Annotated in this window: 70 protein-coding genes and 2 pseudogenes (1 of these 72 cut by a window edge); 30 read left to right on the top strand and 42 right to left on the bottom strand. The window is 72.6% G+C overall.

The window, feature by feature from the left end:
* Nucleotides 1-566 precede the first annotated feature (566 nt).
* From AMK18_RS15675 to thyX, 3 genes are all read right to left on the bottom strand, one after another.
* Nucleotides 567-2,252: a ribonuclease J gene (locus AMK18_RS15675; RefSeq protein ID WP_018102298.1), complete on the bottom strand. Its 1,686-nt coding sequence runs from the start codon at nt 2,250-2,252 to the stop codon at nt 567-569.
* Nucleotides 2,253-2,401: 149 nt separating this feature from the next.
* Nucleotides 2,402-3,301, bottom strand: coding sequence for a 4-hydroxy-tetrahydrodipicolinate synthase (gene dapA, locus AMK18_RS15670; RefSeq protein WP_020207390.1), 900 nt, complete (start codon nt 3,299-3,301; stop codon nt 2,402-2,404).
* A gap of 153 nt (nt 3,302-3,454) precedes the next feature.
* Nucleotides 3,455-4,195, bottom strand: a complete 741-nt coding sequence (thyX, locus tag AMK18_RS15665; RefSeq protein ID WP_018102300.1) for an FAD-dependent thymidylate synthase — start codon at nt 4,193-4,195, stop codon at nt 3,455-3,457.
* 197 nt (nt 4,196-4,392) lie between these two features.
* Here thyX and AMK18_RS15660 point away from each other — a divergent pair, with 197 nt between their 5' ends.
* Together AMK18_RS15660 and AMK18_RS15655 are read left to right on the top strand one after the other, a co-directional pair.
* Nucleotides 4,393-4,632, top strand: coding sequence for a hypothetical protein (locus AMK18_RS15660; protein ID WP_073863199.1), 240 nt, complete (start codon nt 4,393-4,395; stop codon nt 4,630-4,632).
* A gap of 94 nt (nt 4,633-4,726) precedes the next feature.
* Nucleotides 4,727-5,278 (top strand): hypothetical protein, encoded by a 552-nt coding sequence (locus AMK18_RS15655; protein WP_018102302.1) that lies wholly within the window; start codon nt 4,727-4,729, stop codon nt 5,276-5,278.
* Nucleotides 5,279-5,346: 68 nt separating this feature from the next.
* On the opposite strand, the gene AMK18_RS15650 is transcribed toward AMK18_RS15655, so the two are convergent.
* The 6 genes from AMK18_RS15650 to eccD form a co-directional block, all read right to left on the bottom strand.
* Nucleotides 5,347-5,871, bottom strand: a complete 525-nt coding sequence (locus tag AMK18_RS15650) for a tetratricopeptide repeat protein (protein WP_073863198.1) — start codon at nt 5,869-5,871, stop codon at nt 5,347-5,349.
* Between the two features lie 11 nt (nt 5,872-5,882).
* Nucleotides 5,883-6,635: a 4-hydroxy-tetrahydrodipicolinate reductase gene (dapB, locus tag AMK18_RS15645; protein WP_073863197.1), complete on the bottom strand. Its 753-nt coding sequence runs from the start codon at nt 6,633-6,635 to the stop codon at nt 5,883-5,885.
* A gap of 21 nt (nt 6,636-6,656) precedes the next feature.
* Complete coding sequence (locus tag AMK18_RS15640) at nt 6,657-8,036, bottom strand: M16 family metallopeptidase (protein WP_073863196.1); 1,380 nt, start codon at nt 8,034-8,036, stop codon at nt 6,657-6,659.
* Nucleotides 8,033-10,246 carry a polyribonucleotide nucleotidyltransferase gene (locus tag AMK18_RS15635; RefSeq protein ID WP_018102306.1) on the bottom strand — a complete coding sequence of 738 codons (2,214 nt, stop codon included), beginning with the start codon at nt 10,244-10,246 and terminating at the stop codon, nt 8,033-8,035. The genes AMK18_RS15640 and AMK18_RS15635 overlap by 4 nt, the downstream gene beginning before the upstream one ends.
* Nucleotides 10,247-10,516: 270 nt before the next feature.
* Nucleotides 10,517-10,807 (bottom strand): 30S ribosomal protein S15, encoded by a 291-nt coding sequence (gene rpsO / locus AMK18_RS15630; protein WP_018102307.1) that lies wholly within the window; start codon nt 10,805-10,807, stop codon nt 10,517-10,519.
* Between the two features lie 176 nt (nt 10,808-10,983).
* Entirely contained in the window at nt 10,984-12,423 is a 1,440-nt protein-coding gene (eccD, locus tag AMK18_RS15625; RefSeq protein WP_073863195.1) for a type VII secretion integral membrane protein EccD, read from the bottom strand.
* A 208-nt stretch (nt 12,424-12,631) separates the two neighbouring features.
* Here eccD and eccCa point away from each other — a divergent pair, with 208 nt between their 5' ends.
* Nucleotides 12,632-16,561: a type VII secretion protein EccCa gene (gene eccCa, locus AMK18_RS15620; protein ID WP_198957007.1), complete on the top strand. Its 3,930-nt coding sequence runs from the start codon at nt 12,632-12,634 to the stop codon at nt 16,559-16,561.
* A gap of 98 nt (nt 16,562-16,659) precedes the next feature.
* Nucleotides 16,660-16,893: a DUF397 domain-containing protein gene (locus AMK18_RS15615; protein WP_018102310.1), complete on the top strand. Its 234-nt coding sequence runs from the start codon at nt 16,660-16,662 to the stop codon at nt 16,891-16,893.
* A gap of 75 nt (nt 16,894-16,968) precedes the next feature.
* Here AMK18_RS15615 and AMK18_RS15610 read toward each other — a convergent pair whose 3' ends face one another.
* The 4 genes from AMK18_RS15610 to eccB all read right to left on the bottom strand — a co-directional run bounded on the left by AMK18_RS15610 (nt 16,969) and on the right by eccB (nt 20,486).
* Entirely contained in the window at nt 16,969-17,274 is a 306-nt protein-coding gene (locus AMK18_RS15610) for a WXG100 family type VII secretion target (RefSeq protein ID WP_018102311.1), read from the bottom strand.
* Nucleotides 17,275-17,313: 39 nt separating this feature from the next.
* Nucleotides 17,314-17,664 (bottom strand): hypothetical protein, encoded by a 351-nt coding sequence (locus tag AMK18_RS15605; RefSeq protein WP_073863194.1) that lies wholly within the window; start codon nt 17,662-17,664, stop codon nt 17,314-17,316.
* Between the two features lie 118 nt (nt 17,665-17,782).
* Nucleotides 17,783-18,958: a type VII secretion-associated serine protease mycosin gene (gene mycP, locus AMK18_RS15600; protein WP_073863193.1), complete on the bottom strand. Its 1,176-nt coding sequence runs from the start codon at nt 18,956-18,958 to the stop codon at nt 17,783-17,785.
* A gap of 1 nt (nt 18,959) precedes the next feature.
* Nucleotides 18,960-20,486, bottom strand: a complete 1,527-nt coding sequence (gene eccB / locus AMK18_RS15595; RefSeq protein ID WP_073863192.1) for a type VII secretion protein EccB — start codon at nt 20,484-20,486, stop codon at nt 18,960-18,962.
* Nucleotides 20,487-20,733: 247 nt separating this feature from the next.
* On the opposite strand from eccB, the gene eccE reads away from it, so the two are divergent.
* The 8 genes from eccE (at nt 20,734) to AMK18_RS15555 (ending at nt 31,968) form a co-directional block, all read left to right on the top strand.
* A complete protein-coding gene (gene eccE / locus AMK18_RS15590; protein ID WP_073863191.1) occupies nt 20,734-21,882 on the top strand; it encodes a type VII secretion protein EccE in 1,149 nt (382 codons plus the stop codon).
* Nucleotides 21,882-22,601, top strand: coding sequence for a hypothetical protein (locus AMK18_RS15585; RefSeq protein ID WP_073863190.1), 720 nt, complete (start codon nt 21,882-21,884; stop codon nt 22,599-22,601). Before eccE ends, AMK18_RS15585 begins: the two co-directional genes overlap by 1 nt.
* A 328-nt stretch (nt 22,602-22,929) precedes the next feature.
* Nucleotides 22,930-25,749 carry an SCO5717 family growth-regulating ATPase gene (locus AMK18_RS15580; RefSeq protein WP_073863189.1) on the top strand — a complete coding sequence of 940 codons (2,820 nt, stop codon included), beginning with the start codon at nt 22,930-22,932 and terminating at the stop codon, nt 25,747-25,749.
* Between the two features lie 197 nt (nt 25,750-25,946).
* Nucleotides 25,947-27,821 carry an ABC transporter substrate-binding protein gene (locus AMK18_RS15575; RefSeq protein ID WP_073863188.1) on the top strand — a complete coding sequence of 625 codons (1,875 nt, stop codon included), beginning with the start codon at nt 25,947-25,949 and terminating at the stop codon, nt 27,819-27,821.
* A 100-nt stretch (nt 27,822-27,921) separates the two neighbouring features.
* Nucleotides 27,922-29,001 (top strand): ABC transporter permease, encoded by a 1,080-nt coding sequence (locus AMK18_RS15570; protein ID WP_073863187.1) that lies wholly within the window; start codon nt 27,922-27,924, stop codon nt 28,999-29,001.
* Nucleotides 28,998-29,948, top strand: coding sequence for an ABC transporter permease (locus tag AMK18_RS15565; RefSeq protein WP_073863186.1), 951 nt, complete (start codon nt 28,998-29,000; stop codon nt 29,946-29,948). The genes AMK18_RS15570 and AMK18_RS15565 overlap by 4 nt, the downstream gene beginning before the upstream one ends.
* Nucleotides 29,945-30,970 (top strand): ABC transporter ATP-binding protein, encoded by a 1,026-nt coding sequence (locus AMK18_RS15560; protein WP_073863185.1) that lies wholly within the window; start codon nt 29,945-29,947, stop codon nt 30,968-30,970. Before AMK18_RS15565 ends, AMK18_RS15560 begins: the two co-directional genes overlap by 4 nt.
* Nucleotides 30,967-31,968: an ABC transporter ATP-binding protein gene (locus AMK18_RS15555; protein WP_073863184.1), complete on the top strand. Its 1,002-nt coding sequence runs from the start codon at nt 30,967-30,969 to the stop codon at nt 31,966-31,968. Before AMK18_RS15560 ends, AMK18_RS15555 begins: the two co-directional genes overlap by 4 nt.
* Before the next feature lie 45 nt (nt 31,969-32,013).
* On the opposite strand, the gene AMK18_RS15550 is transcribed toward AMK18_RS15555, so the two are convergent.
* The 9 genes from AMK18_RS15550 to rimP all read right to left on the bottom strand — a co-directional run bounded on the left by AMK18_RS15550 (nt 32,014) and on the right by rimP (nt 43,787).
* Nucleotides 32,014-32,973: a bifunctional riboflavin kinase/FAD synthetase gene (locus tag AMK18_RS15550; RefSeq protein ID WP_026171414.1), complete on the bottom strand. Its 960-nt coding sequence runs from the start codon at nt 32,971-32,973 to the stop codon at nt 32,014-32,016.
* 43 nt (nt 32,974-33,016) lie between these two features.
* On the bottom strand, nt 33,017-36,622 hold the full coding sequence (locus tag AMK18_RS15545; RefSeq protein WP_073863183.1) for a S1 family peptidase: 3,606 nt from the start codon (nt 36,620-36,622) through the stop codon (nt 33,017-33,019).
* 200 nt (nt 36,623-36,822) lie between these two features.
* Entirely contained in the window at nt 36,823-37,719 is an 897-nt protein-coding gene (gene truB, locus AMK18_RS15540; protein ID WP_018102325.1) for a tRNA pseudouridine(55) synthase TruB, read from the bottom strand.
* The gene (gene rbfA, locus AMK18_RS15535) at nt 37,716-38,168 is read right to left on the bottom strand and encodes a 30S ribosome-binding factor RbfA (protein WP_018102326.1); all 453 of its coding nucleotides are present in this window, start codon (nt 38,166-38,168) and stop codon (nt 37,716-37,718) included. The genes truB and rbfA overlap by 4 nt, the downstream gene beginning before the upstream one ends.
* 23 nt (nt 38,169-38,191) lie before the next feature.
* Nucleotides 38,192-38,488 carry a DUF503 domain-containing protein gene (locus tag AMK18_RS15530; protein WP_073863182.1) on the bottom strand — a complete coding sequence of 99 codons (297 nt, stop codon included), beginning with the start codon at nt 38,486-38,488 and terminating at the stop codon, nt 38,192-38,194.
* Nucleotides 38,489-38,626: 138 nt separating this feature from the next.
* Complete coding sequence (gene infB, locus AMK18_RS15525) at nt 38,627-41,701, bottom strand: translation initiation factor IF-2 (protein WP_073863181.1); 3,075 nt, start codon at nt 41,699-41,701, stop codon at nt 38,627-38,629.
* A 147-nt stretch (nt 41,702-41,848) separates the two neighbouring features.
* Complete coding sequence (locus AMK18_RS15520) at nt 41,849-42,127, bottom strand: YlxR family protein (protein WP_198957006.1); 279 nt, start codon at nt 42,125-42,127, stop codon at nt 41,849-41,851.
* Between the two features lie 119 nt (nt 42,128-42,246).
* The gene (gene nusA / locus AMK18_RS15515; protein ID WP_018102330.1) at nt 42,247-43,287 is read right to left on the bottom strand and encodes a transcription termination factor NusA; all 1,041 of its coding nucleotides are present in this window, start codon (nt 43,285-43,287) and stop codon (nt 42,247-42,249) included.
* Between the two features lie 2 nt (nt 43,288-43,289).
* Nucleotides 43,290-43,787, bottom strand: a complete 498-nt coding sequence (gene rimP / locus AMK18_RS15510; protein WP_018102331.1) for a ribosome maturation factor RimP — start codon at nt 43,785-43,787, stop codon at nt 43,290-43,292.
* 175 nt (nt 43,788-43,962) lie between these two features.
* Between rimP and AMK18_RS15505 the strand changes: the two genes are divergently transcribed.
* Genes AMK18_RS15505 through AMK18_RS15495 form a run of 3 tightly spaced genes read left to right on the top strand, consistent with a single transcriptional unit; the run spans nt 43,963 to nt 45,931 of the window.
* On the top strand, nt 43,963-44,484 hold the full coding sequence (locus AMK18_RS15505) for a hypothetical protein (protein ID WP_073863180.1): 522 nt from the start codon (nt 43,963-43,965) through the stop codon (nt 44,482-44,484).
* Nucleotides 44,481-44,963 carry a ferritin-like domain-containing protein gene (locus AMK18_RS15500; RefSeq protein ID WP_073863179.1) on the top strand — a complete coding sequence of 161 codons (483 nt, stop codon included), beginning with the start codon at nt 44,481-44,483 and terminating at the stop codon, nt 44,961-44,963. The genes AMK18_RS15505 and AMK18_RS15500 overlap by 4 nt, the downstream gene beginning before the upstream one ends.
* Before the next feature lie 44 nt (nt 44,964-45,007).
* A complete protein-coding gene (locus AMK18_RS15495) occupies nt 45,008-45,931 on the top strand; it encodes an aminoglycoside phosphotransferase family protein (RefSeq protein ID WP_073863178.1) in 924 nt (307 codons plus the stop codon).
* Nucleotides 45,932-45,990: 59 nt separating this feature from the next.
* On the opposite strand, the gene AMK18_RS15490 is transcribed toward AMK18_RS15495, so the two are convergent.
* The 11 genes from AMK18_RS15490 to AMK18_RS15440 form a co-directional block, all read right to left on the bottom strand.
* On the bottom strand, nt 45,991-47,691 hold the full coding sequence (locus tag AMK18_RS15490; RefSeq protein WP_018102335.1) for a proline--tRNA ligase: 1,701 nt from the start codon (nt 47,689-47,691) through the stop codon (nt 45,991-45,993).
* Nucleotides 47,692-47,764: 73 nt separating this feature from the next.
* Nucleotides 47,765-48,331: a GNAT family N-acetyltransferase gene (locus AMK18_RS15485; RefSeq protein ID WP_018102336.1), complete on the bottom strand. Its 567-nt coding sequence runs from the start codon at nt 48,329-48,331 to the stop codon at nt 47,765-47,767.
* A gap of 40 nt (nt 48,332-48,371) precedes the next feature.
* A complete protein-coding gene (locus AMK18_RS15480; protein ID WP_198957005.1) occupies nt 48,372-49,217 on the bottom strand; it encodes a GNAT family N-acetyltransferase in 846 nt (281 codons plus the stop codon).
* A gap of 163 nt (nt 49,218-49,380) precedes the next feature.
* Nucleotides 49,381-50,535, bottom strand: coding sequence for a flavodoxin-dependent (E)-4-hydroxy-3-methylbut-2-enyl-diphosphate synthase (gene ispG, locus AMK18_RS15475; RefSeq protein WP_026171415.1), 1,155 nt, complete (start codon nt 50,533-50,535; stop codon nt 49,381-49,383).
* Between the two features lie 186 nt (nt 50,536-50,721).
* Entirely contained in the window at nt 50,722-52,032 is a 1,311-nt protein-coding gene (locus tag AMK18_RS15470) for a M50 family metallopeptidase (RefSeq protein ID WP_018102339.1), read from the bottom strand.
* A complete protein-coding gene (gene dxr / locus AMK18_RS15465; protein ID WP_073863177.1) occupies nt 52,029-53,291 on the bottom strand; it encodes a 1-deoxy-D-xylulose-5-phosphate reductoisomerase in 1,263 nt (420 codons plus the stop codon). Before dxr ends, AMK18_RS15470 begins: the two co-directional genes overlap by 4 nt.
* A 77-nt stretch (nt 53,292-53,368) precedes the next feature.
* On the bottom strand, nt 53,369-54,604 hold the full coding sequence (gene aroA / locus AMK18_RS15460; protein ID WP_073863176.1) for a 3-phosphoshikimate 1-carboxyvinyltransferase: 1,236 nt from the start codon (nt 54,602-54,604) through the stop codon (nt 53,369-53,371).
* Nucleotides 54,605-54,683: 79 nt separating this feature from the next.
* Nucleotides 54,684-56,630, bottom strand: coding sequence for an acyl-CoA dehydrogenase family protein (locus AMK18_RS15455; protein ID WP_073863175.1), 1,947 nt, complete (start codon nt 56,628-56,630; stop codon nt 54,684-54,686).
* Between the two features lie 203 nt (nt 56,631-56,833).
* Complete coding sequence (locus AMK18_RS15450; protein WP_073863174.1) at nt 56,834-58,279, bottom strand: aldehyde dehydrogenase family protein; 1,446 nt, start codon at nt 58,277-58,279, stop codon at nt 56,834-56,836.
* 124 nt (nt 58,280-58,403) lie between these two features.
* The gene (locus AMK18_RS15445) at nt 58,404-59,972 is read right to left on the bottom strand and encodes a PucR family transcriptional regulator (RefSeq protein WP_073863173.1); all 1,569 of its coding nucleotides are present in this window, start codon (nt 59,970-59,972) and stop codon (nt 58,404-58,406) included.
* Between the two features lie 131 nt (nt 59,973-60,103).
* The gene (locus AMK18_RS15440) at nt 60,104-62,542 is read right to left on the bottom strand and encodes an ATP/GTP-binding protein (RefSeq protein ID WP_073863172.1); all 2,439 of its coding nucleotides are present in this window, start codon (nt 62,540-62,542) and stop codon (nt 60,104-60,106) included.
* Between the two features lie 248 nt (nt 62,543-62,790).
* Here AMK18_RS15440 and gabT point away from each other — a divergent pair, with 248 nt between their 5' ends.
* Nucleotides 62,791-64,131 (top strand): 4-aminobutyrate--2-oxoglutarate transaminase, encoded by a 1,341-nt coding sequence (gene gabT / locus AMK18_RS15435; protein WP_073863171.1) that lies wholly within the window; start codon nt 62,791-62,793, stop codon nt 64,129-64,131.
* A gap of 102 nt (nt 64,132-64,233) precedes the next feature.
* Nucleotides 64,234-65,052: a phosphatase PAP2 family protein gene (locus AMK18_RS15430; RefSeq protein ID WP_241836563.1), complete on the top strand. Its 819-nt coding sequence runs from the start codon at nt 64,234-64,236 to the stop codon at nt 65,050-65,052.
* Here AMK18_RS15430 and AMK18_RS15425 read toward each other — a convergent pair.
* Nucleotides 65,006-66,829, bottom strand: coding sequence for a chitinase (locus tag AMK18_RS15425; protein ID WP_073863169.1), 1,824 nt, complete (start codon nt 66,827-66,829; stop codon nt 65,006-65,008). The two genes, AMK18_RS15430 and AMK18_RS15425, sit on opposite strands and share 47 nt — an antisense overlap.
* 100 nt (nt 66,830-66,929) lie before the next feature.
* Entirely contained in the window at nt 66,930-67,388 is a 459-nt protein-coding gene (locus AMK18_RS15420) for a hypothetical protein (protein WP_018102349.1), read from the bottom strand.
* Nucleotides 67,389-67,555: 167 nt separating this feature from the next.
* On the opposite strand from AMK18_RS15420, the gene AMK18_RS15415 reads away from it, so the two are divergent.
* Entirely contained in the window at nt 67,556-68,110 is a 555-nt protein-coding gene (locus tag AMK18_RS15415) for an NADAR family protein (protein WP_073863168.1), read from the top strand.
* 80 nt (nt 68,111-68,190) lie between these two features.
* Here AMK18_RS15415 and AMK18_RS15410 read toward each other — a convergent pair whose 3' ends face one another.
* Nucleotides 68,191-69,165, bottom strand: a complete 975-nt coding sequence (locus AMK18_RS15410; RefSeq protein WP_198957004.1) for a DUF4190 domain-containing protein — start codon at nt 69,163-69,165, stop codon at nt 68,191-68,193.
* A 117-nt stretch (nt 69,166-69,282) separates the two neighbouring features.
* Between AMK18_RS15410 and AMK18_RS15405 the strand changes: the two genes are divergently transcribed.
* From AMK18_RS15405 to AMK18_RS15385, 5 genes are all read left to right on the top strand, one after another.
* Nucleotides 69,283-70,317, top strand: a complete 1,035-nt coding sequence (locus AMK18_RS15405; protein WP_018102352.1) for an adenosine deaminase — start codon at nt 69,283-69,285, stop codon at nt 70,315-70,317.
* A 24-nt stretch (nt 70,318-70,341) separates the two neighbouring features.
* On the top strand, nt 70,342-71,052 hold the full coding sequence (locus AMK18_RS15400) for a glycerophosphodiester phosphodiesterase (protein WP_073863166.1): 711 nt from the start codon (nt 70,342-70,344) through the stop codon (nt 71,050-71,052).
* Nucleotides 71,052-72,254, top strand: a complete 1,203-nt coding sequence (locus AMK18_RS15395) for a sensor histidine kinase (RefSeq protein ID WP_338014064.1) — start codon at nt 71,052-71,054, stop codon at nt 72,252-72,254. Before AMK18_RS15400 ends, AMK18_RS15395 begins: the two co-directional genes overlap by 1 nt.
* Entirely contained in the window at nt 72,251-72,982 is a 732-nt protein-coding gene (locus AMK18_RS15390; protein ID WP_073863165.1) for a response regulator, read from the top strand. Before AMK18_RS15395 ends, AMK18_RS15390 begins: the two co-directional genes overlap by 4 nt.
* A 95-nt stretch (nt 72,983-73,077) precedes the next feature.
* A complete protein-coding gene (locus AMK18_RS15385) occupies nt 73,078-74,268 on the top strand; it encodes a serine hydrolase domain-containing protein (protein WP_073863164.1) in 1,191 nt (396 codons plus the stop codon).
* A gap of 1 nt (nt 74,269) precedes the next feature.
* On the opposite strand, the gene AMK18_RS15380 is transcribed toward AMK18_RS15385, so the two are convergent.
* Entirely contained in the window at nt 74,270-74,800 is a 531-nt protein-coding gene (locus tag AMK18_RS15380) for a hypothetical protein (protein WP_026171417.1), read from the bottom strand.
* A 115-nt stretch (nt 74,801-74,915) separates the two neighbouring features.
* Complete coding sequence (locus tag AMK18_RS15375; protein ID WP_073863258.1) at nt 74,916-76,355, bottom strand: gamma-aminobutyraldehyde dehydrogenase; 1,440 nt, start codon at nt 76,353-76,355, stop codon at nt 74,916-74,918.
* A gap of 256 nt (nt 76,356-76,611) precedes the next feature.
* Here AMK18_RS15375 and AMK18_RS15370 point away from each other — a divergent pair, with 256 nt between their 5' ends.
* The 7 genes and pseudogenes from AMK18_RS15370 (at nt 76,612) to AMK18_RS15345 (ending at nt 81,987) form a co-directional block, all read left to right on the top strand.
* A complete protein-coding gene (locus AMK18_RS15370) occupies nt 76,612-77,349 on the top strand; it encodes an ABC transporter ATP-binding protein (RefSeq protein WP_073863163.1) in 738 nt (245 codons plus the stop codon).
* A 26-nt stretch (nt 77,350-77,375) separates the two neighbouring features.
* A complete protein-coding gene (locus AMK18_RS15365) occupies nt 77,376-78,512 on the top strand; it encodes a hypothetical protein (protein WP_073863162.1) in 1,137 nt (378 codons plus the stop codon).
* 94 nt (nt 78,513-78,606) lie between these two features.
* Complete coding sequence (locus tag AMK18_RS15360; protein ID WP_073863161.1) at nt 78,607-79,737, top strand: LOG family protein; 1,131 nt, start codon at nt 78,607-78,609, stop codon at nt 79,735-79,737.
* 50 nt (nt 79,738-79,787) lie between these two features.
* Complete coding sequence (locus AMK18_RS15355) at nt 79,788-80,192, top strand: hypothetical protein (protein ID WP_073863160.1); 405 nt, start codon at nt 79,788-79,790, stop codon at nt 80,190-80,192.
* A 71-nt stretch (nt 80,193-80,263) separates the two neighbouring features.
* Nucleotides 80,264-80,446: pseudogene (locus AMK18_RS35230) on the top strand (MerR family transcriptional regulator); the annotation flags it as partial.
* Nucleotides 80,447-80,611: 165 nt separating this feature from the next.
* Nucleotides 80,612-81,163: pseudogene (locus AMK18_RS35225) on the top strand (MerR family transcriptional regulator); the annotation flags it as partial.
* A complete protein-coding gene (locus AMK18_RS15345; protein ID WP_198957002.1) occupies nt 81,160-81,987 on the top strand; it encodes a hypothetical protein in 828 nt (275 codons plus the stop codon). The pseudogene AMK18_RS35225 and the gene AMK18_RS15345, both read left to right, overlap by 4 nt.
* Nucleotides 81,988-81,989: 2 nt before the next feature.
* Here AMK18_RS15345 and AMK18_RS15340 read toward each other — a convergent pair whose 3' ends face one another.
* From AMK18_RS15340 to rlmN, 4 genes are all read right to left on the bottom strand, one after another.
* On the bottom strand, nt 81,990-83,015 hold the full coding sequence (locus tag AMK18_RS15340; RefSeq protein ID WP_073863158.1) for an ABC transporter ATP-binding protein: 1,026 nt from the start codon (nt 83,013-83,015) through the stop codon (nt 81,990-81,992).
* A 3-nt stretch (nt 83,016-83,018) separates the two neighbouring features.
* Nucleotides 83,019-84,623 (bottom strand): ABC transporter permease, encoded by a 1,605-nt coding sequence (locus tag AMK18_RS15335; RefSeq protein ID WP_073863257.1) that lies wholly within the window; start codon nt 84,621-84,623, stop codon nt 83,019-83,021.
* An 86-nt stretch (nt 84,624-84,709) separates the two neighbouring features.
* Entirely contained in the window at nt 84,710-85,813 is a 1,104-nt protein-coding gene (locus tag AMK18_RS15330; protein ID WP_073863157.1) for a thiamine ABC transporter substrate-binding protein, read from the bottom strand.
* Between the two features lie 271 nt (nt 85,814-86,084).
* A protein-coding gene (gene rlmN / locus AMK18_RS15325; RefSeq protein WP_018102368.1) for a 23S rRNA (adenine(2503)-C(2))-methyltransferase RlmN crosses the window boundary here: on the bottom strand, nt 86,085-86,167 show its final stretch. It continues 1,024 nt past the right edge of the window; the window shows 83 of its 1,107 coding nt (coding positions 1,025-1,107); its start codon lies beyond the right edge, outside the window — the gene reads right to left on this strand; the stop codon is at nt 86,085-86,087.

The raw sequence follows: 86,167 nt of genomic DNA, 5'->3' as shown, positions 1-86,167 counted from the left end.
TCTCCGTGAATGTTTTCCCGTAATCGGGAGACACATCACGAGAGCGGAACGACAAGGTCGGAATATGACCCGTCGTCCACTGCGTCCTCGCTGTGTTTTGCCTACCCGATCCCAAAGGGACCGTGCAGGGCTTTCAAAGGAACCACCAACCTGCCGAAGCAGGCCGGGGTATCAACATATCTGGCGTTGACTTTTGGCACGCTGTTGAGTTCTCAAGGAACGGACGCTTCCTTTGTACTCACCCGCAGAACATTTTCTGGGGCTTTCCTCCGGGCGCTTCCCTTCGGTCTTGCGTTTCCGACTCTATCAGACTCTTTCGTGTCCGATTCCCGGTCGAAGCGGGTCAAGCGATTTTCGCTTTCCAGTTCTTCGCTTTCGCGTTTCCCTTTCCGGCGGCTCCGACTTTATCAGAAGTTCTGAGTCGGAATTTCCACCCCCTCTCGGAAGCTTCGGGGCGCACGGATGCGCTCGCTGCTTCCCGGTGAGGTGGAGACGTAAACGTACTGGAGCGGAGCGCCCCGATGCAAATCGGGGGCCCCGCTCCGGAGTTCGCGCCTGTCGGAGGGTCAGACCTCGACCACGACGGGGAGGATCATCGGGCGCCGGCGGTAGGTGTCGGAGACCCACTTGCCCACCGTGCGGCGGATCAGCTGCTGGAGCTGATGCGGCTCCAGCACACCGTCCTGGGCCGACTTGTTCAGCGCGTCCTCGATCTTCGGCACGACCGCGGTGAACGCCGCGTCGTCGATGCCGGAGCCGCGGGCCTGGATGTGCGGACCGCCCACGATCTTGCCCGAGGTGCTGTCCACCACCAGGAACACCGAGATGATGCCCTCGTCGCCGAGGATGCGGCGGTCCTTGAGCGAGGTCTCCGTGACATCGCCGACGGAGAGGCCGTCGACGTACACGTAACCGGCCTGGACCTTGCCGACGATCTTCGCCTTGCCGTCGATGAGGTCCACGACCACACCATCCTCGGCGATGACGATGTGGTCCTTCGGCACGCCGGTCAGGGCGCCGAGCTCGGCGTTGGCCCGCAGATGGCGCCATTCACCGTGCACCGGCATCAGGTTCTTCGGGCGGCAGATGTTGTAGAAGTACAGCAGCTCGCCGGCCGAGGCGTGACCCGAGACGTGGACCTTGGCGTTGCCCTTGTGAACGACGTTGGCGCCCCAGCGCGAGAGGCCGTTGATCACGCGGTAGACCGCGTTCTCGTTCCCCGGGATCAGGGAAGAGGCCAGGATGACCGTGTCGCCCTGGACGATGCGGATCTGGTGGTCGCGGTTGGCCATCCGGGAGAGGGCCGCCATCGGCTCGCCCTGCGAACCGGTGCAGACGAGCACGACCTCGTCGTCCGGCAGGTCGTCCAGGGTCTTGACGTCCACGACGAGCCCGGCCGGGACCTTCAGATAGCCGAGGTCACGGGCGATGCCCATGTTCCGGACCATCGAACGCCCGACGAAGGCGACCCGGCGGCCGTACTCGTGGGCCGTGTCCAGGATCTGCTGGATGCGGTGCACATGGCTGGCGAAGCTCGCCACGATGATGCGCTTCTGCGCATTGGCGAAGACGTTGCGCAGAACGTTCTGGATGTCCCGCTCGGGCGGTACGAAGCCCGGGACCTCCGCGTTCGTGGAGTCGGAGAGCAGAAGGTCGATGCCCTCCTCGCTCAGCCGCGCGAAGGCGTGCAGGTCGGTGAGGCGGCCGTCCAGCGGGAGCTGGTCCATCTTGAAGTCACCGGTGGCGACGGCCATGCCCGCGGGGGTCCGGATGGCGACCGCGAGGGCGTCCGGGATGGAGTGGTTGACCGCGATGAACTCGCAGTCGAAGACGCCGATGCGCTCGCGCTGCCCCTCCGCCACCTCCAGGGTGTACGGCCGGATGCGGTGCTCCTGGAGCTTGGCCTCGATCAGCGCGAGGGTCAGCTTGGAGCCGATGAGCGGGATGTCGGGCTTCAGGCGCAGCAGGTACGGGACGCCACCGATGTGGTCCTCGTGGCCGTGCGTGAGGACGATGCCCTCGACGTCGTCCAGGCGGTCCCGGATGGTCGTGAAGTCCGGCAGGATCAGGTCGATGCCGGGCTGCTCCTCCTCGGGGAAGAGGACACCGCAGTCGACGATGAGCAGGCGGCCGCCGTATTCGAAGACCGTCATGTTCCGGCCGATCTCGCCGAGGCCGCCGAGCGGGGTGACCCGGAGGGCGCCCTTCGCGAGCTTCGGCGGGGTGCCGAGTTCAGGATGCGGATGACTCAAAAGACTCTCCTTACCACGCGCGCCACGTACCGCTTGGGCACGTGGCGCGCATGTCATTCGTGCACTTGCTGTTGTCTTGGGTGTCGCTGTGCCGCGGGATTCCCCACGCGTTCAGCTGTGTTTCGCGTATTCAGTTGTGAAGTCCGTTGTCAGAGCTCTACCCCGCCGGCGGCGAGATCGATCTTGAGCTGGGCCGTCTCCTGCGCGGTGAGCTCGACCAGGGGCAGCCGGAGCGGGCCCGCCGGGAGGCCCTGCAGCGTCAGCGCGGCCTTGGTGGTGATCACGCCCTGGGTGCGGAACATGCCGGTGAAGACCGGGAGCAGCTTCTGGTGGATCTCGGTGGCCTTCTGCACGTCGCCGCCGAGGTGGGCCTCGATGAGCGCCCGAAGGTCCGGGGTGACGACATGGCCGACGACGGAGACCACACCGACCGCGCCGACGGACAGCAGCGGAAGGTTCAGCATGTCGTCGCCGGAGTACCAGGCGAGGCCCGAGCGGGCGATGGCCCAGCTCGCGCGGCCCAGGTCGCCCTTGGCGTCCTTGTTGGCGACGATCCGGGGGTGCTCGGAGAGCCGTACGAGCGTCTCCGTGTCGATCGGCACACCGCTGCGGCCCGGGATGTCGTAGAGCATCACCGGCAGGCCGGTGGCGTCCGCGATGGCGGTGAAGTGCCGGAGCAGGCCCTCCTGCGGCGGCTTGTTGTAGTACGGGGTCACGGCGAGGAGGCCGTGGACGCCGCTGCGCTCGGCGGTGCGGGCGAGCTCGATGCTGTGCCGGGTGTCGTTGGTCCCGATGCCGGCGACGATGTGCGCCCGGTCCCCCACGGCTTCCAGGACCGCCCTGACGAGCTGGTCTTTCTCCGCGTCGCTGGTGGTCGGGGACTCGCCGGTGGTGCCGTTGATGATCAGGCCGTCGTTGCCTGCGTCCACCAGGTGGGTGGCGAGCCGCTGCGCGCCCTCGATGTCGAGAGCGCCGTCCGCCGTGAACGGCGTGACCATAGCGGTGAGGACCCGCCCGAAGGGGGTCTGCGGAGTGGAGATCGGAGCCATGGGTAACACGCTACTCGCTGCTCGACGCACGGTGCCCCCTCGGGGGGACAAGCAAGAGGAGCCCGGCACTGCCTGCTCGGGGGTTCAAGCAGTGCCGGGTCCGTTTGATCAGCCTAGATGAACTTCTCGAAACGCCGCAATACGGACACCGCCCTATGGGGCGACACGTCCATTTTTGTTGAAGGCTGCATGGGTGAGCGGCATGAGCCGGGCCCAGTGGGCCTCCATCTGCTCGCCCACCATCTCGATCTCCCGCTGCGGGAACGAGGGCACCTTCGCCATCTCGTGCTGCGTACGCAGGCCGAGGAAGTGCATCAGGGAGCGGGCGTTGCACGTGGCGTACATCGTGGAGAACAGGCCGACCGGGAGAACCGCGCGGGCGACCTCGCGGGCCACGCCCGCCGCCAGCATCTCCTGGTACGCCTCGTACGCCTGCCGGTACGAGTCCTCCATGGCCCGGGTGGTGAGCGCGTGCTGCTCGGGCGTGCCCTCGACGAACTCGTACTTGCCCGGGCGGCCCTGCTGGATGAGCTTGCGGGACGTGTCGGGGACGTAGAAGACCGGCTGCAGCTCCCTGTAGCGGCCCGATTCCTCGTTGTACGACCAGCCGACCCGGTGCCGCATGAACTCGCGGAACACGAAGATCGGAGCGCTGATGAAGAAGGTCATCGAGTTGTGCTCGAACGGGCTGCCGTGCCGGTCCCGCATCAGGTAGTTGATGAGGCCCTTCGAGCGCTCGGGGTCCTTGGTGATCTCCTCCAGGGACTGCTCACCGGCCGTGGACACACGGGCGGCGAACAGCACGTCGGCGTCGCCCGCAGCGGATTTCACCAGGTCGACGGTGACGTCGCTGCGGAAATGGGCCTTCGTGGGCTCGGGGGTGTCGTCGGTCACCGACAGGGTCCTTCCAATGGCATCGCTCGGGCGGCGACCACTCTACGGGCCGGGCTCCCAGCGTCTGCGCGCGGCTTGGGCGGGAACGTCTTTCCGGTTTTTTCTGATTTCATCGGGCGATTCGGGGCACCGAACGGGGTGGTCGAGCGTCTGACTGGATAGCACCACCCGAAAGAGACTCCAAGGAGAGCCACCCCATGTTCCGCCGGCGTGAATCCGTCCCGTTCTCGTTCGTAGCCGAGTCCGACCGGTTCCGCAGTAACGTCACCCCGCCTCCCCGCCCCCGCAGTACGGTCTCCGAGCGGGCGGGACGCGTCCTGATCGGCCTCGTCGTCGTCGGGGGCATAGCAGGGGCTCTGCTCCTCGGTCTGCCTGCTCTGGGCCCCGAGCAGGGGCCGGCCCACACGCAGCAGACCGAAGCGGCGCACGGGCGCTGACCCGGACGGACCCCCTGGGGTGGTCGGTCCGGGCATCTCCTCGGTAGCCTCACCGGGCACAGCAATCGAGCGTGCTTGTGAGTGAGGATCAGTCGTGCCCCTGCCCTTTCTGACGGCCGACCGCGCGTTTGACGCGAACGCGGAGGACGTCGCGCTGCCGTTCGACGACCACGACAGCTGGCGGCGGCCCTACCGTCCCGGTCCGTGGCGGGTCGCCGCAGCGGCCGGTCTGCTGCTGCTCGCCTCGTTCATCCTGTTCGCGGGGATGATCATCGCGTTCGCCGGAGCGCTGCCCGGGGCGGGGGCGTGTCTCGCGCTCGGCCTCGCGATCATCCTGTGCGCCCTGCGGATGCTGCGCATCGGCGCCTGGGTGAGCCGGCACGGTGTGCGCCGGGTGGGCTTCTTCCGTACGACGACCGTTCCGTGGAGCCGGGCCACTGCCGTACGTACGGTGCAGCAGCCGGTGAAGTGGCTCGGGTTCCCCCGTACCGTGCAGGGCCAGGCGCTGATCGTCGTCCGCAAGGGCGGGGACGCGGTGCCGCCGCTGCTCACGGACTCCAACGCGGATTTTCTTGCGCGGGGGGAGGCGTTTGATCGTGCCGCCGACACGATCGAGGCGTGGGGGGATGAGTACCGGCCGCGGTAGCGGTTTCGCTGCGCGAGCCGTCCGGTGACTGAGGTGTCCTCAATCGCCGGACGGCTCCTTTTTTGTCCTCAAGCGCCGGACGGGCTGGAGTGTTCGCCCGACGGGCTGGAGTGTTCGCCCGACGGGCTGGGGTGCTCGCCCGACGGGGTGGAAACGCCTGCCCGGTGCAGGGCGATGGCTCGTTGCATGGCCTTGCGGGCTCGGGGGGTGTCGCGGGCGTCCTGGTAGGCGACGGCCAGGCGGAACCAGCAGCGCCAGTCGTCCGGGGTGTCCTCCGTCTCCTCGCGGCGGCGTTCGAACACCGCGTCGGCGGAGGCGCGATCGATGCGGCCGCTGGGGGTGCGCAGCAGCTCGTCGACGGGGAGGCCGCCCTCCGCGTCCAGTTCGGCGGCCAGGGCGTTGGCCCTGCGGACGAACTGGGTGTTCTTCCACAGGAACCACACGCCGATCGCCGGCAGGACCAGTACGGCGATCCCGAAGGTCACCGTGATGAGGGTGCCGTGCTTGATGAGCAGGACGCCGCGGCTGCCGACCAGGACGAAGTAGAAGACCAGGACGGCAGCGGTGACGACGTAAGTGATCTTTGCGCGCATGGCGGGGCCAGTCAGTTCAGGTCGAGGAAGTGTTCCAGGCCGAACGTGAGGCCGGGAGTGTTCACCACGCGGCGGGCGCCGAGCAGGATGCCGGGCATGAAGCTGCTGTGGTGCAGGGAGTCGTGCCGGATGGTGAGGGTCTCGCCCTCGCCTCCGAGCAGCACCTCCTGGTGGGCCAGGAGGCCGCGGAGGCGGACCGAGTGGACCGGGATGCCGTCGACGTCGGCGCCCCGTGCCCCGTCCAGCGCCGTGCTGGTGGCGTCCGGCTGCGGGGCGCAGTCCGCCTCGCGGCGGGCGGCGGCGATGAGCTGGGCGGTGCGGGCGGCGGTGCCCGAGGGGGCGTCGGCCTTGTTGGGGTGGTGCAGCTCGATGACCTCGACGGACTCGAAGTAGCGGGCCGCCTGCTGGGCGAACTTCATGGTGAGGACCGCGCCGATGGAGAAGTTCGGTGCGATGAGGACACCGGTCTCCGGGGAGGCGGAGAGCCAGCCGTCGAGCTGCGCGAGCCGTTCGTCGGTCCAGCCGGTGGTGCCGACCACCGCGTGGATGCCGTGGCCGACGCAGTACTCGAGGTTCTCCATCACCGAGGCAGGGGTGGTCAGCTCGACGGCGACCTGGGCGCCGGTCTCCGCGAGGGTTTCCAGCTTGTCGCCCCGGCCGAGTGCGGCCACCAGCTCCAGGTCGTCGGCGGCCTCGACGGCTCGTACCGCTTCGGCGCCGATACGGCCCTTCGCACCGAGGACGGCCACGCGCAGCTTGCTCATTGCTCTGCTTCCTTAGGAGTTTTAGGCGACCGCTTCGTGGAGACGGGCGGCCTGCTTGTCCTTGAGCGGTCCGATGACGGACAGCGAGGGGCGGTGTCCGAGGATCTCGCCCGCGACGGAGCGGATGTCGTCCGGTGTCACCTCGCCGATACGGGCCAGCATCTCGTCCACGGACATCTGCTCGCCCCAGCACAGCTCGCTCTTGCCGATGCGATTCATCAGCGCGCCGGTGTCCTCCAGGCCGAGGACGGTCGAGCCGGAGAGCTGGCCGATGGCGCGGCTGATCTCCTCGTCGCTCAGCCCGTCCGAGGCGACCCGGTCGAGCTCGTCACGGCAGATCTTGAGGACGTCGTGCACCTGGCTCGGGCGGCAGCCCGCGTACACGCCGAACAGGCCGCAGTCCGCGAAGCCCGAGGTGTACGAGTAGACGCTGTAGGCGAGGCCGCGCTTCTCCCGTACCTCCTGGAAGAGGCGGGAGCTCATGCCGCCGCCGAGGGCGGTGTTGAGGACGCCCAGGGCCCAGCGGCGTTCGTCGGTGCGGGCCAGGCCGGGCATGCCGAGGACCACGTGGGCCTGCTCGGTCTTGCGGCCCAGGACCTCGACCCGGCCGGCGGTGCGCAGGGCGCGGGAGCCCTCGCGGGGCGCGGTCGGGACCGCGTCCGTACGGGAGAGGGCGCCGGCCCTGTCGAACGCCTTGCGGACCTGGCGTACGACGGTGGCGTGGTCGATGTTGCCCGCGGCGGCGACGACGAGCCGGGTCGGGTCGTAGTGCTTCTTGTAGAAGCGGGCGATCTGGCCTCGGTTCAGCGCGTTGATCGTGTCGACGGTGCCGAGGACGGGGCGGCCGAGCGGGGTGTCGCCGAGCATGGTGTGCGCGAACAGGTCGTGCACGCAGTCGCCCGGGTCGTCCTCCGTCATCGCGATCTCTTCGAGGATGACGCCGCGCTCGGCGTCGACGTCCTCGGGGGCGATCAGCGAGCCGGTCAGCATGTCGCAGACGACGTCGATGGCAAGCGGCAGGTCCGTGTCGAGGACCCGCGCGTAATAGCAGGTGTACTCCTTCGCCGTGAAGGCGTTCATCTCGCCGCCGACCGCGTCGATGGCGGAGGAGATGTCGAGGGCGCTGCGCTTGGCGGTGCCCTTGAAGAGGAGGTGTTCGAGGTAGTGCGTCGCGCCGTTCAGTGCGGGCGTCTCGTCGCGCGAGCCGACGTTCGCCCAGATTCCGAAGGTGGCGGAGCGTACGGAGGGCAGGGTCTCGGTGACGACGCGGAGGCCGCCGGGGAGGACCGTACGGCGGACCGTGCCGATGCCGTTGCTGCCCTTGAGAAGCGTTTGGGTACGGGCGACGGCCCGCCCCTCCGAGGAGGGGCGGGCCGTCGTCGCGGAACTACGGGACGTCACTTGTCGGTGTCGTCCTTCTTCTCGTCCTCTTCGCCCTCGATGACGGGGACGAGGGAGAGCTTGCCGCGGGAGTCGATCTCGGCGATCTCGACCTGGACCTTGGCGCCGACGCCGAGAACGTCCTCGACGTTCTCCACGCGCTTGCCACCGGCCAGCTTGCGGATCTGCGAGATGTGCAGCAGGCCGTCCTTGCCCGGCATGAGCGAGACGAACGCACCGAAGGTGGTGGTCTTGACGACCGTACCCAGGTAGCGCTCGCCGACCTCCGGCATGGTCGGGTTGGCGATCGCGTTGATCGTGGCGCGGGCGGCCTCGGCCTGCGAGCCCTGCTGGGCACCGATGTAGATGGTGCCGTCGTCCTCGATCGTGATGTCGGCGCCGGTGTCCTCCTGGATCTGGTTGATCATCTTGCCCTTGGGGCCGATGACCTCACCGATCTTGTCCACCGGGATCTTGACGGTGATGATCCGCGGGGCGTTCGGGGACATCTCGTCCGGGACGTCGATGGCCTCGTTCATCACGTCGAGGATGTGGAGGCGGGCGTCGCGGGCCTGCTTCAGCGCGGCGGCCAGGACCGAGGCGGGGATGCCGTCGAGCTTGGTGTCGAGCTGGAGCGCGGTGACGAACTGCTTCGTACCGGCGACCTTGAAGTCCATGTCGCCGTACGCGTCCTCGGCACCGAGGATGTCGGTGAGGGCGACGTAGTGGGTCTTGCCGTCGATCTCCTGGGAGATCAGGCCCATGGCGATGCCGGCGACGGCGGCCTTGAGGGGCACACCGGCGTTCAGCAGGGACATGGTGGAGGCGCAGACCGAACCCATGGACGTCGAGCCGTTGGAGCCCAGGGCCTCGGAGACCTGGCGGATCGCGTAGGGGAACTCCTCGCGGGACGGGAGCACCGGCACGATCGCGCGCTCGGCGAGCGCGCCGTGGCCGATCTCGCGGCGCTTGGGCGAGCCCACGCGGCCGGTCTCGCCGACGGAGTACGGCGGGAAGTTGTAGTTGTGCATGTAGCGCTTGCGGGTCACCGGGGAGAGGGTGTCCAGCTGCTGCTCCATGCGGAGCATGTTGAGGGTGGTGACGCCCAGGATCTGGGTCTCGCCACGCTCGAACAGGGCGGAGCCGTGCACGCGCGGGATGGCCTCGACCTCGGCGGCGAGCGTACGGATGTCCGTGACGCCGCGGCCGTCGATGCGGACCTTGTCCTTGATGACGCGCTCGCGGACCAGCTTCTTGGTCAGCGCGCGGTAGGCACCGGAGATCTCCTTCTCGCGGCCCTCGAACGCGGGGAGGAGCTTCTCGGCCGCGATCTCCTTGATGCGGTCGAGCTCCGCCTCGCGCTCCTGCTTGCCGGCGATGGTGAGCGCCTTGGCGAGCTCGGTGCTGACGGCCTTGGCGAGGGCCTCCAGGACGTCGTCCTGGTAGTCGAGGAAGACCGGGAACTCGCCGGTGGGCTTGGCGGCCTTGGCGGCGAGGTCGGACTGGGCCTTGCAGAGCACCTTGATGAAGGGCTTGGCGGCTTCCAGACCGGCGGCGACGACCTCTTCGGTCGGGGCCTCGGCGCCGTCCTTGACGAGCTGGATGGTCTTCTCGGTGGCCTCGGCCTCGACCATCATGATCGCGACGTCACCGTCCTCCAGGACGCGGCCCGCGACGACCATGTCGAAGACGGCGTCCTCGAGCTCGGTGTGCGTCGGGAAGGCGACCCACTGGCCCTTGATCAGGGCGACGCGGGTGGCGCCGATCGGGCCGGAGAAGGGCAGGCCCGCCAGGATCGTGGAGGCGGAGGCGGCGTTGATCGCGACCACGTCGTACAGGTGGTCGGGGTTGAGCGCCATGATCGTCTCGACGATCTGGATCTCGTTGCGCAGGCCCTTCTTGAAGGAGGGGCGCAGCGGGCGGTCGATCAGGCGGCAGGTGAGGATCGCGTCCTCGGAGGGGCGGCCCTCCCGGCGGAAGAACGAGCCGGGGATCTTGCCGGCGGCGTACTGCCGCTCCTCGACGTCCACCGTGAGAGGGAAGAAGTCGAGGTTGTCCTTGGGCCGCTTGGAAGCGGTGGTGGCCGACAGCACCATGGTGTCGTCGTCCAGGTACGCGACGGCGGAGCCGGCGGCCTGCTTGGCCAGGCGGCCCGTCTCGAAGCGGATGGTGCGGGTGCCGAAGGTGCCGTTGTCGATGACGGCCTCGGCGTAGTGGGTCTCGTTCTCCACTAGTGAATTCTCCATACTCGTCGTCTTTCGTCCGGGCGCCCGTGTGGCGCCGGACGGAGCGGAGAAGCGCGCAGTCTCTGCGGGGCCGGTCTTCGATCGAAGCTCCCGGGCGTTGTCCCGGGGGCCACTACCGAGGACCGGCGGCGGCCGTGCGGCGCCTCTCCTCGTCTGTTGTTGTACGTCCAGGTTACTGAGGTTCCCCCCGGTACCGCACGTACGGCAAAGGGAGCGGCTCCCCGAGTCAGGGAACCGCTCCCTTGCGCAGCGTCCTTACTTGGCGCCGCCGGCCGCACCGCGGCGGATGCCGAGGCGGTCGACGAGCGCACGGAAGCGCTGGATGTCCTTCTTGGCCAGGTACTGCAGGAGGCGGCGACGCTGGCCGACCAGGATCAGCAGACCACGACGGGAGTGGTGGTCGTGCTTGTGCGTCTTGAGGTGCTCCGTCAGGTCCGAGATGCGGCGCGAGAGCATGGCGACCTGGACCTCGGGGGAACCGGTGTCGCCCTCCTTCGTCGCGAACTCGGTCATGATCTGCTTCTTCGTAGCGGCGTCGAGCGGCACGCGGTACTCCTCTTGGTGTTCGATGCGCCCACGAGTGCCCCTGGTCTGGTTCTCAGGGGAGCTTGGGTGACTCGGGAGCGAGGGTCCGATGAGCGCAGCTCCCAGAGCGAACCGGGAACGCGTACACAAACGGCCACAGCCAGACTACCAGCCGCCCGGACCGGCCCCGCCGGCCGTCAGCCGGTGAGCGCCCTCGCGCGCGCGTAGAGGTCCAGGACGGCGAGGCAGAGCGGGACGAGGGAGAGCAGGAGCGCGCTCTCGGCCAGGTCCAGGAATCTGCCCCAGAACGGGGAGAGCCCCTTGCGCGGAACGGTCGCCCCGGCGGCGGCGAGGAGCAGGGCGCCGACGACGAGCGCCGCGCACAGTCCGGTCGTACGGGGGTACAGGGCCGGGTCGTCCCCCTGAGCGGTGAGGGCGAGGCCGGTGACCGGGGCGGCGAGCGCGCCGATGCCCGCGACCAGCAGGCAGGCGACCTGGGCGGTGTAGCGGAAGAGGCGGGCGCGGAGCAGCAGCGCGAGCCCGGCGGCGAGGGCGAGGAGCCGCGCCCAGGTGTTGTCCGAGGCGCCGAGGACGGCGGCAGCGGCGGCGGCCAGGCCCGCGCAGCCCCCGGCCAGGCCGAGCAGCAGTTCATGGCCGCGCCGGGCCCGGTCCGCGACGAGGCGGGTGTCGACGGGGGCCATGACCGAGGCATCCGGGCCCTCGCCCTCGTCGTCAGCGGGGCCGGTCGGCCGGGGCGGCGCGTACCCGATCGGGAGCCGGGCGAAACGGGCGGAGAGGCCAGGCAGGAACGCGATGAGGCCGAGGGACACGGGGACGCAGACGGAGGCCGTGGCGGTGGCGGACGCCTCGGTGAGGATCGCGGCGAACGCGGCCAGCGCTCCGGCACCGGCGAGGAGGGCGGCACCGGCGAAGGGGGCGTCGCCGCACGGGGCGAGCGCGGTGAGGGCGGCCGAGACGACGAGGACGGCGGCGCAGCCGAGCAGGAACTGAAGGCGGCCCGCTCCCCCGCCCGGGTCCGGGGCGATGAGGCCGGAGCCGCCGAGGAGGACGAGGGGCAGGGCGCCCAGGCCGAGTGCGGCGGCGGTGACGCGGTCGGCGTGGACCCGGGCGCGCACGGCGGCGAGGGTGGCCGACAGGAGTCCGGTGACGCCCGCGACGGCTCCGGGCGGTCCGTGCAGGTCGTGGCGGACCGGGTCGGCCCGCCACAGGACGAGGGCCGCCAGGAGGAGGAGCAGGGCGCCTGCGGCCGGGGCGGCGCCGCGCAGCAGGTCGTCGCTCCACAGACGGCGGTCGTGGCCGGTGGCCGAGGCGATGGCGTCGGCGACGTCGTCGTAGACGGGCGGGGGCAGCGAGGCGGCGAACGGGCGCAGGGTGAGGATCTCGCCGTCGAGGACGCGTTGTGCGGCGAGCGTGCGGTCACCGTCCAGGACCGTTCCGTCGAGCCGCACGAGGTGGTGGCCGGGGGGTGCGGTGCCGGGTGCGGCGGGTCCGGTGAGGCGCAGGATCTCGGGCCAGATGTCGGCGGCGGCGATGTCCTCGGGAAGAGCGACGTCGATGCGGGTGTCGGGCGTGACGACGGTGACGCGGCAGAAGCCGGTCGTTGCGGTCGGACTCACGTGTCGGGGGCCCCTGTTCGTCGCTGGTCGGCGGTGTCCGCACGATGGGCGGGTCACCCTAGCGGGCGGATCGGGGCGAACTCTGACAGTGCGTAGGATCACGGGCGCTTCGGGGCGGGGGGTCCTTCCGGTGGGGCGCATGCGTCGGCGCGCTGTTCCCCTTTCCGCCCCGCCCCACACCCGCCCGCACCCAAGGATCGATGCACCGGTGAGTCAGATCGTCGTGAAGCGTCCGCCCCGTCTGCTGCCGCCGGAAGTTCCCACGAAAGAGGTGTTGTTGGAGCCGCCGCCGGTGGAACCGCGCGGGCAGCGCGAGGGGGTGCTGATGCAGCTTCTTCCGGTGCTGGGCATGGCCTCGTCGGTGGTGTTCTTCTTCTCGCCGCAGGCGCCGCCGTTCATGCGGGTGATGGGTGTGCTGATGCTGGTGTCGACGCTGGCGATGGTGGTGGCCCAGGTGGTGCGCCACCGGCGCGGTGCGCAGGGGCGGGCGGCGGATGTGCGGGGCGACTATCTGGCCCGGCTGGCGCGGGCGCGCCGCGCGGTGCGGCGGACGGCGCGGGCCCAGCGCGACGGTCTGCTGTTCACGCATCCCGCCCCCGGTCAGCTGTGGTCGGTGGTCGCGGGCGGGAGCCGGGTGTGGGAGCGGCGGCCCGGCGACGCGGACTTCGGGGTGGTACGGATCGGGCTCGGCCGGCAGCGGCTCGCAACGCCGTTGGCGGTGCCGGAGCACGCCGCGGGTGAGCCGGAGCCGGTGTGCGCGGACGCGGTGCGGCGGTTCGTGGCGGTGCACGGCTCACTGGACGGCCTGCCGTTGTGCGTTCCGCTGCGGGAGGTGTACCGGGTGCGGCTGAGTGGTGGCGCGGAGCCGGTCAGGGGGGTGGCGCGGGCGTTGGTGGCGCAGCTGGTGACGCTGCACTCGCCCCGGGACCTGGTGGTGGCGGTGGTGGCCGCGCGGGAGGCGGCGGGGTACTGGGAGTGGGTGAAGTGGCTGCCGCATGTCCAGGTGCCCGGTGAGGTGGACGGGGCCGGTACGAGGAGGCTGTTCGCGCGGGATGCGGCTGGGCTGGAGCCGATGCTCGGGGCGCTGTTGGAGGGGCGGGGGCGTTTCGTTCCGGAGGGGGCGCCGCTGCCGGACCGGCCGCATGTCGTCATGGTGCTGGATGGGGCGGGGGTGGCTCCGGGTTCGGTGCTGGGTGCGGCGGGGGGGGTGGGGGGGGTGACGCTGGTCGAGGTGGCCCCGGGTGACGCGGAGGGGCCGCGCGGCGCGCTGTGTGTGCGGGTGCGTCCGGGTGTGCTGGAGGCGGAGTGCGGGGCGGGTGTGCCGGACGGGCTGTCGCTGCCCGCGGCGGAGGCACTGGCCCGGCGGCTCGCTCCGTTGCGGGCCGGAGGGCGGGAGGGGGACGAGCCGCTGCTGGCCGCGCTGGACTTCACGGAGCTGCTGGATCTGGGCGACGCGGGTGCGGTGGAGGTGGAGCGGACCTGGCGGCCCCGGCCGGTCGCGGAGCGGCTGCGGGTGCCCATCGGGGTGGGTGAGGACGGTGTCCCGGTGGTGCTCGACCTCAAGGAGTCGGCGCTCGACGGGATGGGTCCGCACGGGCTGTGTGTGGGCGCGACCGGTTCGGGGAAGTCCGAGTTGCTGCGGACGCTGGTGCTCGGTCTTGCCGTCACGCACTCCTCCGAAACGCTGAACTTCGTGCTCGCGGACTTCAAGGGCGGGGCGACGTTCGCGGGGATGGCGGGGATGCCGCATGTGGCGGCCGTCATCACGAACCTGGCCGATGACCTGTCGCTGGTCGACCGGATGGGCGACGCGCTGCGCGGTGAGCTCCAGCGGCGTCAGGAACTGCTGCGGACGGCGGGCAACTTCGCCGGAATCCACGAGTACGAGCGGGCGCGGGCGGCGGGCACGGCGCTGGAACCGCTGGCCACGCTGGTGCTGGTCATCGACGAGTTCTCGGAACTGCTCAGCGCGCAGCCCGACTTCATCGACACGTTCATCCGGATCGGGCGCATCGGCCGCTCGCTGGGCGTGCATCTGCTGCTGGCGTCCCAGCGCCTTGAGGAGGGCAGGCTGCGGGGCCTGGAGACGTACCTCTCGTACCGGATCGGATTGCGCACGTTCTCGGCGGAGGAGTCGCGGGCCGCGCTGGGTGTGCCGGACGCGTACGACCTGCCGCCGGTGCCCGGTTCGGGGTTTCTGAAGACCGGTACGCGGGAACTGACGCGTTTCAAAGCGGCGTACGTCTCGGGGCCGTACCGATCGGGTGGGCCCGGGCGGGCTGCCGCGGAGGCGGCGGGGGGCCTCAGGGCAGCGCTGTTCAGCGCGCTGCCGGTGCCGGTGCCGGATGCTTCCTGCGCTCCGGCCGCTTCCCCGAAGCGCGGGGACGACGCCGTCGCGGAGTCCGTGCTCGACGTGGTGGTGCGGCGGCTGGAGGGGCAGGGTGTGCCCGCCCATCAGGTGTGGCTGCCTCCGCTGGACCGGTCGCCGGGTCTGGACGCGCTGGTGCCGGACCTGGTCACGGTCCCGGAGCGCGGGTTCACCGTTGCGGGGAACGGCGAACGTGGTGGGCTGGTCGTTCCGCTCGGGCTCGTGGACAAGCCGTTCGAGCAGCGGCGGGAGGTGCTGTTCCAGGACTTCTCCGGCGCGGCGGGCCACATGCTGGTGGTCGGCGGGCCGCAGTCCGGCAAGTCCACGGTGCTGTGCACGCTGGTGATGTCCTTCGCGCTCACCCACACGCCGCGTGAGGTCCAGTTCTACGGGCTCGACTTCGGCGGGGGCGCGCTGGCGTCGCTGTCGGGCCTGCCGCACCTGGGCTCGGTCGCCTCGCGGCTGGATCCCGAGCGGGTGCGGCGTACGGTCGCGGAGGTGGCCGGGGTGCTGCGGGCCCGTGAGGAGCTGTTCCGGGCGCGGGGCATCGGTTCCATGGCCGCGTACCGGCGCGAGCGGGACCGGGGCGGGCTGCCCGGTGAGGCGTGGGGCGATGTGTTCCTCGTCGTGGACGGGTGGGGCGGTTTCCGTACGGAGTACGAGGAGTTGGAGCCGGTCGTCACCGACATCGCGGCCCGGGGGCTCGGCTACGGGGTGCATGTGGTGCTCAGCGCCGCCCGGTATCTGGAGGTGCGGGCCGCGCTGAAGGACCAGCTGACCGGGCGGCTGGAACTGCGGCTGGGTGACGTGTCGGACTCCGAGTTCGACCGGAGGGTCGCCGCGCGGGTGCCCGCAGGTGTGCCGGGCCGGGGCCAGGTGGCGGAGGGGCTGCACTTCCTGGCCGCGTCGCCGTGCCTCGGCCCGGTGGAGGACGCGGCCGGTCTCCCCGACCGTACGGCGGCGCTGGCCGGGCGGATCCGGGCGGACTGGGCGGGTCCGCCTGCCCCGCCCGTACGGCTGCTGCCCGCCGTGCTCCCCGCCGAACGGCTACCCAAGGGGGACGAGTTCCCGGAGCGGGGTGTCGCGATCGGCATCGCCGAGGCCGATCTCGATCCGGTCTTCGTGGACTTCGACGCCGATCCCTTCCTTCTGGTGTTCGGGGAGAGCGAATCGGGGAAGACCGCTCTGCTGCGGCTGCTCGCCCGGCAGATCGCCCGCCGCTACTCCCCCGACGAGGCGAAGCTCGTCGTCGGGGACTACCGGCGGGGGCTGCTGGGCGCCCTACCGGAGAGCCATCTGCTGGAGTACGCGCCGACACCGGACGCGCTCGCGACGCACATGGAGGCGCTGGCCGGGGTGTTCGCGCGGCGTCGGCCGCCGGCGGATGTCACGCCACGGCAGCTGCGGGAGCGCAGTTGGTGGACGGGGCCGCGGATCTTCGTCCTCGTGGACGACTACGACCTGGTCGCGACGGGTTCGGGCAGCCCGCTCGCCGCGCTCACGGACTGTCTGCCGTTCGCGCGGGACACCGGGGTGCGCTTCGTCCTCGCGCGCAACTGCGCCGGGGCGTCCCGTGCGATGTACGAGCCGTTCCTGCAACGGATCAAGGAGCTGGGAGCGCAGGGGGTGGTGCTGTCGGGCGATCCGGCGGAGGGCGATCTGGTCGGGTCGGTGCGTGCCCGTCCGATGCCGCCGGGGCGTGCGTGCATGGCGACCCGGCGCGGTGGGAAGAGCCTCGTGCAGACCGGCTGGCTGCCGGAACGGGGTTGAGCGCGGGGGCAGTCACGGGGCTTCGGCGGAGCGGATACCCGGCCGCCGTGTTGCCTGTACGGTGCCGTGCAGAGCCAGGTACGAAAGGAGCCCTCACGATGGGCACGCAGGCGGAGAAGGACGAGCTGTACGCACTCGACATCTCGGGGGTGAAGTGGCTGTGTGCTCCCGGGACGGAGCAGGAGGAGGAGCGCGTCGAGATCGCGCACCTTCCCGGTGGCGGGGTGGCCATGCGGTCCTCTCTGGACCCGGACACGGTGCTCAGGTACACGGAGGCCGAGTGGGAGGCGTTCGTCCTGGGCGCCAGGGACGGCGAGTTCGACCTTCCGTAGGGGTCGCCGCGTAGGCATGGGGGCACGTTCGGGTGGAACGTGCCCCCTTCGTGCGTACGGGCCCGCGGGTCCGGCTCAGAAGGCCTCGGTGAACAGGCGTGAGGACCGGTGGTCCGTGGCCCGGTAGTGGTCCTTGCCGGTCTCGATGAGTCGCGCGACCTCGTCGAGCCGGGCCCTCATGTGGTCGGCCTTGTTCCGGTACTTGTGCTGGAGCGCCACGTACTCGGCGTGCGCCAGGCCGTCCCAGGTGTCGGTGACGACCTTGAGTGCGCCGTCCATCTCCTCCAGGTCCCGGCAGATGTTCCGCGAGACCGCGCGGATGCGGTTGGCGACCTCCTGGACGCTCTCGTACCTGACCTTGGTGTGCGGGTCGTGCCCCATCGCGTTTCCTTTGGATCGTGTCGGGGAACGGCGCCGGGTTCAGACGCCGTTCAGGGCGGAGGAGCCGCCCGCGGAAGCCGGTTCCCGTACCGCCTTGAAGGCCGCGCGGACCTCCTCGTCGTTGGCGTTGCTGAGGTTCCTGGTGCCGTCGACGGCGTGGAGCAGTACGCCGAGGAGGCGCCGGATCTCGTCGTGGTCCTCGTTGACCACGAGCTGCGCCGAGGTGAACCCCGAGGCGCCGGCACCGGTCCACCCCGCCCCCACCGTCGCGAGGACGTCGGCCAGCTCGCGGGCCTGCCGGGACACCGCCTCGGCGGTGTGGACGATCTTGTTCCTGGCCTGGACGACCGGATCGTCGGCAAGCGCGAATCCACCCGTGGGGCTGGTCATACGAGGTCCTCTCTCTGGGCCGTTCAGGCCGCTCAGGCTAGCCAGTCCGGGGCCCGTTCCCGGCCGTCGCGAAGGCCCCTCGCGGGCGTACGGAGGCGGCTTCCGGGCGCCCTCCGGCTCATCCCGTACGGCGTCGGCGCAGCTCGCGTGCGACGGCCGCGGCGCCCGCCACCGCGCCGGTCAGGAGGGCCGTGAGGGCCATGGCCCAGGCGGCGTGGCGGCGGTCGCGCCGCTGCGGGGTGTCCGCCGCGGGCAGCGGCGCGGGGTCGGGCGCGCGGGCGCCGGGGAGCGGCTCGTCGGGGTGCGGGGCGTCCTGCGGGGCGTCGTCGCCGGACAGGGCGCGGACCGGGTCGACTACACCCCATCCGACGAAGTCGTCACGGCCGTTGACGGTGCGTTCCGCGGTCTGTTCGATACGGGCGGTGATCTGCGCGGCCGTCCAGTGCGGGTACTTGGCGCGCAGCAGGGCGGCGACCGCGCTGACATAGGGCGCGGCGAAGCTGGTTCCGCTGTCGGCGCAGTGGCCGCGGCCGGGGGCGGTGGAGACGATGTCGACGCCCGGCGCGGCGACGTCCACGAAGCTCCCGGGCCGGGAGAAGGGGGCGCGTTCGTTGTCGCGGTCGGACGCGGCGACGGCGAGCACCCCGTCGAACGCGGCCGGGTAGGTGGGCGTACGGCCGCCGTCGGCGCCGTCGTTCCCGGCGGAGGCGACGACCACGATGTCCCGGCGGACGGCCTCGGCCACCGCGCGCCCCAGGGCGGAGCCGGGGGCCTGCGGGCGGACGGTCTCCTGCGAGATGTTGATGACCTGTGCGCGCCGGGCGACGGCATGGAGGATCGCGCCGGCCAGCGACACGTCGGTGCCGTCGTCGCGCGCGTCGTTCTGGCGGACCGGGATGACCGTCGCACCGGGGGCGAGCCCGACGAAGCCGGTCCCCGCGCGGGGGCGGGCCGCGATGAGACCGGCGACCAGGGTGCCGTGGCCCACCGGGTCGCCGCTGCCGTCGCCGCCGGGTTCCAGCGTGTCGGCGCCGGGGGCGACCGCGCCCGCGAGCTGGGGGTGGGTTTCGTCCACCCCGGTGTCGATGACGGCGACGCGGACGCCTTCGCCCCGGGTGTCGTGCCACAGCTCGTCCAGGAGCACACGCTGCAACGGCCAGGGGCGGCCCTCGAACAGCCGGTTCGCCGGGAGGACGCACGCGCCGCCGTCCGGACCGGTGGCCGCACGCGCGGGCTGGGCCACGGCGAGGGTGGCCAGCGCGACGAGGGCCGCCACCGGCCGGGTCGCCGCCATGTCAGGAACCCTGCGGGCGGCGGGCGCCGGAGGTGTCGAGCCGTGGTCCGCGGGGAAGGAACTCCGACCACTCGGCCGGGACGAGGGCGGGCCGCACGTCCTCGTAACCGAGCCGGGTCTGCGCCTCGTTGGCCCGGCCCTGAGCGTGTGAAGTGCTGCCGGTGGGGAGCGCGGAGCGCCCGGGGGCGCCGTCGCCGTTCCCCTGAACCGCGTACCGCAATCCGGTGTCCGTCACCAGGAAGAGTGATCCGTCGGGCCTGGTCTGGCGGCCCCGGACCTGCGTGTAGAGGAGTCCGCTGCCGGGGGTGACGTAGGTGCTGGTGCCGCCCGCGCCGACGGCTGCGGGATACGTGGTGCCCGCCCAGGTGCTCAGGGTGGTGCGGCCCCTGCCGTCCGTCGCGCGCAGTACGGAGCAGACGGTGCTCCGGTGCCCGGTGTCGACGCGGACGGCCTTGCGGGCGGGCCAGTGCGCGGCCTGACCGGCGAAGGGCGCGGGGTCGGGCACGAAGTCCTGGAGCCCCGCCGGGTAGGCGGTACCGGCCTGGTCGAGGGCGGCGGTCTGCGGGGAGTTGACGATCAGCCAGGCGGTGAATTCGGAGACCGGCTGGACGCGGCCGTCGAGCACCACGTGGTACGCGGTGCCCGCGCCGGTCCTGGTCCGCAGCACCGCGCCGACGCGGTTCTCGCGGGCGGACAGCCGGCCCTCGACGCGGGCGGGGGCGCCGATCTCGCCCGGGACGACGGGGAAGGCGACGGGGCTGCCGGTGTGCAGCGTGGCGAGCCAGTCGCCGGTGACCGGCCGCGGGCGGGCGCGGCCGACCAGGGCATCGGTGAGGTGTCCGAGGTCGCCGGGCCGCTCGTCCAGGCGGTATTTGGTGCCCCGGGCGTCCACGAGGTACCGGGTGCCGTGGGGGTCCTGGACGTAGAGGACCTGGCCGCCGGTGAGCCGGTTGGGGCCCTCCGTCAGCCGGTGGTCGCGGGCGGCGAGGACGAACCCGGCCCTCTGCACACCGCCGCCTCCGCCTCCCGGCCGTACGCATACGGCCCACCGCTTGGCGGTGCCCGCGTCCCGCGTCCCGGGCAGCCGGTCGGGGGCGTACGGGATACCGATGACCGGTCCGCGCGGGGGCCGGCCCGCGTCGAGGACGTCGTCGGCGACCTGGACCACGCCGTAGTCGCCGGGGTCGAGCAGCAGCCGGGCGGACGCGAGGTTCAGGACGGGGTGCAGCCGGGTGCGGCGATGGGCGCCGCGGCCGGTGGTGAGCACCACGTAGCGGGTGGTCGACGTCCTGCCCACGACGACCTTGGCGCCGGGGCGGTCCCAGCCCTTGGGCGCGACCGGACGGAACATGCCGTACGCGCCGAACCCGGCGAGGAGCAGGGCGCCGGTGAGCACACCGGGGAGGACGGCGCGCAGCGGGCGCGGAGCGCCCTCGTCGGAGCCGTCGGCCAAGGGCTGAAGGAAAGCGGCAAGGGCCCTTCTCTTCGCAAATGTGTACGCGTTCAGCTCGTCCCGTCGGGTCACCATGGCCCGGCCCGCCTTCCCTCTCCACCCGCACCGCACACCTGCGGACACGCACCGCCTGCGCTTCGGCGGGGCCTCCCGCTGTCGGCGATCACTATGCCGCCTGTGCATGGCTGTTGACCGATGACCGATACGCTGTGCGCTGCCGCCGAGAGCTCGGTGGAACGGGCACGGACGGGGGCGAGGCACGATGGCGAGCAGGGGCGGGGCGCGGCTGAACCGGCGGGCTGGGCCGATCGGTACTTTTCGATTGCAACAGCTGGTTCTGTTCGAGGTCGCGGTGGCGGTCCTGCTGTGCGCCTGGGTCGTCGGGCCCGCGCTCCTGGGGCCTGCGGGCATGACGGCCGCGCTGCTCGTCGTCCTCGCCGTGGTGCGCAGGCGCCGCCGTTCCCTTCCGGCCTGGCTGGCCACGGTCATCGCGTTCCGGGTGCGGAACCGGAGGGCCGTCGCGCGGGTGCCGGTCGGTGCATCCCCGGTGGCCTCGCCGACCGAGTGCGTACCGGGCCTGCGCACCTGTTCGTTCACGCATCGGGACCGGCGGCCGGTGGGCATGGCGGTCGACGGTACGCACCTCACGGTGGTGGTGCGGGTGGACGCGGAGGAGACGGTGCTGCGGGCGGACCGGACGGTGCGGCCGCTGCCGCCGGGGCTCGTCCGGGACGCGATGGACGTCGACGGCATCCGGCTGGAATCGGCGCGGATCGTGCAGCACACCCGGCCCGCCCCGGCCCCGCACCTCCCCGGCGACGCGGTCGCCACGCTCAACTACGCGCCGCTCCAGGCCCGTACGGGGTCACCGGCGGTGCGAATCACCTGGGTCACGCTGACGCTCGATCCGGAGCTCTGCCCGGAGGCCGTACGCATGCGGGGCGGCGGCCTCACCGGGGCGCAGCGGTGCCTGGTGCGGGCGGCCGACCAACTTTCCGGCCGGCTGACCGGGGCGGGCTTCGGCGCGACGGTGCTGACGGAGCCGGAGCTCGGGGCCGCGCTCGCCACCGCGGCCTGCGCGGACGCTGTCGGTGCGCCCCGTGCGGACGGGCCCGCCCGTCGCACCCGGGAGACCTCGCGGACGTGGCACTGCGACGGGCACCGGCACACCACGTACTGGGTGCGCCGATGGCCGCGCTCCGGCGATGTGCCGGTGCCCCGGCTGGTCGCCCTGCTCACCTCGGTGCCTGCGACGGCCACGACGTTCAGCCTGACGCTGGCGCGGGGCGACCGGCAGGAGGTCGCCGCGGCCGGGCACCTGCGGATCAGCGCGCGCACCGATGAGGAACTCCGCACCGCGCGGCACGAATTGGAGCGGGCGGCTCGCGGGGTGCGGGTCTCGCTCGTGCGGCTGGACCGCGAGCAGCTGCCCGGGGCGCTCGCCACACTCCCGCTGGGCGGGGCCCGCTGATGGCGGCGCCCGGGCGGGTGCGGGGCCGGCTGGGGTTCGGGCCGGTCGGTCCGCGCCGAAGGCGGTACACCATCGGACCCGAGCAACTGGCCTCGCTGGAACTGCCGGTGGGCGACGACGGGGTGGTGGTCGGCGCGGACGAGGAGGGCTTCCCCGCCGTGCTCGGCCTCAACCGCCCTTCCCCGTACGAGATCACGCTCGTCGGCGGGCTGTGGACGGCGCAGGTGCTCGCGCTGCGGGCGGCGGCGACGGGGGCGCGGATCGCGGTGGAGACGGGGCGGGCGCACGCCTGGGCGAGCCTGGCCCGGGCCGCCGGTGACACCGGGTGCGTGGCGCTGCACGAGGTCGGCCGGGTACCGCCGCTGGGTCCCTCGGCGGCCTCGCCGGTCGTCGTCGTACGGGACTGCGGCATGCGTCCGCCGCCCGGGCGGGCCGCGTCCGGGCCGTGGCAGTCGGTGCTGACCCTGTTGCCGTATCTGGGTCCTGCCGCCTCCGGGCTGATGGAGAAGGCGTCGCTGGTGGGCGTGCAGCGGGTGTCGCCCGACGAGGCGGCGGAGGCCGGGCGCCTCCTGCGGCTGCCGGCCGACGCGGTCCGCGCGCTGCCCGCTCTGGCGGACGGAGCCACCCTCTGGTGCACCCGCCGGGCGAGCCGGCTGGTGACGACCCGGGCGACCGACGCGGAGACGGGGCTGCTGGGCGCCGCGCGCCGGGTGGACTGACGGGCGTACGCCTGGGGATCACAGCCGGGTGGCGGTGAGGGTCCGACGGACGCGATTCGCGGTGCAGTTGTGCATATTTGACCGCTTTGGGTTTCACTCCCCGTCGCACTCAGTCCACTTGGGTGCAGGACGTGACGTACGGGACAGCGTTCGCGGCACCGTACGGCCTGCCGTGGCGGGGCCCATGGCGTTTAGGCTGGGTCCGGACGCGGCGGAGAACCTGAGGGCAGGCCATGTGCGTCCCAGGGGGAGAGCCGGGCGGTTCGCGTTACGGGAACGGCCCCCACCCACCACGGCACAAGGGTGCTCGACCACACCAGGAGGCAAAGTGAACGGCGATCGGGACGAGATGCGCGGGGCCTGGGACAAGCCCGTCGACGAGTCGTCCGACGCGGAGCCCGCCGAGACGACGGGTGAGTTCACCATCGACTACACCCCGCCCGCCTGGTACACGCAGAACGCGCCGGGCGACTCCCTGGGCGGCGCCGGTACGCCTCCGGCATCGCCCCCGCCGCCGAGCGGGGACCCGGTGCCGCTGCCCCCGCCCCCGGCGCAGCGCGGCTTCGACCCCGACTGGACCCCGGCCCCGGCGGAGCCCCTGGACGCGGGTGTGCGGGAAACCGGCGACCTCGACAGCGGCGCCACCATGCGGTTCTCGGCATCCGCGCTGAAGCGGGAGATCGAGGAGCGGGACCGCGCGGACCGCGAGCGCGCGGACCGCGAGGCGGAGCCGGACGCCGAGGCGGCGAGCGGCGATGCGCCGACCGGTGCCGACGACGACGCGTCCGGGGCCGCCGGTGCCGTGACGGACGGCGAGGAGGCGGGTACGCCCGGCGCGGAGCCGGAGGAGTCCTGGGACGACGTCCTGGGAAGGGTCTTCGACTTCGAGCCCGAGGAGACGGCGACGCCGAAGCCCTCGGACGAGACCGGCGACACCCCGGCGGCCGGGGACAGCGAGGACGAGGACGACGACACCGACCTCGCGTCGACCGGCGCGTCCTCGAAGCGGTACATCGTGAAGCCGCACGACGCGGAGCCGTCCGACGCCGTGCCCTCCGACACCGCCCCCTCCGACGAGGCCCCCGAGGCCTCCGCCGAGACGGACTCCCCCGAGCCGGACGACGACGCTCCGGTGAACGACGCCACCCCGGACGCCGCGCCCCGCGACGTACCGGCCGACAGCGCGCCGCAGGACGCCTCGCCCTCCCCTTGGGCACCGGCCGCCCCCGCGCAGGGTGGTCTCCCGCCGCTGCCGCCCGCCTTCCAGCCGGCCGCCCAGCAGCCGCAGGCCCCGCAGCCGGAGCCCGCACAGGCCGCACAGCCTCAGGCCGCGCAGCCCCAGCCCCCCGCCCCGCAGTCCGGCTACGGCTTCCCGCAGCAGACACCGCAGACCCCGCACGTACCGCAGCCGCACCAGCCGGAACCGCAGCCCCAGCAGCCCCTCCCGGCCGCCAACCTCCCGGCACAGCGCCCGCAGCCGCCCGCACCCCAGGCACCGCAGGCGCCGCAGCCGCAGGCCCCCTGGTCCGCGCAGCAGCCGCAGCAGCCCCAGAGCGGCTACGGCTTCCCGCAGGGTGCCCAGCCCCCGGCCCAGGGCACCCCGGCCAACGGCACCCCCGCCCCGACGGCCGACACCGGCACACCGAACCTCCCGGCGCAGGTCCACCAGCCGCAGCCCCAGCCCGAACAGCCGCAGCAGCCCGTCGATCCCCGGGTCGGCACCTCCTGGCCCACCCCCGCCCCGCGTTCCGCGCACGGCGCGCCTCTGGGCTACACCGCGGCCGTCGAGCTCACCTCCGACCGGCTCATCCGGGGCAAGCAGAAGACCCGGAGCAGCCGTAACCCCTCCGGCGCCTCGCGCTTCAAGATCGGTGGCAAGAAGGAGGAGCAGGAGAGGCAGCGCAAGCTGGAGCTCATCCGTACGCCCGTGCTGTCCTGCTACCGGATCGCGGTGATCAGCCTCAAGGGCGGCGTCGGCAAGACCACGACCACCACCGCGCTCGGGGCGACGCTGGCCAGCGAGCGGCAGGACAAGATCCTCGCCATCGACGCCAACCCGGACGCCGGCACGCTCGGCCGACGGGTGCGCCGCGAGACCGGGGCGACCATCCGCGACCTGGTGCACGCGATCCCGCACCTCAACTCGTACATGGACATCCGGCGGTTCACCTCGCAGGCGCCCTCCGGTCTGGAGATCATCGCCAACGACGTGGACCCGGCGGTCTCCACGGCCTTCAACGACGAGGACTACCGGCGCGCGATCGACGTGCTCGGCAAGCAGTACCCGATCATCCTCACGGACTCGGGCACCGGCCTGCTGTACAGCGCGATGCGCGGCGTGCTGGACCTGGCGGATCAGCTGATCATCATCTCGACACCCTCGGTCGACGGCGCCTCCAGCGCGTCCACCACCCTGGACTGGCTGTCGGCGCACGGGTACGCGGAGCTCGTCCAGCGGTCCATCACCGTGATCTCCGGTGTCCGCGAGACCGGCAAGATGATCAAGGTCGACGACATCGTGCAGCACTTCCGGACGCGCTGCCGCGGGGTGGTCGTGGTGCCGTTCGACGAGCACCTGTCGGCCGGTGCGGAGGTCGACCTCGACATGATGCGGCCGAAGACCCGCGAGGCGTACTTCAATCTCTCCGCCCTGGTCGCCGAGGACTTCGCGCGCGCCCAGCAGCAGCAGGGACTGTGGACGTCGGACGGCAGCGGCCCGCCGCCGCAGTACGCCCCGCCGCTGCCGGGCCAGCAGATTCCGGGTCAGCAGATCCCAGGTCAGCAGGCCCCGGGTCAGCAGCCGTACGCGCCCCAGCAGCCCCAACAGCCTCAGCAGCCTCAGCAGCCCGGCCAGCAGCCGTACCCCGGACAGCCGTACGCGCCGCAGCAACCCGGTCAGCCCTATCAGCAGCCCCAGCAGCCGCAGTCGTACGGCGGCCAGCAGCAGCCCTATCCCCCGCAGCCGGGCCCCGGCGCCGGGCAGAACTGGCAGCAGCAGCCTCCGGTCCAGGGCCAGCAGCCGTACCCGCAGCCCCAGCCGCAGGGTGATCAGGCAGGTCAGCCGGGCGGGCCCGCGCACCCCGAGCTGCAAGGCCCCGTACCGCCCGCCGGATGGCAGCAGCAGCCGCCGTCAGCGCCTCAGCAGTAAGGCGTCAGAGGTCTAAACCAATGAGGGTCCGCATCGCCTCCGCGATGCGGACCCTTTTGGCATATCCGCAGACCACACGCCGTTTCGAGGACCGTTGACGCGGCTTGACCACCGCTGATAAACCTTCGCAACACCAGCCGGCGAACCGAAGTTCAACACGCCTTTCCCGTGCGAGTCATGACGCGAGGTCCCAGACCATGGTCGTAAGAGTTCCACCGTCCTCCGCCCCGCCACGCTCACGTCTGCGTGTGCTCCTGGCCTCCGGTGCCGCCGCCCTCGCTCTCGCAGCCGGGTCCGTCGTGCCGGGAATGCCCCTCGGGGCCGCGCCCCAGCAGGCGCAGGCCGCCGACAGCGGCAACAAGACGCTCACCGTCGCGGTCGCGCAGAGCGTCGACTCCCTGAGCCCGTTCCTCGCCCAGAAGCTGCTGAGCACCAGCGTCTCGCGGCTCATGTACGACTTCCTGACGAACTACGACGCCAAGGACAACCACGCCATCCCCGGCCTGGCGACCAAGTGGGAGCCCTCCGCCGACAAGCTGACGTGGACGTACACCATTCGGGGCGATTCGAAGTGGTCGGACGGGCAGCAGGCGACCGCCGAGGACGCCGCCTGGACGTTCAACAAGATGATGGACGACGAGGCCGCGGCCCAGGCCAACGGCAGCTTCGTCACCAACTTCAAGAAGGTCACCGCCCCGAGCCCGACCAAGCTGGTCATCGAGCTCAAGGAGCCGCAGGCCACCATGGCCGCGCTCGACGTGCCGATCGTGCCGAAGCACGTGTGGGAGAAGGTCGGGGACTTCTCGAAGTTCAACAACGACACGAAGTTCCCCGTCGTCGGCAACGGTCCGTTCATCCTGACGGACTACAAGGTCGACCAGTACGTGAAGCTCAAGGCCAACCCGGACTTCTGGCGCGGGAAGCCCAAGTTCGACGAGCTGGTCTTCAAGACGTACAAGGACCAGGACGCCGCCGTCGCCGCCCTGCGCAAGGGTGAGGTCTCCTTCGTCGCCGGTTCGCCCGCGCTGACGCCCGCTCAGGCGAACTCGCTCAAGGGCGACAAGAACATCAAGGTCAACGAGGGTCCCGGCCGTCGCTTCTACGCGCTGGCCACCAACCCCGGCGCGCAGACCAAGGACGGCAAGAAGTTCGGCAACGGCAACAAGGCGCTGCTCGACCAGAAGGTGCGCCAGGCGCTGTTCCTGTCGATCGACCGCGAGACGATCATCGACAAGGTCTTCCAGGGCCACGCCGTCGAGGGCAAGGGCTACATCCCGCCGCGCTTCTCCGCGTACGCCTGGGAGCCCTCCGCCGACCAGACGCTGAACTACGACCCCGACAAGGCGGCGAAGCTGCTGGACGAGGCGGGCTACAAGCTCAAGGGCGACCAGCGCGTCGGCAAGGACGGCAAGCCGCTCGACCTGCGCCTCCTGTGCCACGCCACCGACCCGAACGACAAGGCGGTCGGCAAGTACCTGAAGGAGTGGTGGGGCAATCTCGGCATCGGGCTGAAGGTCGACTGCCTGGACGACGTCTCCGTGCCCTGGTACGCCGGTGAGTACGACCTCGCCTTCGACGGCTGGTCGGTCAACCCGGACCCGGACTTCGTCCTCGGCATCCACACCTGCGCGGCCCTGCCGACGAAGGCCAAGGCCAGCGCGACCACGGACAACTTCATCTGCGACAAGAAGTACGACGAGCTCTACCGGAAGCAGCTCGCCGAGTACGACCCCGCGAAGCGCGCGGAGCTCGTCGGGCAGATGCAGTCGTGGCTGTACGACTCCGGGTACATGAACGTGATGGCGTACCCGAACGCGGTCGAGGCGTACCGCACCGACCAGATCAAGTCGATCACGACCATGCCCGAGGCGGCCGGCAACATCTACGGCCAGGACGGCTACTGGAGCTGGTGGTCGGCCGTGCCGGCGAGCGGCAACGGCGGCTCGGAGAGCAGCAGCTCCGGCTCCTCCACCGGTGTGATCATCGGAATCGTGGTGGCAGTCGTGGTCCTCGCAGGTGGCGGCTTCCTGATCTCGCGGCGCCGCCGCACCACCGCGGACGATCGCGAGTAGGTTCTCGAACGGGATGCGAGGAACCGGCCGGCGCGGGTGCGGTACCAGGCCCGCGCCGGCCGGTTCTTTCCAGGAACGACACGAGTAACGAGAGTTCCCCATGACAGCTGACAGCACTCCGGCGCTCGTGCAACAGGCGGACGCGGCCACGGACGGCCCTCCGGCCGGTCCCTCGGCCGCACGCGGTCCACGGGCGCGCAACACCACGGCCTACCTCAAATATGTGGCCGCCAAGATCGCGGGCGCCGTCGTCTCGCTGTTCGCGGTTCTGGTCACCAGCTTCTTCCTCTTCCGGCTCATTCCGAGCGACCCGGTCAAGCAGATGACGGGCGGCCGGCCCGTATCGGCCGAACAGCTGGAATCGCTGCGCCATCAGCTCGGCCTCGACCAGCCGATGTGGCAGCAGTTCACCAGCTACATCGGGGACGCCCTCACCGGCGACTTCGGTGTCTCGTTCGCGTACCACGCCCCGGTCATCGACAAGATCGTGGAGAAGCTGCCGGCGACGCTGCTGCTCACCGGCACCGCCTACGTCCTCTACAGCGTCATCGGCCTCTGGCTCGGCACCCGCACCGCCTGGCGCAACGGCTCGGCCGGCGACCGGTTCCACACCGCGCTCGCCCTCACGCTGTACTCGGTGCCGTCGTTCTGGCTCGGGCTGCTCCTGATCATCGTCTTCTCGGTCGGCGTCGGCCCGATCCCGGGCATGTTCCCGACGGGCGGGATGTCGTCGGGCGACACGAGCGGCTTCGGTTACGTCACCGATGTGGCGCACCACATGGTGCTTCCGGTGATCACCCTGGTGGCGGTCGGGTACGCGCAGACGCTGCTGGTGATGCGGTCCTCGCTGCTGGACGAGATGGGCAGCGACTACCTCACGACGGCCCGCGCCAAGGGGCTGCGGGACGACGTCGTACGCCGCAAGCACGCCGTGCCCAACGCGATGCTGCCCACCTTCACGCTGATGTTCGTCAACCTGGGACATGTGGTCGCCGGGCAGATCCTGGTGGAGACCGTGTTCTCCTGGCCGGGCCTCGGCTCCCTCTTCTACCAGGGCCTCAGCACCCCCGACCTGCCACTCGTCCAGGGCCTGTTCTTCGTCTTCGCCACCGCGGTGATCCTGGCGAACACCCTTGCCGATGTGCTGTATCCGCTGCTCGATCCCCGGGTGGGCCGATGACCACGACCGATTCCATGCCCACGCCGACCCCGGCGCCGGCCCCGCCCGAGCCCGTCCGGAGCGCCCGCTCCCTGGCCCGGGCCCGTAAACGCCAGTCCGCGGCCCGCTTCTGGCGGGAGTACCGCACGCACAAGGGCGGGATGTGGGGCCTGGCCGGCCTGATCCTGATCGCGCTGATCGCCCTGGCCGCGCCCCAGCTCGTCGGCGCCGACTCGCAGAGCGTCACCGAGGCGTCCGGCGGGGCGCTCGAATCGCCGAGCGGTGAGTTCCCGCTCGGCACCGACCAGTTCGGGCGCAGCGTGCTCGCGCTCCTGGTGTGGGGCGCGCGCGTCTCGCTGACCGTGGGGCTGCTCGCGGCGTTCCTGTGCGTCGCCATCGGCACCATCGTGGGGATCGTCGCGGGCCACTTCCGCGGCTGGTACTCGACGGTGCTGATGCGGGTGACCGACTGGTTCCTGGTCATGCCGACGCTGGTCCTCGCGGTCGCCCTCGCCTCGGTGATGGACCGCTCCCTGTGGACGATCATCATCGCGATCGGCGTCACGACCTGGCCGACCACCGCCCGCCTGGTGCGGGCGCAGACCCTCGCCGTGGAGTCACGGCCGTACATCGAGCGCGCCCGCGCGCTGGGCGGCGGCCACGGCCATGTCATGCTCCGGCACGTCCTGCCGAACGTCATGCCGCTGGTACTCGCGCAGACCACGCTGGCCATCTCCAGCGCGATCCTGAGCGAGGCCACACTGGCCTTCCTCGGCCTCGGCGACCCAACCATCACCTCGTGGGGCAGCATGCTCCAGGACGCGCGCGCCGCGGGGGCGGTGAGCGCCGGGGACTGGTGGTACCTGGCACCGCCCGGCATCGCCATCGCCCTGGTGGCCCTGGCGTTCACGCTGTGCGGCCGCGCGATCGAGTCCGTCCTCAATCCCAAGCTGGGGGTGGCCCGTTGAGCACGACGAGCATCCGCAAGACGCCTCTTCTGGAGGTACGCGACCTGACGGTGACGTATCCCGGCGGAGCGCAGGCCGTCCGCGGCGTGAACCTTCAGGTCGAGGCCGGGCGCAAGCTGGGCATCGCCGGTGAGTCCGGCTGCGGCAAGTCCACGCTGGCGCTGGCCCTGCTGCGGCTGCTGCCCGCGGGCGCGAAGGTGACCGGCGAGATCCTGCTGAACGGCGAGGACGTCCTCGCGATGAAGTGGGGCCAGGTCAGGGCCGTCCGCTGGGCGGGCGCCTCCATCGTCTTCCAGGGCGCGATGCACTCGCTGAACGCCGTGCACCGCATCGGGGACCAGATCGCCGAGCCGATCCTGCTGCACAGGAAGACGACCCCGGCGGCGGCCCGGAAGCGCGCCGGTGAGCTACTGGAACAGGTCGGGCTGCCCGCGGCCCGGACGGACGCCTATCCGCACGAGCTGTCCGGCGGGCAGCGGCAGCGCGTGATGATCGCGATGGCGCTCGCCTGCGACCCGGGCCTGATCATCGCCGACGAGCCGACGACGGCCCTGGACGTGATGATCCAGGCCCAGATCCTGCGCCTGATCGAGCAACTGGTCTCCGAGCAGGACCTCGGCCTGATCATGATCAGCCACGACCTGGCGGTGCTGTCCGACACCTGCGACCGGCTCGCCGTGATGTACGCGGGCCGGGTCGTGGAGGAGGGCCCGGCGTCCGAGGTCTACGAGAGCGCGCACCACCCGTACAGCAGGGCCCTGTCGGGCGCCTTCCCGCGCATCGGGGACCTGGCGTCCCGGTTCGCGCCGCGGGGCCTGCCCGGCGACCCGCCCGACCCTTCGGCGCTGCCGGCCGGCTGCACCTTCCACCCGCGCTGCGCCCTGGCCCTGGACTCCTGCGCCACGCAGGACCAGGAGCTGCGGGACGCGGGCGCCGGGCGGCAGGCCGCGTGCGTGCTGGTCGGTCCGGAGGGGGCGGCGCCGGTCCTGCCGGGCGCCGAGGAAGCAAGGAGCACATCATGACGACGACCCCCGTGGACCTGCTCAGCGCGCAGGGGCTCCGGATCACCTTCCCCGGGCGGCACGGGGCCGACCCGGCGCGGGCGGTGGACGGGGTCGACCTGGACATCCGGCCCGGCGAGATCGTCGCCCTGGTCGGCGAGTCGGGGTGCGGCAAGACGACGCTGGCCCGTTCGCTGCTGGGCCTGGTGCCGCCGACGGCCGGTCACATCACGTTCGACGGGAAGCCGCTGGACTACGGGAGCCGGGCGCTCAAGGCGTACCGCAAGCGCGCCCAGCTGGTCCTCCAGGACCCCAGCGGCTCGCTCAACCCGCGCCACACGGTGTACGACGCGGTGGCCGAGGGGCTGCGCATCCACGGCTACGCGGGCGACGAGCGGCAGGCGGTGCACGACGCGCTGTCGCGGGCCGGGCTGCGTCCGCCGGAGCGGTTCTTCCTGCGCTACCCGCACGAGCTGTCGGGCGGTCAGCGCCAGCGCGTCGTTATCGCGGGGGCGCTGGTCCTGGAGCCGGAGCTGATCGTGGCGGACGAGCCGGTCGCCTCGCTGGACGCGTCGGTGCGCGGCGAGATCCTGGCGCTGCTGCTGCGGCTGCGCGAGGAGCTGGGTCTCTCCGCGCTGGTCGTGACGCATGACCTCGGTCTCGCGTGGAACATCGCGGACCGGGTCGCGGTGATGTACCTGGGCCGCATCGTGGAGACGGGGGCCGTCGAGCAGATCCTGACGGCCCCACGCCATCCGTACACCCAGGCGCTGCTGTCGGTGCTGCCGGAGGCGCCGGGCGATCCGGTGGTGCTGACGGGTGAGCCGCCGGACCCGTCGCGGGTGCCGTCCGGCTGCCGCTTCCACGCCCGCTGCCAGGTGCTGGCCTCGGGCCAGGCGGAGCGGGCGGGCGTCGCGGACGCCTGCCGTACGCAGGACCTGCCGGTCCTGTCGGGCGGCGGGGAGACGCAGGTGGCCTGCCACTGGGCCACGGCGAAGGTGGCCGCGCCCGCATCCTGACGGGCGTTCGGGTTTCCCGGCCGGTCCGGCCGGGAAACCCCGCGGTCAGTCCTGTCCGGCCTCGGCGGCGGCGACCAGCTCGCTGCACCGCTTCACGTCGGCGGCCATCGCCACCAGCAGGTCGTCGATCGTGTCGAACTTCAGCATCCCGCGTACGTACGCGAGGAAGTCCACGGCCACGTGCAGGCCGTACAGGTCGAGGCCGACGCGGTCGATCGCGTACGCCTCCACCGTGCGCTCGGTGCCGTCGAACTGCGGGTTGGTGCCGACCGAGATCGCGGCGGGCATCGCCTCGCCGTCCGCGTGCAGCCAGCCCGCGTAGACGCCGTCGGCGGGGATCGCGGTGTGCGGGAGGGTCTCGACGTTCGCGGTGGGGAAACCCAGCTCGCGGCCGCGCTGGGCGCCCCGGACGACGACGCCCTCGACCCGGTGCGGGCGGCCCAGGATCTCGGCGGCCCCGGCCACATCGCCCTCGGCGACCAGGCGCCGGGTGAGCGTGGAGGAGAACGGCTCGCCGCCGCCCGCCGCGCCGCTCACCCGCAGGTCGATGACCTCGACGCGGTAGTCGTGCTCGGCGCCCAGCTCGGCCAGCAGCTCGACGTTCCCCGCGGCCTTGTGGCCGAAACGGAAGTTGGGGCCCTCGATGACCAGCTGCGCGTGCAGCTTGTCCACGAGCACCTTGGCGATGAAGTCGGCCGGGGCGAGCCGCGAGAACTCCGTGGTGAACGGCAGGATCAGCATCGCGTCCACGCCCAGCTCCGCCATCAGCTCGGCGCGCCGGTGGTGCGGAGCGAGCAGCGGGGGGTGGCTGCCGGGCCGGACGACCTCGCTGGGGTGCGGGTCGAAGGTGACGACGACCGACGGCACGCCCAGCTCCCGGGCCCGCTCGACGGCGCGGCCGATGATCAGCTGGTGTCCGCGGTGCACCCCGTCGTACGAGCCGATGGTGACGACGCTGCGCCCCCAGTCCTGGGGGATGTCCTCCAAGCCTCGCCAGCGCTGCACTCTGACCGCTCCTCGCCCGAACCTGTGTACGTGGATATCTCGCTTACGCAGGTCTAAGACTGCCATGCTCACGCCCTGCGGCCTGCATCGGCATGGGCATCGGCGCCCGCAGCCCCTCCACCGTGCGCCGCGCGCTGGGCCCCACGACGGCCGCCCACTCCTGCGGCGCGTCGGCCAGCCAGCCCGCGACCAGCGCGCCGAACCCGGGCACCTCGCGGACCAGCGCGACGAGCCGCCGGTCGAACAGGGCGGCCCCTTCGGGGGTACGCACGAGCAGCATCCCGGTCCGGTGCACCAGCGCCCTGCTGCGCACCGCCGACCGCCCCGCGCATCCGGCCGCGGCGGCCCGCAGCAGGGCCTCCAGGACCACCGGGTCCGGGGTCCCCCCGCGCTGCTCGGCGTCCAGCAGCACCTCCAGGAGTTCGTCGCGGGCGGGCTGCGAGGCGGGGCTGCCGGGCGAGGCGAGCACCGCGGCCAGCGATCCCCGGACCGGCGCCGCCGCCGGGCGGTCCCGGAGCAGCCCGGTGAGCAGCGGCAGCAGCAGGGCGCGCGCGGCGGGCCCGTGCTCCAGGCGGCGGTCGAGGTAGGCGGCGGTGTGCGCCGTGTCCTCCGGGTGGCCCTCGGCGTAGGCGCGGACGAGTCCGGCGGCGTGCAGCGCGAGCTCCGGGGCGTCGATCCCGGCCAGGGCCCGCAGCACCTCGCCCGCTCCCTGGTCCGGCCGCGCGAGCCGGTCCCGGTAGGCGGTCACCACGATGTCCGCGTGCGTGGGCAGGGCGGCGGCGAGCGCGGCGGCGGGCACGCGCACCTCCTGCGGGCCCTCGGCGACGAAGGCCCGGACGGCCTGCGGGAGGTAGCGGGGCCGGGTGCGGGGGTCCGCGACGAGCAGGGCGAGGACCGCTCCGTGCAGGTCGCTGTCGGCCGGGCGGGCCAGCACCGCGAGCGCGGCCCGGCGCACCCGGTCGCGATCGGCGTCCAGGGTGACGTGGGGGGCGACGAGCGTCGCGTACGAGACGGCGGCGACCCTGCGGGCGCGCCGGTCCTCGTCCCCGGCCCAGCGCTCGACGGCCCGGCAGAGCGCGGTGGGCTCGTCCTCGGCGAGCGCGGCCAGCAGCTCCTCGGCCCGGGGGTGCCCGGCGTCGACGAGCGCGTCGGCCAGGTCGTCGACCGCGAGGTCCCGGCGGGCGTGGAGGAGGGCCTGCGCGGCGGCGGCGACGGTGGGGCGCACCGGGGTGTCCGGGGCCGCGGCGAGCGCCCGTTCGTCCGTGAACCACGCGCACAGGAGGGGCATGACGGTACGCGGATGGGCGGCGAGCCGCCGGGCGACGGCGTCGAGGAACCGGGTGTCGCCGTCCCCCTCGCCCGGCGGCCCGTCGGCCGGGACGAGGCGGCGGAAGAGGTCCATCCGGTCCGCCTCGGGCAGCCGCGGCCCCCGCCAGAACCAGGGCCCGAATGCGGCGTACGGCCCGCGCGCCCCTCCCCCGTCCGCCTCGGCGGAACTCCGCACAACGCGCCCGGCGAGCAGCCGGAGCACGCCGAGGTACGGCCGGGCGTCGGGCACCCTGAGCAGTGTCTCGGCGAGCAGGCGCGCGGCCCACCAGCGCGGGTCGGACAGGGGCAGGGCCCGGTCGCCGTCGGCCGCGTCCGCCGCCCCCTCCGGCAGCCGGTCCAGCGCCTCGATGAGGTCCGCGAGCCGGTGGGCCAGGGCGGCCGTGCCGTGGCGGCGGGCCAGGAGCAGGAGGGCCTGGATGACCGGGCCGATCCGGTGCCGGGGCACGGGCAGGCTGCGCGGTCCGGCCGGGGCCGGGTCCTCGGCGGCGGCGCCCCGGCGGGGGCGCGGCACCCGGCCGTCGTCCTCCTGCGGCTCCGCGTGCCAGCGGTGCACCAGCGCCCGCAGGGCCGCGTCCAGATCGAGGTGCGTGCTCTGGATCCAGTCCCCCACCTCTTCGTGGGCGAAGCGGTAGCCCGCCCCGGCCGGGACGAGGAGCCCTTCGGTGAGGACCGCCGGGGCCCACCCCGTACGCCAGGGGAACAGCTCCTCGAAGGCGGCCCGGTCCAGCTCGCTCTGGCCGGGGCCGAGGCAGCGGCGGGCCGCCTCGTGGACCTGTCCGGCCACCCGGGCCGCCAGGCGCCGTACCGCCGTGGGCCCGGGGCGGGTCCCGGCGGCGATGCGGACGGCGATGCGCAGGCACATCAGGTCCAGGTGGGCGGCGAAGACCTCCTCCGTGCCGGGGCGCCCGGGCGTGCCCGGCGGCAGGGCCTCGCGGACCTCGGCGAGCAGGCGGAGGGTCAGCGGATGGCGGTCGTGGCCGGGGGCCAGGCAGTCGGGCGGGAGGCCGAGCCCCTCCCTGGCGCGTTCGGCCTGGCCTGCGGTGAAGTCGGTGACGCGGACCGCCGGGGGCAGCCGCCGGGCGGGCCGGGCGGGCCGGTGCAGGGCCTCGGGCGGGCAGAGCGCACCTGCCGTCTCCCAGTGCTCGGGGCGGCAGCCGACGACGAGCCGGGCGCCGCTCTCACGGAGCCAGCCGACCGTGCCGGTGGTCCAGTCGGCGAGCCGGTGCGCCAGGACGGGCGGCATCTCCTCCGGGGCGTCCAGCAGAACGAGGAGCGGCACGCCGGAGGCCGCTGCCAGCCGGGCGACCCGCTCGGGCGTGGCGCTCGCCATGTCGCCCGGGGCCCCGGCGGCGCCGACGATGCGCCCGGCCTGCTGGAGCGTGCGCGCGACGGCGTCGGCGACGGAGGTGTCGTCCGCGAGGAGGTCGGCGCCGCGCAGCCACAGCGTGGGCGCGGGCACCGGGCCGGTCGCCCGGCGCGCGGCGATGGCGGCGAGCTCGGTGGTGCGGCCGGTGCCCGGCTCTCCGACGAGGCCGAGGATGACGGCGGGTGCGTCCGGTCCGGCCGCCGCGAACGCCTCGGACTCGGCGCGGACGTCGGGCCGCTCCACCGGCTCGTGCCGCTCGCCCGGGTCGCCCGCCGAACCGACGGACATGGCGGTGAGCTGGAGGGCCCCGGCGAGATTGAGATCGGGGCCGTAGCCGGGGACGGTCGCGGCGTTGCGCCGCAGCAGCTCGCCCAGCGGCCCGTCGGCGGGGGCCCCGGCCAGTGGTGCGGCGCAGCCGGCGGTGGCGTGGGAGGCGCGCAGGGCGAGCCCGATGACGGCGATCACGGCCCCGCTGTCCGGGTCGAGCACGGGCCCGCCCACCGCCGCGCCGCCCAGCCGGAGCGCGTCGCTGCCGTCCGTGCCGAGGGCCAGTTCCAGGGCCTTGTCGATCCGGTGGGTGCGGCCGCGACTGGTGTACGTGACCGGCGTGCGGCCCAGGATGCGCGCCTCGCGCAGACCGTGCGCGGCGACCGTCACATACGTACCGGGGTCGAGCCGCTCGCGTACACACACGGGCAGCGGCCGGACGCCGAGGGTGTCGGGGCCTCCGGTGGGGAGGAGGGCGAGGTCCCATTCCGGTACGGCGGTGATGTCGGCGGCCTCGACGCGGAGGCTGCGGCCGTCCGTGCCGTGCAGCAGGAGGTGCGGAAGGCCGTCGACCGCCTCGTGGCTGGTGACCACCGTGCCCCGGTCGTCGGCGACGAAGCCGGTCCCCCGCGGCCTGCCGGCCGGATCGCACAGTCGTACCAGCGTCGCCCGGTCCCCGCATTCCATGATCCGACGGTAGGCCGCCGAAGATCCCCGCGCGGACCACTACGGGCGAAAGCGCCCCCGTCACCCCCCTGATTCACTCCGAGCGCCTGCCCGTTGGGGTGAATCCGGGGCAATCGCTGGACAGGAATGGGTGGGGGATCGTGGAGCGGGCACAGGGGGCTCTGCCCGCTCCACGATGAGGGTCCGGCGAAGGCGTCCGGTCAGGCGAAGACGGCGAGGCTCTTGGCCTTGCCCTTCTGCTCCTCGACCAGCACCAGGAACCGCCCGTCCGGCCCGAAGACGGCGACCGGCCCCGGCGGGTGGGCGGGCATGTCCAGGCGGACGCCGTTCAGCAGCAGCTTCGCCCGCTTCTCGTCCACGTCCCAGCGGGGGAACGCCGAGGCGGCGGCCTCGGCCACCGGCATCACGGCCAGCTCCTCCTGGTGCTGGTCCAGCGTGCGCGCGGCGTCCAGTCCGTACGGGCCGACGCGGGTGCGCCGCAGGGCGGTCAGATGGCCGCCCACCCCGAGCCCGGCGCCCAGGTCACGGGCGATGGCCCGGATGTACGTCCCCGAGGAGCAGACCACCGAGACGACCAGGTCGAGCACCGGCGTACCGTCCTCGGCGACGGCCTCGCGGACGTCGTAGACGCGGAAGGACGAGACGGTCACCGGCCGGGCCGGGATCTCGAACTCCTCGCCGCCGCGCACCCGCGCGTAGGACCGCTTGCCGTCGATCTTGATGGCGCTGACCTTGGACGGCACCTGCATGATGTTGCCGGTCAGGGCGGCGACCCCGGCGTCGATCCCTTCACGCGTCACCCCGGAGGCGTCGGCGGACGAGGTGATCTCGCCCTCCGCGTCGTCCGTGACGGTGTTCTGGCCGAGCCGGATCGTGCCCAGGTACTCCTTCTCGGTCAGCGCGAGGTGGCCGAGGAGCTTGGTGGCCTTCTCGACGCCGAGCACGAGCACACCGGTCGCCATCGGGTCCAGGGTGCCGGCGTGGCCGACACGGCGGGTGCGGGCGATGCCGCGCATCTTGGCGACGACGTCGTGCGAAGTGAAGCCGGACGGCTTGTCGACAATGACAAGTCCGTCCGGCGTCTTGTTCTGCGTCATTCGGAGGCTGCGTCCTCGTCGGTCTCGTCCTCCGGCTTGCGGTACGGGTCCGCGTCGCCGGCGTACGTGGCGCCCGAGGACGCCTCACGCACCTTGGCGTCCGAGGCCCGTGCCCGGTCGAGCAGGTCCTCGATGGCCCGGGCGTTCTCCGGGAGGGCGTCGGCCACGAAGGTGAGCGTCGGGGTGAACTTCGTCCCCGCCGCCGAGCCGACCGCCGACCGCAGGATGCCCTTGGCGCTCTGCAGGCCGGCCGCCGCGCTGGCCCGGTCCTCGTCGTCGCCGTAGACCGTGTAGAAGACCGTGGCCTCCCGCAGGTCGCCGGTGACGCGGACATCCGTGATCGTCACGTGGGTCCCCAGACGCGGGTCCTTGATGCCGCGCTGCAGTTTCCCGGCGACCACCTCCTGGATGAGGTCCGCCAGCTTCTTAGCCCGCGCGTTGTCGGCCACTGGTCCGTCTCCTTCTGCCTTGCTCAGTCGTCTTCGTCGCTGTGCAGCCGCCGTCGTACGGACAGCAGCTCCACTTCCGGCCGGGCGGCGACGAGGCGCTCGCACCGGTCGAGTACGTCAGTGAGGTGCCGGGTGTCCCCGGAAACCACGGCGAGGCCGATCTCGGCCCTGCGGTGGAGGTCCTGATCGCCCGTCTCCGCCGCGCTCACCGCGTATTTGCGCTGGAGTTCGGCGACGATCGGACGGACCACGGAACGCTTCTCCTTCAGCGACCGTACGTCGCCGAGAAGCAGGTCGAAGGACAGTGTCCCCACATACATGTATGCCCGGATGTCCCGCCGGTTCGGGTTCGCGCCCCGCCGATGATCGGCGGGGACACAAGAACCGTACACGGAACGGCCGGGGCCGATCGACGGGAAATAGGTCCCGTCGACCGGCCCCGACTGTTGAGGTACGGGTCAGCCTCGCGGCTTCTCGCGCATCTCGTACGTCGCGATGACGTCGTCGATCTTGATGTCGTTGAAGTTTCCGAGGTTGATACCGCCCTCGAAGCCTTCGCGGATCTCGGTGACGTCGTCCTTGAAGCGGCGCAGACCGGAGATGGTGAGGTTCTCCGCGACGACCTTGCCGTCGCGCAGCAGGCGCGCCTTGGTGTTGCGCTTGACCTCGCCGGACCGGACGAGCACACCGGCGATGTTGCCCAGCTTGGACGAGCGGAAGATCTCGCGGATCTCCGCCGTACCGAGCTCGACCTCTTCGTACTCCGGCTTGAGCATGCCCTTGAGGGCCGCCTCGATCTCCTCGATCGCCTGGTAGATGACCGAGTAGTAGCGGACGTCCACACCCTCGCGGTCGGCCATCTGCTGCGCACGCCCTGCGGCGCGCACGTTGAAGCCGATCACGATGGCGTCGGAGCCGGTCGCCAGGTCGATGTCCGACTCGGTGACCGCACCCACACCGCGGTGCAGGACCCGGATGTCGACCTCGTCGCCGACGTCGAGCTGGAGCAGCGAGGACTCGAGAGCCTCCACCGAACCGGACGCGTCGCCCTTGATGATGAGGTTGAGCTCCTGGACCAGACCGGCCTTGAGCGCCTCGTCCAGGTTCTCCAGGGAGAACCGGACACCCTTGCGGGCGAAGTTGGCGTTGCGCTCGCGAGCGGCACGCTTCTCGGCGATCTGACGGGCCGTACGGTCCTCGTCCACGACGAGGAAGTTGTCGCCGGCGCCCGGGACGTTGGTGAGACCCAGCACGAGGACGGGGGTCGACGGACCCGCTTCCTCGACGTTCTCGCCCTTGTCGTCGAGCATCGCGCGGACACGGCCGTAGGCGTCGCCGACCACCATCGTGTCGCCGACCCGCAGGGTGCCTCGCTGGACCAGGACGGTCGCGACGGCACCGCGGCCGCGGTCGAGGTGGGACTCGATCGCGATGCCCTGCGCGTCCTGGTCCGGGTTGGCCCGGAGGTCGAGCGAGGCGTCGGCGGTGAGGACGACGGCCTCCAGCAGCTGGTCGATGTGCAGACCCTGCTTGGCGGAGATGTCCACGAACATCGTGTCGCCGCCGTACTCCTCGGCCACCAGACCGAACTCGGTGAGCTGACCGCGCACCTTGGTCGGGTCGGCACCCTCGACGTCGATCTTGTTGACCGCGACCACGATCGGCACGTCGGCCGCCTTGGCGTGGTTCAGCGCCTCGATCGTCTGGGGCATCACACCGTCGTTCGCCGCCACCACGAGGATCGCGATGTCGGTGGACTTCGCACCACGGGCACGCATGGCGGTGAACGCCTCGTGACCCGGGGTGTCGATGAAGGTGATACGGCGGTCCTCGCCGTTGACCTCGGCACCGACCTGGTACGCACCGATGTGCTGGGTGATGCCGCCGGCCTCGCCCGCGATGACGTTCGTCTTGCGGATGGCGTCGAGCAGCCGGGTCTTACCGTGGTCGACGTGACCCATGACGGTCACGACCGGCGGACGCGGCAGCAGGGCCTCGTCGCCGCCCTCGTCCTCGCCGAACTCGATGTCGAAGGACTCGAGCAGCTCGCGGTCCTCCTCCTCCGGGCTGACGATCTCCAGGACGAAGTTCATCTCGTCCGCGAGGAGCTTCAGCGTCTCGTCGGAGACGGACTGCGTGGCGGTGACCATCTCGCCGAGGTTCATCATGACGCCGACCAGCGAAGCCGGGTTGGCGTTGATCTTCTCGGCGAAGTCGGTGAGCGAGGCACCGCGCGACAGCCGGACGGCCTGTCCGTTGCCGCGAGGCAGCATCACGCCGCCGACCGACGGGGCCTGCATGGCCTCGTACTCCTGGCGCCTCTGCCGCTTCGACTTGCGGCCACGACGCGCGGGACCGCCGGGACGGCCGAAGGCGCCCTGCGTGCCACCACGGCCACCGGGGCCGCCGGGACGTCCACCGAAGCCGGGACGGCCGCCGAAGCCACCGCCACCGCCGGGACGACCCGCGCCGCCACCGCCACCGCCGCCACCGGGACGGCCGGCGAAGCCGCCGCCACCGCCGCCGGGACCGGCCGGACGACCGGCGAAGCCGCCGCCGCCGGGACGGCCGGCGCCGCCCGGACGACCGCCGCCGCCGGGACCGCGGCCACCGCCGGGGCCACCACCGGGACGCGGGCCGGCAGCGGGACGCTGCGGCATCATGCCCGGGTTGGGACGGTTACCACCGGGAGCACCGCCCGGACGGGGCGCCTGCGGCCGGGGCATGCCGCCCGGGGTCGGACGCGGCGCGCCACCCTGGCCCTGCGGGCGCGGGGCGCCACCGGGGCCACCCTGCGGACGCGGGGCGCCGGGGCGCTCCTGGCCGCCACCGGGACGCGGGGCGCCGCCGGGACGGGGTGCCTGCGGACGGGACATGCCCGTCGAGCCACCGGAGGTGAAGGGGTTGTTGCCCGGACGGGGACCGGCCGGACGGGCGCCGCCGGGACGCGGGGCGCCCTGGCCGGCGGGACGCGCGGGGCGCTCGCCGCCGCGGCCGCCGTCACGCTGGCCGCCACCCTGCTGACCGGCCGGGGCCGGACGCGCGGGACGGGGGCCGGGGGTCGCGCCGGCGGGGCGCGGTGCCTGCGGCGCGGCCGGCTGGGCCGGGGCCGGGGCCGAGAACTCCGCGGCGGGCACCGGCGCGGCCGGGGCCTTCGGCGCGGGCTTCGGACCCGGACGCGGGCCGGGGGCCGGCGCCGACGGGGCGGAGGGGGTGCTGCTCGGGGCCTCGGCGGCGGCCGGCTTGGGGGCCGGGGCGCCGGGCTTCGGGGCAGCGGGACGTGCCGCGGGGGCCGGAGACGGCGCCGCGGGCTTGGCGGGGGCGGCCTTACGAGGCGCGCCCGGCTTGGCAGCGGGCTTGCCGGCGTTGCCGCCGGGCCCCTGCAGTGCGTCAGTCAACTTGCGCACGACCGGCGCCTCGATCGTCGAGGACGCCGAACGGACGAATTCACCGAGTTCTTGGAGCTTGGCCATGACGACCTTGCTCTCCACGCCGAACTCCTTGGCGAGTTCGTATACCCGGACCTTAGCCACTTCGCTCCTTTTAGGTCCGGGTTACCGCCGGACCGTCGCTACTTCATGGGCGTACTCATCGCGTACTCATCGAGTGCTCATCGCAATCTCGACCTACTTCCAACTCGCGAGGTACCTGACCGCACGGGGACCCGTGCCGTTCATTTCTTACGGTGTCACCCGCTCGACGAACCGCTGTACCGCGGTCGGGTCGAACGGCCCCTTGGCCTTGAAGGCCCGGGGGAATGCCCGGCGGCGAACCGCCAGGTCCAGACAGTCGGGGACGGGATGCACGTAAGCACCCCGGCCGGGCAGCGTACCGCGCGGATCAGGGACGCAGGCGTCCCCTTCCGCGACGATGCGCAGCAACTCGTTCTTGGCCGCCCGCTCCCGGCATCCCACACAGGTTCGCTCAGGGCAAGCGCGGGCGTGCGTCCGGCCAGACACGGCTAAGTCTACCTCCCCGCACCGACCTCACCCCTTTGGGGCAAAAATCGAACGGACGTTGTCGTGATCTCAGCGACCGGCCGACGGGATCTATTCCCCGGGCGCCGCTCGGGGGTGCGTCAGCGCCGGTCCGAACGCTCCCGGGCCCGCTCGGCGCGCTCGCGGTCGGCGACGTCGCGCTCGGCGTCGGTCTCGGTGTCCGGGCGGATGTCGATGCGCCAGCCGGTGAGGCGGGCGGCCAGGCGGGCGTTCTGCCCCTCCTTGCCGATCGCCAGCGAGAGCTGGTAGTCCGGCACGGTCACCCGGGCGGAACGGGCGCCGAGGTCAACGACCTCGACCTCGCTCACCCGCGCGGGTGACAGCGCGTTGGCGACCATCTCGGCCGGGTCGTCCGACCAGTCCACGATGTCGATCTTCTCACCGTGCAGTTCGGCCATCACGTTGCGGACGCGCCCGCCCATCGGGCCGATGCAGGCGCCCTTGGCGTTGAGGCCGGAGCGGGTCGAGCGGACCGCGATCTTGGTGCGGTGGCCGGCCTCGCGGGCGATCGCGCAGATCTCGACGGAACCGTCGGCGATCTCCGGGACCTCCAGCGCGAAGAGCTTCTTCACCAGGTTGGGGTGGGTGCGCGACAGCGTGACGGAGGGACCGCGCACGCCCTTGGCGACGCGCACCACGTAGGTGCGCAGCCGCAGGCCGTGGGTGTACTCCTCGCCGGGCACCTGCTCCTGCACCGGCAGGATGGCCTCCAGCTTGCCGATGTCGACCAGGACGTTCTTCGGGTCCTTGCCCTGCTGGACGACGCCGGTGACGACATCGCCCTCGTGGCCCGCGTACTCGCCGAACGTGCGGTCGTCCTCGGCGTCGCGCAGACGCTGGAGGATGACCTGCTTGGCGGTGGTCGCGGCGATCCGGCCGAAGCCCGACGGGGTGTCGTCGAACTCCTTGGGCTCCTGGCCCTCCTCCAGATCGGCCGGGTCCTCCTTGGCCCACACCGTCACATGGCCGCGCTCGTCCAGCTCCACGCGCGCCCGGCGGTGGCTGCCGTCGGTGCGGTGGTACGCGATGAGGAGGGCCGACTCGATCGCCTCGACCAGGACGTCGAACGGGATCTCCTTGTCCTGCGCCAAGCCCTTCAGGAGCTTCACGTCGATGTCCACGGCTACGCCTCCTCTTCCTTCTTGTCCTTGCGGTTGAATTCCAGCTCCACGCGGGCCTTGGCGATCTCGTCGAAGGCGATCCGGCGGGCGGTGGGCTTGCGGCCCTTCACGCCCGGCACCTCCAGGTCGAGACCGTCCTCGTCCACCGCGAGGATGCGGGCCACCAGTTCGCCGCCGTCGCTCAGGTTCAGCCTGGCGAGGCGCCCGGTGGCGCGTACGTAATGGCGGTGCTCCGAGAGCGGACGGTCGGCGCCGGGCGAACTGACCTCCAGGACGTATTCGTCCTCGCCCATCACGTCGGTCTCGTCCAGCTTCGCGGAGATCGCGCGGCTCAGCTCCGCGCAGGTGTCGAGCTCGACACCCTCGTCCGAATCCACGACGATCCGCAGCACCCTGCGGCGGCCTGCCCGGGAGACTTCGATCTCTTCCAGCTCCAGCTGCTCGGCGCTGACGAGCGGTTCGACCAGCCCGCGCAGCCTCTCGCTCTGGGTGGTGCTCATCCGGGTGACTCCTCGGCCGCGTGTGCTGTTGTGGGGATCTCGCGTGTCTGGTCAAAGGGTATCCGGTCGCAGGGGGTGTTGCTGTCAGCCGGTCCCCCGGGCGCGGGTACGCTCACAGGCGGTGATCACTTCCGGACAGATCCAGTCAAGACAGGTCCAGCCCGAAGGAGAGCAAGTGCGGCGTACGGGGACGACGCGCAGGGGCGCGCTCGCGGCGACCGGCGCACTGGCCGCCGGAGCGGTGCTGTCCGGCTGCGGAAGCGACGACGACGGCGCGGGCGGGGGGACCAAGGGCTCCGCGCACGCGCACGGTGCCTCCTCGGTACGCGCGGAGAAGGCGCTGCGCACCGGCGCCACCCGCACCACGGCGACCCTGCTCGCCGGTTACGAGCACGTGCTCCGGGCCCACCCGACGACCGCGACGGCCCTCACCCCCCTGCGCGACGCGGTCCGCGCCCACCTCAAGGCGCTCTCCCCGGAGAAGACCCCCGCGCTCGGCACGGCCCGCTCGCGCGCGGCCACCCCCGCCGCCGCGGTCAAGGAGCTGGCGGCGGCCGAGCGCTCCGCGGCGGACGCCTACACCGCGCTGCTCCTGGAGGCGCCCGGGGAACTGGCCCGGCTGCTGGCCTCGGTCGCCGCCGCGTGCGCGGCGCACGCCTATCTGCTGACCGAGCTGGCCAAGGAGACCCCGGCATGAGCGACGGCAAGAACGACGGCCCGCTGGCAGCGGCCCAGGCGGCGCTGGCCGCCGAGCACGCCGCCGTCTACGGCTACGGGGTCGCGGGCGGCCGGGTCGCGGCGGCGCGCCGGGCCGAGGCCACCGCCGCGTTCCACGCCCACCGCGCCCGCCGCGACGCCCTGGTGCGCACGGTCCGGGACCTGGGCGGTGAGCCGGTGGCCTCCGACGCCGCGTACGCTCTGCCGTTCGCGGTGCCGGACGCCGCGGCGGCGGTCCGGCTCGCCGCAGTCCTGGAGGACCGCGTCGGGTACGTCTACTCCGACCTGGTCCGGGCCGCCGACGGGTCGCTGCGGCGCAGCGCGGCGGACGCGTTGCGCGAGGCCGCGGTGCGCGCGGCGCGCTGGCGGGGCAGCGGCGTACCCTTTCCCGGGCTCGCGGAGCGGGCCGGTGCCGCGGCCTCGACGGACACGCAGGCCGGGGCCGCCACCGCGCACTGAAAAAGGGCGCACACGAGAAGGCTCTGAAAGGGAACACGGCACGTATGGGTTTTGAACCGCCGCAGCGTCTGGTGCGAGCGCTCGGTGAGTCGTACGGGGATACGGCCGCCGGGGAATGGCTCGCGGGGCTTCCCGCACTGACCGAGCAGGCGCTGGCCGCGACCGGCCGCGCCCCGGTCGTGGAGCGGGTCGCGGCCCCCGGCGGGCGCAGCAGTCTGGTTCTGCTGGTCCGGGGGGCCGACGGCACCCCGGCCGCCCTGAAGCTGGCCCCGTCCGGTGCCGCGCCGGAGCTCGAACAGGCGGCGCTGGCGCACTGGAACGGCTGGGGCGCGGTGCGGCTGCTCGATCCCGCGGACGGCGGGCGGCCGGTGGCGGGCGCGCTGCTCCTGGAGCGGCTGCACCCCGAAATGTCGCTGCGGTCGCTGCCGGAGGCGAAGGCGCTCCTCGAAGCGGCCGGGACGGTGCGCCGGCTGTGGGTGGACCCGCCGGCCGGGCATGGCTTCGAGACGGTCACCGAGCGGACCGGGCGGCGGGTGGACGCGATGCGCGCCGCCGCCGCGTCCGACCCCGCGCTCGAACCCCTGGTCACCGCCGCGCTGGCGGTCCGCGAGGAGTTGGTCGCCGGGTCCCCCGAGGCGCTGCTGCTGCACGGCAACTTCCGGCAGAGCAAGGTGCTCGCGGGTGAGCGGGCGCCCTGGCTGACGGTCGGGCCCGAGCCGCTGGTCGGTGAGCGGGCGTACGACCTGGCGCGCCTGGTCCGGGACCGGGTGGAGGACCTGATCGCGTCGTCCGCCGGGGCGACGACGGCCCGGCGCCGGGTCAAGAAACTCGCGGACTCGCTGGACGTGGACCAGGAGCGGCTGCACGGCTGGACGCTGTTCCGCGCCGTGGAGTCGGGCACCCGGGCGCTGGCGGCCGGGCGCCGCCAGGAGGGCGAAGTGACCCTGGAGTTCGCGGGCTGGCTGTAGGACATGCGTGAGGGCCCCGCACGGAACGTTCCGTGCGGGGCCCTCACGCGTAAGGAGCGTCAGTCCTGCTGGGAGAGGCGCGCGATGGCCTCCTCGACCGTCAGTTCCTCGCGCTCGCCGGTGCGGCGGTCCTTCAGCTCCAGGACGCCTTCGGCCGAGCGGCGGCCGGCGACCAGGATCTTCGGGACGCCGATCAGCTCGGAGTCGGTGAACTTGACGCCGGGCGAGACGCCGGCGCGGTCGTCCACCAGGACGCGCAGCCCGGCGGCGGCCAGCTTGTCGGAGACCTCCAGGGCCAGTTCGGTCTGGAGGGCCTTGCCCGCGGCGACGACGTGGACGTCGGCCGGGGCGATCTCGCGGGGCCAGCACAGGCCCTTGTCGTCGGCGGTCTGCTCGGCGAGGGCGGCCACGGCGCGGGAGACGCCGATGCCGTACGAGCCCATCGTGACGCGGACGGGCTTGCCCTGCTGGCCGAGCACGTCGAGCGCGAAGATGTCGGCGTACTTGCGGCCGAGCTGGAAGATGTGGCCGATCTCGATGGCGCGGTCGACCTGGAGGCCGGTGCCGCACTTGGGGCAGGGGTCGCCCGCCTCGACCACGACGACGTCGAGGTAGTCGTCCACCTCGAAGTCGCGGCCCGCGACGACGTTCTTCGCGTGCTTGCCGTCCTTGTTGGCGCCGGTGATCCAGGCGGTGCCGGGGGCGACGCGGGGGTCGGCGATGTAGCGGACCTTCTCCAGGCCCTGAGGGCCGACGTAGCCGCGTACGAGGTCGGGGCGGCCCACGAAGTCCTCGGCGGTGACCAGCTCGACCACGGCGGGGGCCAGGTGCTCGCCCAGCTTGCCGAGGTCCACCTCGCGGTCGCCGGGCACGCCCACGGCGACGATCTCGCCGTCGACCTTGACCAGCAGGTTCTTCAGCGTGGCGGAGGCCTCCACGCCGAGGTGGGCGGCCAGGGTCTCGATGGTCGGGGTGTCGGGGGTGTCCAGCTCCTCGACGGGGCCGGTGCCCGTGGCGTCGCCGGGGGTGGCGTTGAAGGTCACGGCCTCGGTGTTGGCCGCGTAGTCGCAGTTCGGGCAGTCCACGAAGGTGTCCTCGCCGGCGGGCGCGGGGGCCAGGAACTCCTCGGAGGCGGAGCCGCCCATGGCGCCGGAGACGGCGGAGACGATGCGGTGGTCCAGGCCGAGCCGCTCGAAGATGCGGATGTACGCGGCGCGGTGCAGCTGGTACGCCTCGGCCAGGCCCTCGTCCGTGGTGTCGAAGGAGTACGAGTCCTTCATCTGGAACTCGCGGCCGCGCAGCACACCGGCCCGGGGGCGGGCCTCGTCGCGGTACTTCGTCTGGATCTGGTACAGGATGACCGGCAGGTCCTTGTAGGACGAGCACATGTCCTTGACGACCTGGGTGAAGATCTCCTCGTGCGTGGGGCCGAGGAGGTAGTCGGAGCCCTTGCGGTCCTGGAGCCGGAACAGCAGGTCGCCGTACTCGTCGTAGCGGCCGCTCGCCTCGTAGGGCTCCTTGGGCAGCAGCGCGGGGAGCAGGACCTCCTGGCCGCCGATGGCGTCCATCTCCTCGCGGACGACGCGGGTGATGTTCTCCAGGACCTTCTTGCCGAGCGGCAGCCAGGACCAGATTCCGGCAGCGGTGCGTCGTACGTAGCCGGCTCGGACGAGGAGCTTGTGGTTGAGCGTCTCGGCGTCCGCCGGGTCGTCGCGCAGTGTCTTGATCATCAATCGGGACATGCGCTGGACCTGGGCCATGGTGAACTCCTGCTCGGAAGGGTGATGGGCCCGAGGTTAGCGGGGCGGCCCGTGCGGGCGGAAATCCATTCCCTCACGTACGGCGCAGTGGCAGGGGCGCTCCCATCACCGCGTACGGCTTGGGGGCGCTGGGGAAGAGCACCTGGCGGGCGAGGTCCTGGTAGCCGAGGGAGCGGTAGAGGCCGCGGGCCGGGCTCTCGGTGTCGATCGCGGAGAGGATCGAGCGGGGCTGGGCGACGGCGTCGGTGATGGTGGTGATCAGGGTGCGGCCGATGCCCCGGTTCTGGAAGTCCGGGTGGACGTGGAGCTCGGTGATCACGAAGGCGTCGTCCAGCCAGTGGGCGCTGCCGGTGGCGCGGAGGTAGGGCTCCACGACGGTGGACCACCAGTGGCCGCGGTCGTTGGGCATGCCGTAGACGAAGCCGACGAGCCGGCCCTCGGGCGTCAGGGCGCCGAGCGCGCGGGCGTGCGGGTGGTCGAGGTGCCGGAGCACGATGTGCCGGCGGACCTCGACCTCCCCGGCGCTCAGGCCGAAGGCGACGGCCTGTACGGCCAGGGCCTCGTCGACGCGGTCCGCGAGATCGATCGGCCCGACCCGGACGCCGGTGGTGCGGGGGCCGCCCCCGGAATCTGCTGCCATGGGCCGACCCTACTGTCCGGGTCGCCCGGACGGGGGCGGGTCAGAAGAGCACGCTCATGAAGGCGCCGGTCTCCCGGAAGCCGATGCGGCGGTACGCCTTGCGCGCGGGGGTGTTGTAGTCGTTCACGTAGAGGCTGACGACCGGGGCGACATCGGCCAGCGCGTACCGCAGTACGGCGGCCATGCCGGTCTCCGAGAGGCCGCGGCCGCGGTATTCGGGGGCGACCCACACGCCCTGGATCTGGCATGCCTGCGGGGTGGTGGCGCCGATCTCCGCCTTGAAGACGACCTTGCCGTCGTCGATCCGGGCGAAGGAGCGGCCGGCGCCGATGAGTTCGGCGACGCGGGCCTGGTAGAGGAGTCCGCCGTCCCCGGCGAGCGGGGAGACGCCGACCTCCTCGGTGAACATGTCGATGCAGGCGGGCATCAGGATGTCCATCTCGTCCTTGCGGACGCGGCGGACGAGCGGGTCCGGTTCCACATCGGCGGACGGGCTCTCGGTGACCATGAGGGGCTGGTTGGCCCGGACCTCGCGGGCGGGGCCCCAGCCCGGTTCGAGGAGGCGCCACAGCTCGGCGGTGGGCTCGGCGGGGCCGACGATCGAGGAGCAGCGGCGGCCGGCCCGGCGGGCGCGGTCCGCGAAGGCGCGGACGGCTTCGGGCCCGGCGCAGATCGGGACGAGGTTGGCGCCCGAGTAGCACAGGGAGCGGAGCCGGCCGTCGGCGTACCAGCCCCACATCTCGCCGCCGAGGCGCCAGGGGTCGAGTCCGGCGATCTGCACGCGGGACGTCACGAAGGCGTTGGCCACGGGCTCGCTCTCCAGGACGGCGAGCGCGGCGCCGAGGTCGCTGGGTTCGAGGACCCGGGTGGTGGTGTGCGTCAACACGAGGGGGCCTCACCATGCGGTCTGCTGATTTCCGCACTGTAACCGAAGAGCCTGAGCGACGCCGCCCGTGCCCGGGAACGGCTGTGCGCATCCGGCGCGGGCCCGCACGCGGAAGCGCCCCGCCGAGGGGTTCCTCGCGGGGCGCTGCCGGGGGTGGAGCGGGTCAGCTGATGGAGACCTCGGGCTCGCCGGAGGCGACGCCGTCCTTCTCCATCTGCTCGGCGATCTTCATGGCTTCCTCGATGAGGGTCTCCACGATCTTGGACTCGGGCACGGTCTTGATGACCTCGCCCTTGACGAAGATCTGGCCCTTGCCGTTGCCGGAGGCGACGCCGAGGTCGGCCTCGCGGGCCTCGCCGGGGCCGTTGACGACGCAGCCCATGACCGCGACGCGCAGCGGGACCTCCATGCCCTCGAGACCGGCGCTGACCTGGTCGGCGAGCTTGTAGACGTCGACCTGGGCGCGGCCGCAGGAGGGGCAGGAGACGATCTCCAGGCGGCGCTGGCGCAGGTTCAGCGACTCCAGGATCTGGATGCCGACCTTGACCTCTTCGGCGGGCGGCGCGGAGAGCGAGACGCGGATGGTGTCGCCGATGCCCTCGCTGAGCAGGGCGCCGAAGGCGACGGCCGACTTGATGGTGCCCTGGAAGGCGGGGCCGGCCTCGGTGACGCCGAGGTGCAGCGGGTAGTCGCACTGGGCGGCGAGCTGGCGGTAGGCGTTGACCATCACGACCGGGTCGTTGTGCTTGACCGAGATCTTGATGTCGCGGAAGTCGTGCTCCTCGAAGAGGGACGCCTCCCAGAGCGCGGACTCGACCAGCGCCTCGGGGGTGGCCTTGCCGTACTTCTTCAGCAGCCGGGCGTCCAGCGAACCGGCGTTGACGCCGATCCGGATCGGCGTGCCGGCGTCCTTCGCGGCGCGCGCGATCTCCTTGACCTTGTCGTCGAACTGCTTGATGTTGCCCGGGTTCACGCGGACCGCGGCGCAGCCGGCGTCGATCGCGGCGAAGACGTACTTCGGCTGGAAGTGGATGTCGGCGATCACCGGGATCTGCGACTTGGACGCGATGATCTTCAGGGCGTCCGCGTCGTCCTGGGTCGGACAGGCCACGCGTACGATCTGGCAGCCGGAGGCGGTGAGTTCGGCGATCTGCTGAAGCGTCGCGCCGATGTCGGACGTACGGGTCGTCGTCATCGACTGCACCGAGACGGGGGCGTCCCCGCCGACCGCAACCGATCCGACCTGGATCTTCCGGCTGACCCGCCGTTCGGCGAGCTTGGTCGGAACGGCGGGCATTCCGAGAGAAATCGCAGTCATGCGCTGAGCATCCCCAAGGTGTGGATCGAGGTCCCGGTATCGGCGGGCTCCGGCCTTCGAGGTTACGTCACCGGGGGCGGCCGGGAGCACACCGCGTCCGGCCCCGTACGGAATGTCGGCCCGTCGGACGCACCCCGCACACCGCCGGTCACTCGCGGTGCACCGGGCGCGTCCGGCGGGCCCCGGTCAGGTGATCTTGACCGGGTTGACCACGTCGGCGACGAGGACGAGGAGGGTGAAGCAGATGAAGACCCCGGCGACCACGTAGGCGACGGGCATCAGCTTGGCGACGTCGAACGGGCCGGGGTCGGGGCGCTTGAAGACCCGGGCCGTGTTCCGGCGCAGCGCCTCCCACAGGGCCCCCGCGATGTGTCCGCCGTCGAGCGGGAGCAGCGGGAGCATGTTGAAGAGGAAGAGCGAGAGGTTGAAGCCGGCCAGCAGGAACAGCATCATCGCGATCTGGCTCTCCGCCGGGACGTCCAGCGTCATCACCTCGCCGCCGATGCGGGCCGCGCCGACGACGCCGACCGGGGAGTCCGCCGCACGCTCGCCGTCACCGAAGGCGGCGTCCCACAGGGCGGGGATCTTGGAGGGCAGGGCGATGATCGAGTCGACGCCGTTCTCCACCATGTCGCCCATGCGGACGACCGAGTCGCCGAAGGAGAGCGGGAGGATCTTCGTCTGGGCGGCGAAGCCGAGGTAGCCGGCCGTGACGAATTCGCCGGCGACCGCTTCGCCGTGCGAGTCCTTCTTGGCGACGGCGTTCTTCAGGAGGACCGCGTGCAGGTCCTTCTCCTGCCCGTCGCGCTCGACCGTGATGGTGGCGGGGCCGACGGTGTCGCGGATGCGGTCGGACAGGGTGTCCCAGGAGTCCATCCGCTGACCGTCGAAGGCGACGATCTTGTCGCCCTTCTTCAGCCCGGCCGCCTGCGCGGGCGAGACGGCGTCGGACTTCTTGCAGGTCTCGCGCTCGGCGCTCTGCGGGATGACGCACTTCTGGACGCCGGCGACCTCGGTGGTGTTGGTCTGGAAGCCGAAGGACATGGCGACACCGAGGAAGATCACCACGGCCAGCACCAGGTTCATGAAGGGTCCGGCGAACATGACGATGACGCGCTTCCACGGCTTGCGCGTGTAGAAGAGACGCTTCTCGTCGCCCGGTTCCAGCTCTTCGAAGGCGGCTGATCTGGCGTCCTCGATCATGCCCCGCCAGGGCGAGGTGGAACGCGCCTCCAGCTTGCCGTCGGCACCGGGCGGGAACATCCCGATCATGCGGATGTAGCCGCCGGCCGGGATGGCCTTGATGCCGTATTCGGTGTCGCCCTTCTTGCGGGACCAGATGGTCGGGCCGAAGCCGACCATGTACTGGGGGACGCGGATGCCGAAGAGCTTCGCCGTCGACAGGTGGCCGAGCTCGTGCCAGGCGATGGAGAACAGCAGGCCGAAGGCGAAGATCACGATGCCGAGAATCGTCAGCAGGATCGTCGTCATGCTCATGCGCGTGCCTCCGCAATGGCCTTGGCCGAGAGTTCCCGGGCCCGGGTCCGCGCCCAGGTCTCCGCTTCGAGTACGTCCGCGACGGTGAGAGAAGTTCCCGATTCCGGTGTGCCGTGTTCGCCCACCACCGCGGTGACCGTGTCCATGATGCCGTTGAAGGGCAGCTTCCCGGACAGGAACGCGTCGACGCACTCCTCGTTGGCCGCGTTGAACACGGCGGGCGCGGTGCCGCCCAGCGCGCCGACGTGCCGGGCGAGGCCGACGGACGGGAAGGCTTCGGTGTCCAGCGGGTAGAACTCCCAGCTGGCCGCCTTCGTCCAGTCGAAGGCGGGCGCCGCGTCCGGGACGCGCAGCGGCCAGCCGAGGCCGATGGCGATCGGGCCGCGCATGTCGGGCGGGGTGGCCTGGGCGAGCGTGGAGCCGTCGGTGAACTCGACCATGGAGTGCACGTACGACTGGGGGTGGACGACGACCTCGATGCGGTCGAAGGGGATGTCGTAGAGCAGGTGCGCCTCGATGACTTCGAGGCCCTTGTTGACGAGGGTGGCCGAGTTCACGGTGATGACCGGTCCCATGGCCCAGGTCGGGTGCGCGAGGGCCTGCTCGGGGGTGACCTCGGCCAGCTCGCTCCTGGTGCGGCCGCGGAAGGGCCCGCCGGACGCGGTGACGACGAGCCGGCGCACATCGGCGCGGGTGCCGGCGGCGAGCGCCTGGAAGAGCGCGGCGTGCTCCGAGTCGACGGGGATGATCTGCCCCGGGGCGGCCAGCGCCTTGACCAGGGGGCCGCCGACGATCAGGGACTCCTTGTTGGCGAGCGCCAGGGTGCGGCCCGCCTTCAGGGCGGCCAGGGTCGGGGCGAGACCGATGGAGCCGGTGATTCCGTTGAGCACGGTGTGGCAGTCGCTCGCGGCCAGCTCCGTCGCCGCGTCCGGTCCGGCGAGGATCTCGGGGACCGGCTCGCCCGCCCCGTACTCCTGGCGCAGCGCCTCGCGCAGGGCGGGTACGGCCTCGGGCGAGGCGACGCCGACGGTGCGCACCTTCAGCAGGCGGGCCTGCTCGGCGAGGAGGGCGACCCGGCCGCCGGCCGCGGACAGCGCGGTGACGCGAAAGAGGTCGGGGTTGCGCAGCACCAGGTCGATGGCCTGGGTGCCGATGGACCCGGTGGAGCCAAGGATGACGAGATCCCGGCGTCCTTCCACGGCGTCGAAGACGAGGTGCGGGTCTGCGAGAGGGGCAGGGCTGTCGGTCATGGGCCCCATTGTCGCCGCTCCCGCTGTGCGCGGGGACAGGGTGTCCCGGGTTGACCCGTGCGTGTCCCCGCCCCCGCGTTTCCCGCTCAGCCGGTGGCGGCGGCGAACGCCTCGTGGAAGCCGGGGAACGTCTTGCGTACGCAGCCGGGGTCGTCGTACGTGATGCCGGGGGTGCGCAGCCCCGCGACGGCGAACGACATGACGATGCGGTGGTCGCCGTGGGTCTCGATCTCGACGGGCCCGGGCGTGCCCGGCTGGATCTCGATCCAGTCGGGGCCCGTGGTGACCGTGATGCCCATGCGCCGCAGGTTGTCCGCGCACGCCTCCAGCCGGTCGCACTCCTTCACCCGGGTGTTGCCGACGTCCTCGATGCGTACGGGCCCCGAGGCGAAGGGGGCGATCGCGGCGAGCGTGGGCATGGTGTCGGAGATGTCGCGCATGTTGACGGTGAGGCCGCTGAGGGTGCCGGTCGAGCGGACCGTGGTGGCGCCGTCCTTCATGGTGACGTCGGCGCCCATGCGGCGCAGGACGTCGGTGAACCGCAGGTCCCCCTGGAGGGCGCCCTCGCCGAGTCCGGGGACGGTGATCTCGCGGCCGGTGAGGGCGGCGGCGGCGAAGAAGTAGCTCGCGGTGGAGGCGTCGGGTTCGACGGCGTAGGTGGTGGCGCGGTAGCCGCCGGGCTCCACGGTGAAGAGGGTGCCGTCGGGGCCGCTCCGGGTGACCCGGGCGCCGAAGGAGCGCATCATCGCGAGGGTGATCTCGATGTAGGGCGCGGAGACGAGGTCGGTGACGGTGATCCGCAGCCCGGTCTCCGTGAGCGGGCCGAGCATCAGCAGGGCGGTGAGGTACTGGCTGGACTGCCCGGCGTCCAGGGTGAGTTCGCCGCCCTTGATGCCGGCGGCCTCGATGCGCAGCGGGTGGTGGCCCTCGGCGTCCTCGTGGCGCAGGTCGACGCGGAGGGTACGCAGGGCCTCGGTGAGCGGGGCGAGGGGGCGGCGGCGCATCTGCGCGGAGGCGTCGAAGCGGTAGCTGCCGCGGGCGCCGGCCGCCGCGAGGGTGGGCAGGAAGCGGGCGGTGGTGGCCCCGTCGCGGCAGTAGACGTCGGCCTCGGTGGCGGCGGGCCCGGCGGGGCGGCCGGTGATGTGCCAGGCGTCCGCCTCCTGCTCGACCTCGTAGCCGAGCGCGGTGAGCCCGGCCGCGAAGCCCTCGGTGTCGTCGGAGCGCAGCGGGCGTACGAGCGTGCTGCGGCCGTTCGCGGCGGCGGCCAGGAAGAGGGCGCGCGCGGTGACGGACTTGGAGCCGGGGACGTGGATGACGGTCACGGGCGTCCATCCTGCCGTGAACCGGGACATGCGGCGGGGCGCGTCCAGCGACTGGACGCGCCCCGCGGTGCCCGGCGGTTCAGCGGATCGGGCGGTGGACGTTCTCCTCGGTGGAGGGGCCGGGGGTGGCGTCGGCGATCCAGGGGCCCTCGCCGCTCGGGTCGACCACGCCCTCCTCCAGCCAGCCGTACGTGCCGGACAGGACGCCCTCCACGACGCGCCGGTCCAGGTCGTCGGTGTTGGACCAGAGCCGGGTGAACAGCTCCTCGACGCGGATGCGGGCCTGGCGGCAGAAGGCGTCGGCGAGCTGGTACGCCTCGCGGCCGTGCTCGTCCGTGGCGCGCAGGTGCTCGGCGCGGACGCAGGCGGCGCTCATCGCGAAGAGTTCGGCGCCGATGTCCACGATCCGGCCGAGGAAGCCCTGTTTGGTCTCCATCCGACCCTGCCAGCGGGACATCGCGTAGAACGTGGAGCGGGCCAGCTTGCGCGAGGCGCGTTCGACGTACCGCAGATGCGTGGCCAGGTCCGGGTGGCCGGCCGGGTTGAACTCGGCGTAGGTGGTCGGGAGCTGCCCCGGGCCCGCGACGAGCTTGGGCAGCCACTTGGCGTAGAAGCCGGCCGCGTTGGCGCCCGCCTTCGCCTTGGCGGAGAGCGGCTTGTCGGGGTCGATGATGTCCCCGGCGACCTTGAGGTGGGCGTCGACGGCCTCGCGGGCGATCAGCAGGTGCATGATCTCCGTGGAGCCCTCGAAGATCCGGTTGATCCGCATGTCGCGGAGCATCTGCTCGGCGGGCACGGCCCGTTCGCCCCGGGCGGCGAGGGATGCGGCGGTCTCGAAGCCGCGTCCGCCGCGGATCTGGACCAGTTCGTCGGCGATCAGGCAGCCCATCTCGGAGCCGTACAGCTTGGCGAGCGCCGCCTCGATGCGGATGTCGTTGCGGTCCTCGTCGGCCATCTGCGAGGCGAGGTCGACCACGGCTTCCAGGGCGAAGGTGGTCGCGGCGATGAAGGCGATCTTGGAGCCGACGGCCTCGTGCCGGGCGACCGGCCTGCCCCACTGCTCGCGGACGGCGGACCACTCGCGGGCGATCTTCAGGCACCACTTGCCGGAGCCGACGCACATCGCGGGCAGCGAGAGCCGCCCGGTGTTGAGCGTGGTCAGCGCGATCTTGAGCCCGGCGCCCTCGGGTCCGATGCGGTTGGCGGCGGGCACCCGCACCTGGTGGAAGCGGGTGACGCCGTTCTCGATGCCGCGCAGGCCCATGAACGCGTTGCGGTGCTCGACGGTGATGCCGGGGGCGTCCGCCTCGACCACGAAGGCGGTGATGCCGCCCTTGCTTTCCGGTGACTTCGGTACGCGGGCCATGACGACCAGGAGGTCCGCGACGACGCCGTTGGTGGTCCACAGCTTCACTCCGTCGAGGACGTAGTCGTCCCCGTCCCGGACGGCGGTGGTGGCGAGCCGCGCGGGGTCGGAGCCCACGTCCGGCTCGGTGAGGAGGAACGCCGAGATGTCGGTACGGGCCAGCCGGGGCAGGAAGGCGTCCTTCTGCTCCTGGGTGCCGAAGGTCTTCAGGGGCTGCGGTACGCCGATCGACTGGTGGGCGGAGAGCAGCGCGCCGATCGCGGGGCTGGCGGAGCCGGCCAGGGCGAGGGCCCGGTTGTAGTAGACCTGGGTCAGGCCGAGGCCGCCGTACTTGACGTCGATCTTCATGCCGAGCGCGCCGAGTTCCTTGAGGCCGCGCACGACCTCGTCGGGGATCTTCGCCTCGCGTTCGATGAGGGCGCCGTCGACCCGGGTCTCGCAGAACTCGCGGAGCCGGGCGAGGAATTCCTCGCCGCGCCGGACGTCCTCGCCCGCGGGCTGCGGGTGCGGGTGGATCAGGTCCAGGCGGAAGCGGCCGAGGAAGAGTTCCTTGGCGAAGCTGGGTTTGCGCCAGTCCTGTTCCCGGGCGTCCTCGGCGACCTGGCGCGCTTCGCGTTCGGTGACCTTGGGCGTGGGCTGTTGTGCGGATGGAGCGGACATGAGGGCTCACCTCGCCGCGTCGTCGGGTGGGCGGACCCGGCAGGCGCACGGGCGGCGGGGTCCGTCCCGCCCGTGCGTACCTGTCCGGTTCTACTCGTCCGTATGTACCCGATTCCGGCGGGGTCGACCAGCCTCGGGGCGCCGATCGGGTCGGCCACCACTCAACTGCCCGCCGCCGGGTGCGGCATGCGTCCGCGTGGGCGTCAGAGCGCGAGGCCGGTGAGGACGAGGACGCGTTCGTAGGTGTAGTCGTCCATCGCGTAGCGGACGCCCTCGCGGCCCACGCCGGACTGCTTGGCTCCGCCGTACGGCATCTGGTCGGCGCGGTACGAGGGGACGTCGCCGATGATCACACCGCCGACCTCCAGCGCGCGGTGGGCGCGGAAGGCGGCCTGGATGTCATGGGTGAACACGCCCGCCTGGAGCCCGTACTGCGAGGCGTTGACGGCGGCGAACGCCTCGGCCTCGCCGTTCACCTTCTGCACGGAGAGGACCGGCCCGAAGACCTCCTCGGTCGCGAGGGTGACGCCGTCGGGCAGTCCGGCGAGGACGGTCGGGGCGTACGTGGACCCGTCGCGCTTGCCGCCCGCGAGAAGCCGGGCGCCCGCCGCGACGGCCTCGTCCACCCAGGACTCGACGCGCCGGGCGGCGGCCTCGTCCACGAGCGGGCCGACGTCGGTGGTGGGGTCGGACGGGTCACCGGTGACCTGGGCCTCCACGGCGGCGACGATCCTCGGCAGCAGCCGGTCGTACACGGCGGCGTCGGCAATGACGCGCTGCACGGAGATGCAGGACTGGCCGCCCTGGTAGTTGGAGAAGGTCGCGATGCGGGTCGCGGCCCAGTCCAGGTCCTCGTCGGAGGCGTAGTCACCGAGGACGACGGCTGCGCCGTTGCCGCCGAGCTCCAGCGTGCAGTGCTTACGGGGCACCGAGTCCATGATCGCGTAGCCGACGGGGGCGGACCCGGTGAAGGAGATCACGGGCAGCCGCTCGTCCTGGACCAGGGCGGGCATCCGGTCGTTGGGGACGGTGAGGACGGACCAGGACCCGGCCGGGAGGTCCGTCTCGGCCAGCAGCTCGCCCAGGACCAGCGAGGAGAGCGGGGTCGCCGGGGCGGGCTTGAGGATGATCGGGACGCCGACGGCGATGGCCGGGGCGACCTTGTGGGCGCTCAGGTTCAGCGGGAAGTTGAAGGGCGCGATGCCGAGGACGGTGCCGCGCGGGAAGCGCCGGGTGAGGCCGAGGCGGCCGGTGCCCCCGGCGTCGGTGTCCAGGCGCTGGGCCTCGCCGCTGTTGAACCGGCGGGCCTCCTCGGAGGCGAAGCGGAACACGGACACGGCCCGCCCGACCTCGCCGCGCGCCCACTTGACGGGCTTGCCGTTCTCGGCGGAGATCAGCTGCGCGATCTCCTCGGTGCGCTCGGCGAGGCGGCGGGCCACGTGGTCGAGCGCGGCGGCGCGGACGTGGGCCGGGGTCGCGGCGAACTCCTCGCGCACGGCGTGCGCGGCGGCGACGGCCTCCTCGACCTGGGCCTCGGTCGGGACGGAGACCGTTCCGACGAGGCGCCCGTCCCAGGAGTTGGTGACGTCGAAGCTTTCCTCGCCGGTGGCCTGGCGGCCGGCCAGCCAGAAGGCGTGGGTGGAGGTCATGGAGTTCCGGCCCTTCGATGGCGTGGGGTGTGTCGGCCCCCACGGTAGGGCCGCCGGGGCCGCCTGGCGTTTGTCCTGGGTGGAGCAGAGCGGCGCAGGGGCGCGCCTTATTGGCCAGGGCCGGTCAGGCCCCGGGGGGCGTGGTGACCTTCAGCGCGAGCCAGAGCTCCATGCGGACGTCCGGGTCGTCCAGCGAGCGGCCGAGGATCTCCTCGACCCGCCGCATCCGGTACCGCAGGGTGTGCCGGTGGACCCCCAGGTCGGCGGCGGCCGCGTCCCACTGCCCGTGGTGCGAGAGCCAGGCGCGCACCGAGGCGACCAGATCGCCGCGGCCCTTGGCGTCGTGCTCGTACAGCGCGCGGAGCATTCCGTCCGCGAAGGCCCGCACCGCGTCGTCCGCCAGCAGCGGCAGCACGGACCCGGTGGCCAGCTCCGCGTGCTCGACCAGCGCCCGGCCCCGGCGGCGGGCCACCGAGAGGGCCTGTTCCGCCTGCTTGTACGCGGCGGACACGGCGACCGGGCCCGCCGGTGCGGACATGCCCACCACGACATCGCTCTCCTGGGCGGCGGCCGGTTCGCGCGGGGTCAGCTCGTCCTGCGCCTCGGCGTACGCCTGGCAGGCGGTCACCGCGGCTCCGCCGTCGGCGGCCAGCACCAGGAGGCGTTCGCCCTCGGGGACCATCAGCAGGGTCTCGCCGGACCGGTCGGCCGCGGTGTCGAGCGCGTCGGCCAGGAGCGCCGTGGCCGAGGGGTCCTGGCCCTCGGCGATGAGCAGCCGGAAGGGGGCGTCGAGCAGTCCGCCGTAGAGGTCCCCGGCGACCGCGCGGGCGTGGTCGGGCTGGCCGGCGAGAAGCATCCGCAGCACCGCCGCGCCGAGGCGCTGTTCGGCGCCCTGGAGGGCGCGGGAGCGGGCGGTGGTGAGGGTGAGCAGGGCGACCGCCGAGTGCACGGCGTACCGCTCGGCGGTGCCGAGGGCCGCCCCGGTGCCGACGGCGAGGGCGCCGCGGACCCGGCGGCCGGTGCCCAGGGACTGGAGCTCGACGCGGTCGTCGGTGTCGCCGACGACCATGCTCGCCGGGGCGGGGCGGGCGCGCAGCCGCTCCACCTCGGGGGTGAGCCGGGCGGCGCGGCGGGCCGCCCAGTCGGGGGCGGCGGCCACGACGGCTCCGGCGGCGTCGTAGAGGGCGGCCCAGCCGTTGACGTGGGCGGCGAGGCGGGTGAGGAGGGCCGCGGGGCCGTCCCCGGCGAGCGCCGCGCTCGTGAGCTCCCGCTGCGCCTCGAAGCCGGCGGTGACCGCGCGGTACTGGTCGGCCGCGATCTGCGAGGAGACGGCCTTGGCGATGGCGATGAAGGGGGTGCGGCGGGGCACTTCGAGCAGCGGCAGCCCGGCCTCCTCGGCGGCGCCGATCAGGGGCTGGGGCACCTCGTCGTAGTTGACGCCGACGGCGAATCCGAGCCCGGCGACCCCGGCGTCGGCGAGCCTGCGCACGTAACGCCCCATCGCCTCCGGGTTCTCCGCGTCCAGGTTGGTCGCGGTGACCAGCAGCAGTTCGCCACCCTCCATATAGGGGACGGGGTCGGTCAGCTCGCTGGCGTGCGCCCAGCGCACCGGGGTGCCGAGGCGGTCCGCCCCCGCGCGCACCGTGAGTTTGAGCGCCGAGTGCTGGACGAGCGAGGCGAGCGTGGGCGGCATGGGGGTGAGGGCCTTCGGCAGGGGGTGATTTCGCCGTCCCGTATGAACGGCTCACTTCGATTCTGCCAGGGTGGCAGAGTCCCTGTCACCGCTGCCACTCGTGTCCCGCGCGCCCCTGCCGCCCCTCCCCCTCAGCCGGCCAGCCGTACGAGCAGCGGGGGCATGTGCGCGCCGTCCACGGTGGTCAGGGAGAGCACCGCGTGGCCGTGCGGCAGTTCGTAGGCGAGCGCGGAGGCGGACCACCGCTCCCGTTCGACCTGGCGGACGGTCACCGCGTCCGTGGTGACGGCCTTGCCGGTGGCCATCTTGCGCAGCGAGTGCAGGGCGCGGGTGAGCGGCTGGTCGGCGAAGACGCCGTGCTGGGCGACCTCGCGGACCTCCACCCACTCCTTCCCCCACGCCTCCGCGAAGCGCTTGCCGTCCCAGGTGGTGAGGCCGGGGAAGACCATGGCGCAGCCGAACGCCCCGAGCAGCGCCGTGTGCAGCCCCTCCGGCACGTCGTCCAGGGTGCGCAGGGCGAGGACCGCGCCCGCGTTGACGGAGCGGAGGCGGCGGATGCCCCGGACGGTGTCGGCGGTGACGGTGTGGGTGGCGTCGTCCAGGACGAGGCAGACGAACAGCGAGCGGTCGGTGCGGGCGGCGGTGACGGCGTTGAACTGGGCGAGCACCAGGCGGGCCAGGATGCGGGACGCCTCGGCGTGGCCCCGCTCCGGCAGGTCGATGCGGACCCGCAGCGGGTGGCGGCCCAGGGAGCGCAGCGAGAACGGCCGGGCGTCCTCGCCGGTGGCGAAGAACCCCGCGAAGGCGGGCCGGTCGAGCGTGGCGATCCGGTCGGCCAGGACGGCGGCCGGGTCGGCGCCGCCGCCCGCCTGGCGGGCCCGGGCCTCCAGCTCGCGCAGCATCGCCTGGTGTCCCCCGGCCTCCAGGGCCTGGCGCAGGGCGCCGAGCGCGGCGGCGGAGCCTTCGAGGAGTTCGCGCAGTTCGGGTACGGAGGGGAAGCGGCCGTGGACCGTGCGGAACGGGCCGAGCAGCTGCCCGAGGGCGGTCGCGGCGCGCCGGGTCTCCAGGGCGGGGATGTCCCCGGCCAGCCCCTCGGCGAGGGCCGCCGCGGCCTCGTCCGGGTCGGTGGTGCCGCCGTACAGGTCGAAGTCGTGCAGGGAGGCGGGGTCGCCGATGCGGATGACGACGTCGTAGGCGTCGTCCGGGCCGAGCCCGCCGCCCGCCCCGCCGACGGCGAGCACCGCGGCCTGGCCGGTGAGCGCCCGCAGCGCGAGGGCCTCCACGACGGGCCGGACGATCCGGTCGGTCTTGCCGGAGCCGGGCGGGCCGACGGCCAGCAGGGAGGTGCCGAGCGAGGCGGGTTCCAGCGCCAGGCCGGAGCCCCGGCGGGGGTAGGGGTTGCGCGGGTCGTCGGCGCACTCCCCGATGCGGACCTGGCCGGTGAGCGGGTCGTGGGTGGCGGTGCGCCGGGGCACGTCCCGGAGGCCGGAGGGGTGCAGGAAGGCGTCGGCGCCCTTGCGGAGCACGGTCTCGGTGAAGGAGGCCAAACGGTCGGGGCGGCCGCGCGCCCCGGTCCAGGCGTGGCCCACCCGCACGCAGTCCACGTCGTTCATCCGGCCCGCGTACACGGCGGCAGTCAGCGCCTCGGCGGCGTCGGCGGAGCCGGCGGCGCGCAGCTCGGGCCACTGGGCGCGGAGGGGGCCGTCCGCCGGGGCGGGGGCGGTGTCGTTCGCGTCCTGGGGGCGTCCGGGTGCGCGTCCGGCGCGGAGGTCGCGGAGGGCGTCTCCCCAGTGCGCGGCCCGGGCGATGGGCCACACGACGATGGCGGTGGTCAGCGCGTAGCAGGTGTAGGCGGCCACGGTGGCCTTCAGCTGGTCGCCGCTGAGCAGCCAGCCCTGCGCCGACCCCATGAGCACGAGCAGCAGCGGCACCTTCGGGGTCCAGGCCAGCCACAGCAGCACCACCGCGGCGGCCACCGACAGCGTCAGCCTGAGGCGTTCGTACCGCTCACCGGCGAAGTACCGCAGGACATGGGCCCAGCCGCCGAGCCGGGCGGCGTAGAAGCCCAGGATGAGCACCAGGACCTCGTAGTAGAGGGTGGTCGAGTCGACCACCAGGCCCGGCGCGTCCTCCCGCAGACCGCCCAGGACCCACCACTTGGGCCCGGTGATGATCTCGATCGGCTTGAACACATAGGGGACGGCGCGCGCCGAGAGCAGCAGCCACAGCAGCAGCCAGAGGATCAGCGTCGCGGCCGGGCCGACCAGCGAAGGGCGGGGCGGGCGCTCGGCGGGGCGGGGCGTGAATCCGTACCGCCAGACGCCGGGCGCGGCCTCGGGGCGGGGGGCGTTGAACCAGTCGGCGGTGGGCGAGGCGGTGCCCGGGGCCGGGGTGTGCACGAGGGGCTGCGGCGCGGCGGGGGGCCGGGCGGGCGGCGGGACCGTGGGCGGGTAGGCGGGCGGGGCGGCGGGGGGCGGACCCGCCGGACGCGGTACGGAGCCTTCGGCCCGTGCGCCCGGCGGCTGCGCGCCCCGCGTGTCCCACGCGCCGTGCGTACCGTCGTTGTCCATGAACCGTTGCCCCCTTGACCAGCCAGGTCCGTCACTGCACCGGTCAATCTAGTGCGCGCACACGGTGAGTTCAGCAACGCGCCCGGATAGTGACCGCCGGGATCCTGCCCCGTACCCCCGCGCCGCCTTCTGTCCTTCTCGGACAACGACACGTACGCGACCACTACCGATCGGAGCATGCCCCGCCCCCGGTACCGCGCCTAGCCTGCACAACGAAGAAGCGTCCGAAACACCCCCAGGAGCCCCGCATGACCGAAATCCCGCAGGAGCGCCGACTCGTCACCGCCATCCCCGGTCCGAAGTCGGTCGAGCTGCAAGACCGCCGGCTCGCGGCGGTCGCCGCGGGCGTCGGCTCCACCCTGCCGGTGTTCACCGCGCGGGCGGGCGGCGGGATCATCGAGGACGTGGACGGCAACCGGCTGATCGACTTCGGGTCCGGCATCGCCGTGACCTCGGTCGGCGCCTCCGCCGAGGCCGTCGTGCGCCGGGCCTCCGCGCAGCTGGCGGACTTCACCCACACCTGTTTCATGGTCACGCCGTACGAGGGGTACGTGGAGGTCTGCGAACGGCTCGCGGAGCTGACCCCGGGCGACCACGCGAAGAAGTCGGCGCTGTTCAACTCGGGCGCCGAGGCCGTCGAGAACGCGGTGAAGATCGCTCGCGCGTACACCAAGCGCACCGCGGTCGTCGTGTTCGACCACGGCTACCACGGCCGAACGAACCTCACGATGGCGCTGACCGCCAAGAACATGCCGTACAAGCAGGGCTTCGGTCCGTTCGCGCCGGAGGTGTACCGGGTGCCGGTGGCGTACGGCTACCGCTGGCCGACCGGCGCCGAGAACGCCGGCGCGGAGGCGTCCGCCCAGGCCATCGACCAGATCACCAAGCAGATCGGCGCGGAGAACGTCGCCGCGATCATCATCGAGCCGGTGCTCGGCGAGGGCGGCTTCATCGAGCCGGCCAAGGGCTTCCTGCCGGCCATCGAGCGGTTCGCGAAGGACAACGGCATCGTCTTCGTGGCCGACGAGATCCAGTCGGGCTTCTGCCGGACCGGCCAGTGGTTCGCCTGCGAGGACGAGGGCATCGTCCCGGACCTGATCACCACGGCCAAGGGCATCGCGGGCGGCCTTCCGCTGTCGGCCGTGACCGGCCGCGCCGAGATCATGGACGCGGCGCACGCGGGCGGCCTCGGCGGTACGTACGGCGGCAACCCGGTCGCGTGCGCGGGCGCCCTCGGGGCGATCGAGACGATGCGCGAGCTTGACCTGAACAAGAAGGCGAAGCGCATCGAGGAGGTCATGAAGGGCCGCCTCGAAGGGATGCGCGCGAAGCTGCCGAACGGCGGGCTGATCGGTGACATCCGGGGCCGCGGCGCGATGATCGCGATCGAGCTGGTGAAGCCGGGTACGAAGGACCCGCACCCGGAGGCGGCGACGCGGCTCGCGAAGACGTGCCACGCCGAGGGCGTCCTCGTCCTGACCTGCGGTACCTACGGCAACGTGCTGCGCTTCCTGCCGCCGCTGGTGATCGGCGAGGACCTGCTGAACGAGGGTCTGGACGTCCTGGAGGGCGCCTTCGCGGGCCTCTGATCCCCGGATCGCGTGCGGGCCTGTGAAGAAAAGGTGGGGGGCCGATGGCGGGATACCGTACCCGCTATCGGTCCCCCTTCCCCTGACGTACGGTTTCCGCAGATGAGAGAAACACCCCGCCCGCAGGGGACTGCGGGTGAATCCGGGTCGGAGCTTCCTCGGCACCGTCCCGGGCGTGCTTTCGCGCACACCACTGGGGCATCACGCTCCGGAACTCCTCACCGATCGGATGGCCGCCCGCCCCACACCCCCCGGGGCGCGCGGCAAACCGGTCCACTCGTCCGCTCCGGAACAACCCCCCCAGTTCCGGGGCGGACGGCTTTTTTCTTCTCCCTGGTGTCGGGCCTGTCGGCCCTCTTCGCGCTGACCACCTGGCAGATCGCCGCCGACGGCCCGCTGCGCGGCCTCGACGAGCGCGCCGGGCGCGCCCTCGTCGGCCACGGCCCCCGGTGGCTCACCGAATTCCTCGCCGATCTCGGCAACATGCAGGTCGCCCTTCCGGTGCTGGCCTGTGCCCTCGGCTGGTCGGTGCTGCGCGGGCGGCGGTGGGAGGCGGTGGCCGCGGCCCTCGCGATGGCGGCGGTGCCCCTGCTCGTCGTACCGCTGAAGGACTGGATCGCCCGGCCCGGGCCGCTGACGGAGGCCACCGGCTACTACCCGTCGGGGCACGCGGCAACGGCGGCGGTGGCGTACGGGGCTTCGGCGCTGCTGCTCGCCGGGCGCGGGCGGCACCTGTGGATGATGCCCGTCATCGCCGTCCTGCTGACGGCGATGACGGGCATCGGTCTGGTGCTCCGCGGCTATCACTGGCCGCTGGATGTGCTGGGCAGCTGGTTCCTGTGCGGGCTGCTGCTCCTGCTGTTGTACGGGGTGCTCAGCCGAAGTAGGCGTCGAAGTTCTTCGAGAACTCCCAGTTGTTGAAGCGGTCCCAGTTGACGGACCAGGTCATCAGGCCGCGCAGGCCCGACCAGGTGCCGTGGGTGGCGTAGGAGCCGCAGTCGGTCTTCTTGGTGAGGCAGTTGAGCGCCTTGGTGACCTCGGCGGGCGAGGTGTGTCCGTTGCCCGCCTGGGTGGAGGCCGGGAGGCCGATCGCGACCTGGTCGGGCCGCAGTCCGGGGAAGACCTTCGTCTGGTCACCGGCGACGGGGAAGCCCGCCAGCAGCATGTCGGTCATCGCGATGTGGAAGTCGGCGCCGCCCATGGAGTGGTACTGGTTGTCCAGACCCATGATGGAGCCCGAGTTGTAGTCCTGGACGTGCAGCAGGGTGAGGTCGTCGCGCAGCGCGTGGATCACCGGCAGGTAGGCACCGGCGCGCGGGTCCTGGCCGCCCCAGGGACCGGAGCCGTAGTACTGGTACCCGAGCTGCACGAAGAAGGTCTCCGGGGCCATGGTGAGGACGAACTTCTCGCCGTACTTGGCCTTGAGGGTCTTCACCGCCGAGATCAGGTTGACGATCACCGGGGTGGTGGGGTTCCGGAAGTCGGTGTCCCCGGTGTTCAGCGAGAGCGAGTGGCCCTCGAAGTCGATGTCCAGACCGTCGAGGCCGTACTCGTCGATGATCTTGCTCACCGAGGAGACGAACGTGTCGCGGGCGGCGGTGGTGGCGAGCTGCACCTGGCCGTTCTGGCCGCCGATGGAGATCAGGACCTTCTTGCCGGCGGCCTGCTTGGCCTTGATGGCCGCCTTGAACTCGGCCTCCGACTCGACGTTCGGGCACTCGGTGACCGGGCAGAGCTTGAAGCGGATGTCGCCCGAGGTGACGGAGGTCGGCTCACCGAAGGCCAGGTCGATGACGTCCCAGGAGTCGGGCACGTCCGCCATGCGCGTGTAGCCGGAGCCGTTGGCGAAGCTGGCGTGCAGATAGCCGACGAGCGCGTGGGCCGGCAGCTGGCTACCGGTACCGCCCTCGCTGCCCTTGCCGGTGGTCGCCGAGACCGCGGCCGACTTGGCGGACTCGCCCGCCTCGTTGACGGCGCTGACCTGGAAGCTGTACGCGGTGGAGGCGCTGAGTCCGGTCACGGTGGCCGAGGTCCCGGTGACGCTCTGGACCTTGGTGCCGCCCTGGTAGACGTTGTAGCCGGTGGCCCCGGAGGAGCCCGTCCAGGACAGGGCGACCGAGGAGGAGGTGACCGTGCCGGTCTTGAGGGCCGTGGGGGCGGAGGGCAGCACGACCGGGTCGCCGCCGGGGCCGATGAGGCTGATGTCGTCGGCGTAGTAGGCCGGGGTGCCGTACCAGCCGTGCGTGTAGATGCTGACCGAGGTGGTGGAGGGCCCGGTCGTGAAGGTGGTCGTGAGCTTCTGCCAGCCGGGGGCGGACTGTGTCCAGGTGGAGACGTCCGTCGTGCCGGTGCCCGAGGCGCCGAGGTAGACGTAACTGCCCTGCACCCAGGCGCTCAGCGTGTACGTCGAGCCGGGCTTGACCTTCACGGACTGGGAGCACTGCGCGTTGTCGCTGCCGGCCGGGGTGGCCTTCAGCGCCGAAGTCCCGCCGTGTACGGGGGTGCTGACGGCCGCTCCGCTGCCGCCGGAGCAGTTCCAGCCGGACAGCCCGGCCTCGAAGGTGCCGTTGGCCGCCAGCTCGGCGTCGGCCGCGGCGGCGGTGGGCGCCGAGGCGGCGAGACCGCCCGCGGCGAGCAGAGCGGCCGAGAAGGCGGCCACAAGTCCGGTCATGCGGGCGGGGGGTCTTGTGCGTTCCACAACGGCCTCCGTACAGGGGGGAATTGGTGCGGCGCGGGGAATTGATGCGGCGCGCACAACATGGTCCAGACCAATCGGGTTGTCAAGACCTCTGGCACGGTCAGACCCCCTCGCCGCCTGCGGGGCCCGCCGCCGCCTCGTGCATCGCGAGCTCCAGGAGCGTGGCGTCGGTGAGGGTGCCCGAGCCGTCCGGCGGGACGAGCCAGCGCACCTTTCCGGCCGGGCGGCCCGGGTGCGGGACGACGATCCAGGTGCCGCTTCCGGCCCCCCGGATGCCCGTGCCGACCCAGCGGGCGACGGTGCCCGGCGGGACGAAGAAGCCCATCCGGGACTCGCCGAAGTCCGCGAGGACCGGTCCCGGCCGGTCGATGAGCCGGGTGAGCACGTCGAGGGTGGGATAGCCCAGCTCCCCCGGCAAAATCAGTACGTCCCAGCGCCTGCCGGCGGGCAGCAGCGCGATCCCCCGCGGATCGCGCTCCCAGTCCCACCGGCAGGCGACCGGGTCGGGCGCCGCCGACGCCAGCCACTCGACCGCTGCCCTGACCTCCGAGCCCTTCATGGCCCGCCTCCGTAGTCCGTGTCGCGCCGGCCGGGCGGCGGGCGCGTTCACGGGAGAGAGCGGGTCGGCGGCGATCCATGACGCGGGTTCGGCTACTGATTGGTAGTGATCTGGGTCACGCCGGACCGTTGTCAGTGGCGGGTGGCAGACTCCGGAGCATGGAACACATGGGGGACGTGCGCAGTGTCGAAGACCTCGTCGAGCTGGCCGGCCGCGGCGAGAAGGTGAAGTACCTGCACTTCTGGGGGCACCGGCCGCGCCCGGACGGCAGCATCGGCGCGAGCTGCCTCAGTCAGTGGTGGCCCTCGCCGTTCACGGTCGACGGCGTGACGTACGCGTCGGCGGAGCACTGGATGATGGCCGGCAAGGCCCGGCTGTTCGGCGACGCGGAGGCGGCGGAGCGGGCGGTGGCGGCGAAGACCCCGGCCGAGGCGAAGAAGGTCGGCCGACTGGTCCGGGGCTTCGATGACGCCGTCTGGAAGCGCGAGCGGTACGGCCTGGTGGTGGCGGGCAGCGTGCACAAGTTCGGCCAGGACCCGGAGCTGGGCGCGTTCCTGCAGCGCACCGGTGACCGGGTGCTGGTGGAGGCGAGCCCGATGGACCGGATCTGGGGCATCGGGCTGGCGGCGGACGACTCGCGCGCCGAGGACCCGGCGGAGTGGCGCGGGCTCAATCTGCTCGGGTTCGCGCTGATGGCGGCCCGGGAGGAGCTGCGGGCCTAGGGCCTGTCCGGCGGTACAGAACGGCGCGCGGGGCGGCGGAGGTGTCCCCCGTCGCCCCGCGCGCCGTGGTGCCGGTGCGCTCAGGCCCGTAGGGAGAAGTGGCCCAGCGGCGGGAGCTCGCGCGCCTCGGCGACGAGCGAGACGGGCGCGGGCTCGTAGTCGGACCCGCTGTCCTCGTCATCGAACTCGTCGTTGGTCACGAGCCAGATGAAGAGGCCGAGGAAGGCCGCGCTGACGACGATCCCGATGGAGCCGAGGATGATCCCGGCCAGCGCCACGCCCCCGTTGTCGGCCTCGCCCCGCTGGGCGCGGCCGCGGCCGATGATGCCGAAGATCAGCGCGAGGATGCCGAGGACGATGCCCACGCCGTACATGCAGAATCCGGCCGTCGCGATGATGCCGAGCACCAGGGCGGCGATGCCCATCCCGTTGGCGGGCGCCGGTCCGCCCCACGGGTTTCCGTAGCCGGGGTAGCCCGGGTAGCCGTACTGCGGCGCCTGCCCGGCGGGGTAGCCGAACTGCGGGGGCTGGGCGCCGGGGTAGCCGTATCCCGGAGCCTGCGGGCCGGGATAGCCGTACTGCGGCGGGGTGCCGGGGTAGCCGTCCTGCGCCGGGGCGCCCGGGAAGCCGTCCTGGGGCGGCGGTCCGGCCTGGCCGGGGCCGTTCGGCCCGACGGGCGGCGGGGGCACGGCGCCGGGGGTTCCGGGCGCTCCCGGGGTTCCGGGCGCCGCCCATGCGGCGGGCCCGGTCTGCGGCGTGCCGAATCCGGTGGGCTGGACCGGTCCCGTTCCGACGCCCGGCAGGGAGGTGACCGTCTGCTGGTCGTGCACGGCGGGCGGGCGAGGCGCGCCGGATATGCCGTCGCCGGGCACGGCGTCCGCCGGGGCGTCGGGGCCGGGGGTCCCGGCGCCGGGCTTCTTGTCCAGGGGCACGCGGGCCGCCGGGCTGTCCGAGGGCTCGGGGCTGCCCGAAGCCGCGGGGGTGCGCCGCTCCGGCGGTGCCCAGGGGTCGACCGGTGCGGCCCCGTCCGCAGGCTGATCTGTGTTGTCTGACATGGGCCTCCCCCATCGTGATGCGGTCATGCTACGGGCCCGTCCTACGATGACTCCCGTCCCCCGCCCCGGTCGCCCCATGACCGGGGCCCGTCACACTCCACGCCCACGGAGGCCCCGATGACCGACCTGCACCCCTTCATCGCGGGGCTGCCCAAGGCCGAGCTCCATGTCCACCACGTCGGTTCGGCCTCCCCCCGCATCGTCGCGGAGCTGGCCGCGCACCACCCCGACTCCAAGGTCCCCACCGCCCCCGAGGCGCTGGCCGACTATTTCACCTTCACCGACTTCGCCCACTTCATCGACGTCTACCTGTCGGTCGTGGACCTGATCCGCACCCCGGAGGACGTCCGGCTGCTGACGTACGAGGTCGCCCGTGACATGGCCCGGCAGAACATCCGGTACGCGGAGCTGACGGTCACCCCGTTCTCCTCGACCCGGCGCGGCATTCCCGAGCAGGGGTTCATGGAGGCGATCGAGGACGCCCGCAAGGCGGCCGAGCGGGAGCTCGGCGTCGTGCTGCGCTGGTGCTTCGACATCCCCGGCGAGGCCGGTCTTGAGGCCGCCGAGGAGACCACCCGGCTCGCGGTGGACCTGCGGCCCGAGGGGCTGGTGTCGTTCGGCCTCGGCGGCCCGGAGATCGGTGTGGACCGCCCGCAGTTCAAGCCCTACTTCGACCGCGCCATCGCCGAGGGCCTGCACTCGGTGCCGCACGCCGGGGAGACCACGGGCCCGCAGACCGTCTGGGACGCGCTGACCGAGCTGCGCGCCGAGCGCATCGGCCACGGCACCAGCTCGGTCGCCGACCCGAAGCTGCTCGACCACCTCGCCGAGCGGCGCATCGCGCTGGAGGTCTGCCCCACGTCCAACATCGCGACCCGGGCGGTGAAGGACATCGAGCAGCACCCGGTCCGCGAGATGGTCCAGGCCGGGGTGCTGGTCACGATCAACAGCGACGACCCGCCCATGTTCGGCACCGACCTGAACAACGAGTACGCGGTGGCCGCCCGCATCCTCGGCCTGGACGAGCACGGCCTGGCCGCGCTCGCGAAGAACGCCGTCGAGGCGTCCTTCCTGGACCCGGCCGGCAAGCGGACGCTGTCCGACGAGATCGACACGTACACCGCCAACTGGCTGACCCGCGCCGGACGCTGACGTACCGGCGGTGACAATGGCCCCATGCCCACGCCCACGCCTGTCACCGCCGTCGCGCATCGCGGCGATCCGTACCGTGCCCGCGAGAACACCCTCGCCTCGATCCGCTCCGCGCTCGAACGCGGGGCGGACGCGGTGGAGATCGACGTCCGGGTCACCCGGGACGGGGTGCCGGTCCTGCTGCACGATGCCACGCTGGACCGGCTGTGGGGTCATGACCTGCGGCTGGACCGGCTCAGCCACCAGGAGCTGACCGAGCTGACGGCGGGCGGGGTGCCGACGCTGCGCGAGGCGCTGCTCGCCGTCGGCGCGCACCGCGTGATGATCGATCTGCCGGGCTCCACGCCGGAGTCGGTGAAGCGCACGGTGGGCGTGGTGCGGGAGTGCGGGGCCGGTGAGCGCGTGTACTACTGCGCGGGGCCCGAGGCGATGCTGCGGGTGCGGGCGGCCGACCCGTCGGCCGAGATCGCGATGACGTGGACGACGCTCGCTCCCCCGCGTGCGGCGCTGCTCGAAGCGGTCCGGCCGCGCTGGCTGAACTACCGGTTCGGGCTGGTCAGCCCGGAGCTGACGGACCGCAACCACCGCGACGGGCTGCTGGTCTCGGCGTGGACCGCCGACACCGGCCGGACGATGCGCCGCCTGCTCGCGTACGGCGTGGACTCCGTCACCACCAACCGGATCGACGTGCTCCGCAAGCTGATCGACCGGCACGGGGCCGGGCGGAGGCCGTGATAAGCCCCCGCACGGTCTGGCGCCGGATACGGGAGACCGGCGGTCCGGGTCCCCGGGCGACCGACATCGGCGTGGTCCTGCTGGTGCAGGCGGCGGTGTCGGTGCCCTGGGTGCTGCCCCGCGATCCCCGCCTCGAACCCGCGACGCCGGCCGCGTATCTGCTGACCACCCTGACCGTGCTGCCGCTGCTGTGGCGGCGCCGGGCCCCGGTGCGGGTGCTGCTGGCGGTCATGGCGGCGCAGGGCCTGTACGGGCTCGCTGTCGACGGTCCGGGGCAGACCCTGCCGTACACCGGTCTGGTCGCCCTCTACAGCGTCGCGGCCTACGCCCCGGCACGGGCCCGCCGGCTCTGCGGGGCGCTGACCCTGGCGATCGTCTTCCCCTCGGTCGCGTTCAACACGGGCGAGGCCAGGGAACTGGTCTTCTCCCTGATGGTGTTCACGGCGGCCTACGGGTTCGGCCGGTTCACGGACACCCGCCAGGCGTACACCAGGGCCGTCGAGGACCGGGCGCGGCAGCTGGAGGTCACCCGCCGGATCGAGGCCGAGCAGGCGGCGGCCCGGGAACGGGCCAGGATCGCCCGGGAGATGCACGACATCCTGTCGCACGCGGTGAGCCTGATGATCGTGCAGGCGGAGGCGGGACCGGTGGCGGTCCGTACGGCTCCGGAGCGGGCGGAGGCGGCGTTCGACGCGATCTCGGAGACCGGCAGGGACGCGATGGTCCAGCTGCGCCGGATGCTCGGCGTGCTGCGCGAGAGCGAGCAGGGGCCCGGCGCGCCCCGCTCCCCGCAGCCGGCCCTGTCCGAACTCCCGGCACTGGTGGAGCGGGTACGCGCCAGCGGCCTGGCGGTGACCCACACGGTGACCGGTCCGGAGCGCCCGCTGCCCCGGGACACCGACAGCGCCGTGTTCCGGATCGTGCAGGAGGCCCTGACCAACACGGTCAAGCACGCCGCCGCCTCCGAGGCCGCCGTCCTGCTGGCGTACGGGGAGAGCGACCTGACCGTCTCGGTGACCGACGACGGCCGCGGCGGGGGGACGGGCACGGGCACCGGGCACGGCCTGATCGGCATCCGGGAGCGGGCGGCGGCGCACGGCGGCAGCGCCCGGACCGGTCCGGGGCCGGGCGGACGGGGATTCCGGGTCGACGTCACGCTCCCCCTCATGCCGGTAACGTCCTCGGTGGAGGTGGGGAGTTGACGATCCGTGTCGTGGTGGCGGACGACCAGGAGCTGGTCCGCAGCGGGTTCGCGATGATCCTGGACGCCCAGCCTGACATCGAGGTGGTGGCCGAGGCGGGCGACGGGGCGCAGGCGGTGGAAGCGGTGCGCCGACTGGAGCCGGACGTGGCCCTGCTGGACATCCGGATGCCCGTCCTGGACGGCATCGGCGCCTGCCGCGAGATCAGCGCCCGGACCGCCTGCCGGACGGTCATGCTGACGACCTTCGACTCCGACGCCTACGTGTACGAGGCGCTGCACGCCGGGGCGAGCGGCTTCCTCCTCAAGGACGTCCGCCGGGACGATCTGGTGCACGCGGTACGGGTGGTGGCGGCGGGCGACTCGCTGCTGGCGCCCTCGGTGGCGCGGCTGCTGATCGCCGCGTACACCGCGCGCCCGGCGCAGGCGGCGGCGGTCGCGGACGAGCGGCGGCTCGGTGTCCTGACCGCCCGGGAGCGCGAGACGCTGCTGCATCTGGCGCGCGGTCTTTCCAACGCGGAGATCGCGGCGGCGATGGTGGTCAGCGACCACACGGTGAAGACGCATGTGGGCAACGTGCTGTCCAAGCTGGGCCTGCGCGACCGCATCCAGGCCGTCATCTGCGCCTACGAGACCGGGCTCGTCGCTCCCTCGCCGGAGGGAGCACCGCCGTCCTCCTCCCCCGCGCAGGGGAGGAACGAACCCGCCGGGAACCCCCCGCTCCGGTGATCCGCGCAGGGCCTCCCGGTCCGCAGGATGGGATCGACAACGGCGCGGTCGACGGGACTTCGCCGCCACGGATCTCCCTGCCTGGAGGCATCACGATGAACGCCCGCATCCGCCGTACCGTCCTCGCCGCCGCCCTGGTCGCCGGTCTCGCGGCGGGCGCCGCCGGCCCGGCCCTCGCGACGGGCACCCCGGCGCACGCCACCGCCCCAGCGGCGGCCGGCACGGACACCGGGGCGCTGCGCGACCTCATCGCCGGGCTCCCCGACGAGGGGGCGACGGCCGCCCTGATCCGGCTGGGCGGCACCGAGGGCGCGTGGCGGGGTTCCGCCGGGGTCCACGACCTGGTGACGAAGCGTCCGGCGGACCCGGACGCGCGGTTCCGGGCGGGTTCGGTGACCAAGGTCTTCACCGCCGCGACCGTTCTCCAGCTCGCCGCCGAGCGGAGGCTGAGTCTGGACCGGCCGGTGCGCTCCTACCTGCCGGAGCTGATCCCCGCGGCGTACGGGGCGGTCACCGTACGCCAGTTGCTGAACCACACCAGCGGGCTTCCGTCGGCCGACTATCCGGGCGACACGGTGGAGGAGTGGTACGCCAACCGCTTCCACCGCTTCGACGCACGCGAGATGGTCGCCTCGGCCACGGCCAAGAAGCCCGAGTTCCCTGCGGGGACGCGGCAGCACTACCTCAACATCAACTCCACGGTGGCCGGGCTGCTGATCGAGAAGGTCACCGGGCACGCCTACGAGGCGGAGGTGTCCCGGCGCATCCTGGCCCCGCTGGGTCTGCGCGACACGTCGTTCCCCGGCGCCGATCCCCGTATCCACGGCCCGCACAACCACGGGTACCAGCGCATGAAGCAGGCGGACGGCACCACCGTTCTGCGGGACGTCAGCGTGTGGAGCGCGACCGACGGCTGGGCGGCGGGGGACATCATCTCCACCACCGCCGACCTGGAACGCTTCCTGACCGCGCTGTTCCGGGGCCGGGTGGTGCGCGGACCGCTGCTGGAGGAGATGTTCACGCTGCCGAACCCCTCGGTGCGCGACTTCGTGACCGGCAGGGCGCCCGCGTTCAGCGCCGGTCTGTCCACCTGGAAGCTGGGCGGCCGCCAGGTCTGGGGCAAGACCGGCGGCCGCTGGGGCTACAACTCGGGCATCGGCGCCACGCGCGATCTCTCCCGCACGCTCGTCTACAGCATCAACTCCACGGACGCGAAGGCCGAGGGGGAGAACGCCCTGGTCATGGGCGTGGTCTCGACGGTCTTCGGGGAGCCGTCGGCCGACTGAGTCAGGCGGCCACCGGTTCGCGCTCCGGGGCCTGCTCCATCGCCTCAAGGCGCTTGATCTTGCGGTGCACGATCAGCAGCGGAATCACCCCGAAGACGCCGAACGACATGTCGATGATCGACCACCAGAACGGGATGTCGCGGATCGGGCCGCAGATCAGCGCGAGCGGGATGATCCCGGCACAGGCGATCATGCCGAACTCGATCACCCAGATGTTGCGGACCGGGTCGCGGAAGGGCCCGTAGAAGGCGACCGCGATGACCAGGTGGGCGAAGGCCAGCCAGTCGGTGCCGTACAGCACGAAGGGGTACCGGGCGTCGGCCTCGTCCAGGCCGGTGCGGACGCGGGTGATCCACTCCAGCAGATCCGGGAAGTGCTCGGGGACGGGAGAGGCCGAGGACGTCAGCAGATCCTCGGTCCACCGCAGTTCGTGGACGAGCGGGAAGGCGGTCAGCCCGCTCAGAACCAGACAGACGATGAAAACGACCAACCACACGCGTATACGCCTGCGCAAGGCGCGTTGCTCGCTCATGTCCGCAGCGTACGCCCGCATTTACCGGCTCTTTACGCCACCCCCGGTATAGGGCCGCACGACCCGCGCCCCCGTGCGAACCGGCCGGTTCGCACGGGGGCGCGGGGGTGGTCGCTCAGCCCTCGATGGACGTCATCACGTGCTTGATGCGCGTGTAGTCCTCGAAGCCGTAGGCCGAAAGGTCCTTGCCGTAACCGGACTTCTTGAAACCGCCGTGCGGCATCTCGGCGACCAGCGGGATGTGCGTGTTGATCCAGACGCAGCCGAAGTCCAGGTTCTTGGACATCCGCATCGCGCGCGCGTGGTCCTTGGTCCACACCGAGGAGGCCAGGGCGTACTCGACGCCGTTCGCCCACTCCACGGCCTGCGCCTCGTCGCGGAACGACTGGACGGTGATGACCGGGCCGAAGACCTCGTGCTGGATGATCTCGTCGTCCTGCTTGAGGCCGGAGACGACGGTCGGGGCGTAGAAGTAGCCCTTGTCGCCGACCCGGTGGCCGCCCGCTTCGACCCGGGCGTGGGCGGGAAGGCGCTCGATGAAGCCGCTGACCTGGGCCAGCTGGTTGGCGTTGTTGAGCGGGCCGTAGAGCACGTCCTCGTCGTCCGGCAGGCCGGTCTTCGTGTCGGCGGCGGCCTTGGCGAGCGCGGTGACGAACTCGTCGTGGATGGACTCGTGGACCAGCACGCGGGTGGCGGCCGTACAGTCCTGCCCGGCGTTGAAGTAGCCCGCGACCGAGATGTCCTCGACGGCCTTGGCGATGTCGGTGTCCTCGAAGACGACGACGGGCGCCTTGCCGCCGAGCTCCAGGTGGACCCGCTTGACGTCCTTGGCGGCCGACTCGGCGACCTGCATGCCCGCCCGCACCGAGCCGGTGATGGAGGCCATCGCCGGGGTCCGGTGCTCGACCATCGCGCGGCCGGTGTCGCGGTCGCCGCAGATGACGTTGAAGACGCCCTTGGGCAGGATCTGCCCGATGATCTCGGCGATCAGCACGGTCGAGGCGGGCGTGGTGTCGGACGGCTTGATGACGACGGTGTTGCCCGCGGCGAGCGCCGGGGCGAACTTCCAGACGGCCATCATCATCGGGTAGTTCCACGGCGCGACCTGCGCGCAGACGCCGACCGGCTCGCGGCGCACGATGGAGGTCAGCCCCTCCATGTACTCACCGGCCGAGCGCCCCTCCAGGAGCCGGGCGGCGCCGGCGAAGAAGCGGATCTGGTCCACCATCGGCGGGATCTCTTCGGTGCGAGTCAGCCCGAGCGGCTTGCCGGTGTTCTCGGACTCGGCGGCGATGAGGTCCTCGGCCCGCTCCTCGAACGCGTCCGCGATCTTGAGCAGGGCGCGCTGGCGCTCGGCCGGTGTGGCGTCGCGCCAGGCGGGAAACGCGGCCGCGGCGGCGGCCATCGCGGCGTCGACGTCGGCGGGGCCGGAGAGCGGCGAGGTCGCGTAGACCTCCTCGGTCACCGGGTTGACCACGTCGATCGTCCGCCCGTCGGCGGCGTCCCGGAACTCCCCGTTGATGTAGTTGCGCAGACGGCGTACCTCGGCGGTCACGGCCACCCCTCCTCGTATATGTCCAATGGGTGAGACGACCAGCGTAGTCGGGCCCCGGTGTGCTGTGCCGGGCAAGGCGTCCCCCGGCTCCCGGAGCGGCCCGGATGCGCCCGATCGAGTGGGAAGAGGCGGGCCCGGGCCGCGTGCTGTCCGCTCACCGCGATCCGAATCCTTACGGTGCCGAGTGACCGATCGGCCCCCTCTTCGTTCCCCCGTACGGGGGACGGGATATCTGATCTGAACCGAGGTGTACGCCATGGTGGCCCCGCCGGACAACGATGTGATCTGGGCGCGTTCCCTGCAGCATTCCCACAACGGCTCACCCGCGCTCGGCGGGGTCTCCCTGGGCATCCGCGACGGCGAGATCCTCGCGGTGACCGGTCCGCGCGGCAGCGGCAAGACGACGCTGCTGCACTGCCTCTCCGGACAGCTGGTGCCCGAGCAGGGCGAGGTCTGGTTCAACAGCGTGCCCGTGCACACGATGGGGCCGAGGCTGCGCGAGCGGCTGCGCCGCGACAAGTTCGGCTGGATCGCTCCCGAGCCGCAGCTCGTCCCGGAGCTGAACACCTGGGAGAACACCGCACTGCCGCTCCTGCTGCGCGGCGCCTCGCACCGGGAGGCCAGGAAGGCCGCCATGGAGTGGCTGGAGCGCCTGGACATCGGCACCTGCGCCAAGAAGCGCCCGCACACCCTCCAGCAGAGCCAGCGGCAGCGGATCGCGGTGGCCCGCGCGCTGGCCGCCGGGCCCTCGGTGATCTTCGCCGACGAGCCGACCGCGACGCTGCACCGCACGGACCGCACGCACGTCCTGCGGACCCTGACCAGTGCCGCCCGCTCGCACGGGATCACGGTGGTGCTCGCCACGCACGACGCCGAGATCGCCTCGCTCGCCGACCGCGTGGTGCCGCTGCTCGACGGGCGCCGGGTCTCCACCGTCGGCCTGCCCGCCGAAGCCGATCCGGAGGGGCGCGCGGCGTGCTCGCTCTCCGTCTAGCCCGCGGCTCCCATCCACTGGTCCTGATGCGGCGGCTGCTGGTCGCGGCCGCCTCCGCCGGGGTCGGCTTCCTTCTCCTGTGCACCCTCGGCTACACCGCCGCGCACCCGCACTCGGCGGGGGCGGTGCTGCGGCTGCTGTGGTGCTTCGTCCCGCTGGCGGCGACCGTGCAGTTCGCGGTCGCGGTGGCGCGCACGGACCCGAGCACCCGGCCGCGTACCGGGCTGTCCGCCGTGGGCCTCGGCCCGGTGAAGCTCAGCGTGCTCGCCGCGGTCTCCACCGCCGTCTCGTGCACCCTCGGGTCTGCCGTGGCGCTGCTGTTCTTCCTCCATCTGCGCGGCGACCTGTCCGGGCTGCCGTTCGACGGGGCCGCCGCCGATCTGCTCGGCGCGGACGCGTCACTGCCCCTCGCCGCCGTGCTGGTCCTGCTGGCCCTGGTGCCGGTGGCGGCCGCCACGGGCAGTGCGCTGGCGCTGCGCGGCCGTCCGGCGGGGGCGGCGCGCGACACGGACGACGGCGGCGACCTGGTGCCCGCCGAGGAGATCCCGGCCCCCGCCGCGCCGCCGGGCGGGCTGCCCTGGGGGGTGGCCCTGACCGCTGCCGGTCTCGCCGTCGAGGCGTACGCGAGCCGGGGCGAGCCCGGCAGCCCCTTCCCGCTCCCGGGCAAGCTGGACTCCACCCCGGCCTGGGTGCTCGTCGGCTGGACGCTCACGGCGATCGGCCTGGCCACGGCGGGCCCCGGCCTGACCTATCTGTGCGGCAAGCTGCTCCAGACGGCCCGGCCCGGGGCCGTACGCCTGCTGGCCGGCCGGGTCCTGATGGACGAGGCACGCCGGATCGGCCGCCCGCTCGGCATCGTCTGCGCGGTCCTGTCGGCGGTCATCGCCGCCTTCGCGCTGTACGGGAGCGGGCCCCGGCCGTTCGGCCCGCTGACCGCGCTGGGGGCGGTGCTCGTCGTCGGCTGCACCACGGCGACGCTGCTCACCTCGGCCCTGGAGGCCCGCCAGGCCCGCGCCGAGACGGCCAGGGCGCTGCTGCGGCTCGGGGCCCCGGCCTCGGCGCTGCGCTGGGCGACCGCGTTGCGCGCGGTGGCGCTGCTGGTCCTCTTCGCCCCGCTCACCTGGGCGATCGCCGAACTGGCCGCGCTGCCGCTGACCCCCTGAGCGCGGCTCGTCGCGCGAAACCGGCCGGGCCCCTTGCCCGGCCGGTTTCGCGCGTTTACGGGTGCCCGCCCGGATCGGATGAGCGTTTCGTAGCATGAGCGGCGTGGAGAGCCCGGACGAGTACAGGAGCGGCAACGGCGACGAGATCGAGTCGCTGGCCGAGTTCGACGCGGCGGTGGCCGCCGGTTCGCTGGCCGGGCGCCGTGTGCAGTCGGTGGACCTCACGGAGCGGAGCGAGGCGCTGCTGACCACGGACACCGCCGGGGCCGTGTTCCTCGGCTGTCCGATGGAGCCCGGTCCTGAGGAGAAGGTCCGGGCCGGCGGGGCGTTCGTCTTCCCGCCCGTCCCCGGCCTGCCCTTCGATCCGTACCGGGGCCTGCTCTACTCCCCCGACGCGCTCTACGACGGGCTCGCGCGGGAGGGTTACGCGGCCACGCCGGACGCCCTGGCCTTCGACTGGTTCCGGCGGACCCGGTCGGACGGCGACGCGTTCGCCTCGATGCTCCGGGCGCTCCACGACGACGCGATCTCGGACGCGCTGGCGGAGGTGCTCGCCGGGGCCCGGGTGGCCGGTGTGATGGGCGGCCACGCGCTGCCCCGGGGCGGCGCGGGTTACGCGGAGGCGGCCCGGCTCGGCAGGACCCTGGCCCGCAGCGGCCTCACCGTGGCGACCGGGGGCGGCCCGGGCGCGATGGAGGCGGCCAACCTGGGGGCGTACGCGGCGCCGCACGACGACGCGATGCTGGACGAGGCGTGCGCGATGCTGGGCGCGGTGCCGTCCTTCACGCCCTCGGTCACCGACTGGGCGCGGGCGGCCTTCGCGGTACGGGAGCGCTGGCCGGACGGCGGCCCGTCCGTGTCGATCCCCACCTGGTTCTACGGCCACGAGCCGCCCAATCCGTTCGCCGGGCACATCGCGAAGTACTTCACCAACGCGCTGCGCGAGGACGGGCTGCTGGCCCGGTCGAACGCGGGCGTGATCTTCCTCCCCGGCGCGGCCGGCACCGTCCAGGAGATCTTCGACAGCGTCACCCCGAACTACTACGAGTCCCGCGGCGAACCCGTCCCCATGGTCCTGGTGGGCCACGACCACTGGACGCGCGAGCTTCCCGCCTGGCCTCTCCTGCAAACCCTGGCGTCCGGCCGGACGATGGAGTCCCGCATCGCCCTGGTCGACACGGTGGAGGAAGCCCCCGACGCCCTCGCCCGCCTCTCGGGGGCGTAGACGCGGTATTCGGTGGGGCTCGGCGGTGGCCTTCTGCCATTCTGCTCGCCATGTCCGCACGAAATCGAAGACTGCCCCGGCACCGCGCCTGGCCGCTGACCACCACCGACATCAGCGAGAGTCTCGGCCCCTGCATGACCCGGGTCACGGACCTGGCATTCCTCACCGGGCATGACAGCGGGACCCTCGTCCTGGGAGTGGAGTGGATCGCTCCGAACCCCCGCAACTACGGCCGCGGCGTCCATCCGGACATGGTCGGCTTCCGCATCGACGTCCACCCGGTCGACGCCACCGAACGTGCTGCCATCCGTGCGGTGCTCCGAACGCAGGCCCTCCCGGAACTCCGCGCGTGGATCACACGGGCGACCGCTGCCGCTGAGACCTGGCGGATGGCCGATCACCAGCACTACTGGCGGATGGCCGACGGCCGCTGCACAGCCGCACCCGGCCGATGACTACGCGGACGCGCCCGGCGATCCGTCGCGGCGGTTGACCTTGACGCGGCGGCAAGGTTTCTACTGGCGGCATGCGAATCGGAGAGATCGCCGCGCTCGTGGGGCTGACCACCCGGGCGATCCGGCACTACCACCACGTCGGGCTGCTCCCGGAGCCGGAGCGGCGCCCCAACGGCTACCGGGCGTACAGCATCCGCGATGCCGTCCTGCTCGCCCGGGTGCGGCGGCTCACCGAGCTCGGTCTCGGTCTCGACTAAGGCGTGTCCGGCGGATCAGGGTCGGGTAGGGCGCGGCGTCTGGTGCGGTGCATCGCAAGGCGCCGGGGCGTCCTAATAGCGGAGCTATTCGGGCGTTTCGGCAACGCGGCGAGGTGCCGTGCCAGGCGTCGCGACCCCGGCCATGATCCGCCGGACACGCCTTAGGTGCGCGACGTCCTCGCCGATGACGCCGGGCGCGAGCTGGCCGAGGTGCTGGCGGAACTCGACGCGGACCTGGCCCGCCAGGAGGCGGCCGTCCGGGAGCGCCGTCGCCGCCTCGCCGCCCTGCTCGCCGAGCCGCCCGGGGCCACCGGGCCCGTCTCGCCCGCCCTCGCCGCGCTGCTGGCACAGGCCCCGGAGACCGATTCGCCGAGCGCGGCCAAGGACCGCGAATACCTCACGCTGATGGACGCGCCCGGCAACGGTGCCCAGGAGATGTTCGCGCTGTTCGAAACGCTGGTCACCGATCCCGCGGTCATCGAACTGTACGAGCGCCTGGACGCGCTCGCCGAGGCCCCGGCCGACGACCCGCGGATCGCCCCGCTGGCGGCCGATCTGATGGCGGCCGTCCCCGAGGAGCTGTTCGCCGCCATCCCCGGGGACGGGGTCGTCGTCACCGGGCTCAAGGAGGCGATGCTCGCCGAGTACGCCCCCGCGCAGGCGGAGGTCGTGGGGCGGCTCATGGACGCCTTCATCGCGCGGGGCCGGGGATGAGCGGCATACGGGTGGCACGGGTCGCTGCGGCCGCCGTGCTGTCCGCGGAACTGGCCCTGGCGGTCTGCCTGGTGGCCGGGGTCCGGCCGCCCGGGTGGGCCCTGGTGGGCGCCGAGGCACTGGTGCTCGCCGTGCTGCTCCTGGAGGCCCGGGTACTGCGCTCGCTGTACGTCGCGTCGCGCGCGGACGGCGCGGACCCCCGGGCGGCACGGCGGGCCGCCGTGGAGCGGGCGGTGCCAGTGGCGGTCCGCCGTCTGGTCCGCCACGAACTGCGCGCCGTCGCCTCCCTGGCGCGATGGGTCCGGCGCCGCACGCACGGGGTGCGCCCCGGGGACCTCGCCGTCGCGTACACCGGGCCGCAGACCGCGATGATGTACGGGCTGCTCTTCGTCATGGCCGTCGAGACGGTGGGCCTGGCCCTCCTCATCCCGTGGCCGGTGGTCCACCGGGTGTTCCTGGTGCTCGACCTGTACGGGCTCGTCCTGGTGCTGGCCCTGCACGCCGCCTGCGTCACCCGGCCGCACGTCGTACGCCCCGACGGCTCTCTGCGGATCCGCTACGGAGCCCTCTTCGACCTCGTCGTGCCGCGCGACGCGGTCGCCTCGGCCCGGGTCGACCGCCGCTACCCGGAGGGCCGCCTGATCACCGTCTCCGACGACGGGGTCCTCGACCTGATCGTGGGCAGCCAGACCTCGGTGACGGTGGAGCTGAACCGGCCGCTCCCCTTCACCCGGCCGCTCGGCGCCTCGGAGACGGCCCGCACCATCCGCTTCCACGCCGACGACCCGCGCGCCTTGGTCGGCGCGGTCCGCCAGTCGGCCTGAGCTCAGAACAGGGCCGGAAGCACCACGGTCTCCGAGGCGTCGAAGGTGACCCCGACCCGCTCGCCCTCCTCCGGCGTCCCGCGCAGCGAGCACTCGGCCTCCAGCACCGGACCGCGCTCAGGGTGCAGGGTCACGGCGACATGGCTGCCCCGGAAAATGCGCGCACCCACGACGCAGCGCAGCCCCTTCTCCGGCCCGCCGATCCGGACCCCGGCGGGCCGCACCAGCAGATCGCACGCACCCTGCGGCGACCCCGCGGGCACCGGCACCTCGCCCCACTCCGTGTCCGCCGCCTCCCCCTCGACGGTCGCCTCGACCACGTTGTCGAAGCCCAGGAAGCGGGCCACGAAGGCGGAGGCGGGGCGCTGCCAGACCTCCAGCGGGGTGCCCACCTGGGCGACGCGGCCCTCGCGCATCACGACGACCCGGTCGGCCAGAGCGAACGCCTCGCCCTGGTCGTGGGTGACGGCGAGCACGGTGGTGCCGAGGCGGCCGAAGAGGGCGCGCAGCTCCACGACGAGCCGTTCGCGCAGGCTGCGGTCCAGCTGGCCCAGGGGCTCGTCGAGCATCAGCAGCCTGGGGCTGGGGGCGAGGGCCCGGGCCAGGGCGACGCGCTGCTGCTCGCCGCCGGAGAGCGCGGCGACGGCGCGGCGTTCGGCGCCGGGGAGGCCCACGAGGTCGAGGAGTTCGGCGACGCGGCGGTCCTGTTCGGCCCGGCCGGCCCCGTGCATCCGCAGGCCGAAGGCGACGTTGGCGCCGACGTCCCGGTGCGGGAAGAGCTGGTGGTCCTGGAACATCAGGCCGAGGCCGCGCCGGTGGACCGGGATGCCGTCCTGGTCGGTGCCGTCGAGCAGGACCCGGCCGCCGTCCGGCTCCTGGAGCCCGGCGACCAGGCGCAGCAGGGTGGACTTGCCGCTGCCGCTCGGCCCGAGGACGCAGACGGTCTCGTGGTCGGCGACCTCCAGGTCGACCCCGTCGAGCGCGGCCCGGTCACCGAAGCGGACGGTGACCGATTCGAGCGTCAGCATCTTTCAGAACTCCCCGGATCGGTCGGTGCGGATGCGTTCGAGCAGCAGCAGCGACACCGCGCACACGAGCATCAGGACGGTGCTGAGGGCCATGGCCTGGCCGTAGTTGAGGTCCCCGGACCGGCCGAGCAGCCGCGCCACGGCCACCGGCAGCGTCGGGTTGTCGGGCCGCGCGATGAACACGGTCGCGCCGAACTCCCCCAGCGACACCGCGAACGCGAACCCGGCGGCGACCAGCAGCGCCCGCCGTACGAGCGGGAAGTCCACCTCGCGCCAGGCCCGCAGCGGCGAGGCCCCGAGCACCGCCGCGGCCTCGCGCAGCCGCGCGTCCACCGCCCGGAGCACCGGCAGCATGGTCCGTACGACGAAGGGCACCCCGACCAGCGCCTGGGCGAGCGGCACCAGGATCCAGGAGGTACGGAGGTCCAGCGGCGGCTTGTCCAGGGTGATCAGGAAGCCGAAGCCGACGGTGACGGCGGAGACCCCGAGCGGCAGCATCAGCAGCGCGTCGAAGCCCCGGACGAGCCGGCCCGCCCGCCGGGTGAGCGCGGCGGCGGCGAGCCCGCCGACGACGAGGGCGATCAGCGTGGCGACGAGGGCGTAGCGCAGCGAGTTCCCGATGGCTTCGACGGGCGCCACCAGGAACGTACCGCTGTTGGCGTCCGCCGAGGTCAGCGCGCGGTAGTAGGCGAAACCGGAGCCGCCCAGCGAGCGTTCCACCAGTACGGCGAGCGGCAGCAGGACCAGCAGCAGCACGCTCAGCAGGACCCCGGCGAGCAGCGTCCACTGCCCGGCCCCGTGCGGCTTGCGCGCCGTCTGCGACGGGTCGACCAGCTTCAGCGCGCGCTCCCTGCGGCGTACGGTCCACGCGTGCACGGCGAGGATCGCGCCGACGGCGGCGAACTGCACGAGCGTCAGCACGGCGGCCGTGGGCAGGGCGAGCAGCTGGGCGGTCTGCCGGTAGATCTCCACCTCCAGCGTGGAGAAGCCGGGACCGCCAAGAATCTGTACGACCCCGAAGGAGGTGAAGGTGAAGAGGAAGACCATCAGCGCGGCGGCGGCCACGGCCGGGGCGAGCGCGGGCAGCGTGACACGGCGCCAGGCGGTGAACCGGCTCGCGCCCAGCACCCGGGCGGCCTCCTCCTGACGCGGGTCGAGCTGCGCCCAGAGCCCGCCGACGGTCCGGACGACGACCGCGTAGTTGAAGAAGACGTGCGCCAGCAGGATCGCCCACACGGTGGTGTCGAGCCGTACGCCCCACAGCTCGTCCAGCAGCCCGCCGCGCCCGAGCAGCGCGAGGAACGCGGTGCCCACGACGACGGTCGGCAGCACGAACGGCACCGTGACCACGGCCCGCAGCACCTGCTTGCCGGGGAAGTCGAACCGGGCGAAGACATACGCGCCGGGCAGCGCGATCAGCAGGGTCAGCGCGGTCGAGGCGAGCGCCTGCCACAGCGTGAACCACAGGACGTCCCGGATCTCCGGCCGGGCCAGTACCTCGCCGAACCGGCCGAACTGCCAGACGCCGTCCGCCTTGAGCCCCCGGCCGACGATCGCGGCGACCGGGTAGGCGAAGAACACGGCGAAGAACGCGACGGGCACGGCCATCAGGCCGAGCCGCACCGCGGTCCCGCGCCGGGCCCGGGCGCGTGCGGATCTCCCGCGCGCGCCCGGTCCGCGTACGGGAGTCTTCGCTACTTCACTACGAGCGAGGACCATGACTGGACCCACTGCTCACGGTTCTTGGCGATGGCATCCGGGGCGACGGTCGCCGGCTTCTCCGCGGTGGCACCGAACTCGGTGAAGAGCTCCGGCACCTTCGCGTCCTTCGCAACCGGGCTGACGAACATGGTGAGCGGCATGTCCTCCTGGAACTTCTTCCCGATGAGGAAGTCCAGCAGGGCCTTGCCGCCCGCCTCGTTCTTCGCGCCGTCCAGGAGCCCCGCGAACTCGATCTGGCGGAAGCACGTCCCGGTGGCGACCCCGGTCGGCGCGGTCTTCGGCTGCGGGTCCGCGTACAGCACCTCGACGGGCGGGCTGGAGGCGTAGCTGACGACGAGCGGGCGGTCGGCCTTGGCCTTCTTGCCGCCGGCCGAGCCGGAGAACTCCTCGTTGTACGCCTGCTCCCAGCCGTCCACGACCTTGACGCCGTTGTCCTTCAGCTTCTTCCAGTAGTCCTGGTAGCCGTCCTCGCCGAAGGTTCCGACGGTGCCGAGCAGGAAGCCGAGGCCGGGCGAGGAGGTCGCGGCGTTCTCGGTGACGAGCAGGTCCTTGTACGCGGGCTTCGCCAGGTCGGCGAAGGTCTTCGGCGGCGCGAGCTTCTTGTCGGCGAAGTACTTCTTGTCGTAGTTGACGCAGATGTCACCGGTGTCGACCGGGGTGACCCGGTGCTTGTCCGCGTCCAGCTGGACATCGGCCGGGACCCGGTCCAGGCCCTTGGCCTCGTACGGGGTGAACAGGCCGTTGTCGAGGGCGCGCGAGAGCAGGGTGTTGTCGACGCCGAAGAACACGTCGCCGCGCGGGGAACCCTTGGTCAGGATCTCCTGGTTCAGGGCGGCGCCCGCGTCCCCGCTCTTGAGGACCTTGACGGTGTAGCCGGTCTCCCGGGTGAACTCCTTCAGCACGTCCTTGGAGGCGTTGAAGGAGTCGTGGCTGACCAGGGTGACCGTCTTGGAACCGGAGCCCTTGGTCGAACCAGAACCGGAAGCCGAGTCGTCGGAACTTCCGCAGCCGGCCAGCGCGGTGACGCCGAGCGCGGCGGCGACGGCCGCCACCGCGGCCTTCTGGGTGGTGCTCATGTGTGATTCCTCCTGGAGTGACCAGGAAGAGACGCGGCCCTGCCCGCACACCGGCCGGAGCCGGAAGCGGGCAGGGCGCAACAGCTTGAGTAAGGTCCGAACTTCCTACCCGGAATGACCCGGGCGAGGTTCAGAGGGTCTGCGGCCAACCTGTCCTTGGTGCCGCACTCTCAGCGCTGTGGCGCTCCCCTGTCGGAATATGCAGTTGATTTCGGCCCCAGGCTACACGGCCGTTTTCGGCCGGGAACCCGGGCACCGACGGCCGCCCGCCTCAGCGCTCGGAGGCCGCCAGCTGCCCGCAGGCGCCGTCGATCTCCTGGCCCCGGGTGTCCCGGACGGTGACCGGCACGCCGT

Origin of the sequence: Streptomyces sp. CB01249 (assembly GCF_001905735.1) — a bacterium.
Taxonomy (GTDB): domain Bacteria; phylum Actinomycetota; class Actinomycetes; order Streptomycetales; family Streptomycetaceae; genus Streptomyces.
Note: the sequence above shows the minus strand (reverse complement) of the source record. Positions and strands in the feature narration are given on the sequence as shown.

Coding starts and splice junctions, on each gene's coding strand:
- dapA (WP_020207390.1), bottom strand. CDS start 3,301: ATGGCTCCGATCTCCACTCCGCAGACCCCCTTCGGGCGGGTCCTCACC.
- AMK18_RS15660 (WP_073863199.1), top strand. CDS start 4,393: ATGTTCCGCCGGCGTGAATCCGTCCCGTTCTCGTTCGTAGCCGAGTCC.
- AMK18_RS15650 (WP_073863198.1), bottom strand. CDS start 5,871: ATGCGCGCAAAGATCACTTACGTCGTCACCGCTGCCGTCCTGGTCTTC.
- dapB (WP_073863197.1), bottom strand. CDS start 6,635: ATGAGCAAGCTGCGCGTGGCCGTCCTCGGTGCGAAGGGCCGTATCGGC.
- AMK18_RS15615 (WP_018102310.1), top strand. CDS start 16,660: ATGGGCACGCAGGCGGAGAAGGACGAGCTGTACGCACTCGACATCTCG.
- AMK18_RS15610 (WP_018102311.1), bottom strand. CDS start 17,274: ATGGGGCACGACCCGCACACCAAGGTCAGGTACGAGAGCGTCCAGGAG.
- AMK18_RS15605 (WP_073863194.1), bottom strand. CDS start 17,664: ATGACCAGCCCCACGGGTGGATTCGCGCTTGCCGACGATCCGGTCGTC.
- mycP (WP_073863193.1), bottom strand. CDS start 18,958: ATGGCGGCGACCCGGCCGGTGGCGGCCCTCGTCGCGCTGGCCACCCTC.
- eccB (WP_073863192.1), bottom strand. CDS start 20,486: ATGGTGACCCGACGGGACGAGCTGAACGCGTACACATTTGCGAAGAGA.
- AMK18_RS15585 (WP_073863190.1), top strand. CDS start 21,882: ATGGCGGCGCCCGGGCGGGTGCGGGGCCGGCTGGGGTTCGGGCCGGTC.
- AMK18_RS15575 (WP_073863188.1), top strand. CDS start 25,947: ATGGTCGTAAGAGTTCCACCGTCCTCCGCCCCGCCACGCTCACGTCTG.
- AMK18_RS15570 (WP_073863187.1), top strand. CDS start 27,922: ATGACAGCTGACAGCACTCCGGCGCTCGTGCAACAGGCGGACGCGGCC.
- AMK18_RS15565 (WP_073863186.1), top strand. CDS start 28,998: ATGACCACGACCGATTCCATGCCCACGCCGACCCCGGCGCCGGCCCCG.
- AMK18_RS15555 (WP_073863184.1), top strand. CDS start 30,967: ATGACGACGACCCCCGTGGACCTGCTCAGCGCGCAGGGGCTCCGGATC.
- AMK18_RS15545 (WP_073863183.1), bottom strand. CDS start 36,622: ATGGAATGCGGGGACCGGGCGACGCTGGTACGACTGTGCGATCCGGCC.
- truB (WP_018102325.1), bottom strand. CDS start 37,719: ATGACGCAGAACAAGACGCCGGACGGACTTGTCATTGTCGACAAGCCG.
- AMK18_RS15530 (WP_073863182.1), bottom strand. CDS start 38,488: ATGTATGTGGGGACACTGTCCTTCGACCTGCTTCTCGGCGACGTACGG.
- rimP (WP_018102331.1), bottom strand. CDS start 43,787: ATGAGCACCACCCAGAGCGAGAGGCTGCGCGGGCTGGTCGAACCGCTC.
- AMK18_RS15500 (WP_073863179.1), top strand. CDS start 44,481: ATGAGCGACGGCAAGAACGACGGCCCGCTGGCAGCGGCCCAGGCGGCG.
- AMK18_RS15495 (WP_073863178.1), top strand. CDS start 45,008: ATGGGTTTTGAACCGCCGCAGCGTCTGGTGCGAGCGCTCGGTGAGTCG.
- AMK18_RS15490 (WP_018102335.1), bottom strand. CDS start 47,691: ATGGCCCAGGTCCAGCGCATGTCCCGATTGATGATCAAGACACTGCGC.
- AMK18_RS15485 (WP_018102336.1), bottom strand. CDS start 48,331: ATGGCAGCAGATTCCGGGGGCGGCCCCCGCACCACCGGCGTCCGGGTC.
- ispG (WP_026171415.1), bottom strand. CDS start 50,535: ATGACTGCGATTTCTCTCGGAATGCCCGCCGTTCCGACCAAGCTCGCC.
- AMK18_RS15470 (WP_018102339.1), bottom strand. CDS start 52,032: ATGAGCATGACGACGATCCTGCTGACGATTCTCGGCATCGTGATCTTC.
- dxr (WP_073863177.1), bottom strand. CDS start 53,291: ATGGGGCCCATGACCGACAGCCCTGCCCCTCTCGCAGACCCGCACCTC.
- AMK18_RS15455 (WP_073863175.1), bottom strand. CDS start 56,630: ATGTCCGCTCCATCCGCACAACAGCCCACGCCCAAGGTCACCGAACGC.
- AMK18_RS15450 (WP_073863174.1), bottom strand. CDS start 58,279: ATGACCTCCACCCACGCCTTCTGGCTGGCCGGCCGCCAGGCCACCGGC.
- AMK18_RS15445 (WP_073863173.1), bottom strand. CDS start 59,972: ATGCCGCCCACGCTCGCCTCGCTCGTCCAGCACTCGGCGCTCAAACTC.
- AMK18_RS15440 (WP_073863172.1), bottom strand. CDS start 62,542: ATGGACAACGACGGTACGCACGGCGCGTGGGACACGCGGGGCGCGCAG.
- gabT (WP_073863171.1), top strand. CDS start 62,791: ATGACCGAAATCCCGCAGGAGCGCCGACTCGTCACCGCCATCCCCGGT.
- AMK18_RS15430 (WP_241836563.1), top strand. CDS start 64,234: ATGAGAGAAACACCCCGCCCGCAGGGGACTGCGGGTGAATCCGGGTCG.
- AMK18_RS15420 (WP_018102349.1), bottom strand. CDS start 67,388: ATGAAGGGCTCGGAGGTCAGGGCAGCGGTCGAGTGGCTGGCGTCGGCG.
- AMK18_RS15415 (WP_073863168.1), top strand. CDS start 67,556: ATGGGGGACGTGCGCAGTGTCGAAGACCTCGTCGAGCTGGCCGGCCGC.
- AMK18_RS15410 (WP_198957004.1), bottom strand. CDS start 69,165: ATGTCAGACAACACAGATCAGCCTGCGGACGGGGCCGCACCGGTCGAC.
- AMK18_RS15405 (WP_018102352.1), top strand. CDS start 69,283: ATGACCGACCTGCACCCCTTCATCGCGGGGCTGCCCAAGGCCGAGCTC.
- AMK18_RS15400 (WP_073863166.1), top strand. CDS start 70,342: ATGCCCACGCCCACGCCTGTCACCGCCGTCGCGCATCGCGGCGATCCG.
- AMK18_RS15385 (WP_073863164.1), top strand. CDS start 73,078: ATGAACGCCCGCATCCGCCGTACCGTCCTCGCCGCCGCCCTGGTCGCC.
- AMK18_RS15380 (WP_026171417.1), bottom strand. CDS start 74,800: ATGAGCGAGCAACGCGCCTTGCGCAGGCGTATACGCGTGTGGTTGGTC.
- AMK18_RS15370 (WP_073863163.1), top strand. CDS start 76,612: ATGGTGGCCCCGCCGGACAACGATGTGATCTGGGCGCGTTCCCTGCAG.
- AMK18_RS15365 (WP_073863162.1), top strand. CDS start 77,376: ATGCGGCGGCTGCTGGTCGCGGCCGCCTCCGCCGGGGTCGGCTTCCTT.
- AMK18_RS15360 (WP_073863161.1), top strand. CDS start 78,607: ATGAGCGGCGTGGAGAGCCCGGACGAGTACAGGAGCGGCAACGGCGAC.
- AMK18_RS15355 (WP_073863160.1), top strand. CDS start 79,788: ATGTCCGCACGAAATCGAAGACTGCCCCGGCACCGCGCCTGGCCGCTG.
- AMK18_RS15345 (WP_198957002.1), top strand. CDS start 81,160: ATGAGCGGCATACGGGTGGCACGGGTCGCTGCGGCCGCCGTGCTGTCC.
- AMK18_RS15340 (WP_073863158.1), bottom strand. CDS start 83,015: ATGCTGACGCTCGAATCGGTCACCGTCCGCTTCGGTGACCGGGCCGCG.
- AMK18_RS15335 (WP_073863257.1), bottom strand. CDS start 84,623: ATGGCCGTGCCCGTCGCGTTCTTCGCCGTGTTCTTCGCCTACCCGGTC.
- AMK18_RS15330 (WP_073863157.1), bottom strand. CDS start 85,813: ATGAGCACCACCCAGAAGGCCGCGGTGGCGGCCGTCGCCGCCGCGCTC.